At 68.4% G+C, this 113,624-nt stretch carries 103 protein-coding genes, 2 pseudogenes and 1 riboswitch (2 of these 106 running past the window's edge); of the genes and pseudogenes, 58 read left to right on the forward strand and 47 right to left on the reverse strand.

Going from position 1 to position 113,624, the window contains the following annotated elements; genetic code table 11:
- Positions 1-323, forward strand: partial view of a CHAT domain-containing protein gene (locus tag AC3EO7_RS11595; RefSeq protein WP_435591171.1) — the final stretch only. 937 nt of this gene lie to the left of the window's left edge; only the last 323 of its 1,260 coding nucleotides appear in the window; the start codon falls outside the window, past its left edge; the stop codon is at positions 321-323.
- Positions 324-325: 2 nt separating this feature from the next.
- Positions 326-508 carry a helix-turn-helix domain-containing protein gene (locus tag AC3EO7_RS11600; RefSeq protein ID WP_435591218.1) on the forward strand — a complete coding sequence of 61 codons (183 nt, stop codon included), beginning with the start codon at positions 326-328 and terminating at the stop codon, positions 506-508.
- A gap of 40 nt (positions 509-548) precedes the next feature.
- Here the strand turns inward: AC3EO7_RS11600 and AC3EO7_RS11605 are convergent, their stop codons facing one another.
- From AC3EO7_RS11605 to AC3EO7_RS11615, 3 genes are all read right to left on the reverse strand, one after another.
- On the reverse strand, positions 549-842 hold the full coding sequence (locus tag AC3EO7_RS11605) for a hypothetical protein (protein ID WP_431968450.1): 294 nt from the start codon (positions 840-842) through the stop codon (positions 549-551).
- A 101-nt stretch (positions 843-943) separates the two neighbouring features.
- Entirely contained in the window at positions 944-1,669 is a 726-nt protein-coding gene (locus tag AC3EO7_RS11610; protein WP_435591172.1) for an amino acid ABC transporter ATP-binding protein, read from the reverse strand.
- 3 nt (positions 1,670-1,672) lie between these two features.
- Positions 1,673-3,466: an ABC transporter substrate-binding protein/permease gene (locus AC3EO7_RS11615; protein WP_435591219.1), complete on the reverse strand. Its 1,794-nt coding sequence runs from the start codon at positions 3,464-3,466 to the stop codon at positions 1,673-1,675.
- A gap of 427 nt (positions 3,467-3,893) precedes the next feature.
- Here AC3EO7_RS11615 and AC3EO7_RS11620 point away from each other — a divergent pair, with 427 nt between their 5' ends.
- Positions 3,894-5,156, forward strand: a complete 1,263-nt coding sequence (locus AC3EO7_RS11620; RefSeq protein WP_431968454.1) for a cytochrome P450 family protein — start codon at positions 3,894-3,896, stop codon at positions 5,154-5,156.
- Between the two features lie 24 nt (positions 5,157-5,180).
- On the opposite strand, the gene AC3EO7_RS11625 is transcribed toward AC3EO7_RS11620, so the two are convergent.
- Positions 5,181-5,975, reverse strand: coding sequence for an LLM class F420-dependent oxidoreductase (locus AC3EO7_RS11625; protein ID WP_431968456.1), 795 nt, complete (start codon positions 5,973-5,975; stop codon positions 5,181-5,183).
- Positions 5,976-6,215: 240 nt separating this feature from the next.
- On the opposite strand from AC3EO7_RS11625, the gene AC3EO7_RS11630 reads away from it, so the two are divergent.
- The gene (locus AC3EO7_RS11630; RefSeq protein ID WP_431968458.1) at positions 6,216-7,310 is read left to right on the forward strand and encodes an ABC transporter ATP-binding protein; all 1,095 of its coding nucleotides are present in this window, start codon (positions 6,216-6,218) and stop codon (positions 7,308-7,310) included.
- Positions 7,311-7,440: 130 nt separating this feature from the next.
- On the opposite strand, the gene AC3EO7_RS11635 is transcribed toward AC3EO7_RS11630, so the two are convergent.
- Positions 7,441-7,956: a winged helix-turn-helix transcriptional regulator gene (locus tag AC3EO7_RS11635; protein WP_435591173.1), complete on the reverse strand. Its 516-nt coding sequence runs from the start codon at positions 7,954-7,956 to the stop codon at positions 7,441-7,443.
- A gap of 98 nt (positions 7,957-8,054) precedes the next feature.
- On the opposite strand from AC3EO7_RS11635, the gene AC3EO7_RS11640 reads away from it, so the two are divergent.
- Positions 8,055-9,224 carry a thiolase family protein gene (locus AC3EO7_RS11640; RefSeq protein ID WP_431968462.1) on the forward strand — a complete coding sequence of 390 codons (1,170 nt, stop codon included), beginning with the start codon at positions 8,055-8,057 and terminating at the stop codon, positions 9,222-9,224.
- A gap of 175 nt (positions 9,225-9,399) precedes the next feature.
- On the opposite strand, the gene AC3EO7_RS11645 is transcribed toward AC3EO7_RS11640, so the two are convergent.
- Positions 9,400-9,708, reverse strand: a complete 309-nt coding sequence (locus tag AC3EO7_RS11645) for a hypothetical protein (RefSeq protein WP_435591174.1) — start codon at positions 9,706-9,708, stop codon at positions 9,400-9,402.
- Between the two features lie 533 nt (positions 9,709-10,241).
- Here AC3EO7_RS11645 and AC3EO7_RS11650 point away from each other — a divergent pair.
- Positions 10,242-11,213 carry an o-succinylbenzoate synthase gene (locus AC3EO7_RS11650; RefSeq protein WP_435591175.1) on the forward strand — a complete coding sequence of 324 codons (972 nt, stop codon included), beginning with the start codon at positions 10,242-10,244 and terminating at the stop codon, positions 11,211-11,213.
- 159 nt (positions 11,214-11,372) lie between these two features.
- Here AC3EO7_RS11650 and AC3EO7_RS11655 read toward each other — a convergent pair whose 3' ends face one another.
- On the reverse strand, positions 11,373-11,885 hold the full coding sequence (locus AC3EO7_RS11655; RefSeq protein WP_431968468.1) for a TIGR04338 family metallohydrolase: 513 nt from the start codon (positions 11,883-11,885) through the stop codon (positions 11,373-11,375).
- Positions 11,886-12,174: 289 nt separating this feature from the next.
- A complete protein-coding gene (locus tag AC3EO7_RS11660; RefSeq protein WP_435591176.1) occupies positions 12,175-13,020 on the reverse strand; it encodes a DUF2786 domain-containing protein in 846 nt (281 codons plus the stop codon).
- Between the two features lie 216 nt (positions 13,021-13,236).
- Between AC3EO7_RS11660 and AC3EO7_RS11665 the strand changes: the two genes are divergently transcribed.
- From AC3EO7_RS11665 to AC3EO7_RS11690, 6 genes are all read left to right on the forward strand, one after another.
- Complete coding sequence (locus AC3EO7_RS11665; RefSeq protein ID WP_431968472.1) at positions 13,237-14,538, forward strand: ABC transporter substrate-binding protein; 1,302 nt, start codon at positions 13,237-13,239, stop codon at positions 14,536-14,538.
- A gap of 124 nt (positions 14,539-14,662) precedes the next feature.
- Positions 14,663-15,697, forward strand: a complete 1,035-nt coding sequence (locus tag AC3EO7_RS11670) for a carbohydrate ABC transporter permease (protein WP_431968474.1) — start codon at positions 14,663-14,665, stop codon at positions 15,695-15,697.
- A 47-nt stretch (positions 15,698-15,744) separates the two neighbouring features.
- A complete protein-coding gene (locus tag AC3EO7_RS11675; RefSeq protein ID WP_431968563.1) occupies positions 15,745-16,617 on the forward strand; it encodes a carbohydrate ABC transporter permease in 873 nt (290 codons plus the stop codon).
- A 556-nt stretch (positions 16,618-17,173) separates the two neighbouring features.
- Entirely contained in the window at positions 17,174-19,471 is a 2,298-nt protein-coding gene (locus AC3EO7_RS11680) for a transglycosylase domain-containing protein (protein ID WP_435591177.1), read from the forward strand.
- A 297-nt stretch (positions 19,472-19,768) separates the two neighbouring features.
- A complete protein-coding gene (locus AC3EO7_RS11685; RefSeq protein WP_431968478.1) occupies positions 19,769-20,227 on the forward strand; it encodes a GyrI-like domain-containing protein in 459 nt (152 codons plus the stop codon).
- A 9-nt stretch (positions 20,228-20,236) separates the two neighbouring features.
- Positions 20,237-20,662: a GyrI-like domain-containing protein gene (locus AC3EO7_RS11690; RefSeq protein ID WP_431968480.1), complete on the forward strand. Its 426-nt coding sequence runs from the start codon at positions 20,237-20,239 to the stop codon at positions 20,660-20,662.
- A 96-nt stretch (positions 20,663-20,758) separates the two neighbouring features.
- On the opposite strand, the gene AC3EO7_RS11695 is transcribed toward AC3EO7_RS11690, so the two are convergent.
- The 4 genes from AC3EO7_RS11695 to AC3EO7_RS11710 form a co-directional block, all read right to left on the reverse strand.
- Positions 20,759-21,859 (reverse strand): inositol-3-phosphate synthase, encoded by a 1,101-nt coding sequence (locus tag AC3EO7_RS11695; RefSeq protein WP_357448368.1) that lies wholly within the window; start codon positions 21,857-21,859, stop codon positions 20,759-20,761.
- A complete protein-coding gene (locus AC3EO7_RS11700; RefSeq protein ID WP_067786837.1) occupies positions 21,852-22,409 on the reverse strand; it encodes a PadR family transcriptional regulator in 558 nt (185 codons plus the stop codon). The genes AC3EO7_RS11695 and AC3EO7_RS11700 overlap by 8 nt, the downstream gene beginning before the upstream one ends.
- A gap of 119 nt (positions 22,410-22,528) precedes the next feature.
- Positions 22,529-23,302: a DUF1707 SHOCT-like domain-containing protein gene (locus AC3EO7_RS11705; protein ID WP_435591178.1), complete on the reverse strand. Its 774-nt coding sequence runs from the start codon at positions 23,300-23,302 to the stop codon at positions 22,529-22,531.
- Between the two features lie 19 nt (positions 23,303-23,321).
- Positions 23,322-24,404 (reverse strand): DUF1707 SHOCT-like domain-containing protein, encoded by a 1,083-nt coding sequence (locus AC3EO7_RS11710; protein ID WP_435591179.1) that lies wholly within the window; start codon positions 24,402-24,404, stop codon positions 23,322-23,324.
- 437 nt (positions 24,405-24,841) lie between these two features.
- On the opposite strand from AC3EO7_RS11710, the gene AC3EO7_RS11715 reads away from it, so the two are divergent.
- Positions 24,842-25,261, forward strand: coding sequence for a DUF5318 domain-containing protein (locus tag AC3EO7_RS11715; RefSeq protein ID WP_162272772.1), 420 nt, complete (start codon positions 24,842-24,844; stop codon positions 25,259-25,261).
- Between the two features lie 784 nt (positions 25,262-26,045).
- The gene (locus tag AC3EO7_RS11720) at positions 26,046-28,250 is read left to right on the forward strand and encodes a transglycosylase domain-containing protein (protein ID WP_431968487.1); all 2,205 of its coding nucleotides are present in this window, start codon (positions 26,046-26,048) and stop codon (positions 28,248-28,250) included.
- A gap of 131 nt (positions 28,251-28,381) precedes the next feature.
- Here AC3EO7_RS11720 and AC3EO7_RS11725 read toward each other — a convergent pair whose 3' ends face one another.
- A complete protein-coding gene (locus tag AC3EO7_RS11725; protein WP_431968489.1) occupies positions 28,382-28,642 on the reverse strand; it encodes a hypothetical protein in 261 nt (86 codons plus the stop codon).
- Between the two features lie 193 nt (positions 28,643-28,835).
- On the opposite strand from AC3EO7_RS11725, the gene AC3EO7_RS11730 reads away from it, so the two are divergent.
- On the forward strand, positions 28,836-30,569 hold the full coding sequence (locus AC3EO7_RS11730) for a glycosyltransferase family 87 protein (RefSeq protein WP_435591180.1): 1,734 nt from the start codon (positions 28,836-28,838) through the stop codon (positions 30,567-30,569).
- Positions 30,570-30,767: 198 nt separating this feature from the next.
- Here AC3EO7_RS11730 and AC3EO7_RS11735 read toward each other — a convergent pair whose 3' ends face one another.
- Complete coding sequence (locus AC3EO7_RS11735; RefSeq protein ID WP_435591181.1) at positions 30,768-32,354, reverse strand: TerD family protein; 1,587 nt, start codon at positions 32,352-32,354, stop codon at positions 30,768-30,770.
- Positions 32,355-32,385: 31 nt separating this feature from the next.
- Complete coding sequence (locus tag AC3EO7_RS11740; protein WP_435591182.1) at positions 32,386-33,762, reverse strand: TerD family protein; 1,377 nt, start codon at positions 33,760-33,762, stop codon at positions 32,386-32,388.
- A gap of 178 nt (positions 33,763-33,940) precedes the next feature.
- Here AC3EO7_RS11740 and AC3EO7_RS11745 point away from each other — a divergent pair, with 178 nt between their 5' ends.
- From AC3EO7_RS11745 to AC3EO7_RS11755, 3 genes are read left to right on the forward strand one after another with little or no spacing between them, the layout of a single operon-like run.
- The gene (locus AC3EO7_RS11745) at positions 33,941-34,564 is read left to right on the forward strand and encodes an AIM24 family protein (protein ID WP_431968497.1); all 624 of its coding nucleotides are present in this window, start codon (positions 33,941-33,943) and stop codon (positions 34,562-34,564) included.
- Between the two features lie 10 nt (positions 34,565-34,574).
- On the forward strand, positions 34,575-35,267 hold the full coding sequence (locus tag AC3EO7_RS11750) for an AIM24 family protein (protein ID WP_431968499.1): 693 nt from the start codon (positions 34,575-34,577) through the stop codon (positions 35,265-35,267).
- A 2-nt stretch (positions 35,268-35,269) separates the two neighbouring features.
- Positions 35,270-36,034, forward strand: coding sequence for an AIM24 family protein (locus AC3EO7_RS11755; RefSeq protein WP_431968565.1), 765 nt, complete (start codon positions 35,270-35,272; stop codon positions 36,032-36,034).
- 110 nt (positions 36,035-36,144) lie between these two features.
- Here AC3EO7_RS11755 and AC3EO7_RS11760 read toward each other — a convergent pair whose 3' ends face one another.
- From AC3EO7_RS11760 to AC3EO7_RS11775, 4 genes are read right to left on the reverse strand one after another with little or no spacing between them, the layout of a single operon-like run.
- Entirely contained in the window at positions 36,145-36,930 is a 786-nt protein-coding gene (locus AC3EO7_RS11760) for an HAD family hydrolase (RefSeq protein WP_431968501.1), read from the reverse strand.
- A 57-nt stretch (positions 36,931-36,987) separates the two neighbouring features.
- Positions 36,988-39,606: a phosphoribosyltransferase domain-containing protein gene (locus AC3EO7_RS11765; protein WP_435591183.1), complete on the reverse strand. Its 2,619-nt coding sequence runs from the start codon at positions 39,604-39,606 to the stop codon at positions 36,988-36,990.
- Positions 39,603-40,814, reverse strand: coding sequence for an HpcH/HpaI aldolase/citrate lyase family protein (locus tag AC3EO7_RS11770; RefSeq protein ID WP_435591184.1), 1,212 nt, complete (start codon positions 40,812-40,814; stop codon positions 39,603-39,605). The genes AC3EO7_RS11765 and AC3EO7_RS11770 overlap by 4 nt, the downstream gene beginning before the upstream one ends.
- Before the next feature lie 13 nt (positions 40,815-40,827).
- Positions 40,828-42,051 (reverse strand): hypothetical protein, encoded by a 1,224-nt coding sequence (locus tag AC3EO7_RS11775; RefSeq protein WP_431968507.1) that lies wholly within the window; start codon positions 42,049-42,051, stop codon positions 40,828-40,830.
- 144 nt (positions 42,052-42,195) lie between these two features.
- On the opposite strand from AC3EO7_RS11775, the gene AC3EO7_RS11780 reads away from it, so the two are divergent.
- The 3 genes from AC3EO7_RS11780 to AC3EO7_RS11790 all read left to right on the forward strand — a co-directional run bounded on the left by AC3EO7_RS11780 (position 42,196) and on the right by AC3EO7_RS11790 (position 44,754).
- Positions 42,196-42,771, forward strand: coding sequence for a TerD family protein (locus AC3EO7_RS11780; protein WP_431968509.1), 576 nt, complete (start codon positions 42,196-42,198; stop codon positions 42,769-42,771).
- A 159-nt stretch (positions 42,772-42,930) separates the two neighbouring features.
- Positions 42,931-44,037 (forward strand): DUF475 domain-containing protein, encoded by a 1,107-nt coding sequence (locus AC3EO7_RS11785; RefSeq protein WP_431968511.1) that lies wholly within the window; start codon positions 42,931-42,933, stop codon positions 44,035-44,037.
- Between the two features lie 93 nt (positions 44,038-44,130).
- Positions 44,131-44,754 carry a TerD family protein gene (locus AC3EO7_RS11790; protein ID WP_431968513.1) on the forward strand — a complete coding sequence of 208 codons (624 nt, stop codon included), beginning with the start codon at positions 44,131-44,133 and terminating at the stop codon, positions 44,752-44,754.
- Between the two features lie 12 nt (positions 44,755-44,766).
- Here the strand turns inward: AC3EO7_RS11790 and AC3EO7_RS11795 are convergent, their stop codons facing one another.
- Positions 44,767-45,657: a DMT family transporter gene (locus AC3EO7_RS11795; protein ID WP_435591185.1), complete on the reverse strand. Its 891-nt coding sequence runs from the start codon at positions 45,655-45,657 to the stop codon at positions 44,767-44,769.
- Positions 45,658-45,741: 84 nt separating this feature from the next.
- Here AC3EO7_RS11795 and AC3EO7_RS11800 point away from each other — a divergent pair, with 84 nt between their 5' ends.
- Entirely contained in the window at positions 45,742-46,281 is a 540-nt protein-coding gene (locus AC3EO7_RS11800) for a CGNR zinc finger domain-containing protein (RefSeq protein WP_431968517.1), read from the forward strand.
- A gap of 26 nt (positions 46,282-46,307) precedes the next feature.
- On the opposite strand, the gene AC3EO7_RS11805 is transcribed toward AC3EO7_RS11800, so the two are convergent.
- Entirely contained in the window at positions 46,308-47,270 is a 963-nt protein-coding gene (locus tag AC3EO7_RS11805) for a DUF389 domain-containing protein (RefSeq protein WP_431968519.1), read from the reverse strand.
- 49 nt (positions 47,271-47,319) lie between these two features.
- Positions 47,320-48,702, reverse strand: coding sequence for a hypothetical protein (locus AC3EO7_RS11810; protein ID WP_435591186.1), 1,383 nt, complete (start codon positions 48,700-48,702; stop codon positions 47,320-47,322).
- 197 nt (positions 48,703-48,899) lie between these two features.
- On the opposite strand from AC3EO7_RS11810, the gene rpsF reads away from it, so the two are divergent.
- The 5 genes from rpsF to dnaB all read left to right on the forward strand — a co-directional run bounded on the left by rpsF (position 48,900) and on the right by dnaB (position 52,663).
- The gene (gene rpsF / locus AC3EO7_RS11815; protein WP_357448399.1) at positions 48,900-49,187 is read left to right on the forward strand and encodes a 30S ribosomal protein S6; all 288 of its coding nucleotides are present in this window, start codon (positions 48,900-48,902) and stop codon (positions 49,185-49,187) included.
- Positions 49,188-49,279: 92 nt separating this feature from the next.
- Positions 49,280-49,825 (forward strand): single-stranded DNA-binding protein, encoded by a 546-nt coding sequence (locus AC3EO7_RS11820; protein WP_431968523.1) that lies wholly within the window; start codon positions 49,280-49,282, stop codon positions 49,823-49,825.
- 56 nt (positions 49,826-49,881) lie between these two features.
- Positions 49,882-50,133 (forward strand): 30S ribosomal protein S18, encoded by a 252-nt coding sequence (gene rpsR / locus AC3EO7_RS11825; RefSeq protein ID WP_067834974.1) that lies wholly within the window; start codon positions 49,882-49,884, stop codon positions 50,131-50,133.
- A gap of 17 nt (positions 50,134-50,150) precedes the next feature.
- On the forward strand, positions 50,151-50,606 hold the full coding sequence (gene rplI, locus AC3EO7_RS11830; RefSeq protein WP_431968525.1) for a 50S ribosomal protein L9: 456 nt from the start codon (positions 50,151-50,153) through the stop codon (positions 50,604-50,606).
- A gap of 674 nt (positions 50,607-51,280) precedes the next feature.
- Positions 51,281-52,663 (forward strand): replicative DNA helicase, encoded by a 1,383-nt coding sequence (dnaB, locus tag AC3EO7_RS11835; protein WP_431968527.1) that lies wholly within the window; start codon positions 51,281-51,283, stop codon positions 52,661-52,663.
- A 74-nt stretch (positions 52,664-52,737) separates the two neighbouring features.
- On the opposite strand, the gene AC3EO7_RS11840 is transcribed toward dnaB, so the two are convergent.
- Positions 52,738-53,922 carry an NAD(P)/FAD-dependent oxidoreductase gene (locus AC3EO7_RS11840; protein ID WP_435591187.1) on the reverse strand — a complete coding sequence of 395 codons (1,185 nt, stop codon included), beginning with the start codon at positions 53,920-53,922 and terminating at the stop codon, positions 52,738-52,740.
- A 228-nt stretch (positions 53,923-54,150) separates the two neighbouring features.
- Between AC3EO7_RS11840 and AC3EO7_RS11845 the strand changes: the two genes are divergently transcribed.
- A complete protein-coding gene (locus AC3EO7_RS11845; protein ID WP_435591188.1) occupies positions 54,151-55,332 on the forward strand; it encodes an NAD(P)/FAD-dependent oxidoreductase in 1,182 nt (393 codons plus the stop codon).
- Positions 55,333-55,378: 46 nt separating this feature from the next.
- A pseudogene (locus AC3EO7_RS11850) lies at positions 55,379-55,543 on the forward strand (RNA polymerase subunit sigma-24); the annotation flags it as partial.
- 350 nt (positions 55,544-55,893) lie between these two features.
- Here the strand turns inward: AC3EO7_RS11850 and AC3EO7_RS11855 are convergent.
- Positions 55,894-56,514, reverse strand: a complete 621-nt coding sequence (locus AC3EO7_RS11855) for a TetR/AcrR family transcriptional regulator (protein WP_435591189.1) — start codon at positions 56,512-56,514, stop codon at positions 55,894-55,896.
- A gap of 100 nt (positions 56,515-56,614) precedes the next feature.
- On the opposite strand from AC3EO7_RS11855, the gene AC3EO7_RS11860 reads away from it, so the two are divergent.
- Complete coding sequence (locus tag AC3EO7_RS11860) at positions 56,615-57,427, forward strand: SDR family NAD(P)-dependent oxidoreductase (protein ID WP_435591190.1); 813 nt, start codon at positions 56,615-56,617, stop codon at positions 57,425-57,427.
- A gap of 192 nt (positions 57,428-57,619) precedes the next feature.
- On the opposite strand, the gene AC3EO7_RS11865 is transcribed toward AC3EO7_RS11860, so the two are convergent.
- Complete coding sequence (locus AC3EO7_RS11865) at positions 57,620-58,513, reverse strand: NAD(P)H-binding protein (protein ID WP_431971333.1); 894 nt, start codon at positions 58,511-58,513, stop codon at positions 57,620-57,622.
- A gap of 67 nt (positions 58,514-58,580) precedes the next feature.
- On the opposite strand from AC3EO7_RS11865, the gene AC3EO7_RS11870 reads away from it, so the two are divergent.
- Positions 58,581-59,387 (forward strand): LysR family transcriptional regulator, encoded by an 807-nt coding sequence (locus AC3EO7_RS11870; protein WP_431971334.1) that lies wholly within the window; start codon positions 58,581-58,583, stop codon positions 59,385-59,387.
- 141 nt (positions 59,388-59,528) lie between these two features.
- On the opposite strand, the gene AC3EO7_RS11875 is transcribed toward AC3EO7_RS11870, so the two are convergent.
- Positions 59,529-62,411 carry a helix-turn-helix transcriptional regulator gene (locus AC3EO7_RS11875; protein WP_435591191.1) on the reverse strand — a complete coding sequence of 961 codons (2,883 nt, stop codon included), beginning with the start codon at positions 62,409-62,411 and terminating at the stop codon, positions 59,529-59,531.
- Between the two features lie 135 nt (positions 62,412-62,546).
- On the opposite strand from AC3EO7_RS11875, the gene AC3EO7_RS11880 reads away from it, so the two are divergent.
- The 3 genes from AC3EO7_RS11880 (at position 62,547) to AC3EO7_RS11890 (ending at position 65,613) form a co-directional block, all read left to right on the forward strand.
- Positions 62,547-63,707: an epoxide hydrolase family protein gene (locus AC3EO7_RS11880; RefSeq protein WP_435591192.1), complete on the forward strand. Its 1,161-nt coding sequence runs from the start codon at positions 62,547-62,549 to the stop codon at positions 63,705-63,707.
- Between the two features lie 163 nt (positions 63,708-63,870).
- The gene (locus AC3EO7_RS11885; RefSeq protein ID WP_435591193.1) at positions 63,871-64,770 is read left to right on the forward strand and encodes an RNA polymerase sigma-70 factor; all 900 of its coding nucleotides are present in this window, start codon (positions 63,871-63,873) and stop codon (positions 64,768-64,770) included.
- Between the two features lie 21 nt (positions 64,771-64,791).
- Positions 64,792-65,613, forward strand: coding sequence for an SDR family NAD(P)-dependent oxidoreductase (locus AC3EO7_RS11890; protein ID WP_435591194.1), 822 nt, complete (start codon positions 64,792-64,794; stop codon positions 65,611-65,613).
- Positions 65,614-65,757: 144 nt separating this feature from the next.
- On the opposite strand, the gene AC3EO7_RS11895 is transcribed toward AC3EO7_RS11890, so the two are convergent.
- On the reverse strand, positions 65,758-66,168 hold the full coding sequence (locus AC3EO7_RS11895; RefSeq protein WP_431971339.1) for a RidA family protein: 411 nt from the start codon (positions 66,166-66,168) through the stop codon (positions 65,758-65,760).
- A 78-nt stretch (positions 66,169-66,246) separates the two neighbouring features.
- Between AC3EO7_RS11895 and AC3EO7_RS11900 the strand changes: the two genes are divergently transcribed.
- Complete coding sequence (locus tag AC3EO7_RS11900; RefSeq protein ID WP_431971340.1) at positions 66,247-66,639, forward strand: winged helix-turn-helix transcriptional regulator; 393 nt, start codon at positions 66,247-66,249, stop codon at positions 66,637-66,639.
- A gap of 101 nt (positions 66,640-66,740) precedes the next feature.
- Here AC3EO7_RS11900 and AC3EO7_RS11905 read toward each other — a convergent pair whose 3' ends face one another.
- Both AC3EO7_RS11905 and AC3EO7_RS11910 read right to left on the reverse strand, forming a co-directional pair.
- Positions 66,741-67,736, reverse strand: a complete 996-nt coding sequence (locus AC3EO7_RS11905) for an alpha/beta fold hydrolase (protein WP_431971341.1) — start codon at positions 67,734-67,736, stop codon at positions 66,741-66,743.
- Between the two features lie 283 nt (positions 67,737-68,019).
- A complete protein-coding gene (locus tag AC3EO7_RS11910) occupies positions 68,020-68,946 on the reverse strand; it encodes an MBL fold metallo-hydrolase (RefSeq protein ID WP_431971342.1) in 927 nt (308 codons plus the stop codon).
- A gap of 125 nt (positions 68,947-69,071) precedes the next feature.
- On the opposite strand from AC3EO7_RS11910, the gene AC3EO7_RS11915 reads away from it, so the two are divergent.
- Positions 69,072-69,962 carry a LysR family transcriptional regulator gene (locus tag AC3EO7_RS11915; protein WP_488186268.1) on the forward strand — a complete coding sequence of 297 codons (891 nt, stop codon included), beginning with the start codon at positions 69,072-69,074 and terminating at the stop codon, positions 69,960-69,962.
- Between the two features lie 37 nt (positions 69,963-69,999).
- On the opposite strand, the gene AC3EO7_RS11920 is transcribed toward AC3EO7_RS11915, so the two are convergent.
- From AC3EO7_RS11920 to AC3EO7_RS11940, 5 genes are read right to left on the reverse strand one after another with little or no spacing between them, the layout of a single operon-like run.
- On the reverse strand, positions 70,000-70,953 hold the full coding sequence (locus AC3EO7_RS11920; protein WP_435591196.1) for an STM4011 family radical SAM protein: 954 nt from the start codon (positions 70,951-70,953) through the stop codon (positions 70,000-70,002).
- Complete coding sequence (locus AC3EO7_RS11925) at positions 70,950-72,290, reverse strand: STM4012 family radical SAM protein (protein WP_435591197.1); 1,341 nt, start codon at positions 72,288-72,290, stop codon at positions 70,950-70,952. Before AC3EO7_RS11925 ends, AC3EO7_RS11920 begins: the two co-directional genes overlap by 4 nt.
- Positions 72,287-73,129: an STM4013/SEN3800 family hydrolase gene (locus AC3EO7_RS11930; protein ID WP_435591198.1), complete on the reverse strand. Its 843-nt coding sequence runs from the start codon at positions 73,127-73,129 to the stop codon at positions 72,287-72,289. The genes AC3EO7_RS11925 and AC3EO7_RS11930 overlap by 4 nt, the downstream gene beginning before the upstream one ends.
- Complete coding sequence (locus tag AC3EO7_RS11935; protein WP_435591199.1) at positions 73,126-74,268, reverse strand: STM4014 family protein; 1,143 nt, start codon at positions 74,266-74,268, stop codon at positions 73,126-73,128. Before AC3EO7_RS11935 ends, AC3EO7_RS11930 begins: the two co-directional genes overlap by 4 nt.
- 3 nt (positions 74,269-74,271) lie before the next feature.
- On the reverse strand, positions 74,272-75,252 hold the full coding sequence (locus AC3EO7_RS11940) for an STM4015 family protein (protein WP_435591200.1): 981 nt from the start codon (positions 75,250-75,252) through the stop codon (positions 74,272-74,274).
- A gap of 153 nt (positions 75,253-75,405) precedes the next feature.
- Here AC3EO7_RS11940 and AC3EO7_RS11945 point away from each other — a divergent pair, with 153 nt between their 5' ends.
- The 4 genes from AC3EO7_RS11945 to AC3EO7_RS11960 all read left to right on the forward strand — a co-directional run bounded on the left by AC3EO7_RS11945 (position 75,406) and on the right by AC3EO7_RS11960 (position 78,588).
- A complete protein-coding gene (locus AC3EO7_RS11945) occupies positions 75,406-75,732 on the forward strand; it encodes a hypothetical protein (protein ID WP_488186269.1) in 327 nt (108 codons plus the stop codon).
- A gap of 22 nt (positions 75,733-75,754) precedes the next feature.
- Positions 75,755-76,783 (forward strand): DUF6745 domain-containing protein, encoded by a 1,029-nt coding sequence (locus tag AC3EO7_RS11950; protein WP_431971350.1) that lies wholly within the window; start codon positions 75,755-75,757, stop codon positions 76,781-76,783.
- Positions 76,784-77,011: 228 nt separating this feature from the next.
- Positions 77,012-77,419, forward strand: a complete 408-nt coding sequence (locus tag AC3EO7_RS11955) for a YciI family protein (RefSeq protein ID WP_431971351.1) — start codon at positions 77,012-77,014, stop codon at positions 77,417-77,419.
- Complete coding sequence (locus tag AC3EO7_RS11960; RefSeq protein WP_435591201.1) at positions 77,416-78,588, forward strand: RNA polymerase sigma factor; 1,173 nt, start codon at positions 77,416-77,418, stop codon at positions 78,586-78,588. The genes AC3EO7_RS11955 and AC3EO7_RS11960 overlap by 4 nt, the downstream gene beginning before the upstream one ends.
- Before the next feature lie 184 nt (positions 78,589-78,772).
- Here AC3EO7_RS11960 and AC3EO7_RS11965 read toward each other — a convergent pair whose 3' ends face one another.
- Together AC3EO7_RS11965 and AC3EO7_RS11970 are read right to left on the reverse strand one after the other, a co-directional pair.
- The gene (locus AC3EO7_RS11965; protein ID WP_431971353.1) at positions 78,773-79,564 is read right to left on the reverse strand and encodes an alpha/beta fold hydrolase; all 792 of its coding nucleotides are present in this window, start codon (positions 79,562-79,564) and stop codon (positions 78,773-78,775) included.
- A 136-nt stretch (positions 79,565-79,700) separates the two neighbouring features.
- On the reverse strand, positions 79,701-80,132 hold the full coding sequence (locus tag AC3EO7_RS11970; RefSeq protein WP_435591202.1) for an SMI1/KNR4 family protein: 432 nt from the start codon (positions 80,130-80,132) through the stop codon (positions 79,701-79,703).
- 140 nt (positions 80,133-80,272) lie between these two features.
- Here AC3EO7_RS11970 and AC3EO7_RS11975 point away from each other — a divergent pair, with 140 nt between their 5' ends.
- The 3 genes and pseudogenes from AC3EO7_RS11975 to AC3EO7_RS11985 all read left to right on the forward strand — a co-directional run.
- Positions 80,273-80,446: a hypothetical protein gene (locus AC3EO7_RS11975; protein ID WP_431971355.1), complete on the forward strand. Its 174-nt coding sequence runs from the start codon at positions 80,273-80,275 to the stop codon at positions 80,444-80,446.
- 397 nt (positions 80,447-80,843) lie between these two features.
- A complete protein-coding gene (locus AC3EO7_RS11980; protein WP_431971356.1) occupies positions 80,844-82,553 on the forward strand; it encodes a cutinase family protein in 1,710 nt (569 codons plus the stop codon).
- A gap of 361 nt (positions 82,554-82,914) precedes the next feature.
- A pseudogene (locus AC3EO7_RS11985) lies at positions 82,915-83,262 on the forward strand (GNAT family N-acetyltransferase); the annotation flags it as partial.
- On the opposite strand, the gene AC3EO7_RS11990 reads toward AC3EO7_RS11985, so the two are convergent.
- Positions 83,225-84,835: an ABC transporter permease gene (locus tag AC3EO7_RS11990; RefSeq protein WP_435591203.1), complete on the reverse strand. Its 1,611-nt coding sequence runs from the start codon at positions 84,833-84,835 to the stop codon at positions 83,225-83,227. The pseudogene AC3EO7_RS11985 and the gene AC3EO7_RS11990 overlap by 38 nt on opposite strands.
- 17 nt (positions 84,836-84,852) lie before the next feature.
- Complete coding sequence (locus AC3EO7_RS11995) at positions 84,853-85,767, reverse strand: ABC transporter ATP-binding protein (protein ID WP_431971359.1); 915 nt, start codon at positions 85,765-85,767, stop codon at positions 84,853-84,855.
- A gap of 82 nt (positions 85,768-85,849) precedes the next feature.
- On the opposite strand from AC3EO7_RS11995, the gene AC3EO7_RS12000 reads away from it, so the two are divergent.
- The 6 genes from AC3EO7_RS12000 (at position 85,850) to AC3EO7_RS12025 (ending at position 91,752) form a co-directional block, all read left to right on the forward strand.
- Positions 85,850-86,431 carry a TetR/AcrR family transcriptional regulator gene (locus tag AC3EO7_RS12000; protein ID WP_431971360.1) on the forward strand — a complete coding sequence of 194 codons (582 nt, stop codon included), beginning with the start codon at positions 85,850-85,852 and terminating at the stop codon, positions 86,429-86,431.
- 39 nt (positions 86,432-86,470) lie between these two features.
- Complete coding sequence (locus tag AC3EO7_RS12005) at positions 86,471-87,187, forward strand: haloacid dehalogenase type II (protein ID WP_435591204.1); 717 nt, start codon at positions 86,471-86,473, stop codon at positions 87,185-87,187.
- A gap of 123 nt (positions 87,188-87,310) precedes the next feature.
- Complete coding sequence (locus AC3EO7_RS12010) at positions 87,311-88,201, forward strand: DMT family transporter (protein WP_435591205.1); 891 nt, start codon at positions 87,311-87,313, stop codon at positions 88,199-88,201.
- Between the two features lie 39 nt (positions 88,202-88,240).
- A complete protein-coding gene (locus AC3EO7_RS12015; protein WP_435591206.1) occupies positions 88,241-88,891 on the forward strand; it encodes a class I SAM-dependent DNA methyltransferase in 651 nt (216 codons plus the stop codon).
- Positions 88,892-89,025: 134 nt separating this feature from the next.
- Entirely contained in the window at positions 89,026-90,375 is a 1,350-nt protein-coding gene (locus AC3EO7_RS12020) for a WS/DGAT/MGAT family O-acyltransferase (RefSeq protein ID WP_431971364.1), read from the forward strand.
- A 258-nt stretch (positions 90,376-90,633) separates the two neighbouring features.
- Positions 90,634-91,752 (forward strand): NAD(P)H-dependent flavin oxidoreductase, encoded by a 1,119-nt coding sequence (locus AC3EO7_RS12025; protein WP_435591207.1) that lies wholly within the window; start codon positions 90,634-90,636, stop codon positions 91,750-91,752.
- On the opposite strand, the gene AC3EO7_RS12030 is transcribed toward AC3EO7_RS12025, so the two are convergent.
- Together AC3EO7_RS12030 and AC3EO7_RS12035 are read right to left on the reverse strand one after the other, a co-directional pair.
- A complete protein-coding gene (locus AC3EO7_RS12030) occupies positions 91,753-92,730 on the reverse strand; it encodes a DUF5996 family protein (protein ID WP_431971366.1) in 978 nt (325 codons plus the stop codon). It abuts the gene before it with no gap.
- Between the two features lie 373 nt (positions 92,731-93,103).
- Positions 93,104-93,880: a FadR/GntR family transcriptional regulator gene (locus AC3EO7_RS12035; protein WP_431971367.1), complete on the reverse strand. Its 777-nt coding sequence runs from the start codon at positions 93,878-93,880 to the stop codon at positions 93,104-93,106.
- A gap of 107 nt (positions 93,881-93,987) precedes the next feature.
- On the opposite strand from AC3EO7_RS12035, the gene AC3EO7_RS12040 reads away from it, so the two are divergent.
- A complete protein-coding gene (locus AC3EO7_RS12040) occupies positions 93,988-95,457 on the forward strand; it encodes an ABC1 kinase family protein (RefSeq protein WP_431971368.1) in 1,470 nt (489 codons plus the stop codon).
- Positions 95,458-95,563: 106 nt separating this feature from the next.
- Here AC3EO7_RS12040 and AC3EO7_RS12045 read toward each other — a convergent pair whose 3' ends face one another.
- On the reverse strand, positions 95,564-96,163 hold the full coding sequence (locus tag AC3EO7_RS12045; RefSeq protein ID WP_431971369.1) for a DUF459 domain-containing protein: 600 nt from the start codon (positions 96,161-96,163) through the stop codon (positions 95,564-95,566).
- 118 nt (positions 96,164-96,281) lie between these two features.
- Between AC3EO7_RS12045 and AC3EO7_RS12050 the strand changes: the two genes are divergently transcribed.
- The 3 genes from AC3EO7_RS12050 to AC3EO7_RS12060 all read left to right on the forward strand — a co-directional run bounded on the left by AC3EO7_RS12050 (position 96,282) and on the right by AC3EO7_RS12060 (position 100,334).
- Positions 96,282-97,049, forward strand: a complete 768-nt coding sequence (locus AC3EO7_RS12050; protein ID WP_431971370.1) for a 2OG-Fe(II) oxygenase — start codon at positions 96,282-96,284, stop codon at positions 97,047-97,049.
- Positions 97,036-97,776 (forward strand): SDR family oxidoreductase, encoded by a 741-nt coding sequence (locus AC3EO7_RS12055; protein ID WP_435591208.1) that lies wholly within the window; start codon positions 97,036-97,038, stop codon positions 97,774-97,776. Before AC3EO7_RS12050 ends, AC3EO7_RS12055 begins: the two co-directional genes overlap by 14 nt.
- A 185-nt stretch (positions 97,777-97,961) precedes the next feature.
- The gene (locus tag AC3EO7_RS12060) at positions 97,962-100,334 is read left to right on the forward strand and encodes a lysylphosphatidylglycerol synthase domain-containing protein (protein ID WP_431971372.1); all 2,373 of its coding nucleotides are present in this window, start codon (positions 97,962-97,964) and stop codon (positions 100,332-100,334) included.
- A 13-nt stretch (positions 100,335-100,347) separates the two neighbouring features.
- On the opposite strand, the gene AC3EO7_RS12065 is transcribed toward AC3EO7_RS12060, so the two are convergent.
- On the reverse strand, positions 100,348-101,040 hold the full coding sequence (locus AC3EO7_RS12065; RefSeq protein WP_431971373.1) for a methyltransferase domain-containing protein: 693 nt from the start codon (positions 101,038-101,040) through the stop codon (positions 100,348-100,350).
- Between the two features lie 106 nt (positions 101,041-101,146).
- Between AC3EO7_RS12065 and AC3EO7_RS12070 the strand changes: the two genes are divergently transcribed.
- A complete protein-coding gene (locus AC3EO7_RS12070) occupies positions 101,147-101,728 on the forward strand; it encodes a TetR/AcrR family transcriptional regulator (RefSeq protein WP_435591209.1) in 582 nt (193 codons plus the stop codon).
- A gap of 156 nt (positions 101,729-101,884) precedes the next feature.
- On the opposite strand, the gene AC3EO7_RS12075 is transcribed toward AC3EO7_RS12070, so the two are convergent.
- Both AC3EO7_RS12075 and fadD5 read right to left on the reverse strand, forming a co-directional pair.
- Positions 101,885-102,487, reverse strand: a complete 603-nt coding sequence (locus tag AC3EO7_RS12075) for a cysteine hydrolase family protein (protein ID WP_431971375.1) — start codon at positions 102,485-102,487, stop codon at positions 101,885-101,887.
- Positions 102,488-102,568: 81 nt separating this feature from the next.
- Positions 102,569-104,140 (reverse strand): fatty-acid--CoA ligase FadD5, encoded by a 1,572-nt coding sequence (gene fadD5, locus AC3EO7_RS12080; protein ID WP_435591210.1) that lies wholly within the window; start codon positions 104,138-104,140, stop codon positions 102,569-102,571.
- A gap of 463 nt (positions 104,141-104,603) precedes the next feature.
- On the opposite strand from fadD5, the gene AC3EO7_RS12085 reads away from it, so the two are divergent.
- Entirely contained in the window at positions 104,604-105,575 is a 972-nt protein-coding gene (locus AC3EO7_RS12085) for an NAD(P)H-dependent flavin oxidoreductase (RefSeq protein ID WP_431971377.1), read from the forward strand.
- A gap of 53 nt (positions 105,576-105,628) precedes the next feature.
- Here AC3EO7_RS12085 and AC3EO7_RS12090 read toward each other — a convergent pair whose 3' ends face one another.
- Complete coding sequence (locus tag AC3EO7_RS12090) at positions 105,629-106,606, reverse strand: MBL fold metallo-hydrolase (RefSeq protein ID WP_431971378.1); 978 nt, start codon at positions 106,604-106,606, stop codon at positions 105,629-105,631.
- A 196-nt stretch (positions 106,607-106,802) separates the two neighbouring features.
- On the opposite strand from AC3EO7_RS12090, the gene AC3EO7_RS12095 reads away from it, so the two are divergent.
- The 3 genes from AC3EO7_RS12095 (at position 106,803) to AC3EO7_RS12105 (ending at position 112,419) form a co-directional block, all read left to right on the forward strand.
- Positions 106,803-107,099, forward strand: coding sequence for an acyl carrier protein (locus AC3EO7_RS12095; protein WP_431971379.1), 297 nt, complete (start codon positions 106,803-106,805; stop codon positions 107,097-107,099).
- Positions 107,096-112,186, forward strand: a complete 5,091-nt coding sequence (locus tag AC3EO7_RS12100; protein ID WP_435591211.1) for an SDR family NAD(P)-dependent oxidoreductase — start codon at positions 107,096-107,098, stop codon at positions 112,184-112,186. The genes AC3EO7_RS12095 and AC3EO7_RS12100 overlap by 4 nt, the downstream gene beginning before the upstream one ends.
- A gap of 89 nt (positions 112,187-112,275) precedes the next feature.
- On the forward strand, positions 112,276-112,419 hold the full coding sequence (locus tag AC3EO7_RS12105; protein WP_435591212.1) for a hypothetical protein: 144 nt from the start codon (positions 112,276-112,278) through the stop codon (positions 112,417-112,419).
- 4 nt (positions 112,420-112,423) lie between these two features.
- On the opposite strand, the gene AC3EO7_RS12110 is transcribed toward AC3EO7_RS12105, so the two are convergent.
- Positions 112,424-112,819: an RNA-binding S4 domain-containing protein gene (locus AC3EO7_RS12110; RefSeq protein ID WP_431971381.1), complete on the reverse strand. Its 396-nt coding sequence runs from the start codon at positions 112,817-112,819 to the stop codon at positions 112,424-112,426.
- 75 nt (positions 112,820-112,894) lie between these two features.
- Positions 112,895-113,551, reverse strand: a complete 657-nt coding sequence (locus AC3EO7_RS12115; RefSeq protein ID WP_431971382.1) for a C40 family peptidase — start codon at positions 113,549-113,551, stop codon at positions 112,895-112,897.
- A gap of 15 nt (positions 113,552-113,566) precedes the next feature.
- Positions 113,567-113,624, reverse strand: a riboswitch (cyclic di-AMP (ydaO/yuaA leader); it runs 115 nt beyond the window's last position.

Consider the following 113,624-nt stretch of genomic DNA (forward strand, 5'->3'; position numbering starts at 1 on the left):
CCCTGATCGCCTGCGAGAGCGGCGGCGACCTCCGCTTCACCGAGGCGCTCGGCCTCGTCGCGGCCATGATCAACGGCGGCGCCGAACTCGTCACCGCCACCCGCTGGCCGCTCCCCACCGACCTAGCCTTCCAACGCCTCGCAGGCGCCACCGCAACCCCCTTGCAAGACCTCATCCGCGCCATCGACACCGCTCACGACCACCCCGACCCTCTCCACCCCCTCACCACCTGGCACCGCACCCGCCTCACCACCTGGCGCGAAACCGGCGCCATCGAACACTCCCCCCTCCTCTGGTCCGCCATCGCCACCTTCCACACCTGACCATCCGCGCGCGGCGGGAGGCGCTCGGGATGACGCAGGCAGAACTGGCCGAGCGGGCAGGGTTGAAGCAGCCTGCGGTGGCGCGGTTCGAGGCGGGCGGCACCATGCCGACCATCCCCATGCTCGAGCGGTACGTGGAGGCGTTGGGGTTGCGGCTGGAGGTGCGGTTGCGGGAGGCGGGGTGAGAATCAGGCGCGCGGCGGGACGAGCGGCGCGCGCCTGGGATCAGTGTTCGTCGTAGTGGCCGTCGTGGGGAGCGTGACGGTGGCCGTCGTGGATGTAGTCGACGTGGTCACCGTGCGGGACGGCGACGTGGCCGCAGCCTTCACCGTGTACGTGGTCGTGGACGACTTCGGTGTGACCGGAGGGCTCGCATTCGTCGAAGTGGCCGTCGTGGGCGCGGTGCAGGTGGCCGTCGTGGACATAGTCGACGTGGTCACCGTGCGGAACGGCGACATGGCCGCAGCCCTCGCAGTGGACGTGCGCGTGGCCGGTGTGCTCGGAGTGTGCTGCAGTCATCAGAAAGCCTTCTTCCATCGCGATGGACAGGTGCATCTGTGAACAAGAACACATTAGCACGTGTGCATGGATGGAGATTGCCAGCTATGCGCTACCGAACCTCAGAGCACCTGCGAGAGGAACTTGCGCAACCGCGGCGTCTCGGCGGCGTCGAACAGCGTGTCCGGCGTCCCGGTCTCCACCACCTGCCCCTGATCCATGAACACCACATTGTCGGAGACGCTGCGCGCGAACCCCATCTCGTGCGTCACCACGATCATCGACATGCCACCGGACGCCAGATCGCTCATCAGCGCGAGCACGCCCTTCACGAGCTCGGGGTCGAGCGCCGAGGTGGCCTCGTCGAAGAACATGATCTCCGGCCGCATGGCCAGCGCCCGCGCGATCGCGACCCGCTGCTGCTGCCCGCCGGAGAGATTCGCGGGTCGCGCGTCGGCCTTGTTCGCCAGCCCCACGATCTCCAGCTGCTCGATCGCGAGTGCTCGCGCCGCGTCCTTCGACAGACCGCGCAGCTTGCGCGGGCCGAGCGCGATGTTGTCCGCCACGGTCTTGTGCGGGAACAGGTTGAAATGCTGGAACACCATGCCGATGCGCTGACGCAGCCGGTCCGGGTCCTCGCGCAGCACCGACTCGCCGTCCAGCAGGACGTCGCCGCGATCCGGCTCGTGCAGCCGGTTGAGCACCCGAAGCAGGGTCGACTTGCCGGAGCCGGAGGGTCCGATGACGGTGGTGGTCGTGCCCGCGTCGACGTGGATGTCGATACCGCGCAGCACGTGGTTGCGGCCGAGGGTGAGGTGCAGGCCGGTTCCGGTGAGAGATGCACTCATGGTTCAGCGCCCTTCGGTGATGGTGGCCTGCTCGAGTTCGTCGATCGGCTGATCGGGCCGACCGGTGCGCATCCGGCGGTCGATGTAGTTGACCAGGTGGGTGAGCGGGATGGTCAGCACCAGGTACATCAGGCCCGCGGCGACCAGCGGCGAGAGATTTCCGGTCTGCGCGTTGAGATCTCGGCCCACCGCGAACAGTTCGCGCTGACTGGCGAGCAGACCGAGGAAGTAGATCAGCGAGGAATCCTTGATGAGCGCGATGAATTGGTTCATCAGCGCGGGGAGCACCCGGCGCACGCCCTGCGGGATCACCACCAGCGTCATGGCCCGCCGATAGCCGAAGCCGATGGCGCGCGCCGCCTCCAGCTGCCCGGCCTCCACGGATTGGATTCCGGAACGGAAGATTTCACCGATGTAGGCCGAGGCCAGCAGTGCCAGAGCGACCGCGCCGAGCCAGTACGGATTGTTGCCGGTGATGTTGCGCGCCACCGGCCCGACACCCAGACCGATGAGCAGGATGATCACGACGGCGGGCAGGCCGCGGAAGATATCGGTGTAAACCCGCGCGGGCCAGCGCAACCAGCGGGTGCGTGAGATTCCGGCGACCGCGAGCAGCATGCCGATCGCGGTGCCCAGCAGCCCCGAAACCAGCGCCAGGATCAGGGTGTTCGGCAGACCCGTCTTGATCAGATCGGGAAAAGCCTTGCGATACAGGGACCAATCGAAGAATGTGTCGCCCAGCTGTTGCAGGGTGGACTTCGGCGCGGTCTGCTCCTGGCCTTGGTCCGGTCCCTGTTCGGCGGCGATCGCGGCGAAATCGGGCAGCTGCGGGGTCGGTGCGGCCTTGGAACCCGGCTTCCAGCCCGGCGGCAACTGCCGCGGCACCCAGTCGCTGTAGAGGCGGGCGTAGGTGCCGTCCGCGATCACCGCGTCCAGGCCGCTGTTGAGCGCGTCGACGAGCGGCTTGTTGCTCTTGTTCACCGCCCACGCGGCGAAATTGTCCAGACTGAAAGCGTTCTGGACCACCGAGGTGCCGTCGCCCGGCTTGATCGCGCCCTCGGCCTGCGCCGAGGGGGCCACCCAGGCGTCGACCTGACCGGTCTTCAGATTGGCGTAGGCGGTGTTGTAGTCCGGGAACTTCACCGGGTCCAGGTGCAGGGTGTTCACCACGTAGTCGTCCTGCACCGTGCCCTGGACGACGGCGATCCGGGTACCTGGACCTAGATCGGCGAAGCTGCGGATCGGACTCCCGTTGGCCACCACGAGGGCGAAGTAGCCGAAGTCGTAGCCGTTGGTGAAGCCGACCAGTTCGCGGCGGGCGTCGGTGGTGGTGATGTTGGAGGAGCCGACATCGAAGCGCGCGCCCGCCACCTGCGCGAGCAGACCCGAGAACTCGGTGCCCGAGAACTGCACTCGCAGGCCGAGTTTCGCGGCCACCGCGCGCAGGAGCTCGTTGTCGAAGCCGGTGAAGGTCCCCGCGGAGTTCACGCAGATGCTCGGGGGCGCGTCGGAGAGGGTGCCGACGCTGAGCGTGCCGGGGGTGATCAGCCCGAGCCTGTTCGCGTCGATGGATTCCAGCGGGGCCGTGTTCGCGGTGGTGTAGCGGTCCGGTCCCGCGGTGGCGGAGGAGGCCAGATTCGTCGGCGCAGCGGACGCCGCGCTCAGCCCTGGGGGCGAGCAGAGGTCCCCGATATCGGAGGATTCGTCGCCGGAACCACAGCCTGCCGCCGTCAGACCGACGGCGATCAGTATCGAGGTGATCAGGGCACGACGCCACGCAGCGGGCAGACCAGCCATGGTCGAGAACCCTAGTGCGGACATACCGCAAATCCACAGTTACATGTGGCCGACGCGACGAGGGTCACTCGCCGCACAGCGGCGCGCCTGTGCGAGAATCGCTCGGAAATTTGCCCCGGGTACGCGGACATTCTGTCGCCGGCACGGCACGACCGGTCGGCGCGGCGTAGGTGATTACTCCCGCACGGGGCTTTTTCAAGGTTCACACCGATCGAAACTGCTCGACGTTCCACCGATGCAGCCGGCGGCCGACTTCGCCTCGGCACCACCACGATCGGACAGCGAGCGATCACCGCTGTTACCGCTTCTCGAGACTGCGTCGGGACTGAATCAGAACCGTTCGACCTCGAAAGGACACAGGGCTAGTGAACTACCTGGATTCATGTTCGGTTTCGGGCGGCTCCGCGTCGCGGACCGGGGGCGCCGCGTGACGACCGCCAACGAGATCATCGAGCTGACCGACGACGACTTCTACCGGGACCCGCACGCCGTCTACCGGAGTCTGCGCGAACGCGGACCGATCCACCGCGTCCGTCTGGACGGGGTGCTGAGCTGGCTGATCGTCGATCAGGACGTGGCCAAACAGGCCTTCATCGAGCCGAATATCAGCAAGCGCGTCACCTCGCCCGAGGGCCAGGCCGCCATGGCCAAGAACGGCGGAGCCGAGAAGTTCGCGGGCGCCGTCAACGACAACATGCTCTTCGCCGATCCGCCCCAGCACACCCGGCTACGCAGCCTGGTGGCCAAGGCGTTCGCCAGCCGCGCGGTTCGCGACCTCGGCCCCCGCATCACCGCGATTGCCGACTCGCTGCTCGACGAGTTGAGCGGCAAGGAATCCGCCGACCTGCTCGACGACTACGCGTTCCCGTTGCCGATCATGGTGATCTGCGAGCTGCTCGGCGTGGCCGACGACGACAAGGACGAGTTCCGCGCCTGGACCGAGGTCGTGGTCGACGAATCGGCCAGCGTCGAGGAACGCACCAGCGCCGGCATCAGCTTCTTCACCTACCTCACCGAACTGATCGCCGTACGCACCGACAATCCCCGCGAGGACCTGCTCTCGGCACTGATCGTCGCCAAGGACGACAACGACCGGCTCGACCAGCAGGAACTCATCTCGATGCTGTTCCTGCTGCTGGCCGCGGGGCACGAGACCACGGTCAACCTGATCGGCAACACGGTGCTCGAGCTGCTGCGCGATCCGGCCACGGCCGAGCGACTGCGCGCCGACCCGACCGGCGTCCCCGCCTACGTCGAGGAGATCCTGCGTTGCCAGGGTCCGGTGCATATGGCGACGGCCCGGTTCACCACCGCGCCGATCACGTTGGGCGGTCAGGAGATCGACGCGGGCGAGTTCGTCATGATCTCCCTGGCGGCGGCCAACCGCGATCCGCAGCGGTTCGCCGACCCGGACCGGGTCGACGCGATGCGCACCGACAACCGGCACATCGCCTTCGGCCACGGCATTCACTACTGTGTCGGCGCGGCCTTGGCCCGGATGGAGGCCACCATCGCGCTCACCCGGCTGCTCGATCGAATCCCGGCGATGTCGCTCGACGGCGACTTCGCCGAACTGAGCTGGCGCAGGAGCCTGCTCATTCGAGGTCTCGCCGAACTCCCGGTCCGCCTGTCGCTGCCCGTCGAGGGGGCAGCGGCCGTGGCCCGCGAGCGGCAGTATTCGACGGTCTGATCGCGGTAGAACCCGGAACCGGGCTCAGGCCAAGCCGGTGACCTGTTCCGGGTTCACCTCGTCGCGCCACCGGATGGCCTGCTCGAGCTGGCCGAAGTCGTAGTCGGGGCCGCTCACGCCGACGGTGAACAAGCCCACCCCTTGCTCGATGAACGCCGGCGCCTGCTCCGCTCCCGGCCACGGCACCGAGCGCTCGATACGGGACGGGTCGGAGCCGACGGCGGCGGCGTGCTCGGCGAGCACCTGGTTCTTGTGCCGCAGCGAGCCGAGGTCGGCGAAGCTGTGCCAGATGTCGGCGTATTCGGCGACCAGGCGCAGCGTCTTGCGCTCGCCACCGCCGCCGATCAGGATCGGGATGTCGCGGGTCGGCTGCGGATTCAGCTTCTTCAGCCGCGCGGTCAGCCTCGGCATGCTCTCCCCGAGCAGCTTCAATCGGCTTGCCGCCGTGCCGAATTCGTACCCGTACTCGTCGTAGTCGTGCTGGAACCAGCCCGCGCCGATGCCGAGGATCAACCTGCCGTCGCTGATGTGGTCGACGGTGCGCGCCATATCGGCGAGCAGTTCCGGGTTGCGGTACCCACCGCCGGTGACCAGCGCGCCGATCTCCACCCGCTCGGTCTGCTCGGCGAACGCGGCGAGCATGGTCCAGCACTCGAAGTGCGCGCCCACCGGATCGCCGCTGAGCGGATAGAAATGATCCCAGTTGAAGACGATGTCGACACCGGCGTCCTCGGCCCGCCGCACGGCATCGCGAATCAAGCCGTACTTGGGGGCGTGCTGCGGCTGCAGCTGGACTCCGATCCGAATCGGCCGACTCATCTCATGCCCTCCTCGTTCGCTCGCTGATCCCCGCGATCGAGGCTACCGGCGTCCGGCGGATCCGGCGTGGTGAAAACCGGCCCGTGCCTTCCTCGTGCTTTCGGCCGGCGCACGGACTCGGCTGCGTGGGAATTTGTCGCCCGATACGATCGTCCGGACCGTCCGCGCGCCGCGTGCGACGGTGAGCCCTCTACTCGGATCGTCCGGCACGTTCCTGCCGGTGAAGGGATGTGATCTGCCGTGGCAACGGTGACCTTCGAGCGCGCCACCCGCCTGTATCCCGGCGCGACCAAACCCGCCGTCGACCAGCTGGATCTGGAGATCGCCGACGGCGAGTTCCTGGTTCTGGTCGGCCCGTCCGGTTGCGGGAAGTCCACCTCGCTGCGGATGCTGGCCGGGCTGGAGGAGGTGAACGGCGGGCGCATCCTGATCGGCGCGAACGACGTCACCCACGCGGAGCCGAAGGAACGCGACATCGCGATGGTGTTCCAGAACTACGCGCTCTACCCGCACATGACGGTGGCCGAGAACATGGGCTTCGCGCTCAAGCTGGCCAAGGTCGCCAAGGCGGAGAAGGACCAGCGCGTGCGGGAGGCCGCCAAGCTGCTCGACCTGGAGCCCTACCTGGACCGCAAGCCGAAGGCGCTGTCCGGCGGTCAGCGTCAGCGCGTGGCGATGGGCCGGGCGATCGTGCGTCAGCCGCAGGTGTTCCTGATGGACGAGCCGCTGTCGAACCTGGACGCCAAGCTGCGCGTGCAGACCCGCACCCAGATCGCCCAGCTACAGCGCAGGCTCGGCACCACGACGGTGTACGTCACCCACGATCAGGTCGAGGCCATGACCATGGGCGACCGCGTCGCCGTGCTCAAGGACGGCCTGCTCCAGCAGTGCGCGACCCCGCGCGACCTGTACCGCAACCCGGCCAACGCCTTCGTCGCCGGTTTCATGGGCTCGCCCGCCATGAACATGTTCACGCTGCCGGTGTCCGACGGCGCGGTGGCGCTCGGCGGGCACGCGCTGCCGGTGCCGCGTTCGGTGTCCGACGCCGCCGAGGGCAAGGTCGTGGTCGGCATCCGCCCCGAACACTTCGAGCTCGGCGACGGACTGAGCAAGGACGGCATCGAGATGGAAGTGGACGTGGTGGAGGAACTCGGTTCCGACGCCTACATCTACGGCCGCACCGTCGCCGAGGGTCAGGTCGACGGTGCGGGGGAATCCATTGTGGCGCGGGCCGATTGGCGCAACCCGCCCGCGAAGGGCACCCGCCTGAAGCTGTCCACCACCCCTGAACACACGTACTTCTTCTCCGCCACGGACGGCCGTCGCCTCGACTGAGCCCCGGCGCGGGCCGCTAGCGATACCTCGCAAACTCTTCACACGCCTCGCAGCCAGTACAACTGCTGCGAGGCGTGTGGAAGCTCTGCGAGGTTCAATTCACGCAGACGGCATAGCGGTCGACCGGCCGCTACTCTGGGCGCTGCCGTCTTTGCTGCAGGTAGCTCTCGTTCACCCGAATCCCGAGTTCCTCCAACTCGATCTCCTCGCCCGTCGCGCTCCGCACCTCGACACGTACCGGAGCCCCCGTCGCCTCCTCGACCAGCAACAACGGGGCCGGGCCCGGCTGTAGGTACGCATCCCCCCACTGCATCAAGGCCAGCACGGCCGGGAGCAGGTCGCGGCCCATCCGGGTGAGGACGTATTCGTGCCGGGTGCGTTTGCCTTCTTCCTGATAAGGCTCTTTTGCCAGCAGGCCGGCCTCGGTCAACTTGCGGAGCTGGGCCGCCGCGGCCGCATCCGTGATACCGACCCGGCTGGCGAAACCGTCGAAGCGGCGGGTGCCGTAGTAGGCCTCGCGCAGGATCAGGACGGCCGAGCGCGTGCCGACGAGTTCCATCGCCTTGGCGATGGAACAGTCGACGGCCTGCCACGAACTGAGATCGGCCAAGGGTCCTTCCATCACGGCTGCCATGACGCACATCATATCCGCGACTGACTTGAGTCAGCTATACCCAGGCGTTAATCTGACTATAAGCCAATAGAGCCAGGGTGCAGAAGCCCCGGTCAGAGGAAGGATCCGCCATGAGAGACGCGGTGATCGTCGAAGCGGTGCGCACGCCGATCGGCAAGGGCAAGCCGAACGGAGCGCTGCACAACGTCCACGCGGTCGACCTGCTGGCACACAGCCTGCGCGAGGTAGTCGAGCGCAGCGGCATCGATCCGGCGCGGATCGACGATGTGATCGGCGGCGTGGTCACGCAGGTCGGCGAGCAGGGCGCCAATGTGACGCGGCGAGCGGCGCTGGCCGCGGGCTACCCCGAATCGGTGCCCGCGACGACGGTGGACCGGCAGTGCGGCAGCAGTCAGCAGGCCATCCACTTCGCCGCCCAGGGCGTGATCGCGGGCGCGTACGACATCGTGGTCGCCGCGGGCGTCGAGTCGATGGGCCGAATCCCGATGGGCGCCAACCTCGTCGGCTCCGAGGACCTCTCCGGTGTCGCGTTCGCCGAACGGTACCCGGAAGGTCTGGTACCGCAGGGCATCAGCGCCGAACTGATCGCAGCGAAGTGGGGCCTCACGCGCACCCAGCTCGACGAGTTCGCGTTGACCAGCCACGAAAAGGCAGCGCAGGCAACGAAGAACGGCCTCTTCGCCGCCGAGCTCGCCCCGATCAACGGGCTGATCAGCGACGAGGGCATCCGCGTCGGCAGCACCCTCGACACCCTCGCCGGACTGCGGCCCGCCTACTACGACCCGGCGATGGGCGAGCGCTTCCCGCAGATCGGCTGGCAGATCACCGCCGCCAGCGCGAGCCAGGTCAGCGACGGCAGCGCCGCGGTGCTGATCATGACCAGCGAACGCGCCGCACAGCTCGGCCTGCGCCCGCTCGCCCGGCTGCACAGCTTCGCCGTCGCGGGCGACGACCCGCTCATGATGCTCACCGCGGTGATTCCGGCGACCCGAAAGGTGTTGCAGCGAGCCGGTCTTCAACTTTCCGATATCGACCTCGTCGAGATCAACGAGGCGTTCTCGCCGGTGGTGCTTGCCTGGGCTCAGGACACCGGCGCCGATATGTCGAAGGTGAACGTCAACGGCGGGGCGATCGCGATCGGTCACCCGCTCGGCGCGTCCGGCGCTCGCCTGATGACCACACTGGTGCACGCCATGCGGGACCGCGGCGCCCGCTACGGACTGCAAACCATGTGCGAGGCAGGCGGACTCGCCAACGCAACCATCCTCGAGCGGTTGTGAATCACCGGGCGCCCGGTACCCGCCGGGCGCCCGTTTTCCTCTCGGATCGAGTAGATCCCGCACCAGCTCGAATCGAACTCGGCACCGGCTCAGATCGAATCCAGCACCAGCGCGAACGGAACCTAGCACCAGCTCAGATCCCCAGCACCAGCTCGAAACGAAACACAGCACCAGCTCAGAGCGAACCCAGCACCAGCGCGACGAGGCATCCCAGCAACCACGACTCGATGATCAACGGGACCGCCACCAGTGGCGTCCATCCAATTGCCCTGCGCATACGCAACTTCGACACCACCAGTACGGCTGCCACTACAACCGCCGCGGCGATTCCCGTACATGCGAGGCCGTAGGCGACCGGCAGATACCTGCTGCCACGCTGTCCGTCGGCTACGAGGAACTCGTACAGGGGGACGAGAATCACTGCTGACCAACCGATCCCGAGGGCGACGAAGGTGGCGAGACCGGCCCGCGTCAAGTCTGCCAATCGCCTCGACAACGCCGACCCCATACGTCCAGGGTGCCCGTCTGTCGACCACGCGACCACATGCGGCCGATCGCCACACTCCGAACTCGGCCAGCACGTGCGCGTCGGCGGCGTCGCTTTTCGCTCCCGAAACGGTCGGGCAGCGCCCGTCATCGATGGCGATTCGAACCGCGTTCCGGTCCGGTTCCACTTCGGCCTCAACAGCCCCCGGGGACCCCCATCGCATACAACACACTCGGCGGCAGACAGCCCGGATCGCACCGCCAGCTGCGGCAGCCAACTCGCCAGCGCGGGCTGTGGCGGCAGCAACGCAGCGACTTCGTCTACGCCGAGCCAGCGCACCCGCATGCACGGATTTTCGCCACGATACGAACGGCGCGAACATCCGAAGCCCCATCGCCAACGCGATGGAACTCGTAGGCCGTCCTGATCCTTGCGCGAGGCCTGCTACGACACCCACCGCTTCGACGGTTTCGCAAGCCGGGCCGATATGCCGCTACTCGTCTCGGCCTCGGCCCGTAGGCTGACCAACGATGACCGCCGATACGTTCCCCGAGCCCGTCGTCTACGCGATTCCGCTGCGCACGCGGTTTCGCGGGATCACCGTGCGGGAGGGGATGTTGATTCCGGGGCCGCTGGGGTGGGGTGAGTTCTGTCCGTTCCCCGAGTACGACGATCGGGAGGCGGCCGGGTGGCTGGCGACGGCGGTCGAGCAGGTGACGACCGGGTGGCCGGAGCCGGTGCGGGAGCGTATTCCGATCAATTGCACGGTGCCCGCCGTCGATCCGGAGCGGGCGCACCGGATCGTCAGCGCGTCGGGCTGCCGCACGGCGAAGGTGAAGGTCGCCGACCATCCCGATTCCCTCGGCGAGGACCTGGCGCGGGTCGAGGCGGTCCGCGACGCGCTCGGGCCGGACGGCGGGATTCGGGTGGACGCCAACGCGGTGTGGGATGTGGACACCGCGGTCGCCCATATCATTCGGATCGACCGCACCGCAGGCGGTTTGGAATACGTCGAGCAGCCGTGCCGGACCGTCGAGGAACTCGCCGAGGTGCGCAGGAAGGTCGACGTGCGCATCGCCGCCGACGAATCCATCCGGCGTGCGGAGGACCCGCTGCGGGTGGCCGTGGCAGAGGCGGCCGATGTCGCCGTGCTCAAATGCACTCCCCTGGGCGGAGTTCGACGCGCGCTGGAGGTCGCGGCGGCGGCCGGACTGCCCTGCGTGGTCTCCTCCGCACTGGAGACCAGCGTCGGCCTCGGCGCGCAGCTGGCGCTGGCCGGCGCGCTCCCGGAACTCGACTTCGCCTGCGGACTCGGCACGACCTCCCTGTTCGAGGGCGACGTGGTGGCCGAATCCCTGCGCCCGGTGGACGGTTTCCTCCCTGTGCCGCGCACACCCCTCACGCCGGACTCTGCACTCATCGACCGCTACCGCCACCCAGACCCCGACCGCGTCGCCTGGTGGCACGCCCGCTACCAGCGCGTACGCGCCCTGCTCGCCTAGAGGGAAACCCGGGCTATTTCCCGAAACCGGCTCCGCGCCAACCTCCGCCGCCATTTCTCTATCGACCGTAGTCAAATGGTTATGACGGGCGAGAAATGGCGGTTCCGGAGACCCGCAAAGCAACCATTTCTGTCCCGCCGATTGCCTACGCGCTTCGGCCTAGCCGAAACGGACGCCGCAGCTGAGCATTGTCGTTCGCAGCACTAGGGCGGCTTCGGGGCCGACGACTCCGTCCACCAATTCCAGGTAGCGGGTGCAGAATTCGGGTCCGTGGGGCGCGACTTCGCCGGGTGCGGGTTCCAAGTGGTGGGCCAGTTCGTGCAAGACGACCAGTTCGCGCAGAGCCCACGCGGTGCCGCCGGTGTGCAGCGGCACCGCGAGGACTGCGTCGGCCGCTTCGTAGTGGGCGGCGGTCGCTCCGGCACGCGACCGCACCCGAACCGGCACCTCGGCTCTATCCCATTGGGCCCGAACCCAATTGAGGGCGAGCACCTTCTCAGCATAGGTCTGGACGGACGCCACCGAGGCGAAACGGCGTTCGACGGGCAAGGTGATGTGCGAGCCGTACAGCTCGACGGTGCGATTGCCGTACTCGTCGGCGCGATCGAACATGCCACGGACCAGCTGTTCGGCGTCGTACACCTTGGCGCGCTGGGTATCTCGTTCACTCATCGCGGCACGCTCCCGGTCGCCCAGCCGTGAAGCGGCAATATCCGCAAACTCGAGATCGCCGACCGAGGGAAATGCTGCCATCCGACCGCGCCCGAGATCAGCCGCGGGCAGCCCCTCCGACATCGAGATCCCGAGCCTACCGAGTGCTGGAACAGCCACCGGCGCCGTCCATCCTCATTGCGCCGAAGCAGGCTCGAAACAAGCGCCCCGAGGCCCACCCCGCGCCACCGCGAGCCGAAATGCTCCCGGCACTGAGCACTCCGTCGGCGAGGCGGCCATACGAAAGGACTCACTCGCCCGCGCCGGAGGTCAGCTGCCCACGCGCCCCGCCCAGTTCGGGCGACGTGCCCAGCCGCGCCGCCTGACCCGCCCGATCACCCGCGCGACGGGCCCCGGCCGAGTGCCCGGCGGAGACCTGCGGCCCGCGCCAGGTCCCGCGGGCCTCCGAGGTGCGGCTGTAGAAGTCGGTGAGTTCCAGTTCCTTGTCGCGCAGCGCGAGCGCCGTCCCGGCCGCCGCCGTCTCCGGCGCCACCGCCTCGGCCTCGACCTCCGACTTCACCTCGGCGAGCCGCCGCCCGATGCGTGCGGCGAAGGCCATCTGGAAGTTCAGCCGGGCCGTCACGGGGGCGGCGGGCGCCTGCACCCGGCGTCGCACGGTGCGTCCCCAGCGCTTCTCGCTGACGATCTTCTCGACGGTCGCCGTGCGGTACTGCCCCGATTTGATGTAGTGGTCGGACGCGCGCACCATCTGCACGAGCAGGCTGGCGTAGAGCGCCTCGCAGGTGTCGATGTCGGTGTCGAAGCCGTAGGCGTAGACCTGGGTGGAGGTGCGGGCAACATCGCAGCGCACGTCGTTGGCCTGCGCGATCGCGACGAACAGCTGCACGTAGGTGCGCAGTCCCTTCTTGCCCGGCTCGCCGATCGGAACGACCCGCTGCACCGGCGTCGGCCTGCGTTCCCGCCCCGCGACGTGCGCCCGCGCCACCGCGAGATCGATCGAGGATCGGGTCGCCAACCGCTGCGCCGCGGCGAGGAAGGCCTCCGCCTCGTGCTCGTTGTCGGTCGCTTCGGCCTTGCGCAGCAGACCGCCGATGCGTGTGAGCATCCGATCGGGAACCGCGTTCGGCGAAGTCATCGGCAGCCAGGGTAACGGGACGCCGCGTCACAGGTCGTCGTGCGCTCGGACGGGCGGCGGCGCATGCTCCGGTCGAGGCTCCCCGCGACCGGCGACATCCACCCGACCTGGCCTTCTGTACCGCTCTTCGGGCGTGGCGGATGAACACCATGTATCTTCCGTTGTGCAACCGGCAGGGTGTGCTGCTGCTCACGTCGTACCCATGGAGTGTTCGCAATGGCTTTGAAGAAGGTGTCGTCCCTACGTTCGTCGCTCGTATCGCGGGCCGCGCTGGCGGCTGCCTCGGTCGCGCTGTTGACGGCGACCTTCACCAGTGCGTGCTCCAGCGACAACGGCGGCAGCCCGACCGGCCAGAACCTGACCGGCCGCGGCCCGATCACCTACGTCGAGGGCAAGGACACCACCGAGACCGGTGTGGTCAAGCAGCTCATCGAGCGCTGGAACGCCTCGCACCCCGACGAGCAGGTGACGTTCAAGGAACAGTCGAACGACGCCTCGCAGCAGTACGACGACCTCGTCGAGCACATGCGCTCCAAGCAGTCCACCTACGACGTGGTCGCGCTCGACGTGCCGTGGACCGCCGAGTTCGCCGCCAAGGGCTGGATCCAGCCGCTGAAGGACTCCTTCGCGATCGACACCTCGACGCTGCTCTCCCCGCCGGTCGCCAGCGCCACCTACAACAACACGCTCTACGCCGCGCCGCGCAACACCAACGGCGGGCTGCTGTTCTACCGCAAGGACCTGGTCTCGAACCCGCCGAAGACCTGGGGCGAGATGCTCGGCCAGTGCCAGGTCGCGCGTGACAACAACATCGGCTGCTACGCCGGGCAGTTCGCGCCCTACGAAGGTCTCACGGTGAACACTTCCGAGGTGATCAACGGCTTCGGCGGCACCTTCGTCGGCGCCGACGGCAAGACCCCGACCGTGGACAGCCCACAGGCCCGCGCCGGTCTCAACACCCTGGTCACCGCGTACAACAACGGCGACATCCCCAAAGAGGCCATCACCTTCAAGGAGCCGGAATCGGCGAACGCCTTCACCCAGGGCAAGCTGATGTTCCTGCGCGCCTGGCCCTCCACCTTCGGTGACGCGGGCGCCGAATCCTCGCAGGTGAAGGACAAGTTCGCGGTCGCGCCGCTGCCCGGCGAGAACGGCGTCGGCGCCTCCACCCTCGGCGGCTACAACGCGGCCATCAGCGCCTTCTCCAAGAACAAGGCCACCGCGCTCGACTTCCTGCGCTTCCTGATCAGCGAGGACGCCCAGCACATCATCGCCTCGGGCGCCCTGCCCTCGGTGCGCGCCTCGCTGTACGACGACCCCGCGCTGATCGCCAAGATGCCGTACCTGCCCGCCCTCAAGGAATCGATCGCCAGCGCGGTGCCGCGCCCGGTGACCCCCTTCTACCCGGCGGTGTCGAAGGCCATCCAGGACAACGCCTATGCTGCCCTGACCGGAAACAAGTCCGTCGACGACGCGATAGTCGGGATGCAGAAAGGCATCGAGACCGCAGGTTCGTGAACGAGCGTCAGCGAATGAGCCATGAACACAGCGCGCTACCGTGCACGACGAGCCGAGCGTCAGCGAGGCGGAGTCGCGCGCGGTCGCGTAGCGGACCCGACCAACCCGTAGGAGAGAGATAACGGTGTCGGATCCTTCGGGAGCGGCCACACGCCTGCCGAGCGACGAATTCCTTCCGCGCAAACGCGGTTTCGGCGCGAGCCTGGCCTTCGAGCTGCGCCGCTCCGGCAAGGCCTGGGTCTTCGTGGCGCCGGTGCTGATCGCGCTGGCGGTCGTCATCGGCTACCCGGTGGTCCGCGCGCTGTACATGTCCTTCCAGAAGGACCCCGGGCTCGACCCGAGCACGGGCATGTTCGTGGAGGGCGGCAGCGCCGGATTCTCGAACTACACGCACTGGCTGCTGCAACAGTGCAGCCTGCCGACCGGCGAGACCATCGCCTGCCCCACCGGCAATCTGGGCTCGCAGTTCTGGATGGCCGTCGGCGTCACGCTGTTCTTCACCGTGATCACGGTGGCGCTGGAGGCCACCATCGGCCTCGCCATGGCGATCGTCATGGGCAAGAGCTTCAAGGGCCGGGCGCTGCTGCGCGCGGCGGTGCTCATTCCGTGGGCCATCCCGACCGCCGTCACGGCGCGGTTGTGGGAGTTCATGTTCCAGTACGACGGCGTGGTGAACCGGGTGCTCGGCACGCACATTCTCTGGACCTCTGATCCGTGGGCCGCGCGGTTCGCGGTGATCGCCGCCGACGTGTGGAAGACGACGCCGTTCATGGCGCTGCTCCTGCTCGCCGGATTGCAGGTGATCCCCAACGACGTGTACGAGGCCGCCAAGGTGGACGGCGCCTCGGCCTGGCAGCGGTTCACCCAGATCACCCTGCCGCTGCTCAAGCCCGCGCTGCTGGTGGCGATCCTGTTCCGCACCATGGACGCACTGCGCATGTACGACCTGCCCGCCATCATGACGCTGAACAACCCGTCGACCCGCACGGTGTCGATCCTGGTGGTCGACCAGGTGCGCCAGGGACCGAACAGCGCCGCTGCCCTGTCGACCATCACCTTCCTGCTGATCTTCGCCGTGGCCTTCATCTTGGTGAAGATCCTCGGCGCCAACGCCGTCCGCACCCAGGAAGCGCAGCGCGAAGGGACGGTGCGAGCATGACCACGAGCAATCAGGTGCGCACCGAGCAAGACAGTGGAGGCGCACCGATGGTGACGAAGGAACCGGCCACCGATCGGGCGGTGCCGTGGACCAAGCGGTTCGGATCGGTGCGCATCTACCTCGGCGTGCTCATCGTGCTGGTCTGGGGCCTCGGCCCGTTCTACTGGATGGCCGTCACCGCGTTCCGCGATCCGGACTACACCTTCGACAACACGCCGTGGCCGACGCACGTCACGCTGGAGAACTTCCGCGACGCGTTCGACACCAGCCGCGGCAACGACTTCGGCAAGGCGCTGCTGAACAGCGTCGTCATCGGTGCGTGCACCACGGTGCTCGCGCTGGTCATCGGGATCTTCGCCGCGTACGCGCTGGCCAGGCTGACCTTCCGCGGCAAGTACGTGGTGGCCGGACTGATCCTGAGCGCGTCGATGTTCCCGGTGGTCGTGCTGGTGACGCCGCTGTTCCAGCTGTTCACCAACCTCGGCTGGATCGGCCAATACCAGGCGATGATCATCCCGAACATCTCGTTCGTGCTGCCGATGACCGTCTACATCCTCGCCTCGTTCTTCACCGAACTGCCGTGGGAGCTGGAAGAGGCGGCCCGCATCGACGGCGCGAGCAAGATGCAGGCGTTCCGGCTGGTGATGCTGCCGCTGGCCGCGCCCGCCGTCTTCACCACCGCGATCCTGGCCTTCATCGCCGCGGTGAACGAATACCTGCTGGCCCGCCTGCTCTCCAGCGACGCGACCGAGCCCGTGACCGTCGCGATCGCCCGGTTCTCCGGCAACAACCCGCTCGTCCAGCCGTACGCCGCGATCATGGCGGCGGGCACGATCGTCACGATCCCGCTGGTGATCATGGTGCTGCTGTTCCAGCGCCGCATCATCTCCGGTCTGACCGCGGGCGGCGTCAAGAGCTGAGTTTTTGGCGCGCTGGCGCGCGCAGGTTCGCGGCCCTTGTTGTCTCGCTTCCCAGCGATCGAGACTCGCGACTGCGTCGCATGCGCTTCGATCGCTGGGAAGCGAGACGGCCGCGAACGGTCGCTCGTCGGGCTCGCTCCGTGATGGGCGGGTGGGGCTGGGATGTTCCGTGGAATCACGGCCTTTGCGTCTGGTTTTCTGGCGGTCGGGACTCGCTTCAGCGGCGCATGCGCTGGGTATGGAGCGCTGGTGCGGAGGTTTCCGCACCGCGTCCAGCTTGCCCACCGACTGAGCTCGCGCCCGCGATTTACATGCTGAGATTTCGGCGTAATAGCGAAGACAGGTTCGCTTTGCCTCGCCGACGGTCGCGCCTGGGCTCGCTCGGTGGGCGGGTGGGGTTGGGGTTGGGGGCGTACTCGGGTTACTTTGCCTAAGAAGCGGGTTGGTGTGGACTGTGTGCCGCCTCGGCCGGGGTGGGCGGAGTAGAGTCCGGTCGTAGCTCGTTTCGGCGATCGTTGTCAGTGCAGGTGGGTTCGACCGACAACTCCGGGAGGAGATGATCGTGAGCTCGTTCGGCAAGCGAGGTGGGAAACGCGATGCCGGGGGCAAGCAATCGTCACCGCAGCACGCCTCCATCGCGGGTTTCCGGGAGCGGGACACACCGCACAGCCGTGAACGGAAAGCCCAGGCGCTCAGGGGATCCCGGCCCGGCGGCACCGCGGAGGCGACGCAACCCGAGCGGCCGCAGCGCAGTCGCGCCGAACGGCTTCGTCGGCTCGTGCTCGCGCTGTTCATCCTGTTCGTCGCGGTGCCCTCGCTGCTGTTCGTGCTGGTCTACTGGAGCGCCGAGATCCCCGACCCGGCGGCGGTGCAGACCAATCAGATCGCCACCGTCCTCGCCGCGGACGGCAGCACGGTGATCGCGAAGGTGGTTCCGCCGGAAGGCAATCGGACTCCCGTGTCGCTCTCCGAGGTGCCCGAACCGGTGCGCAACGCGGTGCTCTCCGCCGAAGACCGCGATTTCTACACCAACCCCGGCTATTCCACGTCCGGCTTCCTGCGCGCGGGCCGGGACAACCTGATGGGCAAGGACGACGCGGGCGGCGGCTCGACCATCACCCAGCAGTACGTGAAGAACGCCTTCCTCGGTTCGGAACGCACCCTGACCCGCAAGATGCGCGAGCTGATCATCGCGGCCAAGATGGCCAGGCAGTGGAGCAAGGACGACATCCTCGCCGCCTATCTCAACACCATCTACTACGGGCGCGGCTCCTACGGCATCGCCGCGGCGTCCAAGGCGTACTTCGACAAGCCGCCCGCGCAGCTGACGCTCGCCGAGGGCGCGGTGCTGGCGGCCGTCATCCGCACACCGTCGATCCTCGACCCCGAAACACACCTGCCGGAATTGAAGGCGCGCTGGCGGTATGTGCTCGACGGCATGGTCGAGATGGGCGTGCTGGCGCCGGGCGACCGAGACGCCACCGTTTTCCCGCGGATCCTGCCGATCACCGACATTCCCGACCGCGACGCCTCCCGCGGTCCCGAGGGCCTGATCCGCACCCAGGTGCTGCGTGAGCTGCGCGCCTCCGGCATCAGCGAACGCGAAATCAACACCGGCGCACTGCAAATCACCACCACCATCGACGTCGGAGCCCAGCAGGCGGCGCTCACCGCGGTGCACGATCGGCTCGGGCCCCAGCCGGCGCACCTGCGCGCCGCGGTGGTGTCGATCGATCCGCGCTCCGGCGCGGTGCGCGCCTACTACGGCGGCGAGGACGGCATCGGCTACGACTTCGCGCAGGCGCCGTTGCAGACCGGGTCGGCGTTCAAGGTGTTCGCGGTGATCGCCGCACAGCAGCAGAGCATCCCGCTGACGCGCATGCTGGACAGTTCGCCGGTCACCGATCGCGGCACCAGGATCACCAACGTGGACGGCGAATCCTGCGGCAAATGCAGCATGGCCGAAGCGCTGAAGCGCTCGCTGAACACCAGCTTCTACCGGCTGACCATGTCGATGTTCGAAGGACCGCAGGCGATCGCGGATGCCGCGCACCAGGCGGGCATCCCGGAGGAGATCCCCGGCGTGGCGGGCAAGACGCTCGCCGAGGACGGCGGCCCGCCGCTCAACGGCATCGTGCTCGGCCAATATCTGGTGCGCCCGATCGACATGGCCTCGGCGTACGCCACCGTCGCGGCCTCCGGCATGTACCACCGGCCGCACTTCGTGCACCGCGTGGTGACCGGCGACGGACGGGTGCTGCTCGATCGCGGCGCACCCGAACAGCAGGCCGGCGACCAGCTGCCGCCCGGCGAGCAGCGCATCAAGCCCGCTTTCGCGGAGAACACCGTCACCGCGATGATGCCGATCGCCGCCTACTCCAACGGGCACGCGCTGGCGGGCAACCGGCCGTCGGCCGCCAAGACCGGCACGACCCAATTGGGCCAGTCCGACCAGAACAAGGACGCCTGGATGATCGGCTTCACGCCGTCGCTGTCCACCGCGGTGTGGATCGGCAGCGAGCAGTCGCAGCCGATCCACACCGCGGCGGGCGCGGACATCTACGGTTCGGGCCTGCCCGCCGACATCTGGAAGCAGATGATGGACGACGCGCTGGCGGGCACGCCCATCGAGCAGTTCCCCACCGGACCCGTGGGCGGACCGGCGGTCGGCGGCCCCGCGGGCAGCACTCCGCCGAAGCCCCCGAACAATCCCTACGACATCTTGAATCCGAACCCGAATCCGTCGCGTGCGCCGCAGCAACAACCGGAGCCCTCGATCATCATTCCGCCTGCGCCGCCGCAGCCGACGCAGGTCGAGATCTTCCCCGGATTGAACGTTCCGGTGCCCGGCTGACGTGCGGGCGGTCAGATAACTGTGGCCCACACCATCTTGAATCGATCTTGTGACCTAGCGAGCCTCCGGGGAACGCATGACATGGCAGCATCGTTTTGCCAGAGTGAGAGCGCGGCCCAGCGGCGCCGAGGTGAACCAGGGGCGACGGCCGTCCCCCGGTGACGATGCGGAAGGATAAGCGCTCGAGCGACGACGGCAGCGGCGCGAGCGACCGGCCGACAGGCGGTAGCGTGCGGACCACAGAGGGGCCCGGAAGCGCCGCCAATTGAAAACAGACTAGACATAGGGGCTACGCCGGTGGATTTCAATGTCGTTGACCGTCCCGAGGTGCTGGTGGCGGGCACGGTGCTTCGCAGCCCAGCGCTAGCGGTCGAGGGGCCGCGCCGCGCGAAGGTGGAGGAAGCGTGGAAGCGCATCCTCTCGCGCCGTCTACCTGGCCCGCCGACCACCGCCTATGTCGATCATGCGCCGGAGATCAACTCCTATCTGACCCACATCGTCGGCTACCGCTGTAAGAGCATCGATGACTTGCTGCCCGGCGACGTGCTGGCCAGGGTGCCCGGTGGCCGGTTCGCCCGATTCATCGCCAGCGGCGACGATCTCGGCGATACGATCGTCAGCATTTGGCGGGCGGTGTGGGATGCCGAGGCGGCGGGCCGGTTCGTGCGTTCCTATACCGGCGACTGGGAGCACTATCCCGACGACCGCACCGCCGAGGTCTTCGTGGCGCTGGCCGACGAACCGAGCGACGGGTAGGACACAACAGTGGATTTCGAGATCGTCACCCTGGACGGCAGCCTGGTCGCCGGACTGACCATTCCGCTGGCCGGCCGCGAAGTGACCGCGCGCGACCTCGATCTGGTGAACTTCACCTGGGATCGCTACCTCGCCAGGGAAAAGAGCGTGCCGCGCGTCGCGGCGTACATCGGCCAGAACGACCATGCCGTCGCCGTCCTCGGCTACGAGGTGGGTTCGCTGGACGACCTGGACCAGGGCGACGTGGTGACCCGCATCCCGCAGGGCCGCTACGCGAAGTTCGTCGTCTCCGACAAGCCCTACGATCTGCTGCGCACGGCGTGGGCGCAGGTCGCCAAGGCCGAGAGCGCGGGCATCATCACCCGCTCGCACACCGCGGAGATCGAGCGCTACACCGGCCCGACCTCCGTCGAGGTCTACGTTTCACTGGACTGAACCGGCTCCGAGCCGACGCGGCGTGTCCGCGGCAAAAAACGCAAAGCCGGTCGGAGAGTGGCTCTCCGACCGGCTTCCCTCATCGAGTCGTCGGATCTACTCCGCGCCGATGATGAACGCTTCCAGCTGGGCGCGGGCGATGTCGTCCGCGAGCTGCTGCGGCGGGGACTTCATCAGGTAGGCCGAGGCCGGGATGACAGGTCCGCCGATGCCGCGGTCCTTGGCGATCTTGGCCGCGCGCACCGCGTCGATGATGATGCCCGCCGAGTTGGGCGAGTCCCACACTTCGAGCTTGTACTCCAGGTTCAGCGGCACGTCGCCGAAGGCGCGACCCTCGAGGCGCACGTAGGCCCACTTGCGGTCGTCGAGCCAGCCGACGTGGTCGGACGGGCCGATGTGCACGTCGTTGGCGCCCAGTTCCTTCTTCAGGTTGCTGGTGACGGCCTGGGTCTTGGAGATCTTCTTGGACTCCAGGCGCTCGCGCTCGAGCATGTTCTTGAAGTCCATGTTGCCGCCGACGTTGAGCTGCATGGTGCGGTCGAGCTGCACGCCGCGGTCCTCGAACAGCTTGGCCATCACGCGGTGGGTGATGGTCGCGCCGACCTGGCTCTTGATGTCGTCGCCGACGATCGGGACGCCCGCGTCCACGAACTTCTGCGCCCACACCGGGTCGGAGGCGATGAACACCGGCAGCGCGTTGACGAAGGCGACGCCCGCGTCGATGGCGCACTGGGCGTAGAACTTGTCCGCCTCTTCTGAACCCACCGGCAGGTAGGACACCAGGACGTCGACCTTCGCGTCCTTCAGGGCCTTCACCACGTCGACCGGCTCGGCCTCGGAGAGTTCGATGGTTTCCGCGTAGTACTTGCCGATGCCGTCGAGCGTCGGGCCGCGCTGCACGACCACGTCGGTCGGGGGCACGTCGGAGATCTTGATGGTGTTGTTCTCGCTGGCGAAGATCGCCTCGGCCAGGTCGAAGCCGACCTTCTTGGCATCCACGTCGAACGCGGCGACGAACTTGACGTCGCGTACGTGGTACCGGCCGAACTTGACGTGCATCAGACCGGGCACGGTCGAGGTCTCGTCCGCGTCCTTGTAGTACTGCACGCCCTGGACCAAGGAAGAGGCGCAGTTGCCCACGCCCACGATGGCCACGCGAACTTCGGTGGCGTTCTCAGCCGTATTGATGTCACTCATGGCCGATGGTTCCCTCTTTCTGTGGTGCCGCCTTCGTTGATTGCTCCGCCGCAATCAACTCGTTGAGCCAGCGCACTTCGCGCTCGCTTGATTCCAGACCGAGTTGGTGGAGCTGTCGGGTGTAGCGATCCAGCGACCCGCTGGCCCGTTTGATCGCTTCCCGCAATCCCTCTCGGCGCTCCTCGACCTGCCGGCGCCTGCCCTCCAGGATCCGCATCCGCGCCTCCGCGGGAGTGCGGCTGAAGAACGCCAGGTGGACGCCGAAGCCGTCGTCGGTGTAGTTCTGCGGGCCGGTGTCCGCGAGGAGCTCCGTGAAACGCTCCCGCCCCGCCGGTGTCAGTTGATAGACCCGCCGCGCGCGGCGCATGGTGACGCCCGCGACGTTCTCCTCCGCGATCAGTCCGTCCGCCTGCATGCGCCGCAGCGTCGGATAGAGCGAACCGTAGGAGAAGGCCCGAAACGGCCCGAGCAGGCCCGTCAGCCGCTTGCGCAGCTCGTAACCGTGCATCGGCGCTTCGAGGAGCAGCCCGAGGATTGCCAGCTCGAGCATCGGGCGTCACCCCCTGACTGTTGTGCAGACCTAACCGATGGATGCGACTTCCGAGTATATCGCGCCGATATAACCGGGCACAGCGATGGGCGATATATGGGGCGTTCACCCAGGTCGGATCAGCGGTTGGGCGGGCGGACGTTCAGCGGTTCGCCGTCGAAGAGGACGGTCATGAATCCGGTCTCGCTCATCTCGTTCTGCACGTAGATCTGCACGTAGGGCTGCGCGCCCTTCTTGTCCTCGCGCTCGATGCTCACGTGCGAGATCGGACTGCCCGGCAGCAGCACCGACTGCGAGGCTCCCGCGAGCAGGCGGGCGAGGATCGGCAGGTCGATGGCGCCCATGTCGACGGTCGGGGTGTCCGGCTTGCGCGAGGACGGGTTGCCGAACAGGGAGAAATCGCCGTCGAAGTGGTAGTAGACGGACTTGCCCTTCTCGTTGCGATAGAAGAGGGCGTAGCGCGGATAGACGGTGACGTCGTCGGCGACCGTGTCGCCGAACTCGGCGCGATACCTGTCGATGAAATAGGCCAGGCCCGCGCCAGTGGTCAGGTCGGGCAGGGGGTCGGCGACGGCCCGATCGACCGCGCTGTGCGCGACGCAGCCGACCAGCCCGCCCGCAATCAGGGCCGCGGCCAGGATCACCGCGGGAATCCAGCGCGTTCGTCCGCGTCCGCCGCGCACCACGGGAGCGTCGACCATTTCGCCGGGAATCTGCAGGTCGTCGATCAGCTTGTCGAGATCTCCGAACGACTTGGCGCGCATGGCGATACCGGTGCGGGCGGTGTGCTCGGACTCGGTGAGCTGACCGTCGGCGAGCGCGGCGTCCAGCAGTCCGCAGACATCGGCGCGATCGCTGTCACTGGCCCGCAGGCGGGCGGTTTTCGACGCCATCAGCGCTTCCCCTCGCCGGTCATCCGACCTCCCTGACCTTCAGCACCTCACCCGACGGCGAGATCACGACGCTGCCGTGCTGGCTGCGGTCGTTGCGCACGCGGATCTCGACGAGGGGCCTGGCGTTGCCCGCGCTGGAACCGTCGGCGGAGATCTCGATGGAGTCGACGACACCGCCGGTCACCTTGGTCATCGCCGGCGCCGTGGCGAGCACCGCGCCGATCGCCTCGACGTTCAGCGTGGCCAGGTCCACGCTGCGCGTGTCCGGCCTGCGCGTGGTGATGAGATTGTCGTGCTGGGTGAATCCGCCCCAGTAGTCCCAGTCGACCGACCACTGCGGCCCCTCCGGCGCGATGCGCTGCACCGATGCGAAATCCTTGTGCAGCCAGAGCTCGTCGACGAGGGTGTCGCCGAACTTCTCCCGGTACTTGTCGCGGTAGAGCGTCATCCCGGCGACGGTGTACAGCTCGGGCCTCGGCAGCACCAGCGGCTGCACCGTGCCCAGCTCGACGGGGACGGCCTGCGCCGGGACCTCGCTGTCGTCGCGTCCCGCGGCGAAATACCCGGCCCAGACTCCGAGCACGGCCACGACGCCCACCGCGGCACGGAACCGCAGATTCCGGCGCGAACGCGGAGGACTCGGCGGCGACGCCGCGGCGGCGCGTTGCACATCGGCCACCAATTCGCCGAGATCACCGAGGGTTTTCGCCTCGGAAGCCAGCTCGGTGAGCGCCTGGTGCTCGTCCGCGTCCAGCTGCCCTTCGCCGTGCGCGTCGTCGAGCACCCGAATCGTGTTGGCACGATCGGCATTCCGCGCCCTGGTGTGGTCCGGATAACTGGCGCGGGTTCGCGCCCGCCGCAAAGGTTTCCGCGTCTTCGCCGACCCGCCCGGCGCCAGATCACCGGCGGCAGCGGGAACTTGCAGGTCGCTCGTCAGGCGCGCCAGCTCACCGACGGTCTTGGCGCGCCCCGCTTTCGCCGTGCGGTCGTGATACTCGTCGGCCCCGAGCTGCCCCTCCGCGTAGGCCGCATCCAACAGACCGCATGCGTTCACGCGGTCCAGATCACGCGCTCGCATGCGCCCGTTGCTCCCGGTGGACACACACGAATCGTAAACAGAACATGCCCACCGGGAACGGTTCCCGCGAAACCGAACGAGGCGAGGACCATGCGCGGCATCGATTCGTGCACGTCGCCGAGGAAATGCGGCGCGCCCGAGTCACGAACCGAGTCCCGCGGCGGCCTCCGTAAGCCCCCTGTACAACACGGAACGGATCGCCTTGTCCTGAACCACCGTCCACCGCGGACGCCGGATGCCGAGCGAAGCGACGCGACATGTGCAATAAATGTCACGGATCTGCGCCTCGTGCGGACTGGACAAGCCGAGGGAAGCTAGGCGTCCTCGCCGAGCGACACAGTGATAGGTGCAGGTCGACCCGGAAAGCGAAGCGCTCCGGGTCGCGAATCGATGTCCGGTGTGGCCTACGTAAGGCGAGCGGAGCGAGGCGTCAGCGCCCGTACCCCGCTACTCTGGTTGGCGTGCGAATTCAGCGGCAGGTGGTCGACTACGCGCTCCGGCGCCGGTCGCTGCTGGCTGACGTCTATGCGGGCCGGGTCGATGTCGCCGAGGTATGTGATGCAAATCCCTATCTCCTGCGTGCGGCGAAGTTCCACGGCCGGGGGAGCGAGGTCACGTGCCCTATCTGCCGGAAAGAACAGCTCACCCTCGTATCCTGGGTCTACGGCGACGGCCTCGGACCGGTGGCTGGTTCGGCTCGCACACCGGAGGAGCTGACGCGCCTCGCCGAGACTCGCGAGGAGTTCTCGGTGCATGTCGTCGAGGTATGCCGGAGCTGCAGCTGGAATCATCTGGTGCAGTCCTATGTGCTCGGCAACGCCCCGGCGCCCACGCGTCGCCGTACGGGTACGCGAGCGAACCGACGTACCGCCGCCGAGTGATGTGCCTGGTCATCTGCCAGTCGGGTGACATGCGGAGCCTGCACGTGTCCGCCGCGGTGCCCGTGACCGCACCCAGCCAGCCTGACCGATACGAGTTATGGAGATCTTGTCAGTGAATTCGCCCTACGAGACTTCCCCCTACGGCGATGAACCGCACGGCGGCCGTACTCAGCGAAGTTCACAACCGGCTCCGAACCCGACTCCAGGCCAGCGCCAGGCGCCCCCTCCCGGTTTCCGCCCGCTACCGCCACCGGGCGGTCCGCGGCCGGGTGGCCCGCGTCCCGGCACACCTCAGGGTGGCCCCAACGGTGGCCCGCAGCCGCCGCATCGTCCCGGCCCGCCGCCGCAGGGTCGTCCCCCACAAGGTCGTCCCCCGCAGGGCCGTCCTCCACAAGGCCGCCCGCCCGAGGGTCGCCCGCCGGAGGGTCGTCCGCAGCCCAACGCCGCGCCCGGTGGCGCCGCCGGCGCGACCCAGCGCATTCAGCGGCCCGGTCAGAATCCGCAGGGCGCGCCCCGGCCCAGCTCGCTGAGCGAGGCGGTCGCCGAGCGCGATCGGCGATCCGGTCCGAGCGCCGCCGTCCGTCCCGCGGGCGGCGCGCGGCCGAACACCGGCCAGCGGCCCGCGATCGACCGCGACCGTCGTCCGAACGGTCCCGCCACCGGTGAGCGCCGCGCCCAGTCCGGCCAGCCCCCTTCGGGTCCGCCGCCGCGCCGCAACGGCGGCGGTGACGGTGGTTCCGGCGGAGCGGGTAAGCGGCCAGGCGCGAAGAGGATTCCTTGGAAGATGATCCGCCGGACGCTCTACGTACTCATCGCCCTCGCCATCGTGGTGCCGAGCGCCGTCTTCCTGGTCGCCTACTCCACGGTGTCGGTGCCGCAGCCCGGTGATCTGAAGACCAACCAGGTCGCGATGATCTACGCCGAGGACGGCAGCACGGTGCTGAGCAAGGTGGTCCCGCCACAGGGCAACCGCACCGACGTGACCATCGAGCAGATCCCGCCGCACGTGCGCAACGCCGTGATCGCGGCCGAGGACCGGGATTTCTACACCAACCCTGGCTTCTCCATCTCCGGCTTCGTGCGCGCGGCCCGCGACAACGTTCTCGGCAAGGAGAGCGCGGGCGGTGGCTCGACGATCACCCAGCAGTACGTGAAGAACGCGCTGGTCGGTGACGAGCGCTCGCTCACCCGAAAGATGCACGAGCTGGTGATCTCCGCGAAGATGGCGCGGCAGTGGAGCAAGGACGAGATCCTCGCCGCCTACCTGAACACCATCTACTTCGGTCGCGGCGCCTACGGCATCGACGCCGCATCCAAGGCCTACTTCAACAAGCCGGTGCAGGATCTGACCGTCGCCGAGGGCGCGGTGCTGGCCGCCACCATCCAGCTGCCCTCGCTGCTGGATCCGGAGAAGAACCCGGAGGGCGCCAAGACGCGCTGGGGCTACGTGCTCGACGGCATGGTCGACGGCGGCAACCTGAAGGCCACCGACCGGCAGGGCATGCAGTACCCGCAGGTGAGCCCCCTCGCGCAGACCCAGGACAAGACGCTGGATTCCGGACCCGAGGGCCTGATCAAGACCCAGGTGCTCGAGGAGCTCGCGTCCGCGGGCATCAGCGAACAGCAGCTCAACACCGCCGGTCTGCAGATCACCACGACCATCGATCCGAAGGCGCAGCAGGCCGCGGTCGACGCCGCGACGAGCAAGATGCAGGGCGAGCCCGAGCAGCTGCGGACCTCGGTGGTGTCGATCGACCCGCGCACCGGCGCGGTGCGCGCCTACTACGGCGGCAACGACGGCCAGGGCTACGACTTCGCCAACGCGCCGCTGCAGACCGGTTCCTCGTTCAAGGTGGTCGGCCTGGCCGCGAACCTCGAACAGGGCATTCCGCTGTCGCAGATGTACGACAGCTCGCCGCTGACGGTGAACGGCATCAAGATCACCAACGTGGAGGGCGAGTCCTGCGGCATGTGCACCATCGCCGAGTCGCTCAAGCGTTCGCTGAACACCAGCTTCTACCGCATGCAGCTGGACATGGGCAACGGTCCGCAGAAGATCGCGGACATGGGCCACAAGCTCGGCATTCCCGAGGAGCTGCCCGGCGTCGGCAAGACGCTGTCCGAGCCGGGCGGCGCGGGCCCGAACAACGGCATCGTGCTCGGCCAGTACCAGGCCCGCGCGCTCGATATGGCCTCCGCCTACGCCACGCTGGCGGCCTCCGGCATGTACCACGCGCCGCACTTCGTGCAGCGGGTGGTGACCGCCGACGGCCAGGTGCTGCTCGACCGCGGCGACGTCGCGGGCGAACAGCGCGTCTCGGCGGCCGTCGCCGACAACGTGACCGCGGCGATGAAGCCGATCGCGGGCTACTCGCGCAACCACGGCCTGGCAGGCGGTCGCGAATCGGCGGCCAAGACCGGCACCGCGCAGTTGCTCGACACCGGCGAGAACAAGGACACCTGGATGGTCGGTTACACGCCATCGCTGTCCACCGCCGTGTGGGTCGGCAGCGTGGACAACTCGCCGCTGCGCAACTACGCGGGCGGCATGATCTACGGTTCCGGCCTGGCGTCGGACATCTGGAAGTCCACCATGGACGGTGCGCTGCAGGGCACGCCGACCGAGACCTTCCCGAAGCCCGCGCCGATCAAGGGCCAGGCGGGCGTTCCCGAGTGGACCGCGCCCTACACCCCGCCGTCGACGGTCGACGCCCCGGCGCCGCCGGTCGTGATCGCGCCGACCCAGGTGGAGATCCTGCCCGGCATCACCATCCCGGTCCCCGGCGTGCAGCCCAACCCGCGTCCGCAGCAGCAGCAACAACGTGAGCAGGACCCGGGCCCGCTGCCCGGCCAGCCGGTCGCGCCGACCGATGGCAGCTCGCCGACCCAAACGGGCTCGCCGCGTCCGGGCGGAACCGGAAACGGCGGCGGAAACGGAAACAGCGGCCAGGAAGAGGGCTCCAGCCCTCAACCCACTCGCAGCCGTTAGGCAAGCAGCTGAGACCGGCGAGGCCGCCCGGAGGAATCCTCCGGGCGGCCTCGCCGATTGTCCAGGTCAGCGACTGATGGAGCGGTCGTCTTCCACAACGACGCCACGCCGCAGGCCTGGCCGCTCCGAAATCAGACTCTGGTGATGTACCAGAACCCGTTCGGGTCCTGATAGCAGCGATCGTGCACACCAGCCCAGGTCAGGCACTCGGAGTAAGAGCCGTAGCCCTCGAGGACGACCCAGTTGCCCTCCCCGACCTTGACGCACCTGTCGCGGACGCCTGCCCAGGTCAGGCACTCCGCATACGACGGATACCCGGCCGATGCGTTCCCCGCGAGTCCGAAGACCGCAGCGCTCGCGATGGCGACGACCGTCAGCAATTTCTTGAGCATTCCCACCCCTCTTCTCGAAGATCGGCTTCCTCCCGTTGCACAGCCGATCACCGTAATTATAACAACGGCAACAACTCTGAATACGGTTACGAGGCAACACCGGCTCCCAGCGGCCGAGTGCCGCGGGGACACACGCACTCGCGCCGAGCAGGGGCGTAGGTCGGCTCGACCGCACCTATTAGGCTCGGGTTCCGTGACCGATCAGCAAGTGGTGGACGTGCGGACAGGCCAGGCCGCGCGCTCCGGCGGGGGCTCGGGCGGCGGGACACACTACGCGGCGCCCTCGCCGCTGGCGCCGGACCTGCGCTCGGCCGACGCGCGGGATCGCCCGAGCCGCAACGATTCCCTCGCCGCGCAGCTCAGCAGCGTCGTCGGCGGGCCGGTGGGCGATCACGCGCTGATCGGCCGGGTCCGGTTCTGGACGCCGCTGCGGGTGATCCTCGCCTTCACCGTGGTGTTCCTGGCGCTGGGCTGGGCCACCAAGGCGGGCTGCATCCAGCAGACCGAGGCGGGCGACGGCTCGCTGACGCTGGATTGGAACAACGGCCGCCAGTACATCGCGATGTGCTACTCGGACACGGTGCCGCTGTACGGCGCCGAACGCCTGGACGAAGGTGCGTTCCCGTACAAGAAGGCCTGGGTCGAGCAGACCCCGGACGGCGGTCGCGAGACCAGGTACATGGAATACCCGGTGCTTTCGGGCCTGTACCAGTACGTGTCCATGCAGCTCGCCAAGACATGGGACACGCTGCCGCTGCCCGGTGCGCTCCAGGTGGTCATCTACTTCAACGTCGTCGCGTTCGGCCTCGCCATGGCCTGGCTGGTGACCGTGTGGGCCTCCGCGCTGCTCGCCGGGCGCAGGATCTGGGACGCGGCGCTCGTCGCGTGCTCGCCGCTGGTGATCGTGCACGCGTTCACCAACTTCGACGCGCTGGCGACCGCCTTCGCCGCCACCGGCCTGCTCGCCTGGGCGCGGCGCAGGCCGGTGCTCGCCGGTGTGCTGCTCGGGCTCGGCGGCGCGGCGAAGCTCTATCCGCTGCTGTTGCTCGGCCCGATCGTGGTGCTGTGCCTGCGGGTCGATCCGATGCACCGGGTGCCGAGTACCCGGATCGGACTGCGCCTGCGCGATATCGACAGCGGGCGCGCGGCGCTGACCTGGCTGCGCGAAACGCCCTACCGTATCCAGTTCTTCGGCTTCCGTCCGCTGGGCGCGGCCATCGTCGCGGTGGTGGCCGCGGCGGGCACCTGGCTGGCGGTGAATCTGCCGATCGCGCTGCTGTATCCGAACGGCTGGCGGGAGTTCTTCCGGCTCAATACCACCAGGCACGCCGATCCGGACTCCATCTACAACGTGATCACCTCGTTCACCGGCTGGTCCGGTTTCGACGGCGAACTGAACCACGGCGAGCCGCCGTCCATTCTGAACGCGGTCTCGCTGCTGCTGTTCGTAGTGGCCTGCGCCGCGGTCGCCTATATCGCGCTGACCGCGCCGCGCCGCCCGCGCGTCGCCCAGCTGTGCTTCCTGGTGGTCGCCGCGTTCCTGCTCACGAACAAGGTGTGGAGCCCCCAGTATTCGCTGTGGCTGGTGCCGCTGGCCGTCCTCGCGCTGCCGCACCGCCGAATCCTGTTGGCCTGGATGACCATCGACGCGCTGGTCTGGGCGCCGCGCATGTTCTACTACCTCGGCCTCGACCGCAAAGGCCTGCCCGAGCAGTGGTTCACCGGCACCGTCGTCCTGCGCGACCTCGCCGTGATCGGACTGTGCGCGCTGATCGTGCGGCAGATCTATTGGCCGGGCGAGGACTTGGTGCGCCGTGATTTCGTGGACGACCCGGCGGGCGGCGTATTCGACCGCACCGCCGACCCCTTGCTGCCCTGGCTGCCGGAACCGTTGCGCCCCAAGGCGACTCTCGTCCGCACCGGTTGAGGCGCTGCCGCAACGGCCCGCCCGCACCGGCCGACGCACTACCGCAGCGGCTCCGGGCCCACCTCCTGACACACTGCCGCAGCGGCTCCGGACCACATCGCTGATTCGCTATCGCAGCGGTCGGCCGCGTGCCGCTGCGAGGCGCGCCTACGCCGCAAGTGGATTCGCCAGACGCGACCGGCGAACGCAACCGCGGCGCTACTCCGAACGCAACAGCTTCGCCGCCAGCTGCGGATCTCGCGGCAGCAGATCCAGTTCCAGTTGCCACGCGCTGCCGGTCCACGGATCGAACAGCGGCGTGTCCTCGACGGTCGGCAGATGGCGGCAGGCCTGCGAGAGCGCGGCCACGGTCCCGTCCGGCGATTCGGATTCGTCGCTGCCGACGATCACGATGGACAGTCCGATCAGGTCGCCGCGCAGGGTCAGCGCCGAAATGCGCTGGGCGTCGGAGGCCTGGTACCCGTGCGGGAAGTCGGCGGCCAGCAGCACCCGATGCTCGGCGGGTGGCGTGAAAGCGCCACTGGTGTAAGCCATCTCGGCGAGTTCCGCGGCGTCGACCAGGGCTTGCAGGCGCGGCGAGATATCGCCGTGCTCGGTGATCGGCGGACCGTTCAGCACCGGTCCTAGCGGTGCGAGCAGTCCGGTGAACGCGCCGGTCAGATCGATGACATCGATGCGGGTGCGCCTGCCGGGATCGGACGCGAGCAGCCGCGCCAGCAGCGCGCCGACCACCGGAACCACCGCCGCCGACCGCTCGGTGTCGATCCACAGCGGCCGGGTCAGCGGCACCGGTACGCAGTACGGAATCCGCAGCGGGCCGCGTTCGATCGCGTACAGCTCGCCGAGGCGGATGCCATCGCTGATCTTGGCGTTGCCCTCCCATGCCGGTGACGACCAGGAGGCCAGCGCGGGCGGCAGCAACCGGTCGGCCTCGGCGAGCTCGCGCATCAGATGCTCGCTGTCGCGCCGGTGATTGCCCTCGGCGACGGCGACGAGTTCGTCGCTGCGCCGTTGCGCCTCCTTGCGTTTCGCCTCGGCGCCCGGCGTGTTCCTCGTCGCGGGATCGGAGACCGCGGCCGAGAGCTCCTCGTCCAGCCGTTTGGCGGCGTAGTCCCGTGCCGAGACGAGCGCGGCGGCCGAGCGCGCCGCGTCCTCGAAGATCATCCACAACCGTTCCAGCCCGTGCGAGACCTCCAGCACGGGAGCCTCGGCCGGATGCTGGGACTGCCGGGGACCGGCGATGGCGGCGCGATCGCCCTCCGGATGCGGCGCGTGCGCGCTCGCGTCGGCTCCGCCGGAGACCTCGACGCCGTGCGCGGGCAACAACACCGGAAGCCCGCCGGCGTAGCCCTGACCGACGGCGCGGACCTTCCACGCGTCGCCGCGCCGATAGACCTCGAGGCAGATCAGCGCAGCCTCTCCCGCGGCGGGCGTGATCGCGAATTCGGCGGTGAGAGCGCCGTTCTCGGCAAGCGACGCGGTCACCGGACCGAGCTCGCCGCCGCCGGGCGCGGCGGGATCGGCGCTGACCACCAGCAGCACCGCCTTCGCGTCGGCGCGCACCTCGGCCAGGGTGATGGTCACCTCGTCGCCGGTCAGCGCGACGCCGCCGGTGCTCGGCTGGTTGTAGAAGACGAAGTCGGCCGCGTCGCGAACCCGCAGGTTCTCCGCCACCACCAGCGCGGAAACATCGAGCGCCGCACCGGCTTTCACGCCGAACCGGAGCACCTCGCCGGAGAGCGGGATGTTCTGGCCTGCCTTCAGTTGAATCACGTTGTCTGCCATGCTCTTCGCGCGTTCCCCCGACGAGCCTTCCTCAGAGGAAGCGGCCCAGCTGGGGGATCGCCTCGCCCGGATGCTTGGCCTGGAAGCCCTCGCCGAGCGCCTGCATCTTCCAGTCGCCGCCGACCCGGAACACCTTCGCCATCGCCATCGCGGTGAACGGCATGCCGCCCGCCATGGTGTACCTGGCGAGTTCGGCGTTGTTGGATCCGTCGACGAGCCGGCAGAACGCGTTGCGCACCTGCTCGAAGGTGTGGCCCTTGTAGGAGGTCACGATGAACACCAGAGAGGTGATGTGCGCCGGAATCCTGGTCAGGTCGACCAGGATGACCTCGTCGTCGCCCTCGCCCTCGCCGGTGAGGTTGTCGCCCTGGTGACGCACCGAGCCGTCCTTGGACGACAGCTGGCCGTAATAGGCGTAGTCGGCCGGGTTGGCGTCGGCGAACATGATCACCGAGGCATCGAGGTCGATATCGACCGTGCGGTTGCCGAACATCCCGCGGCTCTGTACCGGATCCCAGCCGAGACCCATCTTCACGAAGGTCAGCGCCTGGCCGCCCTCCTTGCGCAGCGTGACGCGCTGACCCTTCTGCAAGCTGACCGGGCGGTCCTTGCTCAGGCTCACCTCGCCGGTGGGCTGCGCGGCCTGCTGCGGCGCAGTGCCTTGCTGCTGCGCAGTGGCCGGTCCCGGCGGCGGCGGGTAGCCACCGCCGGGCGGCGGCGCGTACCCGGTGCTGGGCGGCGGGTAGGAGCCGGTGGACGCGTACTGGGGCGACTGCTGCGCCGGGGCCGTCGGCGGCGGGTAGTGCGCCGGCGGCGCGGCCTGGGTCGGCGGCGCGGCCTGGGTCGGCGGCGCGGCCTGGGTCGGCGGCGCAGCCTGGGTCTGCTGCGGCGGGGCCGCGGGCGCTTCGTCGACGGTGACGCCGTGGTCGGTGACGAGCGCGGCGAAACCGCCCGCGTAGCCCTGGCCGACGGCGCGCACCTTCCAGGAGCCCTGGCGGCGGTACAGCTCGAGCGCGATCACGATGGACTCGGAGTCGAGCCCTTCGATCCGGTACTCGTACAACCGATTACCGCTGGAGTCGGACACGACGGCGGTCGGCGGCGCTGACCTGCCGAAGTTGCTGGAGGCGTCGTCGAGCGTGATCACCGCGCGGATCTGGTCGATATCGGCGGGCACCGCGTTCAGCGACACGGCGAGCGAGGCGGGCTGACCCGCCGGTGCGGGCTGCAGGTTCACGCCGGGGCCGGACGGCTGGTTGAAGAAGACGAAGTCCGCGTCCGAGCGGACCTTGCCACGCTCGGTCACCAGGAGCGCGGACAGGTCCGCCGGTGCCGACAGCTGGACGGAGATCACCACGTCGTTGGTGGCCAGTGGACCGTTCTGGCCCTTGGCGAGAGTTGCGGACAAGGTCGACCCTTCGCTTGTCGGTGCGTACGGTTGCCACTCTACGAGAAACGGCCCTGCCACCGCCGGAGTAAACGTCGCGCACGGCGTTGCGAACCTCGTGCGTCCGTTACAGTGACCGCGAGCAGCGGAACGTGACAACGACCCATGTTCCCGAACGAGACAGCAGGGCAAACACCGGATGGCACAACTTTTCGAACAGTCGAAGAAGGTGGTCGAGGCTCATCTCGCCGGAACGAGTGTCCGCGCGATAGCCGGGTCGATGATCGCCTACGAGGGAAACGTGCAGTTCAAGTCCGCCGGGTTCGGCGGAGGCGACGGCGTGCTCGCCGGGCTCAAACGACGCGCCACCGGCGAGAAGCTGTCGCTGATGGAATGCGGCGGGCACGGCAGGGTCTTCTTCGCGGTGAACGGTCAGCACGTGTCGGTGGTGAACCTGAACGGCGAAACCCTGCAGGTGGAGTCGCAGCAGTTGCTCGCCTTCGCCGGGAATCTGCGCACCGACGTACGTTTCGCGGGCTTGCGCGGCGCCTCCACCGGCGCCGGGTTGTTCACCACCACCGTCACCGGACAGGGACAGGTCGCGCTGCTCTCGGCGGGCGGGCCGCTGATCCACCTGGAGGTGTCGCCGCAGTATCCGCTGGTGGTCGATCCGGACGCGTTCGTCGCCGCGCAGGGCAATCTGAACCAGTCCTTCGTCACCGATGTCTCCTGGCGGACCATGGTGGGTCAGGATGCGGGCGAGGCGTTCTCGCTGCGCTGGGAAGGCCAGGGCGTCGTGTTGATCCAGCCTGCGGAACGGTAAGGGGCCGGGGATGTTCGAGAAAGTCAACGGCAAGGTCGTCAAGGTCGACGTCGGCATGGCGGGCGGCGTGGTCGCCCGCAGCGGCGCGATGCTCTTCTACACCGGCGACATCTCCTTTGCGCCGCATCAGATTCCGGGTGCGCAGGGCATGGGCGGCGGCGGTCTGATGGGCATGGCGGGCCGCATGATGGCGGGCGAGCACGAGCGCACCATGCTCGCGCAGGGCAACGGCCAGGTGCACTACGGCTTCGCGGGGCTGGAGGTGCACGTCGTGCAGATGCAGCCTGGCGCGTCGCTGCGAGTGGAAGCCTCACGGCTGCTTGCCAATACCGCGGGGCTGCAGAGTTCGATCGTCTCGGTGGCGAGTTCCGGCGGCGGCGGTGGCGGCGGACTGATGGGCGCGCTGCGCGGCGCGGCCTCCGGCGCGCTCACCGGCCAGGGCATGTTCACCACCCAGCTGTCCGGGCACGGCGCCGCGGTGCTGCTCGCGCACGGCGGGTTCCTGGAACTCCAAGTGGGCGGTCCGAATCCGATCGTGGTGGACCCGCAGGCTTTCGTCGCCGCGTACGGCAATGTGCAGACCGAGTTGAAGACCGCGCTGAGCTGGCGTGACGCGGTCGGGCGCGGCTCCGGCGAGGCGATGCAATTGCATTGCGTCGGACAGGGAGTCGTCTACGTGCAGGCCTCCGAAGAGAAGTTGTGACCATGGCCCAGATCCACAACCCGATGACGCTCGGCGAGAGCGACAACATCCCGGGGAACACCTACGCCTACTGCATCGACCTGAACAAGCCGTGGTTCATGCGCAAGGGCGCGATGATCGCCTACTACGGCCAGATGAACTTCCAGCTGCTCACCCACGGCCTGCACGGCGGGCTGATGCACATGGTGTCGCAGCAGTTCTCGGCGCCGCTGTTCACCAACGACTACGTGGTGGCCGAGGGCCACGGCAAGCTGATCATCGGCGACCGCGGCTACGACATCAATTCCTACGATCTCGACGACGGCAACCTCACCATCCGCGCGGCCAACCTGCTCGCCTTCGAGCCGGGTCTCGCGCTGAAGCAGTCGATCGTGCCCGGCTTCCTCACCCTGATCGGCACCGGCAAGTTCCTCGCCTCCTCCAACGGGCCGGTGATGTTCGCCGAACCGCCACTGCGGGTGGACCCGGAATCGCTGGTCGGCTGGGCCGATTGCCCCTCCCCCAGCCACCACTACGATCACCAGTGGGTGTCCAGCTTCCTGGCCGCGGGCGCGGCGCGCTTCGGCGTGAACTCCGGCGAGGAGCGGCAGTTCGACTTCACCGGCGCGGGAACGGTGCTCATCCAATCCAGCGAAAAGGTCATGAGCGATTCGGTGCTGGTGCGCACCATCGAGGGTCAGCTCCAGAGCGGCGTCACCGTCGGCGGCCTGCAACGCATCCAGGCCGTCGTCGCCCAGCAGCTCGCGGGTCAGCAGCAGCACTACTGAGACCGCTCGACCGGCGCGACGCCCACGCCGCGCCGGTCCCGTGCCGCAGCGGGCACGGTCGGTCGAAGTCCAGCCTCCGGCGCACTGCCAGAGCAGAGGCGGAGCTCCGCCTACTCGGCGGCGGGCGCCGCCTTGATGAACCAATTGATGATCTCCTCGCCCGCGAGGATGCCGGTGGCGCGGGTGATGGTGAGATTCGGGCTGGTCCAGTTGAGTTGTTCCAGTTCGCCGTGCCTCGGCCGGATGGCGGAGTCGGCGGCGCGCAGCATCTCGGCGTCCAGCGCGCCGTCACCCGCGGCGAAGGTCTTCGCCTCGTCGGTGAGCTCGCCGGATTCCCTCAGGCGGCGGCGCACCTCGGCCACCGCGATGCTCTTGCACACCGTCTGCGGCATCGTGTAGATCTTGCGGCCCTGCTGGGAGGCCGACCAGCCGCGCTCGCGGCACCAGTCGTCCCATTCGGCGAGGAATCCCTCGGGCACCGCCTTGGGTTTGACCACCAGATAGCAGAAGAGGTGGTCGGCGACGCGGAACTTGGAGACCCAGGACTCGTCGATCCTGGCGCGCAGTTCCGCGCTCACCTCCGAGAGGGTGGCGCCGCTCTGGCGGACCTTCACGTCGATGTCGATGCGCCACCGCATGTCGGGGACGCCGTCGACCAGGATGTTGCCACCGTTGCTGGTGATGGCGTAGCGCCACGGCGCACCCGGCAACTGAATCCGGTTGAACTGCTTGATGGTCCGCGTGGTCGTCGGGATGACGGCCGCAGGCTCGGTGAGCGTCTGCATGCGCAGCGCCGCCGCCGTCGTCATGAACGACAGCGGCGCGCCCTCCAGATGCTCGACGCACACCGTCGGCACCTCCGCGGCGGTGCTGAAGGCGTTGCGTGAGTAGATCATCGTGCGGTCGAGATCGGTGGCAACTAGCGCTTGTCTTCGCGGTCTTACCAGGAGCATCTACTTCGGTACTTCCTTGATCAATCCCATGCACGAATACGCCAGATCGGGGACGACCTCGACCGGCACACCGCGCGCGGTAGCGAGCATCCGGATGTGCGCGTGCTCTGGGGCGTCGGCCTCGCGGACCAGCACCCGCCACGGCACGCGCCGCAGCAGCACCCGGGTGGTCTCGCCGACCCCCGGCTTCACGAAATTCACACTGGTGATGCCGTATTCGGCACGCACCTGCTCCACCGAGGACCAGCCGGTCCAGGTGGGCGTCCGGTCGGAACCGAGCACCGCGGCCAGCTCGGTGGGCACCAAGGGGCGCACGGCATCGAAGGCACCGTCCACAGCGTCGAGCAGACGATTCGAGACGTCGTCGCCCGCGAGTTCGCGGTAGAACTTCGCGCCGTGGAAATCGCCGGGCCCGATGAGCGTGTCGTTCAGGACGGTCCGCGAAATGAGCCCTGACACTGTGGAATTCAGGCACGCGGAGGCGATCAGGAAATCGTCGCGGGTGCCGTAGGTTCGCACGCAGTGCCCGGGATCGGCGAGCACGGCCAACTGGTCGTCGAACCGCGCGCCACCCGCCGCGTGATAGGCGTCGAGCGCCTCGGTCAGCTCCTTGGCGATCGCGCCCTTGCCGGTCCAGCCGTCGACGAACACCACCGAGGCCGGATCGTGGTGCTCGGCAAGGTAATCCAGCGCGACCGCGTCGATGCCGCGGTCGCGCACGATGGACACCGCGTAGTGCGGCACGTCCAGGCTCGGCAAATCCGCGCCGCGACCCGAGCGCAACCAGCGCTTCATCAGGATCCCGACCGGCGTGCCCGCGCGCGCCAGCGACACGAGCACGATGTCCTCGCCGCGCTCGGCGACCACCAGTTCCGAGACCGTGGCCACGGCGAGCGCCAGCCGTTCGGCGCTCTCGGCGAGCACTTGGTCGAAGAGAGTGCGATAGGCGGCGTCCGGCTGGTACTCGATCGGCAGCGATTCCGCGTAGTGCGCGACGCCCGCTTGGATGCGGCGCTCCCGCTCGGCCACGTCGGCCTCGAGGTCGGCGTCGGACAGATCCTTGAGCAGCCAGCGGACCTCGTCGGCCGCGTACGACCCGAACTCGGGACCGTACAGGGGCGCGGGAAAGGGCTCGAACGGTCGAGGCTCCCGTGTCGCTTCCGCCATCGTTTCCCATCCCACCGCTCGGTTCGTCTCTGCCTCCCTGTCGGCGTCGGCGACCTGCGCGTTCGCACGCCGCTCGACGTCCAACTTACGCGGATCGGCCCCGGGCACGAGCGCGACGAGCACATCCGCCCCCGACGCGGTGAGCACGTCGACCAGGCCGCCCTCGGCGACGAGCTCCGGAGTGTCGGCGGGCGGATCCAGCACCACGATCAGGATCGGCTCGGCGGAGCCACCGTCCGCGGCCCGCTCCCCCTCGCCGTCGGCCGTATCGAACGAGCCGTCGGTGAGCTCGCGCAGTTCCGCGTCGAAATCCTCGGGCCAGCAGGCGTTGTAGAGGTAGCGCGGCGCTTCGGCATCGGGTTCCGGTGCGAGAAAACGGAATCCGCGCCGCAGCGGGTACCCCGGTTCGTCCAGCACGTAGGCGGGCGACCGGGTCGTGGTCTGGAACCGGGTCGGAATGCCCGACTCGGCCAGCGCCGCCGCCAACCGCAGCGGCAGATACATCAGCTCCTCGTGGCCGAGCACGATGACCGGTCGATCCGGCGCGTCGATCGCCAGACGCGCGTCCAGCACCGCGGCCGCCGCGGCGACGGCCGATTCGAAGGCCGCCGTCTCGTCGTGCAGGATGCCGTGCCGCCCGCCCTCCGGCACCGAATCGGGCCACGGCAATTCGATCCGCCCGAACGAACCACGTTGCGGCGACACAGGATTCAGCGTCGGATCGGGCATCGAGGTGACCGCTTCGATCAGGCCGTCGGGCAGCTTGGTCAAACCCGAGGCCAGGCAGACGGTATCGATGCGGGCGCCGAGCTCGGCCGCCGCGCTCTCGAAAAGGGCCCGATCCTCGGCGGTGCGCATGTCCACCAGCGAGGCGAGCACGTAGTGCGAGCGTGGGGAGAACTCGTTCAGTGCGCGCACCGCGTCGATCGCCGTTGCCCCGGTGGAGATTTCGTCGTCCACCAGCACCAGCGGCAGGTCGTTGCGGAAGATCTCGGCGGGCGCGGGTTGCAGCAGGTGCGAGGTGGCGTGCGAGTGCCCCTCCTCGAAACCGGCCAGGGTGTCGGCCTCCGGCACGTCGCGCCGCGTCGAATGCAGATAGCATCGCGCCCCGATCCGCGCGGCCACCGTGTGACCGAGACCCGTTGCGGTCTCGGCGAATCCCAGCACGACGGCATCCGCCCCCGTAACGCCCGCGCGCTCGTCGAGTACGGCGCGTACCAGATCACCGAGTCGGTTGCCCGCGTCGAGCACCACCCCCGGGTCGGTGGGCAGGTGCTTGCCGAGCACCGTCGAGACCAGCAGGTGCGCCCGGCGCGGATTACGCCGCAGACCTGGCTCGATCAGCATCTCGATCGACAGCTCCGCGGGCAGCACGCCATCGGAGCTCGTGCCGTGACAGGACAGGTGATGCAGTTCGATGCCGAGTGTTCGGGTAGCCCAGGGTCCACTCATACCTTCACCAACGCCGTGAGCAGATCCACGAACGACACTCCCTTGTTCGCCACGCCGAACACCCTGGCCCGCAACAGCGTCTGGCGGGCCCAACTGCGGTGCGGGCGCATTTCGTTCATCTTGTTGCGGTAGCCCGAGGCCGCCACGCCGCCCACGTCGACCTGGAGGATGTCCAGCGCGTCGGAGTACTCCTCGTGCGTCACCACCGACAGCGCGTGCACCGCCGCGACGTGCGACGGGTGGATCACCGTCTTGCCCTGGATGCCGTTGGCGCGGTCCAGCGTGATCTCGCGCAGCAGGCCGTCCAGATCCCGGCTGACCAGGTACTGCCGGAAAGGCACCGCGTCGGACTCCTCGAACGGCGCGGTGCGCAGCAACGGACGGAACATCCGCTCGTGATCGGCGAAGTACTCCCACACCGGCCCGGTGATGACGAATCCGGTCCCGTCGGCGCGGCCCAGGTAGTTCACGATGTCGGCGATGACGTCGGCGACCACGCGCACGTCGTAGATGGTCAGGTCGCGGTCGCGGCGGATGCCGAAGGTCGAGCACATGTCGGTGGCGCCGACCCGCACCGCGAGCACCCGCTCCCGGTGTTCGGCCAGCATGGCCGCGATGTGCGTCAGCTCTTGATCTCGGGTCTGGCGGTGCACCAGCGCCGCCGATTCCAGCACCGGCATGCCGTAGAGCGGCCGCTCCAAACGCTCGACCGCGGACTCGAGCGCCTCCAGGTAGGCCAGGCCGGTGGAGCTGTCGAACTTCGGGAAGACGAATCCGGTGAGCGCGGGCGCACCCTCCCCGAGCCGGTCGACGATCTCGCCGATGGCGCCTGCCTCGCGCACGCGAATGAACAGCAGCGGGTTGGGATCCGGGCCGGCCGCCAATTCCGCCAGCGCGGCGACCGCCTGGCTCTTGGCGAGTTCCACCTCGTGATCGGCGACGGCGTCTTCCAGATCGATCACCATCGAGCAGACGCCGCGCTCGGCGCGGCGTCTGATCGTGTCGGCGAGGTCGGCTCTGGTAGCGGGCGCGTACAGCGTGGCGCCCAGCCCGTACGCGAGCAGATCCCGGTCGGCGTTGTCACCGAACGGCTCGGGCTGCCGGTGGAAGAGATGTCTGGCATCGGGGCCTTGCAGCTGCCGAAAGTGGCGCAGCGGCAGTCGCTTCCGCAGGGATACTTCCTGCTGGATGGCGACGGGAGCGGTCATCGGTGCTCCGTCCTCATTCTCGTCGTGGTCCTGCTTGCTTTCTCATTCGATCCACTACCCCGGCTATGAATTCGGTGACGGCATCGAGTTCCGCCACATAGGCCCAGTAATCGGGGTGTCGCCCCGACAGTGTTTCGGTGATTCTTTCGATTCGTTCGGCCTGCGCGTCCAGCACAGATCCCCATTCGCCCGCGAGCCCCCGGCTCACCGCGAGCATCTGTGCGTCTCGCAGTCTGAATCGTACGGCTTTGGCCTTGTCTTGCGGGTCCTCGCGAACCGAACGCAACAGCTCGAGCCGCTTGGTGACGGCGTCGATCAGCTGCTCGGCCCTGGTGAGGTCACCCCGCGCGGTAGAGGTCAATTCAAGGGCTGACTCCGGGTTCTTCGCGACCGATGCGGCGCGCGCCCTGGCGAGAGCGTCGGCGGCGGCATCGATGGCTTGCTGGCATCCCCGCCCATTGTTGGCCAGATCCGCCGAACTCGCAGCATTGAACTCGCGCAGCAGCGCCGAGTAGGCGGGCCCCACCCCCTCGGCCCGGTTGCGTACCGCGGACAACCTGGTATCCACCGAGGTGAGCGCCGTATTCGCGGCGCCGAGCCGAGATGGGGCCTGCGCCAACGCTTCTGCCAATTCCTTGGTCGCCGCCTCCAGGCGATTCGCCGCCGCGCGGACGGCGCCGACGCCGGATCCGGAGCCGCTGCCTGCGGATTCCAGTGTGACCAGTGCCTCATCCACGGCGACGGCGCGCAGGCGCACCGAGGGGTATTCGGCGTACTCGGAGTCGGCGGCCTGGCCGCGCACCGCGGCGGCCGCGACCTTGACCTGCTGCGCCAGCTGTGGCACCGACCGCACGATCGCGACGGCGTGCTCGAGCCCCGCCTGATTGCCGCGATAGAACTCGTCCACCGCGCGGGCCGCGTCGACCAGCTGCCTGGTGACGGCATCGGCCCGCTGCCGACCTTCGGCGAGGTCGGTGTCGTCGCGCTGCGCCGCCTCGAGCTCCTCGGTGAGCGCCAGATACGCGCCCGCCGCGTCGTAGCAGCGCCCGCGCACCGGCTCCCAGGCCGCCGCCGACCCCCGCTCGGAGAAGACTTCCTCCGAGGCTTGCACTGCGGCCTCCGCCGCGCTCTGGCGCCGATCCATGTCGAGAAACGCGTCCGCGAGCCGGGTCCGCGCCTGCTCGATCCATTCGCTGTTCCCGGACGACCGGAACCAACTCCGCCTACGCCCTGCCACGCCCCGATGGTAGGAGATCTTCCTGTTCGCCGGGGGTTCCCCCAGTTCCTACGCAAGTTCGCCGAAACCTACTACTGTCGTAGGTCGTACCCGGCGATTCGGACATGCTGGGAACCACAGACGGACTAATGAAAGGGATCCCGCATGGGTGTCAGTTTGTCCAAGGGCGGCAACGTCTCGCTGACCAAGGAGGCGCCTAACCTGACTGCTGTTTCCGTCGGCCTGGGGTGGGATATTCGGACCACTACCGGTACCGACTTCGACTTGGACGCCAGCGCGATCGCGACCGGTGGCGACAAGAAGGTGCTGAGCGACCAGCACTTCGTGTTCTTCAACAACCTCCGCTCGCCTGAGGGTGCGATCGAGCACGCCGGCGACAACCGCACCGGTGAGGGCGAGGGCGACGACGAGGTCATCAACGTCGACCTGGCCAGCACCCCGCCGACCATCGAGAGCATCTTCTTCCCCGTCTCGATCTACGACGCCGACACCCGTCAGCAGTCGTTCGGTCAGGTGCGCAACGCCTACATCCGTGTCGTGGACCGCAGCAACGGCACCGAACTCGCCCGCTACGACCTGAGCGAGGACGCCTCGACCGAGACCGCCATGGTCTTCGGCGAGCTCTACCGCAACGGCGCCGAGTGGAAGTTCCGCGCCATCGGCCAGGGCTACGCCTCCGGCCTCGCCGGCATCGCCCGTGACTACGGCGTGAACGTCTAACGAAGACACGCGCAATACGAGGGGGCTCGGTCGACGAGCCCCCTCGTCGTGCGACCGGGCAGTTGTTGCGCCGGGCGCATTCGTTGGACATCCGGCGGTTCAACGGCCACGCTGGTATCAATCTCGCCGTTTCTGTTCCCCATCACGAAAGGTCCCCGCGTGGTCCTGCGCATTTTCGGCCTCTCCGGCATCGTCACGGTGGTGTCGCTCGCCGTGGCGCTGCTGTACGGCGGCCCTACCGCTCTGGCGCTGTGCGCCATCCTCGGCATTCTCGAAGTCTCGCTCTCCTTCGACAACGCTGTCATCAACGCCACCGTGCTGGAGCGAATGAGCGCGTTCTGGCAGCGCATCTTCCTCACCATCGGCGTCCTGATCGCCGTGTTCGGCATGCGCCTGGTGTTCCCGCTCGCCATCGTGTGGATCACCGCGGGCCTGAACCCGGTCGAAGCGTTCGACCTGGCGCTCAACCCGCCGCCGGACGACGCGCCGTACTTCGCCGACGGCAGCCCGAGCTACGAGACCCTGCTGACCGACGCGCACCCGCAGATCGCGGCGTTCGGCGGCATGTTCCTAGCGCTGCTGTTCCTGAACTTCATCTTCGAAGAGCGCGAGATCACCTGGCTCGGCTGGCTGGAGCGGCCGCTGGCCAAGGCGGGCAAGCTCGACATGCTCTCGGTCGTCGTCGCGGGCCTCGGCCTGATCTTGACCGCCGAGTTCGTCGCCGCGGACGACAAGCGCGCCACCGTGCTGGTCGCGGGTCTGCTCGGCATGATCACCTACATCGCGGTGGACGGGCTCGGCTCCATGTTCCACACCGAGGATCTGGAACACAGCGGCCCGTCCGAACTGGCCAAGGCCACCGGTAAAGCGGGCTTCTTTCTGTTCCTCTACCTCGAGGTGCTCGACGCCTCGTTCTCCTTCGACGGCGTGATCGGCGCGTTCGCCATCACCTCCGACCCGATCATCATCGCGCTCGGCCTCGGCTTGATCGGCGCCATGTTCGTCCGGTCCATCACGGTGTACCTGGTGCGCAAGGGCACGCTCTCGGAGTACGTGTACCTGGAGCACGGCGCGCACTGGGCGATCGGCGCGCTCGCGGCGATCCTGCTGGTCTCGATCGGCGTGCACATCAACGAGCTCATCACCGGCGGGATCGGTGTCGCGTTCATCGGCGCCGCGTTCGTCAGCAGCGTGATTCGCAACAAGCGCGAGGGTGGCGACGAGGAAGAACTCGAGAGCGAGCGAGCTGTCACCCCGGTAGGCTGATTTCCGGCAGGCAGCCGACGAACTCGAAGCGGCAGCGGCCCCTCCCCGCGGAGGAAAGCCGTTGCCGCTTCTCTTTTTCGAGGGGGATCGCGCATGGCGTCCGAGCAGCAGTCCGGCGGTGTGAGTCTGCCGAAGGTGACGTTGTCCAAGGCGACACCGAGTATCAACCTCACCAAACCCGGTGAGCAGCAAGGGGTGTTGCGGGTCAATCTGAACTGGTCGCGTGGCGGCAAGGGATTCCTCCGCAGATCCAAGCCGGTCGATCTCGATCTCGGCTGCCTCTACGAACTGGCCAACGGCGTCAAGGGCGTCGTACAAGCGGTGGGCGACAATTTCGGATCCCTGCGGGACGAGCCGTACATCCAGCTCGACGGCGACGATCGCAGCGGCGCCATCACGGCTGGCGAGAACATGCACATCGATCTCGCGCGGCCCGAATTGTTCAAGCGCATCCTGATTTTCGCCTTCATCTACGAAGGCGTGCCGAACTGGGCCGCCGCCGACGGAGTGGTCACCCTGTTCCCCAGCAACGGACCGCAGGTCGAGATGCGCCTCGATTCCCCGGTGAGCGGCGCCCGTTCGTGCGCCATCGCGCTGCTGCAGAACAACGGCCGCGGCATCACGGTGCACCGAGAGGTGCAGTACATCAACGGAACCCAGCGCAAAATCGACGAGGCGTACCGCTGGGGCATGCAATGGCACAGCGCGACAAAGTGATCCGGCGCGTGGTCATCGGACGGTTACGGGCCGAGGCCGCGTCGGCGCGGCGGCCGGCCCGCGGGAGGCGAACACCAGTCCGATGAGGCCGATCGCGAGACCGGCAAGTGTCCACGGGCGCAACGGTTCACCGATCAACACCCAGGCCAGCAATGCCGTCACCGCGGGAGTGGCGAAGAACAGCCTGCCGACCCTGGTGGCGTCCCAGCGCCGCAGCATCGCGTTCAACAGCAGGAACGCCGCCATCGAATTCACCAGAACCATCCAGGTGAGCGACCCGGTGAACCGAGCAGTGTCCGAGACCGACAGCTGACCGCCCGCCACCGCGAGCAGCCCGGCCACCGGCGCGCTGGCCACCACGTGCACCGCGGTCGCCGCGCGCGAATCCACCTGCGGCACGAAGCGTTTCTGGTAGATCGTGCCGATGCTGAGGCCGAGCAAGCCGACGACGCACAGGATCAGGCCGACGAGCGAGAAGTGCGACTGGTCGATCACCGCCATGGCCACGCCCATGCCGCCGATGCCGAAGCCGAACCACTGCCTGGCCGAGACCGTCTCGCCGATGAACCCTGAGCAGAGCGCGATCACCACCGGATTCAGTCCCTGGACCAGCGCGATCACCGCGGCCGAGACGTGTTCGCTCATCGCCGTATAGAACGCGCCGAACTGGACGATCTGCATCAACAGGCCCGCGATCACCACATGCCGCAACTGCGTGCCGCAGGGCCACACGGCGCCGACGACACGCGCGTACAGCGAAAGCAGCAGGCCCGCGACGACGAAGCGCACGAAGAGCACGAGCAGCGGCGGTGCGGCCCCCACGCCGACGATCCCGGCGATGAAGGCGCTGCTCCACATCAGCACGAACAGCGGCTGGGCGGCGGGCAGCATGCGGTCCGTCACGATCCCTCCCAAAGTAACCGTCCAAGGTGGTTACTACCGTGACATCCGACGGAACAACCTGTCAAGGCGGTTACTATCGACGGCATGTTCGCCTTCGTGAGCGGGAACCTCGCACTGGACTTCGCGGGCACGGTCAAGGCGCGCACGACCGACCGCGAGGACCTGCTCGACTCCCCCGCCGACCTCGGGGCCTGGCTGGTCGCCGCCGACCTGCTCGACAACGCGCCCGACTGCGGCGCCGACGACCTCGACCGCGCGGTCCGGCTGCGCGAGGCCGTCTACCGGCTGGCGATCGCGGCCGTCAACGGCGAGCCGCCCGCCGACGCCGACCGCAGGCTCGTCAACGCGCGGGCGCGCGGTGAATTACCCCGCGTCGCACTGCGATCCGACGGGACCATCGCACGCGACGGCGGCACCGACACCGCGCTCACCGCCGTCGCGCGCTCGGCCGTCGAACTGCTCGGCGGGGCGGAACACGCGCTGGTCAAGGAATGCGGCCGAGCCGAGTGCACGCGGCTGTACGTCGACACCTCGCGCGGTGGGTCACGGCGCTGGTGCGATATGACGCGATGCGGAAATCGCGCGAAGAGCGCGGCATTTCGCGCGCGGCACGCATCGGACTGACCGGGACCTGCGACCCGGACGCGGACTCACAGCATCCGGTACGGCTTGCTCATCGCCTTGGCCCGGCGCACGGAGACGCGCGACCACACAGCCTGCTGCAACGCCAGGGTCGCCCACCCCGCGAGCGCCATGCCCGACAGATTCAGCGCGAGTTGCAAGGTGCTCCCCCCGATCGCGTCGGCGACACCGAAAGCCACACCGAGCGCGATGTTTCCGGCGGCGGGCACCGTGGTCACCGAGATGAAGACACCGGCGAGCCCGGCCGCCTTCGCCGAGGTCAGCGCGAGCACGCCCGCGGCGGCCGCGATCACCGCGACGATGAACGACCACTTGTCCGGCGTGTAGATGAACGCCGTGCCCGGCCGCGGTCCCGTCACGTCTTCGATGGTGATCCAGCCGAGCCCTCGACCGATCAGCACCAGCACGAACGTCACGACGATGGCCGCCGCGAAACCGAGCAGCAGAGTGCGCACCGCGTGGCCGAACAGTACAAAACGGCGGCGCACCAGCGCGACGCCGAGCGCGGCGATGGCGCCGAACTCCGGGCCGAGCACCATGGCGCCGATGACCAAGATCTGCGAATCGAGCACGATCGCGATGGCGGCGATCATCGTCGCCATCGTCATGAAACTCAGATAGGTCCAGTTCAGCTCGGTTTCCTCGTAGGAGCGCTGTGCGACCTCGGCCCACACCACCGCGTCCGCGCTGCTGCCCGGCGTGCGCAGCTCGGCGTCGAAACCGCTGCGCGACATCCAGGTTCGCACCTGATCGAGCTCGATGCTGCCTTCCCGGTGCACGCCGAGGGCGCGCAACTTGTCGATGACGTCGTTGCCCGCTTCTCGCGCGACGTCCGCCAGCACCAGGTCACCGGGCGGCTTCAGCGAAGACCCACGCACGACCGCGAGCCCGCTCACCGCGGTATCCCGGTCGAGGATGTGAATCACGTCGTCGGTCATCGCCGCCGGTGACAGGATCCGCATGTGCAGCATGGGCCAAGTGTGCCCTGCCCCAAGGCTTACAGCGCGGCAACCAGCCCGATCAGGCGGCCACCAGATCTCCTCGGTCGTCGGTCGCGCGCTCCGCCCGGACGCCGGACGCGCGCGGATCGGCCCGGAGGAACAGGAAGAACAACGCGACGAGCAGAACCGCGCGACCCCACACGCCGAACTGGACGATGGCCTCCTGCACCTCGAACGGCGCACCCGAACCCATGGCGTAGAAGTAGCGGAACACGCCGATCCCGATGGCCGCGTCGGCGAGCAGATATGCGCCGATCACCTGCCACGGCACCGCGAGCAGCACCAGGAACGGGAGCAGCCACAGCGTGTACTGCGGCGAATGCACCTTGTGGAAAACCAGGAATCCACACAGCATCGCGCCGCTCACGCCGATCCACGGGAAGACACCGGTCGCGCGATAGCGCTTCCACCCCAACCAGACCGCGAGCGCGAAGGCCAGCAGGATCAGGGTCGGCGAGGCGATGGCGACACCGTCGTGCCAGGCCGTACTGGTCTCGGTCGCCCGCCCGTACAGCACGTGGTGGCCCCAGTACCAGATGGAGTTGGTGGTGATGTCGGCTTGGCGCAGCTGCTGGAAGGTGATCGACGCACGCCAGCCCTCGTAGCCGGCGAGCGCGAACGGCAGATTCACCGCGACCACGGTGCCGACGGCCGCGCCCGCGGTCAGCAGCGCGCCGCGCACGTCGAGACCGCGCGCGTCGTCCGGATCGCGCTCGGCCCCGCCGGTGAGCACGTAGATCATCAGCGGCAGCACGAAGATCCCCGGATACAGCTTCAGACAGAAACCGAGCCCGAGCAGCACGGCGGCCAGCACGCCGCGGATCCGCAACGAATATCGGGTCGGCACGGTCACCACGTAGACCGCGGCCACCGCCGAGCAGACCACCGGCAGCTCCCAGTTGTGGAAGGCGTAGAGCACCAGCGGCGGGCCGATCGCCCACAGCAGCGCAGCCCGTCCCGCGAGCCGGGCCAAGAACCACGCCGTGAGCAGCGCGAAGGGCGCGAGCAGCAGCGCCGAGAGGCGCAGGAAGTCGGCGTCGGTGTGCGCGCCGATCGCGCCGACCCAGATGAGGGTGCCGCTGAGCACCGGGTACTCCACCGCGCCGCCGGTGAGCATGCCGTCGTCGGTGATGCCGCCGTCCACGTAGGGGAAGACGTGCCGATCGATGTCGCGGCCGATCCAGAGGAACTGGATGTCGGAATAGCAGACGTCCGAATCCTTGATCACGTCGAAGACCACGCTGCGACCGTCGTCGTAGAACGGCGCGCCCGCGCATCGCGCCTTGTTCGCGTACGCGAGCGCCAACGTCAGCCCGCACAGCAGTAGCACCACCACGGCAACCGCTGTGTGGCGGGACTCGCGCCGCGCCGGCACCGCGCTGGCGGCGGGTACGGTCGACATGCAGACCACCTTATGTGCCGCAGCGGCACGGCGTCATGATGTGCGGCGACCGGACGGTGCGGGTGGCACGGGGCGCCGGGGGCGGATTTCGCTGGTCAGCAGGCGCTCATGTAGCCTTACCGGGTTGCTGACGCAACGAACCCTCCTGCCACGGACCGTCCGTGGCCGTTTCCTAGTCCACAGGAGGTGATTGGTCCGTGCGTCATTACGAAGTGATGGTCATCCTCGACCCGAGCCTGGACGAGCGCATTGTCGGTCCGTCGCTGGACACCATGCTCAGCGTCGTGAAGACCGAAGGCGGCAAGATCGACAAGGTCGACATCTGGGGCCGTCGTCGTCTCGCCTACGAGATCCGCAAGCAGGCCGAGGGCATCTACGCGGTCGTCGATCTGACCGCCACCCCCGCCACCGTGAGCGAGCTCGACCGCCAGCTGGGGCTCAACGAGTCGGTGCTGCGCACCAAGGTTCTGCGCCACGACAAGTAGTTCCACCGCACTCGTACGCGTCGGTGCTTGTCTCTAGGCTCTAGCGCAAAAGGCGAGTGCATTGTGGACTGCACACCGAGCAGGAGGAACCCATGGCAGCAGGCGACACGGTCATCACCGTCATCGGAAACTTGACGGCCGACCCCGAACTGCGATTCACGCCCGCGGGGCAGGCAGTAGCGAACTTCACCGTCGCGTCCACCCCCCGCGTGTTCGACCGTAATACCAATGAATGGAAAGACGGCGAAGCGCTTTTCTTGCGCTGCAACATCTGGCGCGAGGCCGCGGAAAATGTCGCCGAAAGCCTGACCCGAGGCGCTCGCGTCATCGTGAGCGGACGGCTCAAGCAGCGCTCCTACGAAACCCGCGAGGGTGAGAAGCGCACGGTCGTCGAGCTCGAGGTCGACGAGGTCGGCCCCTCACTCCGCTACGCGACGGCGAAGGTCAACAAGGCCAGCCGCGGCGGCGGTGGGGGCGGCGGCTTCGGTGGCGGTGGTGGCGGTAACTACGCCTCCTCCGGTGCAGCCAGTGGTGGTGGCGGCGGTCGTTCCGGCGGCGCCGAGGACGACCCCTGGGGCAGCGCGCCCGCGGCAGGTTCCTTCGGGGGCAGCCGCATGGATGACGAACCGCCGTTCTGATACGGCTTCATAGGCCCGGATCACTTGGGCCACAATAAATTTTGGAGTAAAAGACCATGCCTAAAGCGCCCGCGCGCGAAAAGGTGCTGAAGAAGAAGGCTTGCGCCTTCTGCAAGGAAGCCAAGACCGGCACCGTCTCGATCGACTACAAGGACACGACGCTGCTGCGCAAGTACGTCAGCGACCGCGGCAAGATCCGCGCCCGCCGGGTGACCGGCAACTGCGTGCAGCACCAGCGCGACATCGCCGTTGCCGTGAAGAACTCGCGTGAGGTGGCCCTGCTGCCCTACGTGTCGACGGCTCGCTGAGTAAGGGAGGCACGCAAATGAAGTTGATTCTGACCGCTGATGTGGACAACCTCGGTGCCCCTGGTGACACCGTCGAGGTCAAGGACGGCTACGGCCGCAACTACCTGCTGCCGCGCGGCCTGGCCATCGTCGCCAGCCGTGGCGCGGAGAAGCAGGTCGAGGGCATCCGCCGGGCGCAGGACGCTCGCCGCGTCCGCGACCTGGACCACGCCAACGAGCTGAAGCAGGCCATCGAGGGCCTGGAGTCGGTCTCGCTGAGCGTGAAGACCGCAGGCACCGGCAAGCTGTTCGGCTCGGTCACCCAGGCGGACGTCGCCGCGGCCGTCAAGACGGCCGGCGGCCCCGTGGTCGACAAGCGCAGCATCGAGCTGCCGAAGGCGCACATCAAGTCGACCGGCAAGCACGGCATCGTGGTGCACCTGCACCCGGACGTGGTCGCCAAGTTCGACCTGCAGGTCGTCGCCGCGAGCTGAGTTCGCGCCGCCCCCGAGGCGGTTCGAATCACGCGCACGTTCGAAGACCACCCCTGTGATCGCACGGGGGTGGTCTTTGCCCTGCCCTTTCGCACATCGCCAGAGTATTAGCTAGATATTTGCCATAGCCGAGATGCGGTGAGCTCGGACACGATGGTACGCGTCGGCTATTGCGCTTCACCTCCGGTTATTCGACCTGTGGATTACTGGGCAAACCGACCGACCGCCATGTGACTCACCTCATAGCGGGTGCACGCACTGTTTACCCAACACGCCCGGCCGTTCATCTCGAGCGACACGCCGAGACTAGATCTATCCACACGTGCACAGATGCGGAAACGCGCATCCATCAGCGCATTTGGGCGGCGTGATCTGGGTTTTCCCCAAGTTGTACACAGGGGGTGCACACGGTTTGGTAAACAGTCCCCAACTTATCCACAGTTGTGTGCACAGCTCGGTTTGGCGACGCCCCATCTGGTCGCCTAGGTTCGTCGCATTGTCCGGAACGGGCCGCTCGGGAGGACGCGATCCAGCGCTGTCGCGATGGTTGCTGAAACCGGTCACAGCGGCTGCGGGGAACGTGTCCGTGGCTGTGTGTGTCACAGCCTCGGAGTAGAACGAGTCATCGATACGGTGTAAATCCGGTCGTGGGGTAGAGAGGACGGTCGAGTCTGGTGACAACCACCGATGACCGCGGGCACACGGACTTCCCGCCCGAACCTCCCGGCGAAGACTTCGGACGCCAACCGCCGCACGACATGGCGGCCGAGCAGTCCGTCCTCGGCGGCATGCTGCTGAGCAAGGACGCCATCGCCGACGTCGTCGAGGTCATCCGACCCGGCGACTTCTACCGTCCCGCGCACCAGGCGATCTACGACACCGTCCTCGACCTGTACGGCCGCGGCGAACCCGCCGACCCCGTCACCGTCGCCGCCGGCCTCGACCGCCGCGGTGAACTCAAGCGCATCGGCGGCGCCCCCTACCTGGTCACCCTCACCCAGACCGTCCCCACCGCGGCCAACGCGGGCTACTACGCCGAAATCGTCGCCGAGAAGGCCATTCTGCGCCGCCTGGTCGAGGCGGGCACCCGCATCGTCCAGTACGGCTACGCGGGCGCCGACGGCCAGGACATCGCCGAGGTCGTCGACCGCGCCCAAGCCGAGGTCTACGAGGTCACCGAACGCCGCACCACCGAAGACTTCCTCCCCCTCGAGGAACTCCTGCAGCCCACGATGGACGAAATCGACTCCATCGCCTCCCGCGGCGGCATCTCCCTCGGCGTCCCCACCGGCTTCACCGAACTCGACGAACTCACCAACGGCCTGCACCCGGGCCAGATGATCATCGTCGCGGCCAGGCCCGGCGTGGGCAAATCGACGCTGGGCATGGATTTCATGCGGAGTTGCTCGATCAAGCACGGGCTGGCCAGCGTCATCTTCTCGCTCGAGATGAGCCGGACCGAGATCGTCATGCGTCTGCTGTCCGCGGAGGCGAAGATCAAGCTCGGTGACATGCGGTCGGGGCGGATGAGCGACGACGACTGGACCAAGCTGGCTCGGCGCATGAGCGAGATCAGTGAGGCGCCGCTGTTCGTCGACGACTCGCCCAACCTGACCATGATGGAGATTCGCGCCAAGGCGCGGCGCCTCAAGCAGCGCCACGACCTGAAACTCGTTGTGGTGGACTACCTTCAGCTGATGACCTCCGGCAAGAAGGTCGAATCCCGCCAGCAGGAAGTCTCGGACTTCTCGCGAAACCTGAAGCTGCTGGCCAAGGAACTCGAAGTCCCGGTTGTCGCGATCAGTCAGCTGAACCGCGGCCCGGAACAGCGAACCGACAAACGCCCCATGGTGTCCGATTTGCGTGAATCTGGCTCGCTCGAGCAGGACGCCGATATGGTTATCCTGCTGCACCGCCCCGACGCCTTCGAACGCGACGACCCCCGTGGCGGTGAGGCCGACCTGATCCTCGGCAAGCACCGAAACGGCCCCACCGCCACCATCACCGTCGCCCACCAGCTACACCTGAGCCGGTTCGTGGACATGGCCCGCGGCTGATCACAGTTGTAGGTCTCAAAAAATGTGACGAACTGTGTGGTCGAGTCCGACACCTTGCCCCGTCCGGCGCGGCGTCACGCGGTGAGGGCGCGGGTCGGCTCGGCTGTGGTGATGTGTCGGCGACGGGACGGGAGCATCGATGTCGGGTGCGAGATGCTCCAGACCGCGCTCTTGCAGATGAACTCCTTGAGTCGCGCGGCCGCCTTGCCGGTGAGAGCGGAGGGCTTGGGCTGGTCTTCGGGGGTGACCCACTGCACGATGGCGTCGCGGCGGCCGAGGCTGATGCACTGGGCGGTGTAGCCGATCGAATTGCGGGGGATCTTCCGGCCGGTCAGGCGTGCGGCGATGGCATCGGCGGCCTGGTAGGCCGTAGGGACTCCCGAGGCGCACGACATACGCAGCGGATCGCCGTTCGCCCCGGGAGCGAGCGCGGCGTCGCCGACGGCGTAGACGTCGGGGTGCGAGACCGACCGCATCGTGTCGTCGACGACGATCTGCCCGGTCGCCGACACCTGCAGGGTGGTGGCCGCGGCGATCGGGTGGACGGCGAAACCGGCTGTCCATATGGTCATTTGGGCCGGAATCGTGCGACCGCCGGTGGTGACCGCGCCGGTTCGCTGGACGCGGGCGATCTCGGTGTTCTCGTGCACACCGATGCCGAGCCGGTCGAAGACTTTGCGCAGGTGCTGTTGGGCCTTGCCGCTGAGCCAGGCGCCGAGGCCGCCGCGAGCAGGGAGGACGACGTCGAGATCCGGTCGGGCTTCGGCGATTTCGGTGGCAGCTTCGATACTGGTGAGTCCACCACCGACGATCAGTACCGTCGCACCCGCTCCCAGGCTCGCCAGACGCTCGCGCATCCGTAGCGCGGACTGCTTGCCTGCGATGTCGTAGGCGTGTTCGGCCACACCGGGCACACCGCAGTCGGCGGCTGCGCTGCCGAGGGCGTAAACGAGAGTGTCGTATGCGATCTCGCGTGAGCCATGGGCGGCGACGATGTCGACCGTCTTGCGGTCGGCATCGACCGCGGTCACCCGTGCCAGCTGCACTCGCACACCCGTGTCCGCGAAGACGTCGGTCAGCACGCGGCTCTTCAGCTCCTGACCTGCCGCCAGCTGGTGCATGCGGACCCGCTCGACGAATTCGGTATCGGCGTTGACGAGGGTGATTTCGACATCGGCGGGGTGCAGCCGCTTGGCGAGGCGACCGGCGGCGTTGGCTCCGGCGTATCCGGCGCCGAGAACGACGATGCGGTGGGTCATGGTCTCACTCCTGTCTGGGTGGTGTTCGCATCCTGAACCGGACAGCGGCGCGAAACCTGACAGAAGCGGACTGTGATCTAGGTCATCACCCCTCGACGAGGAGTCCGTGTGCTCGCATGACCGACGCGAGATGTTGCGTGTCCCAGGTCACAGCAATGGATTGTCACGTTCTCCGGGCCCGCCCTGTCCCCTAGCCGACCCCAACGAACGAGCCCCAGGGAGCAAGCGATGAACACCACCACTGTCCACCAGATAGTTGTCCTCGGCGGCGGCTACACCGGCCTGATCGCCACGGCTCGGCTGGCCCGCTACACCCGCAAGCTGAACACCCGCATCACCCTCGTGAACCCCTCGCCCCGCTTCACCGAGCGGCTGCGCATGCACCAGGTCGCCACGGGTCAGGAACTGACCGACTTCCAGATCTCGGACCTGCTGAAGGGCACCGGCGTGGAATTCCACCAGGCCGCCGCCACCGCCATCGATACCGCCGACCGCATCGTCACCCTCGACGACGGTGGGGTCCTCTACTACGACACGCTGGTCTACGCCCTCGGCAGCGCCACCGACACGAGCACCGTTCCCGGCGCGGCGGATTATGCCTGGACCCTCAACGATCCCCGTCTGGCACACCGCTTCTCGCAGCGACTGACCGAGATCGCCGCCGTGGGTGGCACGGTCACTGTCTGCGGTGGCGGACTCACCGGAATCGAGGCGGCCGCCGAGATCGCCGAGGCGCACCCCGGGCTGACCGTCAACCTGGTCAGCGCGGCCGAACCCGGCTCCATGATGGGCGAGAAGGCCCGCGCCTACCTGAACCGTGTCCTGGACCGGCTGGGTGTGGTGCGCATGGTCGGGGTGAAGGTCACCAAGGTGCTGCCCGACGCCGTGCGTCTGGACACCGGTGAACTCGTCCCCTCGGACCTGATCCTGTGGACCACCGGGGTGCGAGTGCCGCCGCTCGCCAAACAGGCCGGAATCGCCACCGACGCGAAGGGACTCATCATCACCGACCCCACCCTGCGCTCGGTGTCGCACCCGGAGATCCATGCCATCGGAGATTCCGCCCTGGTGCGGCAGGCCTGGGGGCAGATCCACGGCACCTGCCAGAGCGGCGTGGTCACCGCCGACTACACCGCCACCGTCATCGCCCGGCTGCTGCGCGGAAAGACGGTGAAGCCGTTGCGCTTCGGCTACTTCCACCAGCCGGTGAGCCTGGGCCGCAAGGACGGGGTCATCCAGTTCACCAACGCCGATGACACCCCGAACCGCTGGTACCTCAAGGGCAAGGCCGCGGTCATCTACAAGGAGCAGGTCAGCGGCACCCCGCCGGTGGCCGCCAAGGTGAGCCGCTACGTGAAACTCCCTGTGCAGCTGTCGAAGGGCGGCCGCGCCACCCGTAAGACCGCATGACGATCCGGGGTCCGGGGCCGAGGAACCACCAGGTTTCTCGGCCCGCCCATGTCTTCCCGAACCGCTGATCACGGCGCCGAACGCCGCTGAGGAGACCGAAGTGGCCGATACCGTGTCGACGGCCATGCTGGTCGTCCTCGAAACCCTCGACCCCACTGAGCGCGCCGTATTCGTGCTGGGTGAGATCTTCGGCTACTCCTACGCCGACATTGAGCCCCATCGGATGGGTCTCGGTACGTGGCTCGTGTTCGAGGTCGTCCTCCGGAATCAGGCGGACGCCCGGCTCGACCGGTGGTGAGATCCAGAGGGTTCCGTCATCGCTGCGACACACCTCGTGGTGGCCGTGACCGTGGGCTTCCTCGACGTAGACGCGCAACCCGTCGAGCACCAGTTGCGTGCTGCCCTCGGCAGCGAGCTCGTCGCCATGGACATCCCAGCCGCCGAACCGCGCCCCCGCATCACACAGCACCAGGAAGAGCCCGTCGTGCACGGGATTTCGGATGGATCCGAGGTAGTTCACGATGGGCAGCTTATGAGCAGAAGCCGCGGAAAGACCGTGCCCTAGCTGTCGCGGACGGCGGTGAGCGCCCGGTCGCAGAGCCGTTCGAGTTCCTCGATCCCGCCCTGGCCTTCGTGCTCGAGCCAGACAGCGGTGGCTGTGTCGAGGCACGCCAGCGCGGTGGCCACGATCGCTTGGCCGCGTAGACCGGGCGGGTCATCGCTGTCGCCGAGTCGCCGTTCGACCTCGGGTGCGAGTTGTTCCTGCCAGCGCAAGTGCTTTTCGAGGTGGGCGGCCCGCAAACCAGGGCTGGCGGCGACCAGCCGGGCGATCGCGAGACCGCGCTGGGGTGTCGCCCGGATGTTCAGCGCGGCGAACGCATGCCGCAGTGCCTCCCAGATCGGTTCGTCGTCAGGGCGCGCACGCAGCCCTTCGAGGATGACGGGGCCTTGCTCGGCCAGATCGCCGAAGACGATGTCCTCCTTCGTGCCGAAATAGCGGAAGAAGGACCGGCGGGAGATCCCGGCCGCGGCGACGACTTGGTCGACGGTGGTGTTCTCGAATCCCTGGTCCAGGAACAGTGCCAGAGCGACGTCCACGATCTCCTCGCGAACACGACGGCGGGTCCGCTCCCACATCCGGCCCGTGGCCGTCGCCTCCGGCTGGTCCTGATGCCTCGTCACACCACAACCGTATCCGATGTGATGCCTGCCTGAACCTGTGCGTCCATCTGGCACTTGATGCTAGTTTGGCACTCGATGCCAGATGTTCTAAGGAGTTCGTATGCCACTCGACCACCACGGCGCGCTGACGCTCGTAACCGGCGCCAGCTCGGGAATCGGCGCGGAGTTCGCCCGTCAACTCGCCCGCCGCGGCTCCGATCTCGTCCTCGTCGCACGCCGCGAGGACCGGCTCGAGGCCCTGGCCGCCGAACTGGAGGCCGCGCACGGCGTCGCCGTCACGGTGCTCGCCTGCGACCTCGCCGAACCGGGCGCCGCCGCACGCCTGGCCACCCAGTTGCACGACCGTGGTCTGCGGCTGACCGGGCTGGTGAACAACGCAGGCTTCGGCACCCACGCGCCGTTCATCCACGAAGACCCCGAACAGATCCGTACCGAGATCGCCCTCGATGTGCAGGCAGTCGTCGAATTGACCAGGACCTTCATCGATGATCTGCGCACATCCGATCGCGGTGTCCTGGTCAATGTCGCGAGCATGGCCGCCTATACCCCCATCCCACGGATGGCCGTCTACGGCGCCGCGAAGGCATTCGTACTCAGCTTCACCGAGGCCCTCTGGTACGAACACCGCGGCACCGGGCTGCGGGTGCTCGCTCTGTCACCGAGCGCCACCCGGACCGAGTTCTTCGACACCGCAGGCCCGCAGGCGGCGGCCGGCCAGCGGCTGCAGACGCCACAGCAGGTCGTCGAGACCGCACTGCGCGCGCTGGATCGGCGCGACCCGCCGCCCAGCATCGCTGTCGGCAGGATGAACCGACTGGCCGCGGCGCTGAGCCGACTGGCCAGCCGCAAGCGGTCGGTCATGATGATGGGTGCGCTGACCGCCCGCGCCGCCGCGACGGCAAGCGCCCGGTGAGCGTGGCGCTTGTGCTCGTCGGCGGCGGCGTCGGCGGACTGGCCGGGCGGGTGCGTTCGACGGTCCGCGCGAGCAGAGAGTGGAGCCCGTCGACACCGACCTCGTCCTGGGCACCTCGACCAGAACTACAGCCAGCGCGCTACCGAGCAGCTCCAGCCCGCAGATGCCCGATGATGAGGACGGTCTTGGCGCTCATGCCCGGACCGCCGGCGCGAGAATCTGCTCGCACCACTCGCGGAAGCTCGTCGGGCTCGCGGTCGCAGCGGTGCGCGGCACGCCGTGGTCGAGGCCGTTGTTCTTGGCGTGCATCATGTCGACGTAGGCGGTCGCGATCGGATCGCTGACGCCTCGCGCGGTCAGTGCGGCGCGGAAGTCGTCGAGAGACTGCCGCTGGTAGCGGACGGGGCGACCGAGCACCTCGGACATGGTGTGCGCCATATCGTTCGGTGCCAGATCCTCCGGTCCCAGCAGCGCGACCTCGCCCGTCCCCGACCAGGAGCGGTCGAGCAGCAGGCGGGCGGCTGCGGCGGCGATATCGCGGGTGGCGACTATCGGTGCCGTGCGGTCGGCGTCGGCGGTGCCGGTGAACACGCCGTCGTCGCGGATCGAAATCGCCTGCCACAGCAGGTTGTCCATGAAGGACGGGTTCGCCAGCGCCCGATAGGCCACGCCGGAACTCGCGATCAGATCGTCCATTGCCAGCGACGCCGTCACCTGCCCGGCGCGACCCGCGACGGGAGTACTGCGCCCGAGCGCCGAGACGCCTACGACGCGCCCGACGTCGTGGGTGGTGAACGCCTTCACGGCGGCGCGCGTGAATCCGGAAAACGCGGCATCCAGGTTCGGCGCATGGAGGTCGGGCGGGACCAGCCAGAAGACGGCGTCCGCGCCGGCGAAGGCCCGGTCCACGACATCGGCATCGCCGTGCGATCCGGTGACGATATCGACGCGGGAGCGGATCGCTTCCGGGAGCTTCCCGGGATCGCGCACAATGACGCGCAATTCCTCACTGCGAGTGGATGTTTCGAGCAGGATGTCGAGCAGTCGGCTGCCGATGTGACCTGTGGGGGCGGTGATAACGATCATGCTTCGAGTCTGGTGACGGTTCGTCGCGACGTCCAAGACCCTTTCCGTAGATTGATACCGTGAGGGTATGGATCTGGATCTGCGCAAGCTCCGCTACTTCGCCGCGGTGGCAGAGCACCGGCACTTCGGCCGGGCGGCGGAAAAGCTCTACATCGCCCAGCCTGTACTGAGCCGTCAGATCAAGGCTTTCGAGCAGGAATTGGATTGCGCGCTGCTCGTGCGAACCACCCGCAACGTGGAGCTGACCGCTGCCGGGAAGCAGCTCTACGAAGAGGCGCAGGGGATCCTCGCGGCCGTCGACGCGGCGGTGCGGCGCGTGCACGATGTCGACCGCGGCGCGCGACGGCTGGTGATCGCCTTCTCAGCCGGATTGCGTGTATCGGAGGCGATCCGGGAATTCGCGGTGCGCCACCCGGAGGTCGAGACCGATGTCGTCCCTGCGCGCTGGTGGGAGCGTGACACACCACTGCGGGACGGACGGGCTCAGATCGGTTACCTGCGACGACCTTTCGATGAATCCGGGTTGCGCACCATCCCGGTCGGTCACGAACCCCGGGTTGCCTGCATGCCCGCGACCCATCCGCTCGCGTCGCGCAGGCAACTCACCCTGGCCGATCTCGACGGTGAGCGGATGCTCGACGTCCAGAACAGGCGGACGTTGTCACTGGAAGAAAAGTTCGAGCTCATCGCCTCCGGGCACGGCCTGATACTCGTCCCCCTGAGTGTGGCGCGCGCCTACGTCCGCCCCGACCTCGTCCACCGCCCCGTCACCGACGCCCCCGAGGCTGAGACATGCCTGGTCGTCGCCGCGGACCACCACGACAAGCTCCTGCGCGAATTCCTCGACATCGCCATTGCGACACTGCGGCACTGAATCGGCGACGGGCCGGTATGTCATCGCATGCGAAGACTCGGCGGCCCGGCCGAGAACGCGGCGGTGATCGAAGCAACTGCACCGACTGCCCGGCCGTTCGTCGGCACGTTTCGGCCGCCGCGTCGCCGGGCGCGGGCGGACCTACGAGATCATGTTGTGCCGGTGGGCGATTGCGGCTGCTTCGGTGCGGCTGGACGCGCCGAGTTTGGTGAGGATTCGGGAGACGTGGACCCCGGCGGTGTTGGGGCTGATGAACAGCTCGGTGGCGATGCTTCGGTTGCTCATCCCTTTGGCGACCAGGCGCAGCACATCGAGCTCACGGGCGGTGAGACCGAAACCGCGCGGCGCGGCGTTCGGACTCGGAGAGCCAGCAGGGGGATTGTCCACGGTGAGGCGGGCGCGGAGGGCCAATTGCTGTGCGGCATCCAGAATCGGGACCGCCCCGAGCTCGGTGGCGCGCGATACAGCTAGTCGCAGCGCAGCGATTGCCGATACACGATTGCCCTCGGCGACACCGGATTCTGCCGCGGCGAGTAGAGCTTGCGCGTGTTCGTAGGGTTGGCTCAGGGCGCCCCAGGCATCGGCAGCCGTTGACCAGTCGAGCGCGGTTCCCGTGGTGTGCGCGCGGAATACGGCGGAGTGCGCGATGGCGACCGGTGAAGTCTGCGGCATCGAGTCGGCCAAGGCCCGCAGCTCGGCCGGGGCCTGCGGTACTCGGGCGCTCAATGCCAGCAATGGCCAGGTTTCGTGCGGATGGGCGGTCAGCACGGCCGTGCCGTCGGCCACCGATTGATCGAGAATCGCTCGCGCCGCTTCCATATCCCCGTGCTGCATGGCGAGTGCGGTGCGTAGGACGTGCAGCTGGATGCGATACTGCTGCGCCCAGACACCGTCGCCGAGCAGTGTTGCGGCCTGCGCGGCCAGCCTCTGCGCCTGCTCTGTATCACCTTGTGCCAAAGCTATTTTGGCGTAAGACAGCCGCAGCGCCGCCAGGCTCAGCGGCGGCAGCTGCGTCAGCTGCACGTCATCGACCACGCCGAGCGCTTCGGGCCAGCGGCCGAGCGCGGTCAGCGCTTGGGCCCACTTCACGAACAGGATCGGTCCCGATTCCTCGAAGCGGAAGGCGGCCTGCGCTGCGCGGAGTCCTCGTTGGACCACGCCGATCGCGGCCTCGTATCGGCCGGCCCCTACCAGTACCGCCGATTCCCACACCGCGACGTCGACGGCGATTCGAGTGTCCGAGGACAGCTCGGCGGCAAGCCTGGCCTGTTCGAAACACACTATGGCGGTGTCGATGTCGTCCGCGGACGCCAATCCTCGGTAGGCGTGGGCGCGGGCGGTCAATCGCGCGATCCGCACCGGGTCCGGGGTCGGCCCGTAGCCGGGACCGAAGTCCAGTCCCGCATCCGCGATGTCCGCCGGAGATTCGACGGTGCGCAGGACCGCGGTGGCGTCCTCGGCCGCGCCGGCCGGATCGCCCGTGAAAACGCGATGGACGGCGCGGGCAGCCAAGACTTCTGCGCGGAGAAGTGTCGGTGGCTGTACGGGCAGAAGTTCCAGGGCACGGTCCACATCGGCGCCTGGGCCCGCTCCGGTGCGGCTGCGCAGCGCGGCGCGCAGTAGATACAACCGGGCGGCCCGGGACGGGTCGATGGCCGGGTCGACGGAGGCCAACGCGTCATCGACGGCGGCGATGCCGCGCACGACTTCGCCGCTGCGATCGCAGGCAGCCGCAAGCTGCTCCAGCGCAGCACTTTTCGTTGTACCTAGAAGTTCCGCGGCAGCTAGGCGGTCCCACAGGTCCACAACCCGTTGCAGGGGATCCAGCTGGGCAGCGGCGTCGTCGAGGACCGCGGCGGATTTCCAGTAGGCGATCAGCGCCTGCCGCAGGTCATCAGAGGCCTCGGCATGGTGGGCCAGCTCGGCGTAGTAGACCGGCGAGGGCAGCGTCGCGCGGCGAGTGCGCAGTATCTCGACCAGTCGAGCGTGCATGCGGGCGCGTTCGGCAGGCAGCAGGTCCTCGTAGACGGTCTGGCGGATCAGCACATGCCGAAATTCGTAACCGGTGTCGGTGGTGAGCAGCAACTGCCGATCGATCAATTCTCGGACGGCCGCGAGCAGGGACGCGGCGGGCAGCTCGCTGAGGGCGGCCAGCATGTCGTGTCGCACAGGCGAGCCGATGACCGCGGCCGCGGCAACGACGGCGCGGCCGGCGTCGCCCAGCCCCGACAAGAAACTCAGCAGCAGGTCGGTCAGATCGGCGGGGATACGCTCCGGCGATCGGCTCAGCGCCTCGATGAACAACGGATTTCCGCCGCTGCGCTCGAAGACCCGGGCGATCGCCTCCGGTGCAGGTTCGCTGCCCAGCAGCGCTGCCAGCTGCCGCCCGACCTCGTGTCGTGTCAGCGGCTGGGGGGCGACGATGCGCACCGCGGGGTTGCGGCGCAGCTGGGCGACCAGGTCACGAAGCGGCCCGGATTCGGCGGGCCGGTAGGTGCCGATCAGCAATACCTGTCGCTCGGCCAGATTGGCCACCAGGAATGCCAGCAATTCCCGGGTGCCCTGGTCGGCCCAATGCAGATCCTCCAGCACGAGCACGACCGGTCGCTGCGTACCCAGCTGCTCGAGCAGCATCAAGACCTCACCGAACAGCTGGGTGCGATCCGACTCGATGGCAGGCAGCCCGGATCGCACCGCCAGCTGCGGCAGCCAACGCGCCAGCGCGGGCTGCGGCGGCAGCAACGCAGCCACTCCGTCGACGCCGAGCCGGCGCACCACGCTCGGCAATGCGGCGACGAAGGGCGCGAACGGCACTGCGGTGCTGCCGAGTTCGGGACAGCGTCCGATCAGGGTGAGCACCGACGGATCGAGGCGGCGGCTGAACTCCGCCACCAACCGGGATTTCCCGATCCCGGCCTCACCGCCGATCAACACCGCGGCCACCTGCTCATCGCCGACCGCATCCGCCAGCTCCGCTACCTCCGCGGCACGGCCCACCAGCACGCCACTGACCACGCCACTCACACGGCGATCATTGCGCATCAACCACTCGGCTCGACAGTCCGCGGGCTTCTTTACCCGGCTGGATCAGGACAACGGCCCGAGAATAACGAGATTTCGTGATTCGGCGGCGCCCTCGTTACCGGAATTGTCTATGTCATGAGCAGCAACGAGATCCGCCCCTTCCGCATCGACATCCCGCAGGCCGACCTGGACGACCTGCGCGACCGCGTGACCCGCACCCGCTGGATCGATGAGGTCTCCGCAGCCGGTTGGGAGCGCGGGGTGCCGACCGCCTACCTGCGCGATCTGGCCGCGTACTGGGCCGAGAAGTTCGATTGGCGCGCAATCGAATCCGGCCTCAACGCACACCCGCAGTTCACCACCACCATCGACGGCCAGAACCTGCACTTCTTGCACATCCGCTCGCAGCATGCCGACGCCATCCCGCTGCTGCTGATCCACGGCTGGCCCGGCACCGCGGCCGACTTCCTCGACCTGATCGGCCCGCTGACCGACCCGGCCGCACACGGGGAGCCCGAGGCCCCGGCCTTCCACCTGGTCATCCCGACCCTGCCCGGCCACGGATTCTCGGGCCCGCTCACAGAACTGGGCTGGCACGACGGCAAGGTCGCTGCCGCCCTGGCCGAGCTCATGGCCCGACTCGGCTACGACCGCTACGGCGTCCAGGGCGGCGACCATGGTGCGTTCCTCGCGCCGCGCCTGGGCCGCGAGCACGGCGAGCACGTGATCGGGGTGCACGCGAATGCCCTGGTCACCTTCCCGACCGGCGATCCCGCCGATATGGCCGCCCTCACCGATGCCGACAAGCAGCGCCTCGCAGGCATGAAGGAATTCCAGGACAACGGGTCGGCCTACATGAGCTTGGCGGGTTCGCGCCCGAACACGTTGGCGCAGTTGCTCGCCGATTCGCCGGTCGCGCAGCTGGGCTGGATCGTCGAGAAGTACAAGGAGTGGACCGATGCCGCCGACGAACTGCCCGATCAGGCCATCGGCCGCGACAAGATCCTGACCACGGTCACGATCTATTGGCTCACCGATACCGCTCGCAGCGTGGCCAACTACTACTACGAGCGGTTCCACGACGGGTCGATGTTCGCGCCCAAGCCCAAGGGCACCGTGCCGACCGGTGTCGCCGTCTTCACCACCGCCGATTTCGCGATCCGCCGTTTCGCCGAGAAGGCGCACAATATCGTGCACTGGTCGGAGTTCTACTCCGGCGGCCACTTCCCGGCCCTGGAAGTGCCCAACCTGCTCGCCGGTGACCTCCGCGAGTTCTTCGGCAGCCTCACCCACTGACACCATCGATGGCGGGCCGCCTCGGTACAGACCGAGGCGGCCCGCCATCTCCGCGGGTTCCTTGACATGACACATAGGTCCGGTGTGTTGTGCGTGGGGCAGTCGAGCGAGCGGACAGGAATCATCCATGGTCGAAGTACGTCCTGGGGATCGTGGTGCGGCCATGAACGAAGCCAGTCGCGAGGATCCCGCCCTTGCGGCCTTCGGGATCCATCGCAACCTGCTCTTCACGGTCGCCTACGAGATGCTCGGCTCGGCCGCCGACGCCGAAGACGTCGTGCAGGAGACCTGGCTGCGATGGGCGGCAGTCGATCTCGACATGGTACGAGACCAGCGTGCCTACCTGGTGCAGATCACCACCCGTCAAGCCTTGGACCGGCAACGCACGCTCGGCCGCCGCAAGGAGACCTACGTCGGCCCCTGGCTACCCGAGCCACTGCTCACCGCGCCCGACGTGGCCCAGAACATCGAGTTGGCCGACAGTATCTCCACGGCAATGCTTCTGGTGCTCGAGACCCTCGCCCCGACCGAGCGGGCGGTATTCGTGCTGCGCGAGGTGTTCGACCTGGGGTACGACGAGATCGCGGCCGCCGTCGACAGGAACCCCGCGGCCGTCCGCCAGATCGCGCACCGCGCCCGCAGGCACGTCGATGCCCGCCGCCCGCGTTCGGTGGTCTCCCCGCGCCAGACCCGGATGGCTCTCGAGTCGTTCCAGCGCGCTCTCGAAACCGGAGACCTACAGGGCCTGCTCGACGTACTCGCCCCCGATGTCGTTTTGATGAGCGACGGGGGCGGCATCAAGCAGGCTGCACTGCGGCCCATCGTCGGCGTCGACAACGTCGTCCGGTTCATCCTCGGCGGCACTTCCAAGACCGAAGCAATGATCGCGATCGACTCCACCGTGGTCAACGGCAACCCTGCACTCGTCTTCCGCCTGGACGGCGCGCTCGACGGCGTCATGGCGTTTCGTGTCGAGGACGCCCGCATCACCGGCCTCTACTTCGTCCGCAACCCGGAGAAGCTGAACCGCGTCGAATCCGAGACGCCGCTCACCCTGCGATGAAATCGCAGGTAGCGGCGGATTGTGCAGACAAGATTCCCGTCGAGTTGTGACCTCGTTCACACACTGTCACGGGCGCGCGAGACGGTTCGTCTAATGCGCATGACGAACCCAGAACAGACCTCGGTGCTGATTACCGGTGGCAACAAAGGACTCGGTCTCGAAGCGGCTCGGCGGCTCGGGGAACAGGGTTGGACGATCTTCCTCGGCTCGCGTGACGAAGGTCGCGGACGGGCAGCCGCGGACAAGCTGACCGCCGGTGGCGCGAACGTGGTGATGGTCCCGCTGGACGTGACCTCGGACGAATCGGTGACCGATGCGGTACGGCTCGTTCGCGAGCACACCGACCAGCTGGACGTGCTGATCAACAACGCAGGCGCACCGGGCAAGGGTGTCGCGCCCGCGGATGCCACAGTCGAGGAGATTCATTCCGTCTACGACACCAACGTGTACGGACCGATCCGGGTGACACACGCGTTTCTGCCCCTGTTGCAGGCGGCGGAGAATCCGCGGGTGGTGATGGTATCCAGCGGTGGCGGTTCCTTCACGGTCGTGACCGATCCCGAGCAGCCCTTCTCGAAATTCCACGAGCTGGCCTACAGCTCGTCCAAAGCGGCGCTGAACATGATTACCGTCCGATACGCCCAGGCGCTCCCGAAGATCAAGTTCAACATCGCCACCCCCGGAGAGATCGCCAACCGCAAGTTCGCCGCCACCGACATGAACAACCACACCGGCGCGCTGACTGTCACCGAGGGCACCGACTCGATCCTCCGTCTTGCGATGATCGACGCCGACGGGCCGACCGGGATTTTCATCGACCGTCTCGGCCCCGTTGCGTGGTGACCGTCGCGTAGCCACGACCTGCGGACGACGCCGCGGACCCGGTCCGAGTGGCGAATGCGGGCCAGGTCCGGCGAGGTGGCACCGAAACGGGTGGGGCCCAACGGACATTCGAACGAAGCCCCACCCCTGTCGGCGGTGTGGATCTCAGTCGAGTACGGCGAACGCCTCGACCTCGACGAGCACGTCGGGCTCGAAGAGGTAGTCGACGCCGATCGCCGACACGGGCGGCAACGGCCGCGGTATTCCGAGCTCGTCTGCGACGCGCTCGATGCCCGCGACGAAGTCGTCGTACTTGTCCGGGCTCCAGTGGGTGACGAAGAACCGGAGGCGTACGACGTCGGCGAAACTCGCTCCGGCGCCGGCCAAGCCGCGTGCCGTGTTGCGCAGCGCGTGCGCGACCTGGCCGGTGAGGTCGTCTGGCGCAACGGGTTTGCCCTCGGCGTCGCGGGCGATCTGACCGGCCACGTGCACCTGTCGAGTACCCGTGCTGATCGAAACATGGTGGTACGGAACGGGAGCGAACATGCCCTCGGGGGTCAGCAGCTGCACTGCCATGGTGTGTCCCTTCACAGTCGGAGTTGGTATCCGATGTCTACCTGGTACTCGAAGGGAACTTCAACGAGACTAGGTGTCATGACGGAAACCGCTCCACACAGTTCGGACAGTCCTCAGCTCACCGAGCAGCATCGCGAGCTGCTCGACCAGGTGCTAGACAAGTGGTCGTTGCAGATCCTCGACGCCCTGTGCGAGCGGCCGTTGCGCTTCAACGAGCTCCGGCGGGCGATCCCGATCGTGACGCAGAAGCCACTCACGGCGGCACTGCGGCGCCTCGAGCGCAACGGGATGGTCGAGCGCATCGTCACGAGTACGCGACCTGTCGCCGTCGAGTACCGAATCACGCGGATCGGGAAGTCGTTGCAAGACCTCATCGACGCACTCCTGCACTGGACCACCGACACATTGCCCGCCGTCGAGCGCGCACGTGCGCGCTTCGACGACCAGGTTCGAGCTGAAGAAATGCCATGACTGTGAGACTGGAAGCGGCAGCGTGCGACCAGATCTGGAGCCGCAGGTCACTACGTCGGCAGCTGCCACGACTTCCGAGACCCCACAACGGCGACTGCCGGTCATGAATCGAGGAAGCGCAATAGCTCCGCGGTGACGAACTGGGGGTTCTCCTCGATGAGCCAGTGCCCTGCGTTCGGCACGTCCACCGCGCGCACGATGTCGGTCATACGCGGAGCCACGGTGGCTCGGACCGGGTCGAGTTGCCCTTGGGCGGTCATGAGCAGGGTCGGGACATGTATCGGTACCGCTGCCGCGGTGTCGCGAACGTCCTTGTCGAGAGCGCGGTAGAGCTCGAAGCCGCCCGACAGGACCTCGGGCCTGCGGTAGGTCCGCGCGTACTCGTCGATCTCGGCGTCGGTGAAGGGGGACCGATCCGAGGTGCCGCCGAATGCCGTGCCGCCGAACGAGACCTGGGGATAGAACAGTGCCAGGTACTCGCGGACGTCGCCGCCGACGACCACCTCGGGAACCCGTCGCTGGGAATGAAAGGCGATGTGCCAGCTCAACGAGCGGTACGTGGACGCGTCGATCGCGGGCCCGGGTAGCGGAAGATCGAAGTAGCCGAGACGCGCTGTGTCGGCAGGGAATTGGGCGGCGTAGTGGAATGCCACCGCGGCGCCGAAATCGTGCCCGACGACGCGGGCGTCACGCACCCCGAGCCGATCGGCGATGAGGGTGTGTACGTACCGCGCCAGGGTGGCTTTGTCGTAGCCGCTCGGCGAGCCGGTGCTGTCACCCAGTCCGGGGAGGTCGATGGCATAGACGGTGTGATGCTCGGCGAGTGCGGGCATGATCGGCCACCAGCCGTACCAGGTCTGTGGCCAACCGTGTATCAGCACCACTGGCGTGCCGCTGCCGCCGGTCACGTAATGCATACGGACGCCGTCGATGTCGGCGAACTCGTGTCGGAAGGTCTTGTCGAACTGAGGATCTCCCTGCGTCGCGGCGGCGTAGGAGGGCACGTCACCGGGCGTCGGCGTGGAACAGGCCGCGGTGACGATCGTGAGCAGGAGGATGAGCGCGACGGCTGCCGTCCGCGCGGATGCCGTGATCATGTTTTCCTGTCCTGGAGAAGGAGTCAGCGCCCGGACGCGGCGTCGATCGATCCGCGGAGGATGTCCGCGGGGCGGCCGGTCTCCTCGATCACGTGGGTGAGTGCTCAGCGGACGCTGGGTGCGGGGTGTCCCGGTGCTCATCGAGGTCCTTCCGTCGAGAGGCGCCCAGTCTCGCTCGGCTCACGACGATCTGGCACGAAAACTTGCTGTTCCGGCAAGATGGGCTCGCGTGCGCTGCGCGCAGATACTCAGCGATCGCCTCACGGCGCGAGCCAGCGGTGAGTCATTGTTCGGGGACGCCATTGCGGTGGGCATGCGACGCTGCGTGCTCGGCGCACAGGCAGCCGACGCCTTGCTCGATCCACTCCTGCCCCACCCAGTCCGGATGCCGTTCGATCATCAGGGCGCGCACTTCCTCGATGATCGTGTCCTGGCTCATCGACGAGTCGCGGCGGATCCAGGTCTCGTCGCGCAGCAGCCGCAGGTAGTCACCGACATCGGTGAGCAGGCGCTGGCCACCGATATCGCCGTGGCCGGGAACGACCACCTTCGGCTGTTCGGCGGCCAGCCGCTGCATCACCTCGATCCAGCCGATGCCGGACACGTCGGTGTCGTGTGGCGGGAACCAGGGGAAGATCGCGAATTGTCCCGCCTCGACCAGATCTCCGGTGAACATCACCTCGGCGTCGGGGATCGTCACCACTTGGTCGCCCTTGCTGTGCGCTCGGCCGGTGGCGCGCATCTGCACCACCCGGCCGCCCAGGTCGAGGTCGTAGCGGTCGTCGTAAACGATGTCCGGGGTTGCCAATTCGACGTTCTCCAGGTGCCGGGCGATCGACGACCCGAGCCCTCGGAACATCTCGAGGTAACCGGCGCCCTTGGTGGCCAGGTCGGTGGCCTGCGCCTGGTTGATCAGGAAGGTCGCCGCGTCGCTGAATACCTGTGCGCCGAAGGCGTGCTCGGGGTGGAAGTGAGTCGTGGTCAGATACAACGTGCGGCCTGCGGCGTAGTCGGTCGCGAACTCGAGCACCTTCTCGGCGTTCGCCGGACCCATTCCGGTCTCGACGACCAACACCGAATGCGTGCCGCCGATAATCCCGATGTTGGGGACCAGCTGCACGTTTCGGTTCGGCACGACCACGAGATCGCGGGCGATTTCCCGCACTCCCGTGATCTCTACAGCGGGTTCGGGCAGCACGTATTCGGTCATGGCGTCGGTACTCCTCGGAAAAGGCTGGGCCGCAACACCGGGTTTTCGTCGCGGCCGATTGGACTTCTCCAGTCCAGCGCGGCTCGGACCGCGTCGTCCAACACCTCTTTCGTTCACTCGATACCGTGCCGGTATCGTCGCCGGTGATGGACCTGCGCGCTCTGCGATACTTTGTGGCCGTTGCCGAGGAACGCCACTTCGGACGCGCCGCCGCCCGTCTCCACATGTCCCAACCGCCACTGAGCCGGGCCATCAAACGCCTCGAGGCCGAACTCGGCGCCGATCTGCTGCATCGCTCCAGCACCGGAGTCGCCCTCACCCCGGCCGGAGCCGTGCTCTACGACGAGGCGCGCGCACTGCTGGAGCAGGCCGAGCGGGTGCGCGCCCGGGTCGGCGCCGCCGCCGGACCGGCCGCCCTCACGATCGGCATACTGGCCGACAGCGCCGAACAGGCCGGTACCCGCCTCGCCGCCGCCTTCCGCGAACGCCACCCCGAGATCCACATCCGCGTCCGCGAAGCGGATCTCACCGACCCGACCACCGGTCTGCGGAATGACCTCGTCGATGTCGCGCTCACCCGCCTGCCGTTCGACGACGCCGGCATCGACACCGTGATGCTGCGCTCCGACCCGGTCGGGGTAGTGCTGCGCAGCGATGATCCACTCGCAGGCCACGAAACCTTGCGGCTGAGCGACCTTGCCGATCGCCGCTGGTTTCAACTGCCCGAGGGAATCGACCCCGTCTGGCGCGCCTATTGGAACGCCACCGAGCCCGGCGGTGAACTCCGGCGCGGTCCCGTCGTCCGCACTGTCCACGAGTGCCTGCAAGCAGTGCTCTGGAGCGGCACGGTCGGGCTGACACCGCTCACCCATCCGCTACCCGACGGCCTCATCGCCGTCCGGCTGACCGATATGCCGCCCAGCAGCCTTGTCGTCGCGTGGAACAGCACCGCCGCAAACCCTCTCATCCGGTCGTTCGCACAGATCGCCGCGGCGACCTATCGCTCGCCGCCGTAGTGAGCCTCAATTCCGACTCGACGGTGGGATCGCTGGTTCAGGTGGACGTTGCCGTCGTCGAGGCGAGGGGAATCGAGGTGCGCGCGGGGATCGCGGGAAGGCCCAGCGAAGTTTCGGCGCGCACGCGGTTAGGCCGACTCTCGACGGTGGGGATTCTTTCGAGCACTCCTCCCGCGAACACCTCGTAGAGCGGCACGGTTTCCAGGTGGACGTAGCCGATGTGGCAATCGCATTCGGTGCGGGGACAGGGGCGGGGAGCAAGGGCAGCGCGGTAGGAGCCGTCGTAGAGGTTGCCCAGGGTATCCGGAACGAAATGGCAGCGGCGGACGTCGCCGTCGCCGTTCACCGAGATGACCGAGGAGCCGGTGCGGCACGGAAGACCGGCTGAGTGATGGGGATTGCGGCTGAAGGGGAAGAGGGGGTCGAGAGCGGTCCAGTCGGCCGCCGCGGCGTCGGTGTAGGTGTGGCCTTCGGCGGCGTTGACCCAGAGATAGACGTGCTCGGGTAGGTCGGCGCGCAGGCGGCGGGCGTGCTCGAGATGTTCCGGGAGGCCGACGATTCCGACGCTGAAACGTACACCTGCGCGCGCTATCCGGATGGTCTTGTCCAGAAAGCGATCGTAGGGGGTCTGGCCAGGGTGGTAGGTGCACCAGAGGGCGACGGTACCGAGGTCGGCGTCGGCGAGCCATTCGGTGCGGCAACTCAGGTTGGTCTGGATGGCAACGCGATCGATGTGCGGCTGGTGCGAGAGTTCGATCATGGCGCGGCGATACCAGGACCGCACGAGCCCCTCGCCCCACGGGGTGAACAGTATCGAGAGGCGGTCGCCGGTCTGCGCGCACGCCCACGCGGTGAATCGTTCGAGGGCGGCGCGGTCGGCACGGAGCTGGGCGGTCGAGTCGCGGCGTTTGGCGAAGGGGCAGTAAGGGCAGTCGTAATCGCAGGAGGCCAGTGGTCCGCGATAGAGGATGGAGAGATCCACCGCGGTCACCGATGTTCGTAGGCGGCCATGGCAGCGCGTACCGCGGGGGAGAAGAACTCGGGGCCGATGGCGTCGGAGTAGGCCAGACCCTCGGCGGTCAGCCGCAAGTGGCCCGATCGCGGGTCGGCCAGCCAGCCTCGCTCGGCGAGAGTGTCGAGTTCGGCGGCGAAGCTGTCGTGCGGTTCGTGGCCGAAACGCAGCCGGTAGTCGGCCACCGCGAAACCCTCGGCTTGGAGCAGCGATTGCAGCAGGTAGCGACGCTCGGGCTCGTCGCCATCGATCACCCTTCCGTATCCGGCGTGGGTGAAATCCGTTGTGGTCACGTAGGTATCGATGATCGCGCGTACTTCGCGCGGGGCGACGGCGTAATCGAACGAATAGTGCGTGCTAGAGGTATAGGAGCGCGCTCCGCATCCCAGGCCGATCATGCCGTCGGTCTGGCAGGCGTAATCGTCCGGTCCTTGCGGCGGCGCGTCGACGCGGCGGAACATGCGCATGGAAACCTGCTCGTAGCCCTCCGCCAGGAGGTGGTCACGGCCCTCGGCGTAACGCCGCAGCCGCTCTTCGTCCCACACGCGTTCGGCCACAACCGGATCGGCGTGCCGACCGAGCCCGGTCAGCGGGCGGACGTAGAGCGGGTAGAGGTAGATCTCCTCGGGTCGCCACGCCAGTGCGGCATCGAGCGACTCTCGCCAGGTCGCGGCGGTCTGACCGTCGATGCCGTAGATGAGGTCGATGTTCAGCACCGGGATGGCGGTGTCCCGGATTCGCCCCAGCGCGGCTTCGACATCGGCGCGTCGCTGCGGCCGAACGGCGGCGCGTGCCTCCCGTTCGACGAAACTCTGCACACCGAGGCTCAGCCGGGTCGTCCCGCGCTCGGCCAGGACCGCGAGGCGGTCGGCGGTCGCGGTGCTGGGCGATGCCTCGACCGAGAGCGGGATCGTGCGCAGGTCGGCGCCCATGATGTCCTCGGCGATGTCGCACAGCCTGGTCAGCTCGTCTGCTTCGAGGAAGGTGGGAGTGCCGCCCCCGATCGCGGCGGTGGCGAAACGCGGGGTCTCGGCATCACCCAGGGCCGCGCGAACGGCCTCGGCTTGGCGGGTAAGCGCGTCGAGGTAGCGGCCGGTGAGACCCTCGGGCGCGCCGACGCGGGTGAACAGATTGCAGAAACCGCAACGCACCTCGCAGAACGGGATGTGCAGATACAGCGACAGCGCACGCCGCGATTGCCCGGCCCAGAGGTCGGTGAGCGCGGGGCGCGGAGCGAGTGGGCGGTAGGCGGTCTTGTGCGGGTAGGCGTAGACGTAGTTCTGATACGGCCGGGGCAGGGTGATCGTGCGGGTCATGCGGGTGGCTCCAGGAAGAAATGTCCGTAGGGGACGGTCCATACCGATTCGTGTCCGAGCCGGTGCCCGGTGAAGCCGTCGTCGCCGTAGGCGGTGCCGTGATCGGAACACACGATGGCGAAACAGCGTCGCCGCGAACGCATCACGTCGAACAGTCGGCCGACGTGCCGGTCGATGTATTCCAGCGCTGCCGCGTGGGTGGCGCGGTTGTCGCCCGCCTCGCGGGTCGCGCCGGGCAGGTGAAACCAGTTGGGCTGATGCAGGGCGGAGGCGTTGACGAACAGGAACAGTCGCCGCTCGGCAGGCAATGCCGCTACCACCTGCTCGGCGCAGGCCACCTGCGCCTCGAAAGAGGTGGGCGAGGCGACGGAGAACGCTGGTTCCCAATGGCTCTCGGCGAACATACCCGGCAGGACGCTGCCGAGCGCGCCCTGCTTGTTGAAGAAGCCGACGCCGCCGATGCAGGCCGTGTGATAACCGCGCGCGGCCAGCGCGGTCACCAGATCGGGCTCGTCGAAGACGAAGGTGCGCTCGGCGGTGGTCTCGCTGCCCGCGAAACGCGCGGCGAACAGCCGTGGGTGCGGGCCCGGTGTCGCCGGTGTCGGCAGGAATCCGGCGAAGATGGCGTGATGTGCGGCGTAGGTGAAATTGCCTGGGGCGTGGCGTTTCTGCCAGCCACCGTCGGGGAGGTGCGCGCTGAGATTCGGTAACCGGCCCGCCGCCGCCAGTTCGGACGCGACGTCGTAACGCAGGGTGTCGAGGGTGAGCAACAGCAGATCGTCTCGGCCGATCACGATGTTCATGTCCGGCTCCTGCGCCGGAGCCTGTGCGATCGTCACAGCGAGACTCCCTCGAACGCGCCGAGCAGTTCTGGCGAACCGGACTGCCGGGCACGGTGATATCGACCGGTCGCGGCGACGACCTGAGCTGTGTAGGTATCCAGTCCTGCGGCCGGGCCCTCCGGCAGTCCGGTGAGCCGGGGCAGCAGATCCCCGAAGGCATTGACCTCGGCGACCATGAACCGCCGCCACCCGACGGCGGGCAGCACATCGACACCGACACACAGTGTCGCCGGAAAACAGGCGGCGGCCTGCTCGCAGATCGACAGCGCCGTGGACCAGTGCTCACCCGCGGCGGCGCGAAATCTCGCCAGATCGCCACGTGCACCACCCAGGTGCAGGTTGGTCAGCGGTGTGCGGCTCGTCCTGACGACGGCGTGTGTCGCGCGCCCGCCGATCACCACGACCCGCAGGTCGGCGGACCGGCCGTCTTGGGAGACCTTGGGAATCCAGCGTTCCAGGTGCAGTCCGTCCGGTGCGAGCCGGTCGATGATGGTCGCGATCTCCCGTTCGGCGGTGTAGCGACGCACGCGCAGCGAGTTGTGCAGGTGACCCTCCGGCGTGATCTCCACCGAGGTGGTCGCGCGCAGCCGTCCGTCGCGGCTGGATTCGATGGCCAGCACCCCGGAGGCCGACGAACCGTGCGCGAGTTTGACGAACACGCGCGGCATCTCGGCCTCGCGCATGAGACGCCGCACATCCGCCCAGCCGCGCACCGAGGCGCGTCCGCCGGAGGTGGGCGAGGACGGCACCGGCACCCCCGCGCGCGACAGCCGCGCATGGCACAGCCGCTTGTCGAACAGCACGGCCAGGTCAGCGGTGTCGTCGAGCCGGAAACCGCCGCGCAACGAGCGCGCGGCGTCGAGGAACCGCGCGTACCAGCGAGCCGAACCCTCCACCCGCGTCGGCTCGGAAATCCCCCGCAACAGCCGATCGACCCCGGGGTTCTCGCCGGGCGAATCCAGCCGCACGATCTCGTCGCCGCTGAAATCGGCGCCGCCCTCGCTCAGCACGTCTCGCCATTCGACCACTCGGATTTCCGCCGACCCCGCGGCGCGGGCGGCGTCGATGAACATGCCGACGCGCCGGTTCTCGCCGTTACCGACGATCACCCAGCGCGGCGGTGTCGAGGCGGACACGGCTCATTCACCGACGGAGACGAACCGCCAGACGGTTCCGTCTTCCTCGTCGCTGTCCTCCTCGGCGTCGTCGGAGTCGAGCTCCAGGCGGACACCGGCGGGCTCCAGCGTCTCGCGCAGCCGGGTTCGCATCTCGTCGGACAGATAGTTGTAGTGCATGTCGAGCACACTCAGATGGCTCAACGGCTGACCGGTCAGCAGCGCCGCCACGCCGTCGTCGGTGAGGACGCCCATCGAGATGTCCAGGCTCTCCAGCCGGGCCACCACGGGCGCGGCGGCGAGGGCGGCGCAGACGTCGTCCTGGGTCTCGCTGTTGCGCAGGGCGAGATGCTTCAGCGCGGGCAGGCGGTCGCCCGACAGGATGGGCGCGAGGTCGGCCACCTCGCTGTCTCCGCCGTACTCCGACGTGCCGAGCCACAGGTCCAGGTGCGCGAGTGCGGGCAGGTCGCTTGCCGCGATGCCGCGCACGACGCCGGCGGGCAGGCCGCCGCTCTCCACGACGAGCGTGTGCAGGCGTTCGTGCCGCACGGCGGGGAACTCCAGGTTCTGACCGCCGCGAACGCCGAAAACCTCCAAGCCGGAGAAGGTTTCGAGTAGTGGGGTGACCAGGCCCTGGTTGATCCAGGACATCTCGCACTCCTCCATGACGATGTCGCCGAGGAACAAGGCGCGCAGCGCGGGTAGCCGGTCCTCGGCCGCGCACAGGGCCTCGATCACCTCGTCGGGCCCGTTGCCGTACACGTCATCCCACGTACCGACGATCAACGCGGTGATCTTCGTCGTATCGACCGCACCCAGGAGGCGAGCGAAGCGCTCGACCCACGTCTCCTTAGCGTCATAGGTTTCCACGCTCAGACGCCACGCGACCGTGTCCGGCTCCGGCAACACAACGCTTTTCGGCTTCTTCTTCGCGTCGGTCTCGGCATCGGGGAAGGTGAAGGCGGGCAGGCCGCCAAACTCCTGCAAATGGTCGCCGATGGTCATGTGATGTGCCCGCCCCTTCTGGCAGTGCCGTGATCGTCACGAGGTTTCTACCAAGCCGCACCGACACCGGAGCGGGCCGGGCAGTTTGTCGGTGTCCGTCGCTACGGTCTCGGGTGAACGGCGCCGAACTCGCGCCGTGACGGGAGGAACTTCATGTATCGGCAAGGCGATGTCCTGATCGCGCCTCTTGCGGAAAATGCTGTACCGCAGGAACTTCTGCACGCCCCTTCGGTGGCGCGTGATCCACGCGGTCGGCTGGTGCTCGCACTGGGCGAGGTCACCGGGCACGCGCACGCCGTGCAGGGGCCGGGCAAGCTGATCCGCGAATCCGGTGCGACGGGACCGATGCTGCTGCATCTACCCGAGGGCGGACGCGTCGTCCACGAGGAGCACGCGGCGATCACGTTGCCGAAGGGGTGGTTCCGGGTGGTGCGCCAGCGAGAATACGTGCCCGGCTCGGTCCGCATTGTCGCGGACTGACCGCGCAAGCGAAAGGCATTCGATGACAACAGGATTCAGCGAGTACGCGACAAAGCGCGACGAATGGCGTTCGGTGTCGGCGGCCACCGGGCCGGGGGATCGGGCGGCGGCCGAGAACGGGGTGCGGGCGGCCTACCGGCAGGCCGGGCTCGATACACCGGAAACCATTGTGTGGGCACGCTCTCCCCTGGAGGCGGTGCGAATACTACGGGCTACGCGGGACACCGGCGCGTCGGTCCGCGAGGCGCTGCGCAACGGCCCGCTGGCGGCCGAACGCGCCCGCGTCGACGCCGAACTCGGCCCCACGAGTTTCAGTGAGCACTGGCGTGAGACCGGCGCGGACCTCTGGGAGCTGACCGCCGCTGTGGTCGACCGAATCCGGGCCGGTGTCATGGATGAGATGACCGGTAACCGCCAGGAGCGGAACGCGATTCGCCTGCTGCTGCTCGATGCCGTCCTCGGTCAGCACGATGCCGCGTGGCTCTCGGCGTTCGGTACCGAGCCCGGTGAGCCGTTGGCGGCGGCGGCAGTCGTCGCCCGCGAGGCGGGCTGGTGGTGGCCGTACGAGAAGATCGCGGTGATCAGCGAGCGGCCCACCACACTGCACCGCGACGAAGCGGGACGACTCGACAATGGAGACGGCCCAGCCCTCGCCTACACCGACGGGTTCGCCCTGTTCGCCTGGCGCGGCATGCCGATCCCCGCCGAATTCCTCGACGATCTGCGCGCATTGACGGCCGAGCGCATCCGCGACGAGGAGAACGCCGAACTGCGCCGGGTGATGCTCGAGTACTACGGCTACGACCGCTACCTCGACGAATCCGGTGCGCGACCGATCCACCGTGACGAGACCGGCGTGCTCTGGCGCATCGAACTCGACGGCGACGAGGACGTGGTGATGGTCGAGGTGATCAACTCGACGCCCGAACCCGACGGCACCAGCCGCACCTACTGGCTGCGCGTGCCGCCGGATACCGAGACCGCGCGCGCCGGCGTCGCGTGGACCTTCGGACTCAGCGCCGAAGAGTACGAGCCGCTCCGGCAGACGTAGAACACCTCGGTCCGGGAACCGAGGGCCCGGAGAAACGCCACGAATTCGGAATCGACTCCAGTAGCCGCGCGGCGAGACGGAGGCGGAGTTCGTGCGCGGCCGTCGCCGAAATGAACAGGCCCTACGAAAAGATGCGGAAAATTTCGACCGCGGATGTCGAGAACGGCGTCACGGCTCCGTCCCAGGGGTGAGCGACCGACTAGGGTCGCAAGCCGAAGGGAGAACGTCATGGCCAAGTACCTGTTCCTCAAGCACTACCGAGGCGCGCCCGCGTCCGTCAACGACGTGCCGATGGATCAGTGGACGCCCGCGGAGATCGAGGCGCACCTGCGGTACATGAACGACTTCGCGGCCCGCCTGGAAGAGAGCGGCGAGTACGTCGACAGTCAGGCCTTGGCGCCGGAGGGCGCGTGGGTCCGCTACGACGGCGAGGGCAAGCCTCCGGTGACCGACGGCCCGTTCGCGGAGACCAAGGACCTGATCGCGGGCTGGATGATCATCGACGTCGACTCGTACGAGCGCGCCGTCGAGTTGGCGGGCGAGTTGTCCGCGGCGCCCGGCGCGGGCGGCAAGCCGATCCACGAGTGGCTCGAGGTTCGGCCGTTCCTGACCGCTCATTCGACCGTCACCGAATGACGGCCGCCGACGCGGTGGACGAGGCCCAGCTGCGGGATCTGATCCCCGGCGTCCTGGCGGCCCTCCTCCACCGCGGGGCAGACTTCGCGACCGCCGAGGACGCCGTCCAGGAGGCACTGGTCCGTGCGGTCGAGACGTGGCCGAACCAGCGCCCCGGCGACCCCAAGGGCTGGCTGATCACCACGGCGTGGCGTTGCTTCCTCGATCTCGCCCGATCCGACGTCGCGCGCCGCCGCCGCGAGCTTCGGGTCTCCGACGAGCCGCCGCCGGGACCGACGACCTCCGTGGACGAAACGCTGGAGCTGTACTTCCTGTGCGCGCACCCGAGCCTCACCCCCGCGTCGGCCGTCGCGCTGACGCTGCGTGCCGTCGGCGGCCTCACCACTCGCCAGATCGCGCAGGCGTACCTGGTGCCAGAAGCGACGATGGCCCAGCGGATCAGCCGGGCCAAACGCACGGTGAGCGCCATCCGGCTGGATCGTCCCGGAGACCTGCGCACCGTGCTTCGGGTGCTGTACCTGGTGTTCAACGAGGGGTACAGCGGCGATGTCGACCTCGCCGCGGAGGCGATCCGGCTCGCCAGGCAGCTGGCCGCGACCACCGACGACCCGGAGGCCGCGGGACTTCTCGCACTGTTCCTGCTCCACCACGCGAGACGCCCGGCCCGCACGCGCGCCGACGGCAGCCTCGTGCCGCTGTCCGAGCAGGACCGCGGCCGCTGGCGGCGCGACCTGATCGCCGAGGGCGTGGCCGTGCTCCAAGCCGCGCTGGCCCGGGACCGGCTGGGGGAGTACCAGGCGCAGGCCGCGATCGCGGCCCTGCATGCCGACGCGCAGACAGCCGACGAGACCGACTGGGTGCAGATCGTCGAGTGGTACGACGAGCTGGTCCATCTCACCGACAGCGCGATCGTGCGGCTCAATCGCGCCGTCGCCGTCGGTGAGGCGGACGGACCGCGGGCGGGGCTCGCCGAACTCGCCGAACTCGACCCGAAGCTCCCGCGGTACACCGCCGCGGCCGCCTATCTCCACGAGCGGGCCGGCGACGTCGCCATGGCGGCGGAGCTCTACGTGGAGGCCGCCGCGCAGGCGCCGAACCTCGCCGAGCGCAACCACCTCACACTCCGGGCGGCCACCCTCCGCCAACGTCTTTCGGGCGAAGGCGGCTGAGCGCCCCTTACGGTCACGGGTTTGTCGGCGGCGGCGAACAATTCCGCGCACCGGTCCCAGCTGCTGGCCAGAAACCGAAGCCCGTGCACGAAAATGACCGGGGCGCGGCCGCTTTCGTTGGCGCGGTCGATCTGTGCGCGGGCGTGCGCGTGGATCGAGGTCGGTGTGGTCGGGTGCCGCTCCTTCACTCGCCCGCTGCCTGTTCGATGACCGCCGCGACAGCGTCCGGTTGGGAGACGAGGGCGGCGTGCGAGGCGTTCAGCTCGCTGGTGCGCGCGCCGATGCGCTGGGACATGGCGCGTTGTGCGCTGGGTGGGATCACGTGGTCCTGGCCGGAGACCACGTACCAGCTGGGTGTCTTGGTCCAGGCCGCGGGGCCGGACAGTTCGATATTGGCGATGACCGCCAGGGAGCGCTGATGGGCGAGCATGTCAGCGGCGGTCGCGGCGTCGACGTCCTGGGCGAAGACCTCGTGGAAGTAGGCCGGTTCGACATAGGCGTCCAGCCCGGTGCCGGTCAAGGTGAAGGCCAGCGCCGGCGGCAGCAGCTGGCTGCCGGGAAAGCGGATGGGATCGAGCGCGAGGGCGATCGGCTCACCCTGCTGCGGGGCGAAGGCGGCGACGTAGACGAGCGCCCGCACGTCCGGATCATCGACATTGGTGATCACCGCGCCGCCGTAGGAGTGCCCGACGAGCACGATCGGCCCGTCGATCGCCGTGAGAGACCGTTCGATCGCCGCCGCGTCGCTGGCGGGTCCGCGTAGCGGGTTCTCCGGCACCACGACTCGATACCCGTCGGCGCGGAGTTCGGCGGCGACACCGTCCCAGCTGGTGGTGTCGGCGAACGCACCGTGCACCAGCACGATGGTCGGTCGCGCGGGTTCGGCGGTGGCGACCGAGGGCACGATGCCCACTGTTTCGACCGCGATCAGGCTGAGGGCGAACAGCAGCGACTTGTGCGTACGGGTGAATCGCATCGAAGTGTCCCTTCTCGAGTCGACCGTGCAGGGCAGGTGAGGGTACTGCTGTAGGCGGGTGCGCGATCCGGGCCGAGATGCAGCCGAATCGATCACAATAACGGTCGTCGCGCCCACCGCGACGCCCTGCGGTTACTCATCGCTGGGCGTTTCGCATGCGATCGATCCTGGCTTGCATGAACTCCTTGAAGCTTTCGTATCGCACGTAATCGCCGCCGCCCAGCTCCCACACAGGAGCGGTCGAGCAGTTGTCGCCGGAACACCCGGTCGTCGCGATGTAATAGTCTCCCGAGGCGCCGCCGATGACGACGAGTCCGTCGAAGGATTCCATCTCCAGCTCTTCGGGCTGGATCTCATATTCGCAAAATACGTTCAGCAGGATATTCCGGTCGGCTGAATCCTTGGACAGATCGAAGGTCGAGTAAAGACTGTCGGCGCCGGAAAAGAACTTCCAACCATTGGCGTTTCCGAGCCAATCCTTGTACTGCTCGTCGAACGCGACCCCGGCTCGCCGCTCGGCTTCATGCACCTCCGCCGGAGAAGCCGGAGGATTGGGGGCGGTCAGCATCCATGACGACACCTTCCCCGCGGCCCGGTCTGCCTCGTACCACCGCTTCTGCTCCTGTGTAAGAGGCCGTGATCGCGAACTGCCACCAGTCATCTGGTGCGGCTTCGGGCGGGCTGGAGCAGGTGCAGCACACGGCCATCGTGGCCGCCAGATTGGGATACCGGTCCAACGTCTCGTCGGTCTTGGTGATCCGCAGCGGCCATCCGTCGTCCGTGGTGGTCTCGCGTGACTTGTCCGCCAACGGCTCCGCGGCCGCGATACCGCTTCCGACGATGACCACCGTGCAGGCGGTCAGCAAACCGAAGAACCTGTGATGACGCCCCGAATACGCATACATCCCCCAGATGCAGGCATGGACGAGCAATTCACACTTGACGAATCCCCTTGCGCAGTAAGCGAATTCCCCGACAGAACTGCCCCTTACAATGGGCCACGCTAGCACAGCGCTCTTGGCCGGGCGAGCCTTCGCCGCCGAGCCAGGAGTCGATCACGGTGATCGCGGTGGCCTGGACCGAACGATGCCGACGCGATGGTCGGCGACTCGAGTCGGAGGCATTGCCGAGTCGGCTACGGATGCGGCTGCGGCTGCCTGCCCGACGTCAGGGCGGAATCGATCACAGTAACGCTCGCCGCCCCGCCCACGACGTCCTTGGTGACACATGGCCCGTCGGGGGGCCTGTCCACCTGTCGGTAATGGAATGGGATCGGACCATGGCTCTTCGCGAGTTCTTCGCGCGGCATCGTATTGCTTCGGCCGTCGCTGCACCAGCTGCCTTGGGGGTGGCGGCGATCGTCGCTGCCTCGTTCGCAGTCACGTCATCACCGCATACCGCGGACACGCAGCTCAAGGCGTCCGTCACGGAATGCCACGACATGGTCACCATCTCGGTGGCCGGTCGCGGTGACACGCCCCAGGCGGGGACCACGAGACTGCTGGTCGACGCCAACGGGAACGAGTTGCCCGCCGCGTTGGCCGGCGACCACAACAGCCGCTGGGTCGACCCGGTCGTGAACGCTCCGGCCGACGACGTGGACCCCGGCTCGTACGCCGCGGTCTACATCGCGTACCCGGCGAACATGTCCACCTACGAGGACGCCGTCGACGCGGGCGTCGAGAACACCCAGCAGGTGATGCGGGAGATCTCGGAGGCCTGCCCCGACACCAAGTTCTCGATCGTCGGATACAGCGAGGGCGCCGACGTCGTCCGCCGCGTCGCGATGAACATCGGGCATCAGCCGGAGGGCGATCACGGGATCGTCGATCCGGACGACGTGCTCGGCGTCGTCATCCTCGCCGACTCGGGCCGCTCGGCGGGCGACGGGCCGTTCCCCGGCTCCGAGGACCCCTTCCGCAACCCCGACGGCTTCGACCAGCAGTATCAGGACGGCAGGAAGCCCGTCTCGGGTCAGGGCGCGCTGCCCGGCACCAGCGGTGACTTCGGTGCGCTGAACGGCAAGATCGCGTCGTTCTGCTCCGAGGGCGACCTCACCTGCGCCGCGCCGGAGAACATCTCGCTGTTGCAGCTGGTGGTGAACGTCGGCAGGCAGGTGAACGTGGATCAGCTCGAGCGCGAAGGACTCAATCAGACGACCGGAATGGACGTCGCCGTGGTCCTCGGCCGCATCGCGATGGCGGCGTTCGCCGACATCCAGTCGCAGCCGAACTGGATGGCCAGCGACGAGACCTTCCTCGAAGTCCTGCTGCGGGTCTCCGATCCCGAGTACAAGCCGGGCGACAAGCCGAAGGAGCCCGCGAAGGCGGACTCGATCTCGACCGAGCAGATGTCGCCGCTGGCGTACCTGCCGCAGAAGGTGCTGAACGAGATCATCGGCCTGATCGTGACCAACCAGAACACGATCCCGGTGGTCATGAGCGACCCGTACAAGCTGACGCTCGGCCCGGACCACACCGGCCACCACTTCGACTACTGGCGCGACGCCGACGCCGGTGAGGGCAGGCCGCTGACCTCCGCCGAGTACGCGGCCGCCTGGCTCACCCACCTGGCGAAGCAGGCTCAGGCCGGCGAGACCGTCGACAAGTCCTCCCAGCCGGACGCGGCCGACTTCGCGGCCGCGAACGAGGCGGTGGCGTCGGCCACGGCGAAGCCGAAGGCCGCCGCCACCACGACCTCTGCCGCGCCGACCACGACGGCCGCGCCGACGAAGACCGGTGCCGCCGTCGCGTCGACCACCGCGGCTCCGACCACCACGGCGCCGACGACCACGACTCCGGCCCAAACCCCCAGCGCGACAACTACGCCGGAGACGACCAACCCCCAGGCGCGGACGTCGGTCGCGGCACCCGCCGAGACCGTGGCCCCTGCTGAGCCCGTGGCACCGACCACCACTCAGCCGACCACGACCCAACCCGCCCCCACCACAACGCAATCCCCGGCGCCGACCACCACCGGCGCGAGGTGAGCTAGCCGCGATATCCGCGACGCCTTCACGATCGAGCATCGATCGTGAAGGCGTCGTGCGTTGTGGATGCGCCAATGACGCCCAGCCGGTGCGCCACAGAGGCTTTCACATCCGCAGACGTGCGGACGGGTGTGAGAAGTACGCGATTGTCGGGGGCGGAGGGGGAGTGGACGTCGGAAGATGGGGTGGTGGCGGGTTGTTCAGTGGAGGTTCGGCGGCTCGGGGGCGAGGAGTGGACCGTGCTGCGCGAGGTGCGGTTGCGGGCGTTGGCGGATGCGCCGGGGGTTTTCGGAGCGAGCCTGGGGGAAGCGCGGCGGCGTGGTGAGGGGAGTGGCGTGCTCGGGTAGTCGAGCGAGCGCAGTTCGTCGCGGTGGTGAACGGCGAGGTCGTGGGGGCGGTGGCGGGTGTGGCCGAACACGAGAGTTGCTCGGTGCATGTGATGTCGATGTGGGTGGATCGCCATCTGCGGGGAGCCGGGGTCTCGGACCGATTGGTCGAGACCGTGGTGGGTTGGGCTGGGAGCGAAGGGTTCACGCTTGTCCGTCTGGAGGTGACGGACGGCAACACGGCGGCGGAGCGCCTTTACCGGCGACACGGTTTCGTGCGGAGCGGGCGGTCGGGCGTCATCTCGGAGGGCGACCCTCGGGTGGAGTTCGAGATGGTGCTCGCGGTCACTGACCGAGGGCCCGTCGAAGATGCGGCTTCGTGATCGAGAACGAACCGCTGCGCATCGGGATGTCGCGGTGGGTGAATCCGCGCACGGCGGCCGCGATCGATCCGATTGCGAGGGCGAGAGCTAGCGCGAGCGACCACAAGTCGGCAGGCTCGAGCGGTGTGCGCCCGACCCATTCCAGCGGGGACAGCTGTCGCGACCATTCGGGTAGGCGCAGGGTGTCGGCGAGGGTGGCGATGACGGCGACGAAGACGAACGCACCCCAGCCCACCCCGAGCCATTGCGGGCGAATCCCGTAAAGCGCCAATGCGATTCCGAACAGAACGAGTACCCCGGGAAGATAGGCCAGCGTCGCGAAGGTGAGACGCGGGATCGCCGACGAATCACCGACCGCGAGCGCATCGCTCACCCCGAGTGCCAGCCCGCTCACGGCGAGGACGATCGCGGCACCGCCACCTACCGCCACCGCTTCGGCGAGCAACCATCGCCAGCGCGACATCGCGCCGGACAGCACGGGTTCGAGCCGATCACCGGGTTCCTCCTCGGCGGTCCGGCCGACTCCTTGCACCGCGAATCCGGCGGCGATCAGCACGAGCTGAACCACGACGAAGGACAAGTAGGCGTCGGGATCCGCGCTGCCGCCGCCGAGTACGTCTCGCAGGGACGAGTTGTCTTCCATCACGGTGCGGATGGCGTCGGCGAGCGCGCCGAACGAGCTGGCGACGAGCGCACCGATCACGCTCCACACGATGACGTTGCCGCGATGCTTGCGGATCGCGAAGCCCATCGGCCGCAACAACATCGGCGTCGCGGCGGCGGGGCCCCGACGCGCGGCGAACACGCCCGCGCCGAGATCTCGCCGCCCGGCGATCGCGCACGCCGCGCCGACCAGCGCCACCGCGAACGCCAGCGCCAGCAGCACCGGCCACCACCGCGCCGCGCCGAACGGCCGCGCCTGCTCGGCCCAGCCGATCGGCGACAGCCACACCAGCCCGTTGCCGCGCACGTCGCCGATACCACGCGCGAGGAAGGCCGCGACAAGGATGCCGAGACAGAGAGCGGTCACGCTCCGCGCCGCGGCGACAACCTGCGCCGACAGGGCTGCGATCGCGGCGAAACACCAGCCGAGCGCGGCCGACGACACCGAATAGAGCACGGCGGCATGCCAATCCAGACCCACGCCGACGAGTACGGCGATCATCGCCACCGCGACGACTCCCAGCGCCACCCCCGCCGCAACGACGGCCGCGGCGACGCCCACTACGCGCCCGATCGATCCGGCGCGCAACAGTTCGGTCCGCCCGGATTCCTCTTCGCGGCGCGTCATTCGCGTCACCAGGCGAATGCCCATGAGCGGAAAGGCGAGCGCGCTGAGGAATCCGAATTCGTAGGCGATGACGCCGCCGAGATTCTCGAGTCCGTAGGGCTTTCCGTTGATCGCGAACAGGGCCGTGCCGGATTCGGTGGCCTCGCGGTATCCGGCCAGCTCGGCGGGCGTCCCGTACAAGCTGTCCAACGACCACACGGTGCCCGCGAACACGGCCGCCAATCCGACCACCCAGCACACGATTTGCCGCCTGTTGCCGCGCCGGCCGAGGGCGATCGTCACCCAGAATCCGTGCATCGCTATACCCCCACCGATTCCGCGTCCGCGTAGTTGCGCAGGAACAGTTCGTCCAGACTGGGCGGGTTCGCGGTGATCGACACCAACCCGGCCGCGTGCAGACAGCCGATCGCCGCGTCGACGTGCCCCGCGTCGACACCGAAGGCGACGGCGTATCCCGCGCCGTCGTTGTCGACGCGCACCCCGCTCACGCCGGGCACGCCGTCCAACCCGCTCGGTCGTTCGAGCGTGACGGCGTGCACGTGTGTGGTTGTGTGGCGGCGCAATTCGTGCAGCGTCCCGCTGGAGACGGTACGCCCCTGCCTGATGATGCTGACCCGGTCGGCGAGCGCCTCGACCTCGGCGAGGATGTGGCTCGACAGCAGGACCGTGCATCCCGCGCGTTTGCGTTCGGCCAGTGTCTGCTGGAACACCTGCTCCATCAGCGGGTCCAGGCCCGATGTCGGCTCGTCGAGGATCAGCAGCTCGCTGTCACAGGCGAACGCGGCGATCAGCGCGACCTTCTGCCGGTTGCCCTTGGAGTAGTCCTGGCTCTTCTTGCCCGGATCGAGTTCGAACCGCTCGACGAGGTCGGCGCGGCGGGCCGGATCGAACCGGCCGCGTGCGGCGGCGAGCACGTCGAGGCATTCGCCACCGGTGAGACCTGGCCAGAGCGAGACGTCGCCGGGCACGTAGGAGATGCGGCGGTGCAGGCGCACCGCGTCGCGCCACGGGTCGCCGCCGAGCAGGCGGGCCGTGCCGCCGCTCGACCTGATCAGACCGAGCAGTATCCGGATCGTCGTCGACTTGCCCGCGCCGTTCGGGCCTAAGAATCCGTGCACCTCACCCAGCTCGACCCGCAGGTCGAGGCCGTCGAGCGCGGTGAAATCGCCGAACCGCTTGCGCAGTCCGATCGTCTCGATGACGGGAGCGGGCATGCTTGCACCACCCTTTCAGCATTCAAGTGTGTACTTATGGTACACACCGTAGGTGCGCACGACTAGGCCCTAGGATGAGGTCATGCCGCTTCCCCGATTCACCCGGCTGCCCGCCGACGAACAGCGCCGCATCCTCGACGTTGCGCAGCGCGTCTTCGCGGAAGACGGCGTCGACACCGCCTCCTACAACCAGATCATCGCGGCGGCGGGCATCTCGAAATCCTCGGCGTACAACTACTTCGACGGCCGCGAAGACCTGCTGTACACCGCACTGGACGACGTCGCGACCCGCCTGGCCGGGGTGCTGGGCAGCTGGCAGCGCGTCACCGACGACGCCGCGTTCTGGGCGCAACTGACGACCGTCGAGCAGCGGCTGCGCGCCCACGTCGAGACCCATCCCGCCGATCTGGCCCTGATCGATCCGGCCTTTCTGCTGCGCGAGCAGGGCGCGTTCCAGTCGTGGATCGCCGACTTCGTCGAGAACGGCGTCGCCATCGGGATCATCACCGTCGCAGTCGACCGGAGCTTGCTGGTCGCCGCGACCGCGGCCGTGCTGCGCGCCGTGGACGGCTGGGGCGCGGCCGAAATCGCAGCGGGGCGGGTACCCGATCCGGAACAGCCGTGGATCCTGCTGCGCAACCTGTGGGGAACTCCTCGCCGGTGATCCGGGCGGCGATGGCCGCTCGCGTGATTGGATTTCAGGGTGGGTGATACGAGTGGAGTGCGCGCGCTGTTGTTCGACGTGCAGGGGACCGCGACGGATTTCCATTCCACGGTGCTCGGCGCGTTGCGCGAGACGAGCGCGGGGCGGCACCCGGACGTGGATTGGATGGAGTTCGTGGACCGTTGGCGCGCGGAGTATTTCGAGGTGTTGCGGGACGCCGAAGTGAGCAGGGATCGGTGGACCACGGTGCACTCGGTGTACCGCGACGCGCTGAATCGGCTGCTCGCCGCCTACGGCGTGACGGATCTCGACGAGGCCGAGCGGGAGTCGCTGACGCGGGCCTGGCAGCGCATCGTGCCGTGGCCGGACGCCGTCGCGGGCCTCGCCCGGCTGAAGACGCGATACACGCTGGCGACCTTGTCGAACGCGGATGTCTCTGCGGTGGTGAATATCTCGAAGCTGGGCGGATTGCCGTGGGACGCGATCTTCACCGCGGAAATGGCGGGCGCGTTCAAGCCGGACCCGGCGACGTATCGGATGGCCGCGACCTATCTGGGCCTGGCTCCGGAGCAGATCATGATGGTCGCCTGCCACAAGTACGACATCAGGGCGGCGGGCGCGCTCGGTTTCCGCACCGCGTTCGTGGCGCGGCCGCTGGAGTTCGGCGCGGGCGGCGCTGTCGACGTCGAGTTCGAGGACGAATTCGACGTCAACGCAACGGATTTCCTGAATCTGGCCGATCAGCTCGGCTGTTGACTCGCGCGTCCGTACAGCGGGCGAAATAGATCTGTCGGATCATGGGATCACCCGCTACGCTCCTTCTGAATCGAAAGCGAGCGAGAGCATGAGAACTGCGATGCGGGCTCGGGGGACGGCGCGATGACCAGGCGCGGTTGGCTGCTGTTCCTGGCTATGGGCGTGATCTGGGGTGTGCCGTACGCGATGATCGCGGTCGCGGTCGAGGACTTCGATCCGGTGTTCGTCGCCTTCGGCCGCACGCTGATCGGCGGCCTGCTGCTGTTGCCGATCGCCCTGTACACCGACGCGCTGCGACCGGTGCTGCGGCGCTGGCTGCCCCTGCTGCTCTACACGCTGGTGGAGATCTCCGGCCCTTGGTTGCTCATCGGGTACGCCGAGACCACCCTCAACAGCTCCACCGTCGGGCTGCTGATCGCGGCGGTGCCGTTGATCGCCGTGCTGATCCTGACTCGCCTCGGGCACGAAACCATCGACGCGCGACGCGTTCTGGGCCTGATCGTGGGATTCGCGGGCGTGGCCGCACTGGTCGGACTCGACGTGGATCTGTCCAACCCCGCCGCGATCGGAGCCATCGCGCTGACCACCATCGGGTATGCGGTCGGGCCGATCGTCATCAATCGTTCGCTGGCCGATCTGCCGCCGATGGGCGTGGTCACCGCGTCGCTGCTGGTGGCGACGGTGCTCTACACGCCGTTCGCCGCGCTGCGCAAGCCGGAGCATTTCCCAGCGGACGCCGCGCTTTCGGTGCTCGGCCTCGCGATCGTCTGCACCGCGGCGGCGTTCCTGCTGTTCTTCGCACTGATCAGCGAAGTGGGTCCGGCGCGCGCCACGGTGATCACCTACATCAACCCGGCGGTGGCTATCGTGCTCGGCGTGACGCTGCTCGACGAGCCGCTCACCGCGGGCATGGCGATAGGATTCCCGCTGGTCGTGCTCGGATCGTTCCTCGGAACCAGGCAGTCTCGCGCCGCCGCTCCGCAGGACGACCCCGCGCTGTCCGCGACGCCCTGAGACGTACGAAATACCGTTTCGCGCAAAGGAGTTCCGGTCTTGACCCATGCCGATGTCGACGCCACCCGCACCGCCTACGACGACATGGCCCAGCTCTACACCGACTTCGTCCGCGGCCATCTGGCGACGCAGCCGTTCGACCGCGCCGTCCTCGGCGCATTCGCGGAGCTGTTGCGGGCCGATGAGTCCGGGCCGGTCGCGGACCTCGGCTGCGGCCCGGGAAGGATTGCAGCACACCTGGTCTCGCTGGACGTCCCGACCTTCGGCATGGACCTCTCGCCACGCATGATCGAACTGGCCCGCGCGGAGTACCCGGGTCTGCGGTTCGAGGTGGGCTCGATGGAGGAACTGACCATCGAGGACGGCGCGTTGGCGGGACTCGTGGCCTGGTACTCGATCATCCACCTGCCGCCGGAACGGGTGCCCCACGTGTTGCGCGAGTTCCATCGGGTACTCCGCACCGGAGGGCACGCACTGCTGGCGTTCCAGGCAGCGGACGCCGCCGACACCGTGCTTGGCTTCGACCACAAGGTGACTCGCGCCTACCGCTGGTCACCCGACCGGCTCGCCGAGCTGTCGCGCGAAGCGGGTTTCACCGTGATCGCCCGAATGGTCTGCGCACGGCGGCCCGACGAACGATTCGATTCGGGATACCTGATGGTCGCCAAGGTCGCCGATCCGGTGCGCTGATAATGCGCACGTCCCCGGACCCAGCCGGGTAGCTTTGGTACGGGTGCCCAGGTTTCTGTGGTGCGTCCCACCCGACAGCGTGGTCGATTGTTCATCGCACAAAATCTCCACCGTCGTCAGGGGGCGACACATATATGGAACTCATCGCACCGGTTGATGCCCTGTTCTTGTTGGCCGAATCCCGCGAGCACCCGATGCACGTCGGCTCGCTGCAACTGTTCGAACCGCCGGAGGGCGCCGGGCCGGAGTTCGCCGCGCAGACGCACCAAAAGCTCTTGTCCTGCCGCGAGATTCATCCCACCTTCCGCAAGCGCCCGGCCAAACTCCTCGGCTCGCCGCAGCTGGCCTGGACGCTCGAGGACGAGGTGGAACTGGACTACCACGTTCGCCGCATCGCGCTGCCCGCCCCCGGCGGCCAGGAGCAGCTGATCGAGCTGGCCTCCGGGCTGCACAGCGCCCTCCTCGATCGGCACCGTCCGCTGTGGGAGATCCACCTGATCGAAGGATTGCAAGGCGGCCGATTCGCGCTCTATTCGAAGATGCACCACGGCCTGATCGACGGCGTTTCCGCCCAGCGGCTGCTCCAGCGCACCTTTACCGACGATCCGTACTCGACCGAGGCCCGCGTGCCGTGGAATCTGCCGCGCTCGGGACGCAAGAAGGAGCCGCAGCGGTCCGGATTGCTCGGCGCGGCAAAGAATCTCGTCGCGGCCGCCGCTTCCGGTCCGCCGCTGCTTCGGGCCGCGCGGGCCGCGTTGCGCGAGCAGCAGGTGACCCTGCCGTTCGAGGCGCCCAAAACCATGTTCAACGTGCCGATCGGCGGCGCCCGCCGCTCCGTCGTGCGCTCCTGGCCGATGGAGCGAATCAAGCAGGTGCGCAAGGCGACCGGGACGACGATGAACGACGTCGTGCTCGCGATGTCGTCGGGTGCGCTGCGCGGCTACCTCGCCGAGCGAGGCGCGCTGCCGGACAAGCCGCTGATCGCCATGGTGCCGATGTCGCTGCGCGCAGCGGACGACACCGAGACCAACGGCGTGAAGGTCGGTGCGCTGCTCTGCAATCTCGGCACCCATCTGGCCGATCCGATCGCCAGGCTGCGGACGGTGAGCGAGTCGATGCAGAAGAGCAAAGAGGTCTACAGCGAGCTCTCGCCCGCCCAGTCGATGGCGCTCTCGGCGCTGATGGTCAGCCCGATCGCGCTGAACCTGGTGCCCGCGCTCGTTCCGTGGACCACGCCGCCGTTCAACATCGTCATCTCCAATGTGCCCGGCCCGCGCGAGCCGATGTACTGGAACGGCGCGCGACTGGACGCCATCTATCCGCTGTCCATCCCGTTCGACGGCCAGGCCGTGAACATCACGCTCACCTCCAATGCCGACAACCTGGACTTCGGTTTGGTCGGCTGCCGACGCAGCGTGCCCCAGCTGCACCGCATGCTCGACCACCTGGAGGACGCGCTCGCGGAGCTGGAGAACGCGATCTGACGTCGGACGCGACCCAGCTCGAGAAGGGGTACCGCGACAAAACTAGAACGTGTTACTGTCGATCTATGGTGCCCCCACCGGTCGATGACGACGCCGCCGCGGCATGGCGATACCTGCGGTGTGCGGCGGATTCGGCCGGTCGGGGCGTCCGTCCGTCGCGCGCGAGGCGAACCCGGCGCGGCCACCATGTAACCCGTTCTAGGACGACCGCGGCCGCCGTGATCCGGTCGCGGCGTGGATAAGGGAGACCAGCACCCGATGCGTACCGAAATCTGCGACCGGCTGGGGATCGAGTTCCCCATCTTCGCCTTCACCCACTGCCGCGACGTGGCGGCCGCGGTCAGCAATGCCGGTGGGCTCGGCGTCCTCGGCGCGGTGGGCTTCACCGCCGAGCAGCTCGAGGTCGAGCTCGCCTGGCTGGACGAGCACGTCAACGGCGTGTACGGCGTCGACCTGGTGATTCCCTCCAAGTACGAGGGCAAGGGCATCGACGACCTGACGCCCGAACAGCTGGAAGCCAAGCTCGGCGAGCTGGTGCCCCAGGGCCACCGGGATTTCGCGGAGAAGATCCTGGCCGACCACGGCGTGCCGCACCTGCCCGCGGAGGAGCACCACAACCAGCTGCTCGGCTGGACCGCGACCACGGTGGCCCCGCAGATCGAGGTCATCCTGAAGCACCCCAAGGCCAAGCTGGTCGCCAACGCGCTCGGCACGCCGCCCACGGACGTGATCGAGCAGATCCAGGGCTCCGGCAGGCTGATCGGCGCGCTGTGCGGTTCGGTCAAGCATGCGATCGATCACAAGGCCGCGGGGCTGGACTTCGTGGTCTGCCAGGGCACCGAAGGTGGCGGGCACTGCGGCGAGATCTCGTCCATGGTGCTCTGGCCGCAGGTCATCGACGCGATCGGCGATATGCCGATGCTCGCGGCAGGCGGCATCGGCGACGGCCGCCAGGTCGCCGCGGCCATGGCGATGGGCGCGGCGGGCGCGTGGACCGGTTCGCTGTGGCTGACCGTCGAGGAGGCCAATGTGCCGCCCGCGCAGATGCAGACCTACATCGACGCGAGCAGCCACGACACCGTGCGCTCGCGCTCGTGGACCGGCAAGCCGTGCCGCATGCTGCGCAACGACTGGACCGACGCCTGGGAGTCGGCCGAGACCCCCGACCCGCTGCCGATGCCGCTGCAGATGATGGTGGCGCTGGACGGCGTCAAGCGCGGCCACCGGTATCCGGAGGCCGCGAAGGACGTCAACTTCAACCCGGTCGGTCAGGTGGTCGGCATGATGACCAAGGTGGAGCGCTCCGCCGACGTGGTCGCCCGGCTGATCAACGAGTACGTCGAGGCGTGCGATCGCCTGAACAAGCTCAACGGCTGATCACTCGGGCCATTCCGGCCAGCGCGGCGCCTTCTGCTCCAGCACCGGATCGGTGACGCCGCCCCAGCAGGCCAGCTGGTCGGCATCCCATCCGGCGAGCTCGGAGCCGTTGGCGTAGACGGATTGGAAGAATTCGAGCGCGGCGCCCACCGGGTCGGCGGTGCGGCGCGCGTCCGCGTAGGCGTAGTACGCGGCGTGGCTCGATCCGGACGCCACCCACCGTGCGCCCGCGGGTTTCAGCGTGCGGTCGGTCAGCCCGTCCGGTTCCGGCGCGACGTAAGAATAGAAGGTCGGCTCGGGCAGTTTGTCGTCGCCGAACCAGAAACCGGCGCTGATCACCTCGCGCGAATAGGCCTCGCGGGTTACCGAATCGACGGTCGAGGGCAGGTCGATCCGGCGCGGCGAGAACCGCTGCACCGCGAGATCGAAGGTGTGCCAGAACAATTGGACGGGGCTGATCTTGCCGGAGTAGGTGGCGCTGAACTCCTCCAGTATCCGGCCGACCTGGCTGTGCACGCGAAACGCCCTGCGCGCCTTGTCCGGATCGTAGGCGGCGTGGTCGGTGTCGTCTTCGAACGGGCGACCGGCGTCGGGCAGATCGAAGGGGTGCGGGTGCGGCATGACGACCTCGATGCCGAGGTCGCCGAGCCCGCCCATGACATCGGTGTAGAACGTGGCCACGGACTGCTGGAGGAGGTCGATCTCCACCTCGATGCCGTGATCGGTCGCAATGCGCAGCACGTGGTCGAAGAAATCGAAGGAACAGGTGAAGACCGGCCCGGTGCGGGCGGTACCGAGCGGGACGGTGGTCCAGCCGCGGGCGGTGAGCCGGAAGGTCATGTGCCACCAGTGGTTGCGGCGGATGCCTTTGGCGAGGGCGACCTTGCCGACCACCTGGGCGAAACGGTGCAGCGTCTCCTTGGTCGGACGCCAGGATTCCAGCGGTATGTCGGGCAGCGAATCTGCTGACTCGGTCATGACGGAAACGGTACGACCGACTCGGGCAATTCGCCAGCAAATCGCGGATGCGGCCTGCCCGCCCCGTCATCGACACCCGGCCAGTCCGATGACGGGACGGCCCGGCGCCGTGAGCGTCGGCGCCGGGTCTGCGGGTCGCCCTCCGCGCTCGAAGGACCGGCCGCACCGATCACCCTTCCCCGTGATCGGACCGCGGCAGCGGGAGCCTCGAGCGCGCCTGGCGACGCCGTCCAGCCAGATTCAGGATACCTGTCTCAGACGCAATGATCGACTATCTGTAATGAACAAGTGACCAACTCATTCGGAGGTCACCGCGCGCGGAACCGCGCGAAGCCATCAGACTCAGACAGTCCGATTCGTGCGTTTTGCCGGATCAGGCGGTGGCGGCGTGCGCGTCCTCGACGTCGGCTTCCCCGCCGCCGAGCAGCTCGTCGAACCGGGCGATGACCTTGTCGTGGTACATCCCGAACAGGTCCTCGAACAGCGCGAGCTGCGCCTCCGACGGGCCGGAGCCGGATTCCCACACCGCGACGAGCGCCCGCCACACCAGTACGTGCAGGTCGGCGGCGCCCGCGAAGTACGCCTCGATCGCCTCGGGCACCTCGAGCACCATCTCGCCGATCGTGTTGAGAATCGCGCGCTGCATGCTCAGCCCGAGCGCGGTCAGCAAACGCCGAACCAGTGCGACCTCGATGGCCAGAATCTGGCGGAAGTCCGGAACCTCCAGCCGGGCAAGGGCTTCCAGTTCGTCGATGGCCGCCTTCAGCTCGGCCGGGTCGACCTCCTGTTCGCTCGCGGTGTAGGCGAGCAGCGCCTCCATGACGATGCCGCGCTGCACATCGACGATGTCGTGGAACATCTCGATCGCGACATCCGGCATCGGCACCGAGAACCGGAACAGGTGGCGGTACACGTCGAGGCCGCCCGCCTCCCGCACATCGCGGATCGTGAAACCCTTACCGCGACGCGCCTCGACGAATCCATACGATTCCAGCCTGCCCAAGGTCAACTGCGCGGTCGCGCGATTCATATCGAATTCTTCGGCGACCTGGCGGACCGACGGCATCAAATCCCCCGGCTGATATTCCCCCGCGGCAACCCGGCGCGCCAGCTCGTCGGCAACGTCGGCGACTACCGTCTGGGATCCCATCGGATGCCACCTTTCGACTGTGTTCCAATACGTCCCAGACAGTCTAAGCCCTGCTGTGCGAGACTGCACCTGTGTAACACTGATCCGCCCACAGTGTGAGGTGATTCATGACCATTCGACGTGGGCCCGCTCCCTCGGACGACGAATCACGCGGTAGACGCCTCTTCGCGGTGCCGTCGAATGGCGCGCCTCCGGTCCGCCGGTCGGTGCGCAACGCCAGGTTGGCCGGGCTGCCGGTGGCCTTCGCGGGCCGTCGCGCCGTCGGCGTCGGCAAGCGGGCGCTCGGCCGTTCCGCCGCCGAAGTCGACCGCGAGATCCAGTTGCGCACCGCACAGCACATTTTCGAGGTGCTCGGCGAACTCAAAGGCTGCGCGGCGAAACTCGGCCAGCTGCTCGCGATCTACGAGCTCGCGCTGCCGCCGGAACTCGCCGAGCCCTACAAGATCGCGCTGAGCCGCCTGCACGACGCCGCGCCCGCCATGCTTCCCGGAGCCGTGGACGCCGCCATGTCGGCGAGCATGGGCCCGGACTGGCGTTGGTATTTCCGGGAATTCGACGAACGCCGCGCGGCGGCCGCCTCGATCGGCCAGGTGCACCGCGCGGTGTGGCGCGACGGCACGCCCGTCGCGGTCAAGGTGATGTATCCCGGCGGACGCGCGGCGGTGACAGGAGACCTCGAGCAGCTGCGCCGATTCACCGGGCTGGCCGCCGTCTTCCTGCCGGGCGCCGACATCACGGGCGTGCTCGACGCGATCACCGAGTGCGTGCTGGAGGAGCTCGACTACGCCGCCGAGGCGCGCTATCAGGAGGCGTTCGCGGCCGCCTACGCCGACGATCCCGATATCCGCGTCCCGCGGGTGATCGCCAGGCACGGCGACGTGCTGGTGACCGAATGGCTGGACGGCACGCCGGTCACCCGCGTCATCGAGTCCGGCTCGCAGGCGGAACGGGATCGGGTCGGCATGCTCATGGTTCGTTTCATGGCGTCCGCCTGGCCGCGCAGCGGCCTGCTGTACGGCGATCCGCATCCGGGTAATTTCCGGGTGCTGCCGGACGGCAGGCTCGGCGTGGTCGATTTCGGCGCGTGCGCGGTCTGGCCGCCGGAGGGGTTCGACGAGATGGCACGGGATTGCGTCCGCGCGGTGTTCCGCGGCGGGCCGCGCGAGCTGGAGGCGGCGACGCGGCGGCACGGTTTCGTCGAGCCCGGCCGCGCCTTCGACGCCGAGGCGCTGTTCGCGACCATCGCGCCGTGCACCGAACCGTTCGAGCACGACACCTACCGGCTGAGCACCCGCTGGTTGCGCAAACACGTTCTGCGACTGACCGATCCGCGACTGTCGAACATCATCCGGCAGCTGACCATGCCCGCCTGGATCACCCCGTTCGCGCGCTCGATGCTCACGCTGATCGCCGCGCTGTGCCAGCTGGGCACCGAGGGGCCGTACCGGGCCGAGATCGCGCGGTGGTTCCCGGAATTGGACGAGATCGCGCACGGTCCCGCCGACGAACAACCGGTAGCCAGCGCCGCGACACCACTGTTCCGCGACCGGGAGACGGTCTCGGCGCCGGTGGGCTGACCTGGTCGAATAACGAATTCCCGCCGCGCGTTTGCGTCTGAGACAGCAATGTGCGGCTTGTTCGCAGGCGAGATGCCACCTTTCATCGAGGGCATCCGCGAGAAACTCAGCGGGACAACCACTCCCGCCAGGCGGGCAGGATCAGCGCCGCCATCGCGTCGTAGCCGCCCGCGCCGGGGTGCGCGCCGTCGCCCGCACGCACCTCCCGCATCCACACCTCGTTCGCGCGCAACGCGTGGTGCACGCGCACGTACGGCGTCCGAGCCGCGGCGCAGATCTCGGCGAAGCGTTCGTCGAGGCGCGCGGTGCGGGCGTTGTGGGCGTCGTCGTCGATCGGCGGCGGCGCGACGAGCAGCGCGGGCCAGCCGCGCTCGGCGGCCGTGGTCAGCATGCCGGTCAGATTGGCCGCCGTGGCGTCGGGTTCCACACGCGGCGAACCGTTCTCGTGCGTGGCGTCGTTGACGCCGAACGAGAAGACCACCCGCGCCTCGGTCCCCTCGGGCAGCCGCGGCGCGCACTCGGCCTGCCAACGCGCGGCGATATCGGCCGAGGTCTCGCGGCGGACGCCGAGGTTGTATCCGGTGAAGGGCACGGCGTCGGCGTGCGCGGCGACGCCGAGCCGCCCCGCCCAGCCATGACAGAGCGGATCGCCGACGCCCGCGACGAACGAGTCACCGACGAAACAGATGCGAAGATCACGAGCCACCGGTCGATCCTCCCGTGTCCCTTCTTGTGCCGAGATCCCGGCCGCTCGAAATTCGGCCGACGAAGGCAATAAGATCACCGTGTTCGTCCGGGAGGGAGTGACGTTGTCAGGGGAATCGGTGAGTCAGGCGCCCGCGCCGCCCGCGTGGTTCACGGAATTGTTCGCCCATCGGCGCTGGATCCGCAGGTCCGGACCGTTTCCGCACGTGTATGTACGCGATGTCTTCGTCGACGACTTCTACCAGCGGCTCGCCGCCGAATACGAACGCGTGCGCGTTGCGCGGGCGGGCTCGTTCGAGAAGGTGGCCGACAACTACAGCGCCGACGCGATCCCGCTCACCGACCTGCGCAACGGACCGCTCGCACTGTTCACCTCGCGGGAATGGCACGACCTCATCGCGTCGGTGGCGGGCGTGGAAGTGACGGGCGACGTGGAGGGTTCGATTCACCACCACGCGCCGGACAGCCCCGCGGGCTGGCCGCACAACGATCTGAATCCGGCGTGGTTCTCCGGCTCGGCTCCCGGGCCGGGTGAGGTGCGGTTGCCCGATTCGAGCGTGAACACCAAGACCGGGACGAAGTCCGAGGGCGTCACCGCGCGGGAGACGGTGCGCGCCGTCGCGGTGCTGTTCTATCTGGGCAATCCGGGATGGCAGCCGGGCGATGGCGGGGAGACCGGGCTGTACGCCAACATCGCCGATCCGACGCCGACGCTGGCGGTGCCGCCGCTGGACAACTCGATGGTGGTGTTCGAATGCACCCCGCGGTCCTGGCACACCTACCTCGGCTACAACCGGGCGCCGCGCAGCAGCATCGTGATGTGGCTGCACCGGCCGAAGGAGGACGCGATCCAGCGTTGGGGAGGAGACCGCATTGTCTACTGGTGAATCGGCCCGCGGCGGCCGCCGGGTCTGCCTGCTCACCGGGGCGGGCGGCACGCTGGGCGACGCCTTCTGCCGCGCCCTCTACACCTCCTACGACATCGTCGCCGTCTGCGGCGCTCGCATTCCCGCGACGCCCTCGCAGCACGAGTGGTTCGTGGATCCCTTCGATCCGCAGGCCGACGTGCCGGAGAACGACTCCCGGGTCTTCCTGATCCGTTCCGATCTGACCGCGCCCGGCGAGGTCGAGCGCGTCATCGACCTGGCGCTGGCCAAGTTCGGCGGCATCGACCTGCTGGTCAACAATGCCGCGAGCCTGCGGCTGCATCCGCAGGGGCTCGTCGACGGGGATTCCGCGATCGACGACTTCGCATCCCAGTTCGCGCTGAACGTGGGCGTGCCGCTGCGGCTTTCGGCCCGGCTGGCGCAGCGCGGCTGGATGCACGACCTCGACGGCAACCGGGCGCGCAACCGCAACATCGTCAACGTCTCCAGCCTCTCCGGCTCCAAGGTGTACCCGGGCGGCCAGGCGGTGTACGCCGCGTCGAAGGCGGCGCTGAACCATCTGACCCGGCACCTCGCGGCGGAGTTCGAGGAGTTCGGCGTCCGCGCCAACGCGGTGGCTCCGGACAGCTTCCCCGCTCGGGTTCCGACGGAGAAGGTGCTCCAGGCGATCGTGGAACTGGACGCGGGCGCGATGAACGGAGGCGTGTACAGCGTCGTCGCGAACTGAGCCCGCCGGGTCCTCGCGGCGCCGCCTCTGGCAGTGTGAGCAGGGGCCGAAGCGGCACCGCGCGACGCCGCACCGCCGCGGCGTGTTGGTGCCGATCGCCCGCGGTGACCTGCTGCATACTCACGGAACGTGAGACAGGGGGTCGCCGAGCCAGCGCCAACTCGATCCGAAAGTGCCGATACGACATGCGAGTCGACGGGCGGGAGATCCCGGTAACGGGCAATCTCCTGGAACCGCTGATCCGGCGGACCACGGACATCGTCCGGGTCATGCTCGCGGCGCTGTGGCTCGGTGTGGTGATCGCGGCCTCGGTCATCACCAGACCGGAATGGCTGGCGCTCGAGGATTCGGTGTCCGACATCGTCGGCTTCCTCACCCCGGACCAGTCCAACCTGGTCTACCTGCTCTACGGCATCGCGATCCTCATCCTGCCGTTCGCGATCCTCATCGAACTGGTCATCGGCAGGCAGTGGAAACTGCTCGCCGGATACGCCGCCGCCGGACTCGTCGCCGGCCTGCTGCTCTCCATCACCGGCACCGGCATCTCCGCGCCGCAGTGGCACCTCCAGGTGCCCGATCGGCTCGACACCTTCCTTTCCCAATTCCTCGACGATCCGCGCTGGATCGCGATGCTCGCCGCGGTGCTCACCGTCTCCAGTCCGTGGCTGCCGACCAGGCCGCGGCGCTGGTTGTGGTTCCTGCTGCTGGCCTTCGCGCCGATCCATCTCGTGGTCAGCACCGTGGTGCCCGCGCGGGCGATGTTCGGCCTCGCGGTGGGCTGGCTGGTCGGCGCGCTGATCGTCTGGGTGGTCGGCACACCGGCGCTGGAGGTGCCGCTCGACGCCGCGGTGCGGGTGCTCGCCAAACGCGGGCACACCGTCACCGGATTCACCGTGGTGCGGCCCGCGGGCTCGGGGCCGCTGGTGCTCTCGACCGCCGTGACCGGCCCGGAGCGCGAGCTGACCGTCGAGATGTACGGCAAGAACCAGCGCAGCCACGGCGCACTGCGCATGCTGTGGCGCTGGCTGACCTTTCGCAGCAGCGAGACCGGGGCGCTGCACGGTTCCATGCACCGCGCCGTCGAGCACCGCGCGCTGATGACGATCGCCGCGGGCGATCTCGATCTCGCAGGCCAGCAGGTGGTCGCGGTCGCGGCGCTGGATCGCGGCTGGATGCTCTACGCGCACACCGACTCCGGCGGCGTCCCGATCGCCGAGATCCCCGGCGAGCGGCTGCCCACGGTGTGGAAGGCGCTCGACGCGCTGCACGGGGGCCGGATCGCACACGGCGACCTGCGCCCCGAGGACATCCGCGTCACCGAGGACGCCGTGCTGTTCAGCGGTTTCGGCAGCGCCGAGTTCGGCGCCTCGGACACCCAGATCCAATCCGACATCGCGCAGCTGCTGGTCACCACGGCCGCGATCTACGGCAAGGAATCCGCGGTGCGCGCGGCCATCGAAGCGCTCGGCGAGCAGACCGTGCTCACCGCGACCCGCCGCCTCATCAAATCAGCCACCCCCTCCGGTATCAGGATGTCGATTCCGGAGTGGAAGTCGGTCGTGTCCGAAACCCGCGACGAGGTGCGCAAGCAGACCGGCAAGGACCGGATCGAGGCCGATCAGATCACCCGGTTCTCCCGTAACCAGATCATTCAGCTGGTGCTGCTGATCGGGCTGGTCTACGTGGCGTACCCGTTCATCAGCCAGGTCCCGACCTTCTTCACCCAGCTGAAGACCGCCAACTGGTGGTGGGCGCTGCTCGGGCTCGCCGTCTCCAGCCTCACCTACGTCGGCGCCGCGGCCGCGCTGTGGGCCTGCGCCTCCGGCATGGCGAACTTCCGCAACCTGGTCATCATGCAGATCGCCAACACCTTCGCCGCGACGACCACGCCCGCGCGCGTCGGCGGTCTCGCCTTGAGCGTGCGGTTCCTGCAGAAGAGCGGGCTAGGCGCGGTGCGAGCCACCGCGGCCGTGGCGCTGCAGCAGGCGGTGCAGGTGATCACCCACGTCAGCCTGTTGATCCTGTTCAGCATCGTGGCGGGGACCTCGGCGGACCTCTCCCATTTCGTGCCGGATCCGACCATCATCTACCTGGCCGCCGGTGTCGGTGTCGGCATCATCGGCACATTCATGTTCGTGCCGAAACTGCGGCGCTGGCTGAACAATTCGGTCCGGCCGCAGCTCCAGGAAGTGCTCGGCGAACTGGGCCAGCTGGCGAGGGACCCGAAGCGGTTCGCCATCATCGTGGCGGGCGGTGCCGCCGTCACGCTCGGCATGGCGGGTGCGCTGTGGGCCAGCGTGGAGGCCTTCGGCGGCGGCGCCACCTTCGTCACCGTCACGATCGTCACCATGATCGGCGGCACCCTGGCCTCGGCCGCCCCGACCCCCGGCGGCGTCGGCGCCGTCGAGGCGGCCCTGATCGGCGGCCTCGCCGCCTTCGGCCTTTCCGTGGACATCGCGGTGCCCGCGGTGCTCCTCTACCGCGTCCTCACCTGCTGGCTGCCGGTGTTCTGCGGGTGGTTCACCATGCGCTGGATGACCTCGAAGAACATGATTTAGGGCGGAGCGCGAGCTAGTCCTTGGTCGCGCGGAGGATTCCGGCGATCGGCGGGACGGTCTCGAACTCGACCGAGCGGAAACCCGCTGCCAGCAAGGGTTCTCGATAACGGCGGATGTCGACGGCGGCGAGCGGGTCGGCGTGGTGGTCGGTCGCGGTGTCGCGGGTGCGGTGGGCCGCGAAACGGGACATCGCGCGGATCGCGCCCGGTAGTACCCGGCCGGTGGGGTGGGTGTCGGCGAGGAGCAGTCTGCCGCCGGGGCGGAGCACGCGGAACATGTGGGCGAGCGCGGCCTCGCGCTGCGCCTCGGGGATGTGGTGCATGACGAAGGTGCAGGTCACCACGTCGAAGGAGGCGTCGGGCCGGTCGAGGGTCTGCGCGGGGCCGAGCTCGAAGCGGCAGTTCGGCTGTTTCGTGCGCGCGGTGGCGTAGGCGATCATCCGCGGCGACGGATCGCGGCCGACGACCTCGCCCGCGGGACCGACACGGACCGCGAGCGCACGGGCGAGATCACCGGGACCACAGCCGATATCGAGCACGCGATCGCCGGGCGCGGCGCCGCTGTGGGCGATGAACTCGTGGTCGAGCGCGCGCCCGCGGCCGAGCGCGAACGCGGAGCGGAGGAACCGGTAGCCGCGCGGGCGGGTGATGAGGATGCCGATCTCGGCGGGTTGCTTGTTTGCGGACTGTTGTGCGTTTCCGGACATATGTTCATGATCGAAGGTGGCCGCCGCGGCGACCAGAAGCAGAAGTACGGAATCCGTCCGGTTCGGGACAGTGCGGCCCGATCCGTCCGGAAACGCAGGGATTGAGATGCACGAGACCACCGACCGCCGGGTGCGGCGCACCAGGGCGACATTGCACCGGGCGCTGATCGAACTACTCCTCGAACGCTCCTACGAGCGAATCACGGTGCGCGACATCCTGGATCGCGCCGACGTCGGACGCTCCACCTTCTACGCGCACTTCCGCGACAAGGACGACCTGCTACTGGTGAGCAGCACCGAATACCTGCGCGCGGCCATCACCGCCGCGCGACCGGACGACCCGGCCGCGCCGCCGCCTTCGGCGCCGCTGGCGCCGATCTACACGCTGTTCCGGCTGGCCTCGGAGAATCCCGAGGTGTATCGCGCGCTGCTCGGGCGCAAGGCAGGCGGCCAGCTGCTGCGTGCCACCCGCGGCATGGTCGGCCGGGTGCTCACCGAACAACTGTCCGGACGCTTCGCCATGGACGACGAGGAATTCGCCGCGATGGTGAACTTCCTGTCTTGGGGCGTGGTCGGCACGCTCGGCGCTATCGCCGAGGCGGACCCGCCGATCCGGGCGGACATCGCCTATCGCCGGTTGGAGACGCTGATCGGCCCGGGCCTGACGGGACGCGTCCGAGCGGATTGATTCCCCGTCCGCTTCCGCTGACACTCGACCTTCTCGCCGGGCGCGGCGGGCGGGTGCGGCGCGGAGAATCGATGGGGCGCGCTGTCGTGCTCAGCGGCGGAAGCGATCGACGGTTTCGGCCGCGGTGGTGGGCGCGGAGTTCGAGTGGGCGTTCGCTCAGCGGTGGATGATGTCGAGGGCTTCGGCGGCGGTCACGCATCCCGCGGTGACGAGCTCGAGGTTGGCGAGGGTCGCCTCGTGCGAGGCGGGATCGGCGGCGGTGACGCAGTCGGCGACCGGGTGCACCGTGAAACCGAGATCCGTTGCGTGGCGGGCGGTCTGCTCCACGGTCAGGTTGGTGGCCACGCCGGTGACGAACAGGGTGTCGAGGCCACGGTCGGTCAGCCAGTCGGCGAGGGCGTTGCCCGCCAGCCCCGAGAGCTTCTGATTGTCGTAGGTCGCGCTCGGTTGCGCCGCCATCTCCGTGATGAGCTGGGTGCCTGGCGATTCCGGGCGGAACTCGGTCTGTGCCGCGCCGACCGACCGCATGAAACCGGTGTTGCGCACCAGCCCGCCCTCGCCGACGGGAATGGTGAAGCGCGTGAAGATCACCGGGAGCTCGGCCGCGGCGGCCGCGTCGTGGAAGTCCACCGCGCGCGGCACGACGCCGCTGGCCGCGACCGGCGCGGCGAGCATCGGACCGAAGAATCCCTCGGGCCGGATGACATTGACCTGCCAGTGCAGGGCCAGCACGGCGGCGCGGATGCGTGGAATCGCCATGCGTCGATCCTGACGCATCCGCGCCGCGCGCGTGGCCGGTTTCCACGACCCAGTTCGCGGAACCGACACGCAGGCAAGGTACTAGGACGAATAGTCCTTGCGCAGCTGGACTTTCACGACCTTGCCGCTGGCGTTGCGCGGCAGCTCGGGCACGATCACCAGATCCTTGGGGTGCTTGTACCTGGCCAGGTTCTCGTTGAGGTACGGCTCCAGCTCGTCCAGGGTCAGCTCGGCGTCGGGGTCGATCAGCGCGACCACGGCGACCGGCACCTCGCCCCACTTCTCGTGCGTGCGCCCGACCACGGCGGCCTCGCGAACCTTGGGGTGTCCGAAGAGCACGTTCTCCACCTCGGCGCAGTAGATGTTCTCGCCGCCGGAGATGATCATGTCCTTCTTGCGGTCGACCACCCAGACGAACCCCTCGTCGTCCGCGCGAACCAGATCGCCGGAGTGGAACCAGCCGCCCGCGAAGGCCTCCGCGGTGGCTTCTGGCTTGTTCCAGTAGCCCTGCATGAGAGTCGGTCCGCGGTAGACGATCTCGCCGACCTCGCCTGGCGCGACATCGTTCATCTCGTCGTCCACGATGCGGGCCTGGATGGTGGGGATCGGCTTGCCCACCGAACCGAGCTTGCGCAGCGCGTCCTCGCCTTCCAGCACGCAGGTGATCGGCGACATCTCCGTCTGGCCGAAGACCGCGACATTGGCGGCGTTCGGGAAGCATTCGGCCATGGCGCGCAGCACCGAGTCCGAGGCGGGCGCCGCGCCCCAGCTGAGCATGGTGAGCGCGAGCTTGCGGTCCTTCACCGTGGGCTCGGCGCAAATGGCCTGCCACTGGGCGGGTACGCAGAACGCGGTGGTGGCCTGCTCCTTCTCGACGGCGTCGAGGAACTCGGTGGGATCGAACGCGCCGAGCGGATGCAGCACGGTCTTGCCGCCGAGCAGGAAATACGGTGCGAGACTGCCGAGTCCGGCGATGTGGAACAGCGGCGAGGTGCAGAAGCCGATGGCCTCGGGGCCGAGGTCCATGACCCGGATACAGGTCAGCGCCTGCGCGTTCATGTTCGCGTACGAGAGCACCGCGCCCTTCGGGCTGCCCGTGGTGCCCGAGGTGTACATGATCAGCGCGGGGGTGTCCTCCGGAATGTCCAGCGGCCTGTGGGGCGTCCCCTCCTCGGCCAACACGTCGTCGTAGCCGAGCACGTCTTCGGCGGTCTTGCCGCCGATCACGATGCAGGTCTCGAGTGCGGGCGCCTGCGCGAGCACGGCGGTGGCCAGCGGCTGCAAGACCGTGTCGGTGACGATGGCCTTGGCCCCGCTGTCGCCGACGATGTACGCGACCTCCGGCGGGGTGAGCCGGAAGTTCACCGGCACCGCGATGGCGCCGAGCGCGTTGATGCCGAAGACCGCCTCGATGTATTCGGGGTAGTTCAGCGCGAGAAGGATCACCCGGTCGCCGAACCCGACGCCGCGCCTGGCCAGCGCGTCGGCGAACTTCAGCGACCGCTCGTGCAGCTGCTGCCACGTCGTGTCCACACCACGGAACCGCAGGGCGACCGCGTCCGGACGCATCTGCGCGTGGGCGGCGATCTGATTGTTCCAGTGGTTGCGCCGCGACCTGATCGGCTCGTCGAGCGCCTGTGCACCGGTGGTCATGCCACGTACTCCTCTCGGACCGCCTGCAAGCGTCCGCCGGAGTGGCCGACCGCGTGGACGGGCTGAATTGAGATGAGAATAACAACTAACTTAACCGGGCGGCAAGAGATCAAGAGATGAATCCTCGTTAATTGTCTCAGCGAGGTTCCAAGATCATGAAAACCGCCTTCAGCTGCACTTATGCGGATATCCTTCGCCTTCATCGGCGCTCCGCGAGCGCCTAATACCCACTCATCCATGCGAACCGCGACTCACTTACCAGTTGTACACAAGTCGATTTTCGTGTCACGATCATGGCGTCGGGGCGGTCCGGCACGCCCACGCGAACCCGGCGGTGGGACGAGCCGTCACCGTTCGAGGAACACAGCGGTTCCGGCAACAGCGCGGTTCGAGGAACACAGCGGTTCGGGAACACAGCGGCGAGCGATCCCCCGGACGCCGCGGTCACACGGAGGAGAGCGCAATGCTGCGTACCAGGTTCACCGAGGAATTCGGGATCGAGCACCCGATCGTGCAGGGCGGCATGATGTGGGTCGGCCGGGCCGAACTCGTCGCCGCCGTCGCGAACGCAGGCGGGCTCGGTTTCATCACGGCGCTGACCCAGCCCACCCCGGACGATCTGCGCAAGGAGATCGAGCGCACCCGGCAGCTGACCGACAAGCCCTTCGGCGTGAACGTCACCATCCTGCCCTCGATCAACCCTCCGCCGTACGCGGAGTACGTGCAGGCCATCATCGAAAGCGGCGTGAAGATCGTCGAGACGGCAGGCAGCAATCCGGAACCGTTCCTGCCGTACTACAAAGAGGCGGGCATCAAGGTGCTGCACAAGTGCACCAGCGTGCGGCACGCGCTCAAGGCGCAGAAGATCGGCGTCGACGGCGTGAGCATCGACGGCTTCGAATGCGCGGGACACCCCGGCGAGGACGACATCCCCGGCCTGATCCTGATCCCCGCCGCGGCACGCGTGCTCGATATCCCGATGATCGCCTCCGGCGGCATCGCCGACGCGCGCGGCCTGGTCGCCGCGCTCGCGCTCGGCGCGGACGGTGTCAACATGGGCACCCGCTTCCTGTGCACCGCGGAGTCGGCGATCGATCAGAAGGTCAAGGAACAGATCGTCGCCAACAGCGAACTCGACACCCAGCTGATCTTCCGCACCCTGCGCAACACCGCGCGCGTGGCGGACAACGAGATCAGCCGCAAGGTGGTCGAAATCGAGAAGGCGGGCGGCACTTTCGAGGACGTGCGGGAACTGGTCGCGGGCGCGCGCGGCCGCCGGGTCTTCGAAGAGGGCGACCTGGACGCGGGCATCTGGTCGGCGGGCTTGGCCCAGGGCCTGATCCACGACATCCCGACCTGCGGCGAACTCATCGGCCGCATGGTGGAGGAGGCGGAGGAGCTGATCAGCGCTCGCCTCGCCTCCATCCTCGCCTGAGTCGTTGCGGCTCGGGAATCCCGGCCCGCCGCGCCGACGAGTCCAACCGAGCGTCAGCGCGAAGGGTTACGGGCGGCTCGTGCCGTGACCGCGGCGAGGTCGTGACCGGCGACGATCTCGATGTCGTCGGGCAGGGCGTGCAGGCGGTGGATGACGGCGAAGGCGGCGTCGCGATCGGAATCGAACAATTGGCCCGGCATGGGCGCCTTTTCGCGCAGCAGGTCCACCTGGAGTTTGCTCCACACGGCGTCGCCGGCGAGCAGCACGCGGGTGCCGTCGTCCACCGCGAGCAGCACGCCGATGCTGCCGGGGGTGTGGCCTGCCAGGTCGAGCAGCAGCACGGAACCGTCGCCGAACAGGTCCTTGCTGCGCGGGAAGGTCAGCACCGGAGGACCGTCGAGTTCGAACGGGTCGAAAGCGCGACCGCGCAACGGACCTCGGGCCACCCCGACCGGCGCGTGCTCGCCGAGCATCGCCCAGGCGTGCTCGGCGGCGGGAAGCCGGACCGGTATCTCGCCGGGCAGTTCCAGCAAGCCCGACACGTGATCCCAGTGCAGGTGCGTGGGAACGACGAAATCGATGTCGCCGCCCGCCAGATCGCGCGCGGCCAGCGCGTCGGACAGACCGAGCACCGGCTTGTCCGGCGCGGCCAGCAGCGACACTGGGAACGGCAGCTCGGGTATCACCCGCTCGTGCACGCCTGAGCACAGCGCGGGGTCGACGAGGAACCGGGCCTTCGGGTGTTCGATCAGGAACGCCGACATGATCAGCGGCAGCTCCCGCAGGCTGCGCACGCCCTCGGCGACGATGGTCTCCGGAGCGGTCATCTCGCCCTGCGCAAGCACGGTTAGCCGGACGGTAGCGGAAGGTCGCGGCGGCTCGGCGACGGTCAGCCGGGCCAGCAGGTCGGTGTCGGGACGACGTGGGCGCAGCAACCGCGCAGGGGTCGCGGCGAGCGCGGCGCAGCAGCGCAGCACGGTGGGCAGCGTCGGCGTGCGCTCGGCGCGCGTGGCACGGTCGGGTTCGGGCACGGTTGTCACCGTATGTGACGCGCTGGTTTCCGGAAAGCATCGGCGACACGCGCGGCGGCGGAAACTCTCGGCGTGTCGCCAAACGCGCAGGCGCGCAGCGGAAAACGGACGTTTTCCGGCCCTCTCCGGTGCGGCATAATCGCGGGGGTACCGTTCCCGGGCCGCAATCCGCCGGGAGACGGGGAGGGAGGACGAGATGCGGCCCAGTCACCCGGACGGGCGAAGTGATACCGATCGAAACGGCCATACCGACGTGCGCGGCAGGCGTGCCGCGCACACCGCCGCCGCGGTCACAGCGATCGCCGAGTTGCTCGGCGTCGAGACCGCGGCCGTGTCCACCGATACACCGTTCGCCGAGCTCGGTCCGATCTCCGCGCAACTCGCGCGGCTGACCGCACAACTCGAGGACGCGATGGGCGTCGAGGTGTCGCTGGAAGCCGTGTACGACCACCCCGATATCGAGCAGCTGGCCGCGTTCCTCGCGATGCCATGACGGCAGGCACTCCGTCCATACAGCCACCGGTCGCCATCATCGGCATGGCGTGCCGCGTGCCCGGCGCAGCGGGCTTGGAGGAATTCTGGCGGCTGCTGACGAGCGGGCGCGACGCCACCGGCGATCCACCGCCGGGCCGCGCGGTGACCAGGCGGGCGGGCTATCTCGACGACATCGAGTGGTTCGACAACGACTGGTTCGCCCTCTCCGCCCGCGAGGCCGCGCTGATGGATCCGCAGCAACGCGTCGCGCTGGAAGTATCCGTCGAAGCGCTCGACGACGCCGGAATCGGCTATCGCACGCGCGGTTCGGACGCCGCGGTGATTTTCGGCGCGTGCGGATACGACCACGGCGTCACGGTGCTCGGCGGCGGCGAGCAGGACGCGCCGTACGCGGTGACCGGTTCGGCATTGAGCATCATCGCCAACCGGCTGTCCTACGCGCTGGATCTGCACGGGCCGAGCCTGGTGGTGGACAGCGCGTGTTCGTCCTCGCTCGCGGCGGTGGACCTGGCCCTGCGGCTGCTCGCGGACGAGACGGTGCCGTTCGCGATCGTCGGCGGCGTGAATCTGACGCTGCTCCCGCACACCTCCGACTACCTGGCCGAGAGCGGATTCCTCGCGCCCGACGGACGCAGCAAACCGTTCTCCGCCGCGGCCGACGGCTACGCGCGCAGCGAAGGGTGCGGCGTGCTGGTCCTGCAGCGCACCGCCGACGCGCATCGCGAAGGGAATCGGGTGTACGCCGAGATCCTCGGCGCGGCAGTCGGTTCCGACGGGCGCTCGAACGGCCTCTACGCGCCGAACGGGCGTGCCCAGCGCGAGACCATCCGCACCGCGTGGTCCCGCGCGGGCCTCGACCCGCGCGGGGCGGGCTACATCGAATGCCACGGCACCGGAACGGCTCTCGGCGACGCGGTGGAAGTGGGCGCGCTCGCCGCGGTGCTCTCCGACGACGACGCCGCGGACACCTGGATCGGTTCGGTGAAGTCCAATCTCGGCCACCTCGAGGCCGCGGCGGGCGTGACGGGGCTGATCAAGACCGCGCTGTCGATTCACCACGGTGTCATCGCGCCGACCATCCACTTCGACACCCCGAATCCGCTGCTGAAGCTCACCGAGCGCGGGCTGCGTGTGCCGCGCGAGCCGGTCGACTGGAGCGCGACTCCACCGCGGGAGCGGCTGGCCGGGGTGAGCTCGTTCGGGTTCGGCGGGACCAACGCGCACGCGGTGCTGCGCGGGCATCCGACGACGACGGCATCGCGCGGCGAGGAGCCTCCGGTGCTGATCCCGGTGACCGGGCGCGACGTCGCGGATCTACAGATCCAGGCGTTGGCGCTGGCGCAGCGGCTCGATGCGGCGGGCGAGTCCGCGGCGAGCACCTTGGCCACGGCGGCGGCACGGTTGCTTCCCGAACACGCGCGGGCCGGCGTGCTCGCGCACGACCGCGCGGAGGCGATCGCCGGATTGCGCGCGTTGGCCCGCGGCGAAAGCGGCGCAGGGATCACCGGTCCCAGTACGGGCAGGCAGCGCGGCGGTGTGCTTTTCCTGTTCGCTGGGCAGGGCGGACAGCACGCGCGGATGGGACGGGCGTTGGCGGCGCGCTATCCCGTGTTCGCGCGCGCACTCGCCGAGGCCGCGGACGCGATCGCGGCGCAGGGCGGGCCGAGGGTGTGGACGCCGCGCTACGGGTTCGGTCTCGGCGGAGACGGCCGCGTGGCCACCGAACTGGTGCAGCCAGCGATCTTCGCCTACCAAGTGGCTTTGGCGAAGTTGCTCGACTCCTGGGGTGTTCGGCCCGACGCCGTCGTGGGGCACAGCCTCGGCGAGATCGCGGCGGCCGCGGTGAGCGGCGGGCTGACGCTCACCGATGCGGCGCTGGTCGCGGTGCGGCGCAGCCGCGCCTTGGCGCGGCTCGACGGACAGGGCGCGATGGCGTTGCTGGAGGCGACGCCGGACGAGGCGGAGCGGTTGGTCGCGCCGGTACAGGCCGAAGTGGGTATCGCCGCGGTGAACGCACCGCGTTCGGTGGTGGTGTCGGGGACACCGCGCTACGTCGACACCATCGTGCGACGGGCGAAGCGCCGCGGCATGTTCGCGCAGCGCATCGCGGTCGACTTCGCCGCGCACAGTCCTCAGGTGGCCCCGGTGCTCGCCGAGTTCGTCGACGGATTGGCCGATTTGGCGCCGCGCACACCGCACACGCCCATGTACTCCACCGCGCGCCGCGCCGCCGTACTGACGACCGCCGCGCTGGATCGCGGCTACTGGGCCGAGAACGCCTCGGGCACAGTGGAACTCGCGGCCGCGCTGGAGCAGGCGGCCGCGGACGGGCTGACGACGGTGCTGGAGCTCGCGCCGCATCCCGTCCTCGCTCCGGCGGCCCGCGAGTTGCCCGACTTCCGCGATTCCACGCATCCGGTGGCGGCCCGTGACGACGAGGCGGGGACCTTCCTGCGCTGCCTGTCCCGGCTGTACGACGAGGGCCGCTCGCTCGACTGGTCGGCGAGCGGACCGTATCTCGCCCCGCCGCCGCGAAGACGCTGGCGGCGTAGTCGATTCGCGCCGGTCACACAGACGCGCCCGGAAACGGCGATCCCCGCCTTCCGCCCGGATTCGCTGGACGACAATGTGGTGCAGGGTGTTCCGACGGTACCGGCCGTCTACTGGATACGCCGACTGCTGCACCTGGCGAACGGCGCGGCCGCCGGGATGATCGCCGATTTCGTGGTCAACGAACGCACCGACCTGACCGTCCTGGCCGCCGCCGAGTACCACGCGGACGATACGAGCGTGCGGGTGCGAGCGGGCGACACGGTGCTCGCTTCGGCGCGGCCCGCACCCGGCCCCGCGCCCGCCGACATCGTCGCCTGGATGCGGGCTGTCGACGCGAACCGCGCCACCCAGCACCGCATGCGGCCGTTGGCGCCCGGCGCCTTCTACGAGGCATTGCGCCGCAGGGGTCTCGAGTACGGTCCGCGATTCCGTTCGCTCCGTGCGCTCTCGGCCGCGCCGGGCTGCGCGGTCGGGCACTTCGACGCCGCCGAATTACACAGTGCCGCAACACTGGACGGCTGCCTGCATCTCCTGGCCGCCGCCGCGGACGGCGCACTACCCGACGGACTCGTCCCGCTGCCCATCGCGATGGACACGGCGTGGGTGTCCACCGAACCGGGGCGTGTGGCGGCCGAGGCGCACGCCGTCGTCCGTGAGCGCACGGCGCGGGGCTTGATCGGCGACATCGTGGGCACCGATCAGCACGGCGTTCCGGTGCTGGCGTTCGCCGGCGTGCGCGTCCGTTTCGCGGACGCGGCCGCGCTCGGCCACATTCGACAGGACGAGGATTTCGGCGAGGACGAACGCGGCGCGTTCCGCATCGAAACGTGGCAGCCGATGCTCGCGGGCGATCCCCGCTCGTCACAGGCGGCGCGGAGTGATTCCGGCACGCACGCGTCCCGCGTCGCACACCGTCGGCGCGCCCTCGTGGTCGGTGAGTCCGATCTCGCCGTCCGCCTGTCCCGCGCGCTGGAGCGCTCGCTGCCGACCGAGCGGATCGCGCGCGAACCCGACGCCGCGAGCGCCGTTCTCGCATCGGTGTCGCCGGCCCGCGACGCCGCCGACCGCACCGCGCTGGTGGTGGTCTGGCCCGAGGACAGCGCCGATCTCGGAGCGGCCGCGACGACCTCGCTCGGACGGGCGCTGGACCTGCTCCAACGCGCTCGAGCCGACACCTCGATCGTCTCGCTGACGGTGGTGCTCCCGGCACGCGCGCGGCGCGGCGGAGTCATCGCCAACGCCCTTGCCGGACTCACTCGTACCCTGCAACTCGAATCGGGGCGCGAGGTGCGTTTGGTGTGGGCCGATTCCGACCCGCGTACGCTCGCCCGGCTCACCGAACTCGTCACCGAACCCGACGACTCCCTTCCGACCGAAGTCGAAATGACCAGGGGCGACATGGCCGTCCGGCGGTTCGTCCCGGCCGCGCCCGACGCCGCACCCCTCGTGATCGATCCGAGCGGAACCTACGTGGTGACAGGCGGTCTCGGTGCGCTGGGCGCGGTCGCGGTGCGCTGGCTGCTCGACTCCGGCGCACGCGACGTGGTGGTGCTGACGCGATCGCCCCGCCCGGTGCCCGCCGTGCTGGACGGGTCCGAGGATCACGTCGTCGTCGTCCGCTGCGACGTGACCGATCGAAGCGATCTCGCCAACGCGCTCAACGACATTCGCGAATGCGGTTCCACCATCCGCGGTGTGGTGCATGCCGCGGGCGCGCTGGAGGACGCGATCTTCGACGCCGTCGACCAGGATCAGCTGGCGCGGATGTTCGCGCCGAAGGTCGGCGCCGCGGCCGACCTGCTGGCGCTGACCGCCGCCGACCCCACCGATTTCGTGCTGCTGTTCTCCTCGGCCACCGGCGCTTTCGGCGCCCCGGGTCAGGCCGCCTACGCCGCGGCCAACGCCGCGATGGACGCGATCGCCGCATCGGCGGACGGTGGGCGCGTGCTCAGCATCGGCTGGGGCGTGTGGACATCGGGTCTCGCGGCGGCGGCAGGCGGCGCGGAGCATCTGCGACGAGCGGGGATCGCCGCACTCGACGCGGAACGCGGCGCGGCGATGCTGGCCAAGGCCTTGCGGTACCGCGGGCCGTATCTTCTGGCGCTGGACTACACGCCCTCCGGCCACCGGTCTCCGGTAGCCGACCGGCTCCGCGAGCTCTTCGGCGAATCGGTATCCGGGCGGGTTCCGGACGCGATCGGTGCTGCGGCCCAGGGACTTTCCGTCGCATCCCGCAACGGATCTGTCCGCCGGTCCGATGGCGCGGCGGGCACCGAACCGGAGCCGATCACCGCCGCCATCCGCCGCGTGCTGGCCGCCACACTGGACCGGCCTGCCGAAACCATCGGCGCCACCGACGATTTCAACGATCTCGGCCTCAGCTCGCTGCTCGCGATCGAGGTGCGCCGCACCCTGGAGGCCCGGCTGCGCATCGCGATCTCGACGGCCGAACTCTTCCAGCACCCCACCATCGCCGCCCTCGGCGCCGCACTGGCCGACCGAGTCGCCGCAGACGACAGCGAGGCACCGTGACGGCGAGTTGTTCACGGAGACGTTCGCGGGCAATGGTTTTCGGCACGCGGTGATCGATTCGGTAGCACGGGCTCGAGGACCTCATCGTCGTGGAGGGCCGCAACCACTATCCGTCCGATATCGAGTCGACGGTGGCCGCCACCGCGCCCGAGATTCGCCGGGGCCATGTGACCACCTTCGGCCACGACGACGGGCGGCGTGAGGATCTCGTGGTGGTCGCGGCGACGACCTGAGCGGTCAGTCCTCGGTGCGGCCCAGCAGACGGTCGGTTTCGCGACGCTCGCGTTTGGTGGGGCGACCGGTGCCGCGATCTCGGCGCGGCATGGTCGCGAGGATCTCGGGGGAGGGCGGCGGCGGGCTGCGGTCGATCAGGCATTGCGCGGCGATCGGAGCGCCGACGCGCTTGGTGATGACCCGCTCGACGATCACGATGCGTTCGACACCGCCGGCCCGGATACGGATTTCGTCACCAGGCCGCACCGGTTGGGCGGGTTTGGCCGTAGCGCCGTTGACGCGGACGTGCCCGCCTCGGCAGGCCTCCGCGGCCGCGGACCGGGTCTTGAACAGGCGTACCGCCCAGATCCAGGAATCGACCCTGGCCTGCGATGGGGCAGCCTGTATTCCCTGCGGCACTGGTTCAGACTATGCGTAGGTCCGCCGTCGCTCCAACCACGGCGGGCGACGACGGACCTCGTCCGACGGTTTTCGTCAGTCCACGATGCGACGCGCGGTGACCACCATGTCCGGACGCAGCGGGGTGTAGGACACCGGCTGGCCCGACTGAACGGCGTTGAGCAGCTTGCCGTCGCCCGCGTAGAGGCCGACGTGGCCGCCGCCGTTGGTCACGACGATGTCACCGGGCTGCAGGTCCTGGAAGGCGACGGGAGCGCCGACGTGGGACTGCTCGAAGCTGGTGCGGGGCAGCTCGATGCCAGCCTGCCGGTAGGCCCACTTCACGAGGCCGGAGCAGTCGAAGCTCGACGGACCCGCGGCGCCCCAGGAGTACATGGCGCCGACCTTGGACTTGGCGGCGTCGAGAGCGATGTCGCCCGGGCTGTTCTGCTGCTCGAACAGGTTGGGCATCTGGAAGTTCGGGAACTGCGGCGCGGCGAGCGGGGCCTGCTGAGGGGCGCCGGGCTGCGGCGCGGCGAGCGCCTGCTGAAGCTGCTGGTTGAGCTGCTGGACCGGCTGCTCGAATTCTTGGGGGACCGGCACATCGAAACCACCGAGGCCGGGGATGTTGATCGTGGCGGCCATCGCGGGCACCGCGGGCATCGCGCCGGTGGCGGCCACCGCACCCAAGACGAGAGCACCCTTCACGGAATTCGGCAGTCGCGATTCCCGCTGCAAGCTGTGTTTACCCACCGAGCTGAGTCTCCGATCTTCCTGCTCTTCCACCGACCGGGTTAGCTGACGGGTTCGGGCCGGGAAGATCGGC

It is taken from the genome of Nocardia sp. bgisy118, from assembly GCF_057708605.1.

Bases quoted from the DNA above. Each gene is read 5' to 3' on its own strand.
- AC3EO7_RS11865 (WP_431971333.1), bottom strand. From the start codon at position 58,513: ATGATCGTTATCACCGCCCCCACAGGTCACATCGGCAGCCGACTGCTC.
- rpsR (WP_067834974.1), top strand. From the start codon at position 49,882: ATGCCTAAAGCGCCCGCGCGCGAAAAGGTGCTGAAGAAGAAGGCTTGC.
- AC3EO7_RS11910 (WP_431971342.1), bottom strand. From the start codon at position 68,946: ATGACCGAATACGTGCTGCCCGAACCCGCTGTAGAGATCACGGGAGTG.
- AC3EO7_RS11960 (WP_435591201.1), top strand. From the start codon at position 77,416: ATGACGGCCGCCGACGCGGTGGACGAGGCCCAGCTGCGGGATCTGATC.
- AC3EO7_RS11970 (WP_435591202.1), bottom strand. From the start codon at position 80,132: ATGCTGACCGCCCCCAATCCTCCGGCTTCTCCGGCGGAGGTGCATGAA.
- AC3EO7_RS11705 (WP_435591178.1), bottom strand. From the start codon at position 23,302: ATGGCGTCGAAAACCGCCCGCCTGCGGGCCAGTGACAGCGATCGCGCC.
- AC3EO7_RS11820 (WP_431968523.1), top strand. From the start codon at position 49,280: ATGGCAGCAGGCGACACGGTCATCACCGTCATCGGAAACTTGACGGCC.
- AC3EO7_RS11995 (WP_431971359.1), bottom strand. From the start codon at position 85,767: ATGCCCGCTCCCGTCATCGAGACGATCGGACTGCGCAAGCGGTTCGGC.
- AC3EO7_RS12075 (WP_431971375.1), bottom strand. From the start codon at position 102,487: ATGGCGATTCCACGCATCCGCGCCGCCGTGCTGGCCCTGCACTGGCAG.
- AC3EO7_RS11750 (WP_431968499.1), top strand. From the start codon at position 34,575: ATGTTCGAGAAAGTCAACGGCAAGGTCGTCAAGGTCGACGTCGGCATG.
- AC3EO7_RS11885 (WP_435591193.1), top strand. From the start codon at position 63,871: ATGAACGAAGCCAGTCGCGAGGATCCCGCCCTTGCGGCCTTCGGGATC.
- AC3EO7_RS11900 (WP_431971340.1), top strand. From the start codon at position 66,247: ATGACGGAAACCGCTCCACACAGTTCGGACAGTCCTCAGCTCACCGAG.
- AC3EO7_RS12100 (WP_435591211.1), top strand. From the start codon at position 107,096: ATGACGGCAGGCACTCCGTCCATACAGCCACCGGTCGCCATCATCGGC.
- AC3EO7_RS11725 (WP_431968489.1), bottom strand. From the start codon at position 28,642: ATGCTCAAGAAATTGCTGACGGTCGTCGCCATCGCGAGCGCTGCGGTC.
- AC3EO7_RS11845 (WP_435591188.1), top strand. From the start codon at position 54,151: ATGAACACCACCACTGTCCACCAGATAGTTGTCCTCGGCGGCGGCTAC.
- AC3EO7_RS11790 (WP_431968513.1), top strand. From the start codon at position 44,131: ATGGCGTCCGAGCAGCAGTCCGGCGGTGTGAGTCTGCCGAAGGTGACG.
- AC3EO7_RS11965 (WP_431971353.1), bottom strand. From the start codon at position 79,564: ATGCGATTCACCCGTACGCACAAGTCGCTGCTGTTCGCCCTCAGCCTG.
- AC3EO7_RS11870 (WP_431971334.1), top strand. From the start codon at position 58,581: ATGGATCTGGATCTGCGCAAGCTCCGCTACTTCGCCGCGGTGGCAGAG.
- AC3EO7_RS11755 (WP_431968565.1), top strand. From the start codon at position 35,270: ATGGCCCAGATCCACAACCCGATGACGCTCGGCGAGAGCGACAACATC.
- AC3EO7_RS11925 (WP_435591197.1), bottom strand. From the start codon at position 72,290: ATGACCCGCACGATCACCCTGCCCCGGCCGTATCAGAACTACGTCTAC.
- AC3EO7_RS11800 (WP_431968517.1), top strand. From the start codon at position 45,742: ATGTTCGCCTTCGTGAGCGGGAACCTCGCACTGGACTTCGCGGGCACG.
- AC3EO7_RS11980 (WP_431971356.1), top strand. From the start codon at position 80,844: ATGGCTCTTCGCGAGTTCTTCGCGCGGCATCGTATTGCTTCGGCCGTC.
- AC3EO7_RS11660 (WP_435591176.1), bottom strand. From the start codon at position 13,020: ATGACTTCGCCGAACGCGGTTCCCGATCGGATGCTCACACGCATCGGC.
- AC3EO7_RS11655 (WP_431968468.1), bottom strand. From the start codon at position 11,885: ATGAGTGAACGAGATACCCAGCGCGCCAAGGTGTACGACGCCGAACAG.
- AC3EO7_RS11805 (WP_431968519.1), bottom strand. From the start codon at position 47,270: ATGCTGCACATGCGGATCCTGTCACCGGCGGCGATGACCGACGACGTG.
- AC3EO7_RS11700 (WP_067786837.1), bottom strand. From the start codon at position 22,409: ATGCTCGAGCTGGCAATCCTCGGGCTGCTCCTCGAAGCGCCGATGCAC.
- AC3EO7_RS11880 (WP_435591192.1), top strand. From the start codon at position 62,547: ATGAGCAGCAACGAGATCCGCCCCTTCCGCATCGACATCCCGCAGGCC.
- AC3EO7_RS11680 (WP_435591177.1), top strand. From the start codon at position 17,174: ATGATCGTGAGCTCGTTCGGCAAGCGAGGTGGGAAACGCGATGCCGGG.
- AC3EO7_RS11765 (WP_435591183.1), bottom strand. From the start codon at position 39,606: ATGAGTGGACCCTGGGCTACCCGAACACTCGGCATCGAACTGCATCAC.
- fadD5 (WP_435591210.1), bottom strand. From the start codon at position 104,140: ATGACCACCGGTGCACAGGCGCTCGACGAGCCGATCAGGTCGCGGCGC.
- rplI (WP_431968525.1), top strand. From the start codon at position 50,151: ATGAAGTTGATTCTGACCGCTGATGTGGACAACCTCGGTGCCCCTGGT.
- AC3EO7_RS11760 (WP_431968501.1), bottom strand. From the start codon at position 36,930: ATGATCTACTCACGCAACGCCTTCAGCACCGCCGCGGAGGTGCCGACG.
- AC3EO7_RS11955 (WP_431971351.1), top strand. From the start codon at position 77,012: ATGGCCAAGTACCTGTTCCTCAAGCACTACCGAGGCGCGCCCGCGTCC.
- AC3EO7_RS11650 (WP_435591175.1), top strand. From the start codon at position 10,242: ATGACCGCCGATACGTTCCCCGAGCCCGTCGTCTACGCGATTCCGCTG.
- AC3EO7_RS11905 (WP_431971341.1), bottom strand. From the start codon at position 67,736: ATGATCACGGCATCCGCGCGGACGGCAGCCGTCGCGCTCATCCTCCTG.
- AC3EO7_RS12065 (WP_431971373.1), bottom strand. From the start codon at position 101,040: ATGTCCGGAAACGCACAACAGTCCGCAAACAAGCAACCCGCCGAGATC.
- AC3EO7_RS11735 (WP_435591181.1), bottom strand. From the start codon at position 32,354: ATGGCAGACAACGTGATTCAACTGAAGGCAGGCCAGAACATCCCGCTC.
- AC3EO7_RS11745 (WP_431968497.1), top strand. From the start codon at position 33,941: ATGGCACAACTTTTCGAACAGTCGAAGAAGGTGGTCGAGGCTCATCTC.
- AC3EO7_RS11770 (WP_435591184.1), bottom strand. From the start codon at position 40,814: ATGACCGCTCCCGTCGCCATCCAGCAGGAAGTATCCCTGCGGAAGCGA.
- AC3EO7_RS11640 (WP_431968462.1), top strand. From the start codon at position 8,055: ATGAGAGACGCGGTGATCGTCGAAGCGGTGCGCACGCCGATCGGCAAG.
- AC3EO7_RS11780 (WP_431968509.1), top strand. From the start codon at position 42,196: ATGGGTGTCAGTTTGTCCAAGGGCGGCAACGTCTCGCTGACCAAGGAG.
- AC3EO7_RS11810 (WP_435591186.1), bottom strand. From the start codon at position 48,702: ATGTCGACCGTACCCGCCGCCAGCGCGGTGCCGGCGCGGCGCGAGTCC.
- AC3EO7_RS11675 (WP_431968563.1), top strand. From the start codon at position 15,745: ATGGTGACGAAGGAACCGGCCACCGATCGGGCGGTGCCGTGGACCAAG.
- AC3EO7_RS12060 (WP_431971372.1), top strand. From the start codon at position 97,962: ATGCGAGTCGACGGGCGGGAGATCCCGGTAACGGGCAATCTCCTGGAA.
- AC3EO7_RS12070 (WP_435591209.1), top strand. From the start codon at position 101,147: ATGCACGAGACCACCGACCGCCGGGTGCGGCGCACCAGGGCGACATTG.
- AC3EO7_RS12095 (WP_431971379.1), top strand. From the start codon at position 106,803: ATGCGGCCCAGTCACCCGGACGGGCGAAGTGATACCGATCGAAACGGC.
- AC3EO7_RS12035 (WP_431971367.1), bottom strand. From the start codon at position 93,880: ATGGGATCCCAGACGGTAGTCGCCGACGTTGCCGACGAGCTGGCGCGC.
- AC3EO7_RS11615 (WP_435591219.1), bottom strand. From the start codon at position 3,466: ATGGCTGGTCTGCCCGCTGCGTGGCGTCGTGCCCTGATCACCTCGATA.
- AC3EO7_RS11840 (WP_435591187.1), bottom strand. From the start codon at position 53,922: ATGACCCACCGCATCGTCGTTCTCGGCGCCGGATACGCCGGAGCCAAC.
- AC3EO7_RS12020 (WP_431971364.1), top strand. From the start codon at position 89,026: ATGGAACTCATCGCACCGGTTGATGCCCTGTTCTTGTTGGCCGAATCC.
- AC3EO7_RS11860 (WP_435591190.1), top strand. From the start codon at position 56,615: ATGCCACTCGACCACCACGGCGCGCTGACGCTCGTAACCGGCGCCAGC.
- AC3EO7_RS11625 (WP_431968456.1), bottom strand. From the start codon at position 5,975: ATGAGTCGGCCGATTCGGATCGGAGTCCAGCTGCAGCCGCAGCACGCC.
- AC3EO7_RS11720 (WP_431968487.1), top strand. From the start codon at position 26,046: ATGATCCGCCGGACGCTCTACGTACTCATCGCCCTCGCCATCGTGGTG.
- AC3EO7_RS12030 (WP_431971366.1), bottom strand. From the start codon at position 92,730: ATGACCGAGTCAGCAGATTCGCTGCCCGACATACCGCTGGAATCCTGG.
- AC3EO7_RS11895 (WP_431971339.1), bottom strand. From the start codon at position 66,168: ATGGCAGTGCAGCTGCTGACCCCCGAGGGCATGTTCGCTCCCGTTCCG.
- AC3EO7_RS11605 (WP_431968450.1), bottom strand. From the start codon at position 842: ATGACTGCAGCACACTCCGAGCACACCGGCCACGCGCACGTCCACTGC.
- AC3EO7_RS11945 (WP_488186269.1), top strand. From the start codon at position 75,406: ATGTATCGGCAAGGCGATGTCCTGATCGCGCCTCTTGCGGAAAATGCT.
- AC3EO7_RS11695 (WP_357448368.1), bottom strand. From the start codon at position 21,859: ATGAGTGACATCAATACGGCTGAGAACGCCACCGAAGTTCGCGTGGCC.
- AC3EO7_RS11950 (WP_431971350.1), top strand. From the start codon at position 75,755: ATGACAACAGGATTCAGCGAGTACGCGACAAAGCGCGACGAATGGCGT.
- AC3EO7_RS12010 (WP_435591205.1), top strand. From the start codon at position 87,311: ATGACCAGGCGCGGTTGGCTGCTGTTCCTGGCTATGGGCGTGATCTGG.
- AC3EO7_RS11665 (WP_431968472.1), top strand. From the start codon at position 13,237: ATGGCTTTGAAGAAGGTGTCGTCCCTACGTTCGTCGCTCGTATCGCGG.
- AC3EO7_RS12085 (WP_431971377.1), top strand. From the start codon at position 104,604: ATGCTGCGTACCAGGTTCACCGAGGAATTCGGGATCGAGCACCCGATC.
- AC3EO7_RS12000 (WP_431971360.1), top strand. From the start codon at position 85,850: ATGCCGCTTCCCCGATTCACCCGGCTGCCCGCCGACGAACAGCGCCGC.
- AC3EO7_RS12040 (WP_431971368.1), top strand. From the start codon at position 93,988: ATGACCATTCGACGTGGGCCCGCTCCCTCGGACGACGAATCACGCGGT.
- AC3EO7_RS11940 (WP_435591200.1), bottom strand. From the start codon at position 75,252: ATGACCATCGGCGACCATTTGCAGGAGTTTGGCGGCCTGCCCGCCTTC.
- AC3EO7_RS11635 (WP_435591173.1), bottom strand. From the start codon at position 7,956: ATGATGTGCGTCATGGCAGCCGTGATGGAAGGACCCTTGGCCGATCTC.
- AC3EO7_RS12025 (WP_435591207.1), top strand. From the start codon at position 90,634: ATGCGTACCGAAATCTGCGACCGGCTGGGGATCGAGTTCCCCATCTTC.
- AC3EO7_RS11610 (WP_435591172.1), bottom strand. From the start codon at position 1,669: ATGAGTGCATCTCTCACCGGAACCGGCCTGCACCTCACCCTCGGCCGC.